Here is a 95,192-nt window from a genome sequence, read left to right as displayed (position 1 = left end):
CAATTAGATCACGTTCATTTATTAGTCAAGATCCCACCAAAGCTCTCAGTGTCAGAGGTAATGGGGCACTTGAAAGGAAGAACAGCGATAAGGCTGTTTAATAAATTTCCCTATTTAAGAAAGAAAAAGCTGTGGGGCAACCATTTTTGGGCGAAGGGCTATTGTGTAGATACCGTAGGTGTAAATGCAGAAATGATTCGTAAGTATGTTAAGTATCAAGAGAAACATGAACTTGAAGATAATCAATTAAGCTTAAAAGGGATGTGAAGCGAGGGCCCTATGGGTTCGAGCTTAGTACGCCCCTCAGGGGCGCCAAAGCAATGCCGCCTTCTATGAAGGCGGATTTTTACTTTTCAGATTTGTCATCCCACTATTTCAGGAAGACGCCACCTGAGTCACCCAGTCTTTGAGCATCAGCTTTTGGTTTCGGCTTAGCTTTAGGTTTAGCTTGAGTCGTTTTCGCCTCTGCTGCTTTCTTCTCTACTGGAAGAGGGGCAGCCAGACGGGCAATAGCCCCTTTCTCAACGGCGTCAATTTTACCGCTTTCTACGATGCCGTAAGAAATTTTGTCTTTAATCGAGTTAATGACAATAGTTGCTACTTTTTCTTCAGCCGCACCGAGTACTTCACCGGTATCTGGATCGACCAGAGCTTCGCCTTGAGAGAAGATATCAAAGCGATCGCCATCGTAAACCATGGCTTCACCGCGGTTGATAATCACTTGTCCGTTGGTTACTGCGACAACTTTAGCGGGGGTTAATTTGTTGACAATTTTATCAGCAATAACGTCGCTAATTTGCTTACGCGCTGTCTCAATGTATCTGCCACCTTGCTCAAATACGCTGGAGTCAGACCACTGGATACCGTGGGTTGCCGCTTCAAGCAGCGAGTAACGTACGGTAACTTTGGTTTTGTGCGAACTGCTAACATCAAACTCACCGGTTAAATCAACGCTGGTTACTTTAGTGGTGGTTTTCACACCGGCTTCAGTGACGTTAATAACCAGAATATAATCAGCGGGAAGGGCGCTTTGCTTAATATCAATAGAGTTATTTAGACGGCCTTCCAGAAATTTCTCTTCCTGTTCAAACGCTTTGTCATTCGTCGAGCTACGATCTAATACGGTAAAACGTTGTGATTGCACGATACGGTCAGTGATTTCCTGACGTAGAGTGTTAGCAAATGCTGAACGACTACGGTTACCGGTAGTAATAACGGCTAAACGATCGCGTTTGGACGAAGCTTGTGATGTTTTACGTTCAACTTTATCGATTTCAACGGTCAAAACAACGGTACAGCCTTTGGCATCACAATCACGAGTTTTAACTTTATAGCCTTTAACGGTACCCGAGCTGCGCGTATCGATTTGCGCACTTTTGCCGGTATTAACGGTTAAGTCACGATTAGCGTTACCGCCTACGTTAACATCGAGATTTTCTGTATAAGTACTGTCTACGCCTTTGTTACCCAAAAAAGAGTCATCTTTGTTCTTTTCGTTCTGAACGTAGGTGCCTTTTCCTTCGATAGTGGCATCAACTTTATCTTTGACACGAACAAAATCACCAGCGCGTTCTGACTGCGTACTTACGGTCATTCCGTTAACCTGACGAACGGCATCCGCTAAAGCCGAATCAACCGCTTTTTCGTAGGTTTCACCATATCCCTGTGCTTCAACGGTTTCAATTTTTGCATAAACTGCAGGTGAAAACGCCAAAAGACCAACCAGTACCAAGATCCATTTTTTCATTAAGAAAGCCCTAATGGATTAAACACGTTTATGTTATGCCGCAGAACGATTGTGGTTCTGCGGCATAACGCCAGAATAGTGACAGTAGCCGATTACCAGCTTGCGGTGCGGTTGTCGCCACGCTTGATGATTGGATACTCTTTTTCCCAATAGGCTAAGCCATCGTCCAGATTGGTCAGCGTTAGCTGGAAATAGTATTCAACTTGCTGTGTTTTAGAGTTAACACGTTGGTTTTGTTGAATGATTTTACCGGTTAATGAGAAGTCTGGTGCGATTACACGGCCATCTTTCTTAACGGTTTTTTGGTTAACCATTTTAGATTTACGCAGCTGACGTACTTTACGCGTCATTTCATCTTCTGGTCCATTAGCGGTAATCGCTGTTGTAACCACAAAACGACCTGAGTTTAACAGGCTAGAGCGGATTTTTTTGGTTAACTGATCGGTATCGATACGTTGGTCAGTGTCGTTAACAATGCCGGTTACGGTTAGCACATAACGACCGCCTTGTGGATGAACAAGTAAGTCTGAACTTAACATGTCGTCAACCATATTTTGGGCAGCCATTTCAAAATCTTTATAGTCCAGTCCCATCACGGCAACGTTATCGTTCTTACTATCAACATAGTAAGCGCCTTCCTGAGCACAGCCGGTTAAAGAAAGGGCAAAGGCCGCGGCAAGAAACGTTTTTTTGTTTAAAATATTCATCATCAAAGTTCTCAATACAGTTTAAAGGTCAGTGCGATAACGGTGCCTAACTGAATAGGTCTACATCGCATTCTTACTGGTTAACACGTTAACCTGCGGTGTGGTACTCGCATTCAGAGCACGCACATAAACAACAACGGGTTGAGGCGTTGCCGGTAAATCGACAGTTATTGGCGCTCCGCCCGACGGACTTAATTGCACTTGACCGCTTTTTGGCCACTTCACGTAGGTCACCTGAAAATCGTAAGGCAGCGTATGCCAGCTACGAATATCAGCCTGCGTGGTTACCGCTTGAGCGATACCGGTGATAGCGCCGAGTATCCTTACGGTACTGTTGTCGGAATTCATCATCGAAGCTTGTGCTGCAGTTTTTAGCACCGCTCTGGCTAATTCCTTGATAAGGATACCGGTAAATTCCGTTTTAAATTCACCCTGGATAATTTTATCCATGTTGGCGAAGGATTCCGTTTTGCCTCCTCCATTGACTGAAAGATTAGAAAACGCCGGGCTACCTGACTCAAGGGTCGGTAAAGCAATACCGGCATAAGCTACACGACTCGTGACTAAAATTAATGGTAAATCGACGCGGCGTTCTACTTTTTTAGACGAGGTTCCATTTTCAAAAATAACCCAAACCCCGGGTGCTACGCTACGACCTTTGTTGGCTAAATTAAGGTCAGCGCGAATTTGCTTGCTTCTGGTCAATGCATAGGCGCGTTTTAGGCTCTCTTTGGCTTTATTTAAATCAGCGGCACTTTCATTGTTAATCAGGAAGTAGAGACCATGCAGATAGAGTGAGGCCGGGTTAATATAACCATCATAGGGCGCCCATTTTGAAACATCGATACCCGATCCTTCAAGCGTTTCCATGGATTTAGAGTAGCTTTCCCCAAGCTTATTACTTTTTACTTCATTTTTTTGTGCATTAATTTCTTTGGAGAAATACTCTGCGGCACGGCGTTGACGGTCATCGACGCGGTTCCATTCTACTCGGGCATTAGCGAAATCAGACTGCTGCCAAAAGTTAAGGGCTTTATAGGTATTCACCATCACGCGGTCATAAACTCGCGGGGTGTAATCCATAATGTTGTCGTTAACTACCATGGATGCAGCTTGGCTGAAACCGGATGCGGCTAAATTCTGAGTTTCGTTATCTTTGATCAGGTTTTCTGCACCATCAAATACTTTGGTTGAACGATCAAGCTGATTAGTCATACGTAGCAGAGCACCTGCTTCCAGCGACCATAATAGCTCGGTGGTTGCATCAGTCTCAGCGGTGACGCCTTCAGTTAGTGCGATCTTTTGTGCTACTTCCAGATTTCCTTGAGAAATTTCGTAGTCAAAGTTCTTTCGAGATGGTGGATTAGAACAAGCCGCCAGAACGAGAGCAATACCACAGCAAAGCGTTATACGTTTTATATTATTATTCATAGTGTTTCTGTTATTTTTATAGAAAGTCACGATATTACATAAAGGGACATCAAACCGAGGGAACTTTATGCAATCATTGCGTAGAGTGACACTTCCTTTTTGAGGGAGTATATCTACCTTTTTTTGAGGGGTAAACTGAAAAGCGGTCTTTGATTTTTTTACCTCCATTTGCTTTATTTTCAGCAGATTATTCATCAACTAAACCTCTGCCACAGCTTAATAAACTCTTGTTGATAACGGGTTAAAAGTTCAGTGGAATCGGTGATCAGAATATTTTCGCAGTTGTGCAGCGATGCGCTTCTGGTCCAGTTAAAACTGCCGTTTAGCAGGTAAGTATCATCGAAAATAGCGAATTTATGGTGCATATGATAAGGACTATTATCGGTAACGATGGAGATCCCTTTATGTTGCAGGTAATCAATATCACTTCCCTGATCTTCTGATTTATCATTATCAGTGATAATACGTATCTGAACCTGGCGCTGGTGGGCACTGAGGATAGATTCGGTGATAGCGTCATCGGCAATAGTAAAAACGCATATATCGACTTTTTTCGTCGCCTGAGAAAGCATTGATCGAATTTTTTCCCGACAGGTTTCTCCTGGTGAGAAGTAGGCGGTAGAGTGGCTTTGCTTCTGTTGGTTGGCAATATCGAAGGTCTTTATGACGGTTTCTAACCATTTTAATACTGGCAGGAGGTTTTGAGGTGCGGTATCAAGCTGTTCTCTGACTAAATCAAAGGCAAGATTACGCATAAAGCCGGATTGTTCAGTACTTAAGGATTGGCTTAATTCTCTTAACTGAGTACGTTCACTGTGGCTTAATGTTAAATCAGCCAGCGTACTCTTCAGATATAACTCCAGTTCTTTATTTTCCATTACCTGTTTCTATCCATAAAACAATAATCAAGTAGATTTAATTTTCATTACGCGATATTCCAAATATTTTTGAACTGGATCACGTTATTTTATTGCTATTATTTTATCTTTTATTTAATTAAGCCTTATAACCGTAGTTTGCGATAATTGGATAATAAAATAAAGAGTTTGATCTCAAAAATTGACATGAGTGGATTTTTTTTCATTTTTTTGATGGTATTAACTCAATTTTTTAACAGGTGATCATTTCTTTGGTAATTTTTAATATAAAAATCTTTAGCGATAATAGGAAAGGGAATGAGGGAAATAATAAATTAAGGGGTGTGGTGACTTTTTTTTCTCATGAATTTTCTACTAATAAAAGCAAACGCACCTCCAGCAATGGCGCCTGCAATATGGCCTTCTGTTGATATGCCTGGTTCACTGGGGAGTAGTCCTGACGCCATGCCACCAAAATAAACTAAAATAAGCAGCGCCAAAATAAAATCTCGTATTCTGCGCTGAGTGAAGGCATTGATTAACAATAGCGACCATAAGCCAAAAATCCAGCCGCTGGCACCAATATGAATAGCCGAACGCGCAAATAGCCAGACTAATAATCCCTCCAGTAAAATGATAAAAACACTGGCTGAAATATAGTAGCGAATAGAATTGCTGAGTAATAATCCGCTTAAAATTAATAGCACCGGAAGATTGCTAAGCAGATGTCCCCAGTCACCGTGTAGAAAAGGAGAAAATAGAATACCCACTAACCCTTGGCTGGTACGAGGAAGTATACCAAACTGGTTTAAATAACCACTAGTCAGCGTATTCAGGCACTGAATGGCGATCAAGACGATCGCCAATATGCCAAGTAGTTTAATGCGCTGTTTTATCCACTGCTTCACTGGTCAATCAATTCCTCAGGGCTTGTACACTTTCTACCAGATCGGCCAGTTGAGCTACGACGCGATCGCCAACTTCCGCATTATCTCCGCCCAGTGCTTTATTCTTCATAAAGTCACGCTTTATCAGTCCCCAGCGTTGCTCTTCCTGAGGTGACATGATATTGCGGATTTCAGCCAGCTTTAATAAGTTTTCTTCTGCGCCACTGGTTAGCAGTTGAGCTTCACCTAAATAGTGATCGTCAAGAATGCGGCGAACTTCGGCCGGATTCATCACCGCCGAAATTTTCTCCGTCAGTTTATTCATATTACGATAGCTACCCTGAAGCTTAAAGCTCGGTTCAGTACGGTATTTATCTGACTGTGCAGCACTGGCGATATATTGCTGATTCACTTTTAACACCACGTCTCGCAGCGTGATTAATCGTTCAAGAATGGCAACAATTTCGGCGATCTCCGCTTCACTGTATTGATAGCTCAGCGCATTATTAGAGAACGGTTTACCCATTGCTTTATCAACAAATAAATACAGATCGCTCATGTTTCTCAGTGCCAGCGGTGCCAGTACCGGATTAGAGGTTAAGCTGTTTTCAATATAGCTCAGGGCAAATGCCTCTTCCATGCCACCCAGAACTTCGCCGAGATTATAAATATCCGCGCGGTTGGCCAGCATATCAGGAATTTTAAACACTTCGCCTGATTCGGTATAAGGGTTACCCGCCATCACGACACAGAATTTTTTCCCGCGCATATCATAAGTTTTGGTCTTGCCTTTCCATACCCCTTCAATTCGCCGGGTACCATCACAAAGAGAGATGAATTTTTGCAGGAATTCGGCATTGGTATGCTGGATATCATCGACATACAGCATAACGTTATTGCCCATTTCCAGTGCCAGATTTAATTTCTCTAATTCCTGACGGGCGGTGGCATTCGGGGCTTGCTGTGGATCCAGCGACAACACATCGTGACCTAAGGCTGGTCCATTAATCTTCATGAATATCAGGCCTAGGCGATTTGCGATATATTCCATCAGTGTGGTTTTACCGTAGCCGGGCGGCGAGATCATTAATAGTAAGCCCATCAGGTCGGTACGTTTTCCTTCACCCAACGCACCAATTTGTTTAGCTAGATTATCGCCGATGATCGGCAAATAAACGTCATTGATCAGCTTATTACGCACGAATGAACTGAGAGGGCGAGCCTTAAATTCATGCAGACGCAGCTGATTTCTCTGCTGGCTTAAGACTTCCTGACGCAGTTCCTGATAGCGATGGTAGGCTGGAATGAACTGCTTGCGTTGTTTACGCATCCGGCTGAAATAATCATCCAGGCTAAGCGTCAGGGATTGGTTTTGAATCAGAGGATGCTCACCCATCAGGTTTGTCACGGTGAAGTGCAAGTCGACTTCACTAAACCGGGTCTTTATGCCTTTATCTAACAGCAGGATGACGATGGCTTCCGAAATATAGCTTTTTAGATTTTGATATTCTGGCAGAGAGCAAAGCCCTTGCAACCAATTGTCTGCCAATGACCAACGTTGTGACCAGCGTTTGGCTAAATTCTGCTGTGAGCGGTTGAAGTCGCCCCACATATGGGCTTTTTCTAACTGGGACTGTAAGCCTTCCGACAGGGTACGAGCATATTTGCTAAAGCTGAATTCAACCGGTGTTCGGCCTAATGCGAAGCTCAAGTATTCAGCAGCCTGTGATTGTTGATAAGGCTGGCAGGCAATTGGGTATTGTTCAAGAAATAGGCTGAGTTCCGCTTCAATTTCAGCTTGAAGATCCAGTAAACCGGCATCGTTACGAAATAGCTGATGAATATTGATGCTGGTACGCGCTCGCTCTGGCCAAAGAGCGGGTAACTCTTGGCTATGAACATGCTGCCAGAAAAGGACGGCAATGCTGCGAGCATGTGGATTAAAGCGTAACAGATCGGCACTTTCCCTAACGGGGATCAGTTTCTGTAAAATGGCTACCGCATCGTGATCGTGGATGCCTTTCTCATAGCCTTCTTTATAGCGTGGTGAGGCAAAATCACGGACCAATTTTTCTAGCGCTTCTGGTTTATTAACCAGCGCTTTTAGGTTCTCGAGGCTCAGTCCATCCAATTCTTTGCTGGCGGCGTAAATTAGTGAGTAGGCCAGATACTCGGCCCGGTAAATATCCGGCGATTCTGACTCCAGCGATATTTGCCAGTACTCTTTCAGGGCTTCTAATTCAGGGCTATCAATAGGCTCTTGATAATCCGTACCCGTCAGGTGCAGATATAGTCGATCGCCTCTTGGCAAAATGGTCAGATCCAGTTCCTGTGTATTGACACTGAAACGATGGCGCGGACCCAGTTTAATTACGTTACCACCGTCTTCAAATATTTCGGATTTATCGCGCAGGCTGCGAATCGCTTGATCGCGGGCAGCCTTAAATTTGGCATCAATATCGTCAGCTTTAACGCTGTCTTTGAGTGCGCGTAAACGCTCGACAATTTCCCGGGTTTTTAATGACAGGGGGTCGGAAGCAAAGAACGCATTTAGCTCATCAAGAGTAGTGAACTTGGCCGTTCGGCGCTGTAGGCTATCCAGCAGCCGTTCAGCGGCAACCTGTAAATTCTGTGACTTGCGTTGACGTTCATCCAGTAGCGATTGCTTATGGGTTTCGAAGGTTTCCAGCATTTCTTCGCGTTTGCTTAGAATGTCATTGAGGAATTCTTCGTGTTCGTTGAATTGGGTTTCCAGTTCTTCCAACTGCACCAGCAGACGCGAGAGCTGTTCGTCACAGCGTTCAGGATCCGTCGCCAGCGTCAGCGCATTGGTAATGCTCTGGCTGAAAAGTTTAAATTGAGCGCCAAATTGGGCGACAGACTCCACCGAACTCTGTTCTTTACGGCGCTGCTGTAAACGTGCTCGCGCCTGATTCAGGCGGGCATAGATTTCTGAAATCGCCTCGATGATATGGGTTTGCTGTGTGGTGTCTTCGAACTTTAGTGAAGCCATCAAATTCGAGAGCATATCCAAATCAGCAGACATCTTGTCCATGCCGGCCATCGGCTCAACCAGTTGTGAACTGTTGGCGGCGGCCTGAGTTTGCTTATCTAACGCCTGCAATTGATCGGTGAACGGTTGCAGGGCTTGCTCGCTGGCAAGGAACTCCGCCGTAGCCAATGAGATGCGTTCCTGACTTTCAGCCAATTGTTGTTCCATCTCATCAAGACGAGACAAATCAATATAGCGGTAGTCGCGCAGGGTAATCAGATGACCTCGTTGCACGCTGAGATCATTCAGCGCATCAACAAACTGCTGGGCGTTATGCCAACTGTCAGGCAACATCAGAGACAAGAGCTGTTTCTGACGCGATGTGGCCTCATTCATGGCTCTGGTTGACTGACGACGAATACTTTCTACTTTCTCGTATTCATCCAGTACCAGTTCGCCAGTGTTGGCGATTTCTTTCAGCAGAATAGTGGCATTCAGGCTGTGTTCATCATTGAGCCAGTAATAAAGATCGATCAGTCGGCGAGCGTCTTGGCACAGTTTTTCATACAGCTGTGAAGATATCTGCTGCTGTTCAATCTCTTTGGCAATATGGTAGAGGTCGGATATTCCGCGTACCAGCTCGGCGTTGCCAATGCGTCCAAAGAAGCTATTGTTAGCCGGCTGTAGCGCAGCAAATTCATCGGAATAGAATGGCGTTTGCCAAACCTGCATCGGGTGAATACGCGTTGGCTCATCTGATTGACCTTCAAACAGAACCATACGGCCATCTTCCAGCATGGCATAACCATGGCCGAATAGCGGATTCTGCAATTTACGTTCAATCATGTTGTAGTTAAACAACGCCAATCGACCGAAATTGGGTTCGTAAAAAATATACATCACGTCTTCGCCATTAGGCGATCGACGAATACGACGGAAACGCATTCCATCCATCGGCTGGTCAAATGTTTTGTATTCACCACTTTGTAGATAATAGCCACCGGGGAAGATAATACCGTGATCTTCCGGAAGCTGAATACAGGCAGAACCAATCGCATCAATACGCTGTACGGTTTGAGTGATGGTGTTATAAACCAGATACCGCCAGGTATCTTCTCGGTAAGGCAGAATTTTTAGCAGAATCAGGCTACCGGTTTGGGCATACTCAATCTGTGCATCATCCAGCGATTGGGTTTTGTCTAACACCGCCTCACGGTAAATTCCCAGTCCATCTTCAGTATTGTTTTCACACTTGATGGTCAGGTCACCACCGATAGTTTCAACGAAGACGGTATCCAGAATGTTCATGTGTGGATGGCGGCCGTTAATCGCATTTTCGCGAGTGGTTTTTTGCCATTCAAAATCATAGGCCGGGGGCAGGGCGATATCTCGCTCACCACGGTTATCAATATATTTTATTTCAGTTTTATCACTGGAAATGGACCAGCGAAACACCCGAATATCGGTAATGCGCTCACCGATTTGAAAGCTGGCCAGCAGCTTGCCGTCACGTTCAACTAATTGCAGTAACTGGGTGTTTTTATAATAGGTATACAGTTCATTAAAGTCTTGAACGAAGCTGGTGATATTCAGGAAAGTGCCGGTTAAAGGAACCGACTCAACATCATATTCACCGTTTTCTTCTTTTAGTCGATACAGTGAAAATACGTCTTCAATGCGGGTTTCTTTCTTGAGTCCAATGAAAACGTTATAGCCGAAGAGTAACCAGTCGCCAACGCGTACAATATCCCGGGCGACGCAGTTATTTTCGGTACGGATGCGCATACGCCCAATGATATCCATCTGGCTTTTGCCAAACTCTTCCAGACGGCGTTGGTTTAGCTGGTGCGCTTTGTCGTGTATTTGTTGACCCTGTTCAGATAAACGCTTACGTAAAATATCATAGGCACCGCCTTCAGCAACGGCGTTATCCAGTAATTCTTGCTCGCGATTATTCACTTGGCTATCTGACATGGCGTTTAACGTTCCCTTGATCGAAGTTGACTTTATAAGCGTTAACTCGGGTTCCGTATCATGGCGCAAACGTCCTGTCTGGTCATGCGACATGCTGTATTGACGGAGAAATTAACTAAGATAAGCCCATGGAAATAATAGGCTTATCTTAATTAATGCCATGAAGCGACCAGACTACTGCGGTGAACCGCAGTAGTCTGGCTTATTCATTACTCTTGTGAATCGTAGTTATTTTTTGGTGCAGCAGCCGGTAGCGTTTTGGCAGCGGTGAATTGCTGAATCAACGCCTGAACTTCCGGGTTTTGTAATAACGCGTCCAGATCGAGTTTCTGACCCGCTTTATCGCTGGTTAACAGCTTCTGCACAACGTCTTGTACCAGTGGGCTCTTGTCTACTACGCCATTAATGGCTTTACCAACGCTAAGGGCTTTAGAGAAGGTATTAAAGAAGCTGCCGTCGCCACCCACAATATCGATGTTGGTTTTGCTGAGTGCCGCCGCCAGAACATCGGCTTGCTCTCTGGCAATTTCTTTATTGGCGGCGATAGAAGCCATGCTTTGCTCAAAGTGTTTTTCCAACTGCATACGGAACTCTTCGTGCTCGCGAGCCGTGGTATTCAGGTTACCCATAGCGGTAAATTTATCGGTTAAACCATCCGCTTCAGCTTTAAGACGCTGACGTACAACTTCCGCTTGGGCTGAACCTAGCTGACCTTCACCGCGAGCCTGAGCTACCAGTTTTTCTTCCAATACTTTGGCATCAACCAGACCCAGTTTCTCTTTCGCCAGAGCTTGTTGTTCATCACCGCGCGCTTGAGCAGTGAGTTTTTCTTCCAGTACTTTAGCTTCAGCCAGACCTTGTTTCTCTGCGGCAGCAGCCTGAGCTTCTTTCACTCTCGCTTCGGCCAAGCCTTTTTCCTGAGAACCGCGGGCTTCTGCTAGCAGTTTCTCTGCGGTGACGTTAGCCAGCACTAAGCCTTCTTTTTCTTCCGCTTCGGCCTGAGCCTGACGGACTCGGGCTTCTGCCAGACCCAGAGCGGCCTGCTCTGCCTCGATACCTTCCGCCATGCGTTTTTTGGCTTCGGATTGTTTAGCGGCAGCCTCAAGCTCAGCCTGAGCCATGGTGCTGATTTCCTGAGCTTTATGTTTAGCACTGTTTTCATCGGCTTCGGCTTGCTTCACCTGACGCACCAACTCTTGCTCGGCTTCTGCCTGAGCTTGAATGATGGTGACTTGTTTCTGGCGATCGGCGTCAGATATCATGCGTACTTCTTTAATTCGTTCTTCTTCCTGAGCAACGGTTTTTTCGACCGCAACGCGTTCACGAATAACGTTAGCAATGTTTTTGCGCTCTTCTTCCAACGCTTTTTCTTTTTCAATACGTTGTAGTTCTACTTCACGCTCACGAGAAACCACTTCCAGATCTTTTGCCCGGGTGACTTTCTCGATTTCGATGGTGACTGCACGAGTACGGTTTTGCTGAGCAACTTCAACTTCACGCAGGCGATTTTCTTCGCGGATTTCGATTTCCTGCTGAGTTTGAATTCGGGCTTGTTCCGCTTTCAGGCGTTCTTCTTCTTTAACGCGCAGTGTTTCAGCAGCTTCACGAGCTCTGATGCTTTCAATTTCACGCTGTTGACGTGCTTCAGCATCGGCCTGTTGGCGTTCCAGGGCCAGACTGGCTTCGCGGGTTTCCACGTTTTTCTTTTTAATCGCCAGTTCCTGATCGCGCTCTTTCTGGTTGGTTTCGATATTATGAATCGCGGTGATCTCGGTGATCTTACGGATACCCTCGGAATCGAAGATGTTATTCGGATCCAGTGAGCTCTTTGGCGTTTGCTCTAAGTAGTCAATCGCGACATCTTCCAGCGCATAGCCGTTCAGATCTTTACCAATTACATCGATGATGCGATCGCGGAAGTTCTGCCGATCTTCAAACAGCTTGTACAGCTCAAATTGCTTACCAACCGTTTTCAGTGCTTCAGAGAACTTAGCACTAAACAAGGCACTAACCGCCTGATGATCCGATGCGCGTTCAACGCCAATGTTTTTGGCCACTTTTAACACGTCTTCGGTGGTTTCATTCACGCGTAGGTAAAAGGCAACGGTGATGTCAGCACGCAGGTTATCTTTACAGATCAGGCCATCTTTACTACGACGGTCAACTTCCAGCGTCAGCAAAGAGATGCGCATAAACTCTTTTTTGTAAATGACCGGATAAACCAACGCACCGGTAAAATGGACTTTAGGTTGCGATGACATATCGTTGACGATCAGGGCGGTGCCTTGTGGTACTTTGATATAAAACGCTTTAAACAATCCAAAAAGGCCCAAAATTACAATGATGACCGATGCAATAATGGTTAAGAACGGCATTATATCTGCCATGACCATAGGTGTTTCTCCATGTTGTTAGGGTCCTGAGTCCCACAAGGACTTAATTGACTATTCATCTAAGCCCAAATGACTTTAGGGCCGTCAGATAGTTAGGTTTACAAATAAAATTGTTTGGTGTGACTTATAGCCGATTAAACTCGGTTTCACTCACCACTTCATAGCTATGTGTTGCCGCATCATAGCGGATTAATACCACGCGATCGCCTCTGACAATACCAGCATCTTCCGGGGCGCGTATTTGTAGGATTAAACCACCTCCGCCGTCTTCCATCAGTGCTTCACCACGTTGAAGGGTGACAATGGAAGAGCGAACTTCAGCGATTTTGCCAATAAGTCCGGTCACGCTTTTAGATTTATTATGATTGGCCAGTATCGGTCGCAATGGTTTCAATAACATTGAAGTCAGCAGGAGGGCGATAAACGCAATCAGTAGGAAAGCGGCTGTGCCTAATAAGTAGCGAATAAAGTCAGTCTCTATCCAGCGCAGCATCAGGTGTACGCTAAAATAACTGAGTAGCCAGCCAATGAGCGTCACTAAGGTAATAATAACGGTGAGGGGGATACCGGCAAGGCCGAGCTTGGTTAGCCAGCCCGCTAAGGCTGAGGCATCAAGGCTGTCAATATTCATATCCGGACTGTCAATGTTGAGAATATCAATGTCCAACAGGCCAAAGGCGGCACAGACCCAATAAAACAGGACAATTAATAACAAACCACTGAAAATAATGACCGGGTAAGATAAACAGTTTTGTAAGAAGAGCGTCATCAGAGTCCTTTCTTAAACGGGTGTTTTTACAAATGTTACTCAAGTAAATCAGTTTTTGGGTGCTTTTAACAGCAAAATTAGACCACTATTTGATATTAATCCTAAAGGTAATCGATAAGCGTATTAAATTTATGCAAACTGTATGATTAGTAAACGAATCAATGGTGAGTACGATGTTAATTAAGTTAACCAATTAAACTCAGGATGTTATTGATATATGTTGGTAATAAGTCAGTGTTAGGTTATAACGCAGATAATATCAATGTTAATGATAGGAATTATATTGAAGCAGGTTAAGTTTTTCTTTCAGGCATGTTTTTGTTTGCTGGTGCTGACTTGCTCGGGCTGTAGCAACTTACGCGATGCTGGTGATTATTGGGTTGATGAAAGCCATGTTGCTTTAGGGCAGGAGTCGCGCGTTCAATTTCTGGTTTTTCACTATACGGCAGAAAATGATGAGAATTCGTTGAGAATTCTGAGCGGTAATAACGTAAGCGTTCATTATTTAATTAATCATCAACCGGAACAGATGTCGGGTCGTCCGGTGGTTTTACAGTTGGTTCCCGAAGCGCAGCGAGCGTGGCACGCAGGGGCGAGTTTTTGGCGAGGCAGGAATAATCTAAACGATACTTCCATCGGTGTTGAGATAGTCAATGCAGGCTATCATAAAGTTGGCAATAAACGCAGTTGGGAGCCTTACAACGAGCGGCAAATTGATTTATTGATTGCTTTATCGTGGGATATTATTCAGCGTCATCATATTGATCCGGCAAATGTGGTCGGGCACAGCGATATTGCTCCTCAGCGTAAGATTGATCCTGGTCCACTGTTTCCATGGGACAGGCTGGCTCAGGTGGGAATCGGTGCCTGGCCGGATGTTGGGCGAGTGCAGTATTATCAGCGATTACGCGAAGCAGAAACATCCATTGATATCGCTGAATTACAGGTTAATTTAAAGAAATATGGCTATAAAGTTCCCGAGACTGGCCAACTGGATGATGAAACTCGTCGGGTGATTAAGGCCTTTCAAATGCACTTTCGTCAGGATAAATATTCCGGTCATCCTGATGCTGAAACCTTGGCTATTTTAGACGCTTTGCTGGAGAAATATCGCCGGTGATAAAATTCTGCCGCATCAAATTCATGGTGCGGCAGATGCGTTTATTATGGTTTTTTTGCAGTTTGGCGGTCTAGCTGCTCAGACAAAAAGGCGATGCGCTTTGCCATGCCTTTAAAGATAAACAGATGGGCTGGCATCATAATAAACCAGTAAAGCAGGCCACCAAATCCGGCAGGGTGCCACCAGGCGCGTACGTCAATTTCACGATATTGGCCGGTGTCATTGATGTTCAGCGTTAATCGTCCAAGTCCGGGCGCTTTCATACCAAACAGCATTGCTAATTGGCGCAGTGGTTTGATGGAGATAACGCGCCATGAGTCGATGCGGTCGCCGACTTTTAATTCCTGCGTATCCGGTCTGCCATAGTGGTTTTCTCCGCCGATGATATCGTCCATCCAGCCGCGGATATTCCACAGATAGTTAGCATAAAAATAACCTTCCTCTCCGCCGATCTGCTGCATCACCTGCCAAATACTTTCGGCGCTGGCGGTGGTTCGCAGGGTGTAACCAGCATGTTTAGGATAGAAAGCATAGCCGGGACGCCAGCGGGCTCGGGCTTCAGGATCGTAACCCCAGTCGGCAGAGTTTACCGCCGATTGCTCTTTATGCATGGTGGTTAATACCGCTTCTTCGTAGTTGATCAACTTTTGCGGTATCAGTGCCTGTAACGGTTCGGAGTCTGCGGGAAGATTATGCTTAAGCCCTTCAATTAACGCCTTCGCCGTGGTCGTTGGCACGGTGGTAATCATATTGAGCCAGTAAACGGAAATCAGCCGTGTTGGGAATGGAATCGGAATCAACAGCCGCTTTTTTCCGGTAATAGCAATAAACCGTTCAAACATATTTTGATAACTGATGTACTCCGGGCCAGCAACGTCAAATATGCGATTTTCATTGGATGGGTGATTAAGAATTTCGGTTAAATAAACCAGCAGGTTCTCTAGTGCAATAGGAGAAGACTTGGAGCGAACCCAGCGTGGTGGCGTGAGGATAGGTAGGCTATAAACCATATCGCGCATCACTTCGAAAGCCGCTGAACCGGCACCAATAATAATACCAGCTCGCAATTCGGTAACAGGAATACCGCTGGCACGCAGTGCTTCACCGGTTAATTTTCGCGCTAACAGATGTTGTGTTGTACTGCCTTCCTTAGGCTGAATTGCGCCCAGAAAAATAATCTGTTTAACGTTTGAAAAGCGCAGAGCCTGCTGTAAATTTTGAGCCGCTTCTTTTTCTTTGCGGAGGAAATCTGCCTTTTCCCCCATGCTGTGAACCAGATAATAGACGACATCAATATTGTTCAGTACTGGTGGGATCGTTGACGGTTGAAATAGGTCAATATACCGGCAGGTGACATTGGGGATTTGCTGCTCTTTTAGCCATTCAATACGTCTGGCCGCCGCAGTAACTTGATGCCCTTGGGCACTCAGATAAGGGATAAGATTTTGCCCGATATAACCGCTGGCTCCGAGCACTAATATGCGTTGTGGCGTCATAAGTGGGCCTTTAATCTGTTTTTATTACGTTATGAAGATGTTATCTAATGTGAACTTTAGCATAAGAAAGGAACGGGATGTTATCACTTCATATAAACTGAGCAGTATGTTGGGAAAGTGAGTTTAGTACTGACATATAACAGAACTTAAAAGCAGGGGCTTAAATTAAGCCCCTGCCTGTGAATAGCTATACCAGTTCAACATCTCCAGTTAACTGGCAACTGCAGGCTAAAACATAACCCTGAGCAATTTCGTTATCCGTTAATGTCATTTGGCTGGTGGTGGTGTAATCACCTTTCGCAATCTGTGTTTTGCAGGAACCGCAAACGCCGGCTCGGCAGGCGGCAATCACCGGAACCTGGTGTTGTTCCAGCGCGTATAATAACGTGGTTCCAATAGGTGCGGTAAAATGCTTATTAAGGCGATGAATTGTCAGATTAACCAGCGGATCGCTGTCGCTGATACACTCCGCCGCCGTGTGAAACTGTTCTTTGTGGAAACGACTGGCAGGAACGCCTAATGCCAGACTGATTTTCTCCACTTCACTCATATAAACGGCTGGCCCGCAAGTCATGACGGTACGTTGAGAGATATCGCTGACTTTCTGCTGTAGTAACTCTTTTGATATACGACCAGATAAATATCCTGTTGCTACGTCATGTTCCGCCATCAAATAGAGGGTAAATTGTGACGGGTAGCGTTCTGCCAGTTGCTGCCATTCTTGGGCAAAAATCACATCAGCTGGGCTACGTACATTATAAAATACCACTAAATCGCAGGTTGGTTGATTAGCCAGAATCCAGCGGCTCATCGACATAATCGGCGTGACGCCACAGCCTCCGGCCAGCATTAAATAGTGACTATCGGCAATATGTGAACAGGTAAATTCCCCTTGTGCATCGGACAACCAGAGAGTGTTGCCAACTTTGACTTCACGGGTTAACCAAGTTGAACCTTCTCCACCTGACAGGCAGCGAACGGTTAAGGTGATAAAACGGCTCAGTCCCGGCGAAGAAGATAGGGTGTAAGCCCGAAGAGTGGTATCGCTGTGACGAATGCTGACTAAAGCATATTGGCCTGGTAGGTAGGGATAAAAGTCCTGTGCTATCAATTCCAGCGTCCAGACATCGGCCGTTTCCTGCTGGATGCTGTGAATTTGCATGGGGTTGGGGCAGAGGGAGGTTGGCATGGTCATACAATAAACCTTGTATTACCGGGAGCGTTTGTCCACTCCCGGGAAATTAAACATAAAACTATGCGGCCAGAATGTCGCGCATATCCTGTTCTACGGTGGTGATCGAGCGCATACCAAAGTTTTCTTGCAGAATATTCAGCAGATTATCGGTCAGGAAGCCTGGCGCGGTAGGGCCGGTATAAATATCTTTAACTCCAAGTGCTAGCAACGTCAGTAAGATCACAATGGCTTTTTGTTCAAACCAAGAAAGCACCAGTGTGAGCGGCAGATCGTTAACTGAGCAGCCCAATTTTTCTGACAGTTTGACCGCCAGCATAATGGCGGAATAGGCATCGTTACACTGTCCAACGTCCAACAGGCGCGGTAATCCTTCCAGCGTGCCAAAATCTAGCTTATTGAACCGATATTTACCGCAGGCCAACGTCATAATCAGGCAGTCCTGAGGAATATTGCGGGCAAAATCAGTGTAGTAACTGCGCTCATCGCGGCTACCGTCACAGCCGCCAACTAAAAATACGTGACGCAGTTTTTTCTGGGCAATCAAGTCGATAACCGTATCGGCCGCGTTTAACAGCGTTTGGCGTCCAAATCCAACGGTGATCAGGTGTTCGAGTTCACTGTAAGGGAAACCATTCATTGATTGAGCCTGCTGAATAACGGCGCTGAAATCATCACCGTCAAGATGGTTAACGCCAGGCCAACCGACAATACTGCGCGTCCAGATACGATCGCCGTAGTTGCCTACGTTAGGATCAATGATGCAGTTAGAGGTCATCACAATAGGGCCTGGAAATTTGGCAAATTCAGTTTGTTGGTTTTGCCAGCCGCTGCCATAGTTACCGACCAGATGTGAGTATTTACGCAGTTCCGGATAGCCGTGAGCCGGTAACATTTCACCGTGAGTATAAATATTGATGCCGGTATTTTCCGTTTGCTCCAACAGCATACGTAGGTCTTTCAGATCATGACCCGAGATCAGAATGGCTTTACCGGCAACGGGCTTAACGTTAACGGAAGTTGGCGTAGGGTCGCCATAGATACTGGTTTCACCATAGTCCAGAATGGCCATGATATTAAAGTTCATTTTGCCGATGTTCATGGCATTATCCAGCAAGGTTGCCATATCGGAAGGATGCGTTCCCAGCCAAGCCATTAATTGGTGGAATTCACTGTAGATTTCATCATCGTATTGATCTAAAACCAGCGCATGTTCCATATAGGCGGCGGCACCTTTGAGTCCGTACAGGCATAGCATGCGCAGACCATGAATATCATCACCAATTTGTTCTTTGTCTTTATTCAGTGCAAATTCGGTCGCCTGTTCTAATAGCGCAGGCAGATTATCGGCAAGTTGTAATGAGGCAGTGGGATGATCGATTTGGACATGACTATCTACGATACGACAGCGAGTAATCAATGACTCACGCAGAGCAATGGCTTCTTTGGCATAGCCAATAATGCGCTCGGAATCAAAGTTGACGTTAGTTAAGGTGGAGAAGAAAGCTCTGGGTACAAATGCATCAATAGCATGGTCGATAATACCGAGTTCACGAGCTTTTACCGCGCAGGCGGATAGACCTTCTAATACCGCAACCAATAAATCTTGTAGGTCTGAAACTTCAGCCGTTTTCCCGCACATCCCTTGAGCATAAGAGCAACCGTTTCCAGCTGGAGTACGAATTGTTTGTTCACATTGTACGCAATACATAGCGATAGCACCTTTATAAGTTGTATTTTATATTCATGTTTAAGCATAAGACTACGTTGACAAGTTAAAAAGGAGTTTTTAATGCAACTTTAACATTACTTGATTTAAATCAATATATACTGGTCAAACGGTGTTAAAGCCCATAAGGTTTGAATGGATTAAGGTTGATTATCTTATTGATAATAATTATTAATATTAATGCTGGGTAATGTCAGGGGGCAGAGAAAAACGCCATCAGAATAGGGGCTAGCAGGCTGAGAATAAAACCATGTACGATCGCCGCCGGGATAATTTCTACGCTGCCGCTACGTTGTAAAACTGGTAGCGTAAAATCCATTGACGTTGCGCCACAAATGCCTAAGGCAGTCGATGCATGACTGCGAATTAAGGTGGGGATCAGCATAATAGCCACCAACTCTCGGGCAAGATCGTTGAAGAAGGCTGCACTACCCAATACCGGGCCCAGTGCATCCGTCAGTAAGATACCCGACAGGGAGTACCAACCATAGGCCGAAGACATGGCCAGACCGGTTTTAACCGGTAAGCCAAGCAGTAATGCGCCAATTGCACCACCGGCAAAGGCACTGATAACCACGATCAAGGCGACAACCATTCCGCGCTTGTTTAGCGTAATTTCTCTGAGTGTCATGCCGCTGTTTCGTAGCTGAAGACCTACCAGAACAAGCAAAAAAATCAGCGCAAACTGGCTGGCCTGAGAAGCATAGGTTAGCCATGATATATGGGTTAGTCCTAACAAAAAACCAATGACAACCACGCCACATAACCGCAGTGATTCCAGCACCATATGCAAACGCGAAGGCAGTTTCTTCTGATGCTGGCGGTTGCGCCATGGCCATTGCCGGTCCAGAAGCATTAAGGCCAGTATGTTACTGCTGAAGATGCAAATGAAAAATACGCTGGCGTAGAGAAATATCATTTGCAGATTGGCACTAAGATTATCCAGAAATGCCAGACTGATCCCCATAAAAAACAGGATCACGTACACCATACTGCTGAGTAATCGGTTGATGGTGCGCAGCAGATCAAGGCATTTTATCGGGATTAAATAGCCAAAAATTAATGGTAATAGAATGATAGCTAAACCTGAGTACATAATGAACTTTGCATATTATAGAGAGCACTGGATATGACTATTATACGCTAATTAAAACTGACTGAAGCGTAAAGAGCGATCCGCTGGGGATAGAGTGATTGATTTAAAAATAAATAACGGCTGTTTTTTACGGTGAATCATAGTTTTTGGCGCAGGCTAACATATAATTATTTGGTTACTCAGTAGATTGTTACCACAATGATGGACTTTTTGTTACCAATAACGGAGAGAATATGTACTTAGAGCGCATCGAGATAGTTGGGTTTCGGGGTATTAATCGTCTGTCATTGATGTTGAATGATAACGTGGTATTGATAGGAGAAAATGCCTGGGGGAAATCAAGTCTACTGGATACGCTGACATTGCTCTTCTCTCCGGGAACCGATCTCTATCATTTCAAGCCGGACGATTTTCATTATCCGTTAGGAGATGAAGCTTCCCGGCAGAATCATCTACATATCGTTTTGACCTTTTATGCCAGAGAAATCGATTCACCAGAGATGCCGAAGTTTCATCATCTGCGGCCGCTGTGGGTAAAGGGTAATAATGGCTTATCGCGTATTATTTATCGTTTGGAAGGGGAGGTTCAGGCGGATGGCAATGTTAGTACTTCACGTTCCTTTCTTAACGAAGCCGGACATGCGCTAGAGCTGAAAAATGTGGATGAGCTGGCCAGAGAGATTGTCCGCCTACATCCGGTGTTGAGACTGCGCGATGCGCGTTTTGGTCAGCGGTTTCGGCAGGGAGGAATTTTGCCCGATCAGGAAAATGATCCGTTAACCCAACAGCTGACAAAATTATCTGAAGAGCTGGAATGTAATCCGCAGAAATTGAGTAATAAGGATTTAAAACAGGGATTACAGGCGATTCATGCTTTGCTTAAGCACTATTTTATCGCGCTGGATGCTAAAGAGAATAGCGCTGCCGTTCGATATAAAAATGGACGATATCGACAAAATAGTGAGCTGTGGCAGTCACTTAATTATCTGAATCAACTAATTTCTGAACCAGAAAGCCGCAACATGCGGATGATACTGCTCGGTGTGTTTTCAACCTTGATTCAGGCTCAAGGCACGGAGCATTTAGATACCCGCGCGGTACCACTGTTGTTGATCGAAGATCCCGAAAGTCGTTTGCATCCTATTATGCTATCTGCTGCATGGGGGCTGCTCAATAATCTACCGTTGCAAAAAATCACCACCACCAATTCAGGGGATCTACTGTCTTTGGTTCCTTTAGAAAGCGTTTATCGTTTGGTTCGTCAGTCGAATCGTATTGCTGCTTTTCGGATTGATGCAGGGGAGCTGAATATTCAGGAACGCCGGCGAATTTCTTTTCATATTCGATTAAATCGGGCGTCTTCGCTATTTGCCAGAAGCTGGTTATTGGTAGAGGGGGAAACAGAGGTTTGGTTGTTAACGGAGTTGGCTCGCCAGTGTGGATATCATTTTGAAACTGAAGGCATTAAGGTGATTGAGTTTGCTCAAAGTGGATTAAAACCGCTGCTGAAATATGCCAGCCGAATGGGAATTGAGTGGCATGTGTTGGTTGATGGTGACGATGCCGGTAAAAAATATGCAGAAACCGTTCGGTTATTTATTAACGGTTCTGAAGATACTGAGCGGGATAGGCTGACACAGCTTCCGGCATTAGATATGGAAAATTTTATGTTTAAGGAAGGATTCAGCGATGTGTACTACGACGCTGCGGTTTTGCCTACCAATGTTCATATGCCGATGCGGAGAATCATTGGTAAAGCGATTCAACATAGCTCTAAGCCAGATTTAGCCATTGAGGTTGCGGAGAAAGCAGGGCAGTTAGGAATTGAGAGTATACCTCCACTGCTGAAGAAAATGTTTTCTCGGATATTATGGCTGGCTCGTGGCAGAGCCAGCCGCTGATGTCTTTTGTTTCTCAGTTCTGTGGTTCAGGTTGTGATTTGGATACGGCAGCCTGGACTGTGGCATCAGTCTGATTATTGAGGTTATTGGTAGTAAAGTGTTTACCGATTTCTTGATCCAATTGTTCAAGTAAGGCGTAGCGTCGACGATACTCGGCACGCTTTTTACTGGCAATATCCTCAATGGCTTTATGATTGGCGGAAAGTGGCAAATGGAAATAACCATTTAGGTCTTTTTCGCCTTCCTGAGAACGCCAAAATTCATCATAACTGGCATGCATTTCTTTGCGCTTAATGCGATAGCGCCAGTTGTGATAAATATGGGTATTATCCCCGACAGCAACGATATGGTCGAAGTGTAGGTGACGACCTAAAGAACGTAAGCCTTCCAGCGCCATTCGTTTAGGGAAAAGCCCGTGGCTGACCTTTGTGGCTTGTTGAATAATGGTATGATCGATATTCTGATTTGCGCCCTGGCAACCACCAATAAACAGGCATATTTTTCCATCCAACCGAACAATGGTAAAGGTGATTTTTGCCAGAGTAATATCTTGATGATCCTGAACAAAAAGCGTTATTTCACCTTCCCGATTACAGCGATCGTCACTCATTATTGAAACAGAAAGGGGAGTATCATCCTTACCCTTTATGTCAGCTAATCGATACCGCTTTTTTGACAGCATCCCCTCTCTAAGCTGAGCCGGGAAATGGCTGAACACGCTTTGATAGTGACTTTCTAACGCTTTTCTTGCCTGCTTTTTGCTTAAATTTGCGGCCAGATAGGGGCGATGCAACTTGCAAGGTAAGCTGGGTTGGACAGCCAGAATGGCAGACAAGTTAGGATACTTCACCAACGATTGTAGCAAGGGAAGCGTTTGCCTGGAGACGAGCAGACTGCGAAGCAGAAATTTGGTGCGGTAAGACTTCTTTTTCCATATGTCATTAGGACAAATGCGACCTTTCACCAAAGAAATCATTAAGTCCTTTGCACTCTTTGGAATTTGTTTCATTGTAAAGCACTTATCCGTGTTAGTTTTTTAGGTTGAGCAATTTATTATTTGATCACTTATTGTTACTTATTTTTGGGATTATAATTGAAACGCAAATTTTATCCAGACCAATGTATTTGTTTATTTCACCCGGCATAACCCTTATTTATTATTGGTGTTGGCTTATTTATTCATTGTCTTGAGTTTATTTGGTCTAAGGTTTGCCTTATTGGTTCTGTTGTTGAGTAGGGTTTTCCGTCTTTTTCTGTGATCAACTATTTGAATATTTCAGATATATCAGCTTATTTTTCTGATGTTATTGCGCCTTGCTTTCGTTAAGCTGACTCTACCTAATTAGCGATGTGGTTATACTATGATAACACGACTATTGTTGGTAAGACGGGAATAAAAAGAACGGGACATCTATTAAGAATAATCTATCTTTAAATTTAAATACCTATTTTTACAATAACTCAGGCAAAATATCTGACAGACGTCCCGATTATGGTAAGTAGCTGAACAAAATGACACTTAAGATATGAATAATTTACATGATTGGCTAAGCTTGGAAGAGATAGCCGACTCCGATTTAGAAGAGAAGCTGAAACAGCCTCCACCGATGTATCAGGTTATACTGAATAACGATGACTATACACCGATGGAGTTTGTGGTAGAGATATTACAGAAATTCTTTTCGTATGATATTGAGCGGGCAACGCAGCTGATGTTAACCGTGCATTATCAAGGTAAGGCAACGTGTGGAGTGTTTACTGCAGAGATTGCAGAAACTAAAGTAACGCAAATTAATCGCTATGCGCGAGAGAATGAGCATCCATTGTTGTGTACGTTAGAAAAAGCCTGAAAAGGCGAACTATGTGGAGGTGCCCATGCTAAATCAAGAACTGGAACTCAGTCTCAACATGGCGTTTGCTACAGCCAGGGAACAGCGTCATGAATACCTGACCGTTGAACATCTGTTGCTGGCTTTATTGAGTAATCCGGCAGCAAGAGAGGCACTTGACGCCTGTCAGGTTGATATTGTCGCGTTACATCACGAGTTGGAATCGTTTATTAATCAGAACACTCCACGCCTGCCAGAGGGAAGTGCTGAATCTGAAACTCAGCCGACCTTAAGCTTTCAGCGAGTATTACAGCGGGCGGTGTTCCACGTTCAGTCATCCGGGCGCACTGAAGTGAGTGGCGCTAACGTTTTGGTGGCGATTTTTAGCGAGCAGGAATCCCATGCGGCTTATTTGCTGCGTAAACACGATATCAGCCGTCTGGATATTGTGAACTTTATTTCCCACGGTACCCGTAAAGATGGTTCTCAGGATGAATCAGGCCCTCAAGGCTCCATTCCGAGTGAAGACGAGCAAACCAGTGCAGAAGACCGCATGGACAACTTTACCTCCAATCTGAATCAACTAGCGCAAAATGGCGGTATCGATCCGTTAATTGGGCGGGAAATGGAACTGGAAAGAACCATTCAGGTGCTTTGCCGTCGCCGTAAAAATAATCCGCTACTAGTTGGTGAGTCCGGAGTCGGTAAAACCGCCATTGCGGAAGGTCTGGCCTGGAGAATCATCCAAGGTGATGTCCCTGAAGCCATGGCTGACTGTACGGTTTATTCGCTGGATATCGGTTCGCTGTTAGCCGGTACCAAATACCGCGGCGATTTTGAGAAACGTTTCAAAGCGCTCTTAAAACAGCTGGAAGCTGACAAGAATAGCATTCTGTTTATTGATGAAATCCATACCATTATTGGTGCCGGTGCGGCGTCAGGTGGTCAGGTCGATGTGGCAAACCTGATTAAGCCAATGTTGTCTAATGGTCGGATTCGGGTGATGGGCTCTACTACTTATCAGGAATTTAGTAATATTTTTGAAAAGGACCGGGCATTGGCTCGTCGCTTCCAGAAGATAGATATTACTGAGCCATCCGTAGAAGATACGGTACAAATTCTGATCGGGCTTAAGTCTAAATACGAAAAGCATCACGATGTGCGTTATACCTTGAAGGCGCTGCGTGCAGCAGTAGAACTGTCGGTAAAACATATCAACGATCGTCATCTGCCGGATAAGGCGATAGACGTGATTGACGAAGCTGGTGCGTATTGTCGATTAATGCCCGCCAACAAGCGTAAGAAAACGGTTAACGTCAGTGACATTGAGATGATTGTTGCGCGTATTGCTCGCATTCCGGAAAAAACGGTTTCAGCTAATGACCGCAGTACGCTGAAAACCTTGGCCGAACGCATGGGTATGTTGATTTTTGGTCAGGATAAGGCGATACAAGCTTTAACCGAGGCCATCAAAATGAGTCGTGCCGGATTAGGCGATGAGCGCAAGCCTGTGGGTTCTTTTCTGTTCGCTGGCCCAACGGGGGTAGGTAAGACCGAAGTGACGGTACAGCTAGCTAAGGCGCTGGGCATTGAGCTATTGCGCTTTGATATGTCTGAATATATGGAAAGACATACGGTGAGTCGTTTGATTGGTGCCCCTCCCGGTTATGTTGGTTTCGATCAGGGCGGCCTGTTAACTGATTCCGTTATTAAACATCCTCATTCCGTGCTGTTGTTGGATGAAATTGAAAAAGCCCATCCGGACGTGTTTAACATACTGCTACAGGTAATGGATAACGGTACGTTGACGGATAATAATGGGCGTAAGGCTGATTTCCGTAACGTGATTCTGGTAATGACCACCAACGCTGGTGTTCGAGAAACTCAGCGTGAATCGATTGGTTTTAAACAGCAGGACAACAGTATTGATGCGCTAGGCGAAATCAAAAAATTGTTTACGCCAGAGTTTCGTAACCGTCTGGACAATATTATTTGGTTTAATCATTTATCTGCTGAAGTTATTCAACAGGTGGTCGATAAATTTATTGTTGAGTTACAGGCACAGTTGGATGCCAAGGGAATTTCCCTTGAGGTGAGTCAGGATGCCCGTCATTGGCTGGCAGAAAAAGGTTATGACAAGGCGATGGGCGCACGCCCAATGGCCAGAACAATCCAGGAACATCTGAAGAAACCACTAACCAATGAACTGTTATTTGGTTCTTTAGTTAACGGTGGTTCCGTTAGTGTCACCCTGGATAATCAGGCAGGTGGACTGGTTTACCAGTTTGAAAGCGTAAAGAAACCGAAAATTGAGAAGGCCGTACATTAATTCGTCCATAGCATAAATAAAACGCCCTTGCCGATAGGTAAGGGCGTAGGAGTCAAACTCCATCAGCTTTGCGCAATGTTATGCGGCAAGCCGTTTATTATCGGCTACGGAAGATGATGCGGCCTTTGCTCAGGTCGTACGGGGTCAGCTCAACAGTGACTTTGTCACCCGTTAGAATGCGGATATAGTTCTTACGCATTTTACCGGAGATATGGGCAGTGACCACGTGGCCATTTTCTAGCTCAACGCGGAACATCGTGTTAGGCAACGTATCTAAAATCGTGCCTTGCATTTCAATATTATCTTCTTTGGCCATCGAATCCTCTAGGTGTAACTACCTTAGTTTTTAACCGGCAAGATAATGCCGAAAAACGAGCGAAGAGTAAAGGATAGAGTTTAAAGAAAACGCAGTTACTTTGCTTTACTTTTGCTCTATCTACGTAATTTGTGTTGATTTAGCGTAATTTCTGCGAGGTCCAACAGGCCTGTGGTAATGACTCCTGCTGGAGTTTGTATAAAAATTGTAAATAATCCGCGCGCGGAATTTCCATCGCCCCTAATGACTCAGTATGATCGTTTAATATCTGACAGTCGATCAATTTTCCGCCGTAACTGAGAAAATGACAGCAAAAAGCATATAGCGCCAACTTGGAAGCGTTAGTTTGTCTGCTGAACATTGACTCACCACAAAACAACGCGCCTTGTTCAACACCGTACAAACCGCCAACCAGATCACCTTCATGCCAAACCTCTACCGAATGGGCTATTCCTTGTTGATGAAGCTGGCAATAAGATTGTTGAATGGAAAGGTCGATCCAGGTTCCTTCATCACGCTCACTGGAACAGGCGCTAATGACCTGCTCAAAGGCTTGATTGATGGTCACACTCAGTGGCGTCTTTTTAATGAACTTCGCCATACTGCGGCTAATATGTAACTGCTGTGGTATCAAAACTGCTCTTGGGTCAGGGGACCACCACAAAATAGGGTCATCGGGGCTGAACCATGGGAATATGCCGTTTTGGTAAGCATTGATTAACCTTTGGGGCGACAGGTCACCGCCGAGTGCCAGTAATCCATTTGGATCGTTTAGCGCATAGTCAACGGGTGGGAAATCATATGAATCTGCAGATAACTGAATCAGAGGCATAGTAAATCAATACTCATAAAAACAAGGTGTTTAAATAATCACCGGGTTAGCGGCAGATGTATTTTAGTTTAACAGATAAGACGTACAGAGAGCGTAAATAGATACAAGATTGAAAAGACCCGCCGCAGAAAGCGGCGGGCAATAGCATTATTTTGCTGGTTTAGCTGCGGCGATTTTAGCCAGAGCCAGAGGGAGATAGGTATCAAGCTGAGAGGCGACTTTCTCATAAGCGTCCATTGGTTTGCCCCACGGATCGTCTAAATCTTTCTGCTCATTTTTAGCAAACTCGGCCAGAGTAAACACTTTTCCGGCAGACTGCGGATAATTCTTCAGTACTTTTTCTTTATGGGAGGCGGTCATGGTTAGCAAATATTGCGCCTTGGCAATATCTTGTTCGGTGAGAGACTGTGCTCGGTGATCCGAAATATCAATACCGCGTTCTTTCAGTAAGGTTTGTGTGCCTTTTTCCGGCGTAGTTTCTTTCGGATTGACATTAACGCCCCGTGATTCGATATTCATTTTCCAATGATTCTTTGCTGTTAATTGTTTAGCCAGCGCTTCAGCCATTGGGCTACGGCCTGTATTACCGGTACAGATAAAGATGACTTCTGGTTCGACCTGAGGAGAGACAGCGTCCGCAGCATGTACTGCGGATGTGGAAATAAACAGGGCGGAGAGAGTGAATAAAATATTACGTAAAGTGGTTTTAAAGTACATCTTATAGCATCCTTGTGAATTAATATTCATTATAAGTGAGTACTTAACCAGATGATGATTGGTTTCGTCAAGGGGAGGTATAAAATTTATTTTGCGTATTGATAGGCTTTATTGTCGTGGAGGCCAAATAATTACGCCGAGTCATATTGGACTCGGCGTATGATTCAGACGATCAACAGTGATTTAACGCTGGTGGAAGCGGTAATATTGACCTTGCTGCTCAAGCAATTGTTGGTGTGTACCTTGCTCGATAATTTCTCCGGCATCCATCACGTATATTCGGTCCATTTTGTCCAAACCGGATAATCGATGAGTAATCATCATCACTGTTTTATGCTGGCAGTGTTGTTTCAGCATGGTCAGTATTTGATTTTCAGTATCAGCATCCAGACCTTCTGTTGGTTCATCCAATAGAATCAGCGGTGCGGAATGGAGTATGGCTCTGGCCAGTCCAATTCGGCGTTGTTCGCCGCCGGAAAGCTGTCTCCCGCCTTCACCCACCCAAGCGTTTAAGCCATCTTGTTCCAGCAGTGCGGATAAGCCAACTTTATCTAAGGCAGATTCCAGTTCACTATCACTTGCCTGAGGCGCAGCCAATATCAGATTGTCCCGCAAGGTTGCACTAAAGATGTGTACCCGCTGACTGACCACCACCATCATTTGACGCAAGGTAGCTTCATCATAGATATTCAGTGGCTGATTATTTAATTGGATAGAGCCTTGCTGCGGATCCCATGCTCTGGTCATCAGCTGAAGTAGCGTTGATTTACCACAGCCGGTACGACCTAATAATGCAATATGTTCACCGTTAGCGATTTGCAAAGTCAGATTGTTGATCGCAGGAAAAGGCTGCCCATGATAAGTAAAGCTTATGTCATTCAACGAAACAGAGGCCTCTGAAGAGAGGGCGATCGGCTGTTGTGGGAAGGTGACCTCTGGCTTTTGCTCAATTAACTGATTAACGCGCTCAGCGGAAGCAATCACTTGACCGAGGTGTTGGAAGGCGGTAGCGACAGGGGCCAGCGCTTCAAAAGCGGCCAGAGAGATAAACACAAACAGCGCAATAAATGCACCGGGCTGCGGGTTATCACCGATACCTACCGATGCAAGCCAAAGAATGAGTACCAGCGTAAATCCGGTGGCCAGAATCATTAAGGTTTGGGATGCTCCAGCCAAAGTGGCCTGTTGTTTTTGGCGTTCCAGCCAGCGTTGTTCAATTAAGTCCAATTTAAGCCGGAATGCAGGTAAGGCAGCGAAAATAACCAGTTCCGCTTGTCCTTGTAGCCATGAGGTGAGTTGTCCGCGGTAATCGCTGCGTAGGGCGGTTAAATCAGCACCAATGGGTTTACCTGCACGATAGAAAATGGTCGGTAGGGCAAACAGCAGGATTAACATAATGCCGCCTAGCGTACAGGCCAGCGTTACATCAAGCCAGCTGAGCCCAAAAGTGACCACTACAATGACCACAATAGCGCTAACCAGCGGGGAGATCAGCCGTAAGTAGAGGTGATCGAGGGTTTCAACATCAGCGACGAGTCGATTGAGTAGCTCAGCCTGACGGAAACGGGCAATGCCCGCCGGGGAAAGGGGCATTAACTTTTGGAAGGTGAAGGTGCGTAAGTGGGCCAAGACTCTAAACGTCGCATCATGACTAACCAGACGTTCAGCATAACGTCCGGCAGTACGAATAATGGCTGAGCCCCGAACGCCCGCAGCCGGTAGCATATAGTTAAAGGTAAGTAGTCCTGTTAACCCTGCCAGAGCAGAGGCAGCAAGGAACCAACCGGATAAGGTCAGCAAACCAATACTGGACAGAATGGTGACAATAGCCAGCACAATGCCTAAAGAGAGACGGAACCAATGTCGGCGGTACAGCGCTAAAAAAGGAAGTAACGTCTTCATGTTTAAACCTCCGCATTCCGGCCAGACATCAGCACGCTAAATGGGCCTGATGATTGATTAAGGGTAGTGAAATCCCCTTGCTGAACAATCTCCCCTTTATCCATGACCCAAATCTGATCGTATCCGTCAAGATCTTCAAGTCGATGGGTGACTAGCAGAGTGGTCTGGCACATTGAGGCCTCTCTCAAGGTATTCATCACTAATCTTTCGCTGTTGGCATCTAAACTGGCGGTGGGTTCGTCCAATATCAACAGGTGGCAAGGGGAAAGCAGGGCTCGGGCAACTGCGACCCGTTGAGCTTGCCCAACCGAGAGGCGAGCAGCATGGTCGCCAACGATAGTGTCTAGTCCATCGGGAAGGAGCGGGAGGAATTCATCAACATAAGCCCGTTTGATGGCCTGCGCTAACGCTTCATCTGACGCCAGGGGATCGGACAACAAAATATTATCGCGTACGGTGTGTGCCGGTAAGTGCGGGTTCTGACCAACCCAACTGAGGTGTTTCCGCCAGCAAGTCGGTTGTAGGCTATTCAGTTCAATATCATTGATCGTAATTGAACCTTGATAGGGCATAAAACCTAGCAGCAGATTAAGCAGTGAGCTTTTTCCTGCGCCACTGTGGCCGACGATGGCAATGCGTTGCCCCGGGGTCAGCACAAAATTTAGCGGTCCAGCCAGCGTTTTCCCATCAGGAGAAATAATGGTGAGGTTGTTGGCGCGAAGGGTGATGCTATCACAGACCGGTAACTCATTGACTCCCTGGCCATTGGATTGATCGGTTTCAGCTTCCAAAAAGGTTTGTAATGACTCAGCAGCACCAATCGCCTGAGCTTTGGCATGATAGTAAGTGCCAAGATCGCGTAACGGTTGGAAAAACTCGGGAGCCAAAATTAACACCAGAAAACCAGCAAATAAGGTCACTGGCATACCGTACGATCCAAAATTTAGTTCCCCAAGATAAGAGAAACCAAAATAGACGGCGGCCACGGCGATGGATACCGAAGCAAAAAACTCTAAAACAGCGGAGGAGAGAAAAGCCAGCTTTAACACATCCATGGTGCGGGAGCGAAAATCTTCTGAGGCTTGACTAATTTGTTCGGTTTCGGCCGGCCCCCGATGAAATAGTCTTAGGGTATCCAAGCCTCTTAATCGATCGAGGAAGTTACCGCTTAGTCGAGCCAGTGCGATAAAATTACGTCGGTTGGCATCGGCGGCACCCATGCCTACCAGCGCCATAAATATCGGTATCAGCGGTGCGGTGACAAATAGAATCAGTCCTGCAGCCCAGTTAATCGGAAATACTGCCGCCAGTATTAAGATCGGAATCATGGCCGCCAGCATCATTTGTGGTTGATAACGGGAGTAGAAGTCCTGCATATCCTCAATTTGCTCAAGGATCATGGTTGCCCAGCTTCCCGCCGGTTTACCCTGAATCCAGGCCGGCCCCAGTTGTTCAAGGCGATTGAGTACCTGCTGACGAATTCGCTGTCGGATAGCGGCACCGTAAATAAAGCCCACGCGTTCTCTGAGCCAAACTAACAGCGCACGAAAAATAACGGTAACAATAATCAGGATAAAATAGCCGATCAACGTATCTCGAGGAATATTTTCGATAATCAATGCATGGAGAATCGTTGCCAGTAACCAAGCCTGCACGATAATCAATATTCCACTGAGTAATCCCAACAGGGTAGATATCCGTAACCAACGTTGTGCCGGAGCGCCCTGAGATTTTAACCAGCGGATCAACTCACGCTGTCTTGTTTTATTCATATTAGACATAAGTTTGGACGGGGTCTGATTAGCAAAGTTGGGATAAGGATACCATTAGTATCCGCAAAAGAATAAGGCGGCCGTTAGCCGCCTTAAACATGTGGTGTTATACCAACATGTGACACAAATAGCGATTAGCCGTTATTTTGTGTTTCGAGGTAACGTTCTGCATCCAGCGCAGCCATACAACCACTGCCTGCAGAAGTGATCGCTTGGCGATAAATATTATCGGCAACGTCGCCAGCAGCAAAAATGCCTGGGATGCTAGTTTGGGTGGCATTACCTTGCGTACCCGAATGTGTTTTCAGGTAACCATCTCGGAGTTCAAGCTGGCCGGTAAAAATATCAGTATTTGGACGATGTCCAATAGCAATAAATACGCCGGTAAGCGTCAGTTCTTCAGTGACGTGAGTGTTGGTATCTTTTAGACGAACACCAGTAACGCCCATGTCATCACCCAAAACTTCATCTAACGTTCTATCCGTATGCAGAATAATATTGCCGTTGCGGACCTTTTCCATCATGCGGTCGATAAGGATTTTTTCTGCCCGGAAACTGTCTCTACGGTGAATCAGGTGAACTTCGGCAGCAATATTGGATAAGTACAGCGCTTCTTCGACGGCGGTATTACCACCACCCACTACGGCAACCTTTTGATTGCGATAGAAGAAACCATCACAGGTGGCACAGGCTGAAACGCCTCTGCCTTTGAAGTTTTCTTCAGAAGGTAATCCTAAATACTGGGCAGAAGCACCGGTAGCGATAATCAGGGCATCACAGGTGTACTCTTCGCTATCACCAAACAAACGGAAAGGACGAGTCTGTAAATCAACCCGCTGAATATGGTCGATAATGATCTCGGTCTGGAATTTGAGTGCATGCTCGCGCATACGATCCATTAAACCAGGACCGGTTAATCCTTCTGCATCGCCAGGCCAGTTTTCTACATCGGTTGTGGTGGTTAGTTGCCCACCTTGTTCAATACCTGTAATTAATACCGGATTGAGGTTTGCGCGTGCGGCATAAACCGCGGCGGTATAACCCGCTGGGCCTGAACCTAAAATGAGTAACTTACAGTGCTTGACCATAGCGATAATTCCTCTGTGAGGGTAAGACCGAATAATTTATGTGATTGTAAGGAAAATACAACATTAAAAAAAGTCATGATCGGGTTTGTTACCAATCATTGTGATAGGTTTTTTCTATTAAATGTGCGATTTTGGAGTTAAAATGACGCAGTTATGAATTTATATAGAGAATTGTGCTTTTTTTTACTCATTTACTTTGACAATAACGCAGGTATTTGCGAAAACATTATTCTGTGATTACGCTGATAACTATATTGACGAAGTTTATAAGGTAAGTGTTTTGGCAAGGTAACAGATACTTACTCTTTATATGTATAGATTAACCGCATAATACAATATGTTCAGGTTGTAGTTTTGAGCAGTACCCTGATTTACATTGGTGATGGCTGAAGATCATTAATGTAATAAAACTAAGTGGTTAGATAGATATCTTGTGCTGTTGGCTACAGATAATAACTAGAACACCTGGTTTCTGGCTGGTATATAACTACAGTTATTGGCTTGGACAGAAGCGCCGTAAAATCTTTAGGAGAGTTAGCGGTGTATCAGAAACAAGGAAGATATTGAGAGAAGAAAAATGGTAGACAATAAAAAACGCCCGAGTAAAGATCTTGATCGAATTGACCGTAATATTTTGAATGAATTGCAGTTGGATGGACGCATTTCTAACGTTGAGCTGTCAAAACGTGTTGGCTTATCACCAACGCCGTGTTTGGAGCGGGTACGTCGTCTTGAAAGACAGAAATTTATTCAAGGTTATACTGCGTTACTGAATCCTCATTATTTAGACGCGTCGCTGCTGGTTTTTGTTGAAATCACGCTGAATCGCGGTGCGGCTGATGTTTTTGAACAGTTCAATACGGCTGTACAAAAATTAGAGGAAATTCAGGAGTGTCACTTGGTTTCTGGTGATTTTGACTATCTTCTGAAAACGCGCGTATCAGATATGTCCGCGTATAGAAAACTATTAGGTGAAACGCTGTTACGTTTACCCGGTGTAAACGACACGCGTACCTACGTAGTTATGGAAGAAGTTAAACAGAGTAACCACTTGGTTATCAAAACGCGATAATTCATCATAGCAGGTGCAAAATCTGCAAACTTCCGTTACACTCCTGTGTATTCATACAGTTTCAGCGCTGGGTAATTCTGGCGCTGCCGTTCATGCATTGCTACGGTAACCTGGAGAGCCTTTCTTGAGCCAGGAATATATAGAAGACAAAGAGCCTAAGTTGAAGAAGTTGAATAGCCGCCAGCGGCTTTTTGAAGCCGGTTTATTGGTGGTGGTTATTTTTGCCATTTATCTTATGGTGGCACTGGTCAGTTTCAATCCTGCCGATCCCAGCTGGTCGCAAACCGCTTGGCACGAGCCGATTCATAATATTGGTGGCGAAAGCGGAGCTTGGCTGGCCGACACCTTTTTATTTATATTCGGCGTACTGGCTTATGTGGTACCGCTGCTGATGGTTTTCCAATGCTGGGTGCTGTATCGCCATGAACGCGATGAGAAACCCGTTGATTTCTTTGCTCTATCGCTGCGTTTTATTGGTTTGCTGGCGCTGATTTTCTCTTCCTGCGGGCTATCGGCCATCAGCATTGATGACTGGTATTATTTTGCATCCGGTGGCGTTATCGGCAGCTTATTGAATAGTGCGCTATTACCTCATTTTAATGGGGTGGGTGCAACGCTGATTCTGCTGTGCGTATGGGCGATTGGCCTGACGCTATTTACCGGTTGGCCGTGGTTAACGATTGCAGAAAAGATTGGTGCTTTTGTCATGGGAGCGCTGACTTTTGTTACCAACCGTACGCGCAAAGAGCCGGATTATGAAACCGATATCGCTGATGACAAGAATGCGGTCATTCCGGTTAGTGATAGTCATTCATTTTCCGAGTCTAATAGCGATGATGTGTTATTTAGCGCGCCAGGGGTAAGGGCGGGCGAAAGCTATGGTTTCACTGATGCAGATAGCGATGAAGAGCAAGACCCATCCATTCATTTTAAAAATGAGCTACAACAGGAACTCTCTTTCTCTGCTGCGATGAGCGATGATGAACGACCGGAAGATGGTGCTGCATCTGAACCCGTTGAGCCCACGTTGTTTGGTACATCAAATGTCGCTACTCCGTCAGCTTCATTTCAAGCTCAGCCTGAGACAACGGCCAATTCCGTTATTGGGCAGAGCGAACAACAACCAGAACCTCAGTTTACAACAGCCGCAACGTATCCATTTTCATCTCATAACGACAATATGTCAGAAAGGGCGGTTTCTGAGCCATCAGCGGTTTCTTTTGGCCCGGCAACATTTACCTTTAGTAATTCTCAACCGGTAGAACCTTCTGAAAGTACGGTACCTGCTGAGAGTGAAACCGAGTATCCGTTTAGTCTGCATGACGCTATTCCTGATGAGTATTTCCCGGCTGACGATGCAACGGATAATGGTTCATCTAACTTGCCCGCAGGTAGCTTTAGCGCGGCGATGTCGGATGAACCTGAAAGCGATCCTGCCGGTAATTTGTCGTCGGCGTTTAATGCACTTTCTGCGGCTTCAGCCGCTGCCAGTGTTGCATCCACCGTCTCTTCGGCTTCAGCACCAACAATCGCGTTCACGCCTGCCGTGAGCAGTGGGCAGCCGCAGATCAAGCAGGGTATCGGTCCAGAATTACCACGCCCTAATCCGGTACGAATTCCAACGCGTCGCGAATTAGCTTCGTATGGCATTAAGCTCCCTTCACAGCGGGAAGCTGAGCAACGGGAGCGCGAGCGTCTGGCTCAAGGGCAGTCACAGCCTGACAATATGCCATCTGCCACCAACGGTGAAGATGAGTTTGATGCTATGCAGCAAGAGTCGCTGAGAAAAGCTTTTGCTGAAGAGCAGCGCCAGCGCTATGGCGAAGAATACCAGTTAGATGACGGCGGTTATAACGACCAAGCGGTAACGGATAATCCTTTATACGGTGTTTCTGCCAGAGATGATGACGAAGAGACCGTCGACAATCGTCCAATTGAGCCGCTGTTTACCTTACCTTCGCAGGTAAGCGATGTGGAGCGCGCGGATGAAGTACCTTTAGGCAATATTAATGATGTATTGCCGGTAGCGCCGACTTCGACATCACCTTATGCTTATCAACAACCGGCTCAGAGTCATGCTGCACCACCGGTAAGCCAAACATCAACGCATTCTGGCTCAATGGGTGCCGTACCACCTCAGCCAGCCGCTGTTCCAGAAGAACGTCAGCCGGAACAGCCATCGATGGATGGGTTAATCCATCCGTTCTTGATGCGTAACGATCGTCCATTGGAAAAACCAACGACACCGCTGCCATCGTTAGATCTATTATCAGCTCCGCCTACCAATCAGGCGCCAGTTGATATGGAAGCGCTGGAAGAAACTGCGCGTTTACTTGAACGTCGATTGGCCGATTTCCGAGTGAAAGCCCATGTTGTTGATATTTTACCGGGGCCGGTAATTACTCGTTTTGAATTAGATTTAGCGCCGGGTGTCAAAGCCGCACGTATTTCCAGCTTAGCCAGAGACTTAGCTCGTTCACTGTCAGTCACGGCAGTGCGGGTGGTTGAAGTGATTCCCGGTAAACCTTATGTCGGTCTGGAACTGCCGAATGAACACCGCCAGACGGTATATATGCGAGAAGTTTTGAATTCACCTGAATTCAGTAGCGCCTCTTCTCCATTAACCGTTGTATTGGGTAAAGATATTTCCGGACAGCCGGTGACGGCCGATTTGGCGAAGATGCCTCACTTATTGGTTGCTGGTACCACCGGTTCCGGTAAGTCGGTCGGGGTAAACGCCATGATTCTGAGTATGCTGTATAAGGCAAAACCGGAAGACGTTCGTTTTATCATGATCGACCCGAAAATGCTGGAGTTATCGGTTTATGAAGGTATACCGCATCTGTTGACTGAAGTGGTTACCGATATGAAGGATGCCGCTAATGCGCTACGTTGGTGCGTTGGTGAAATGGAACGACGCTATAAGCTTATGTCAGCATTGGGCGTGAGAAATCTGGCGGGCTATAATGACCGGGTTCAGGAAGCGGAGCAGCTTGGTCGCCCAATTCCCGATCCGTTCTGGAAGCCAAGCGAAAGTATGGATGTCTCCCCACCGATGCTGGAAAAACTGCCGTACATTGTGGTGTTGGTTGATGAGTTTGCCGACCTGATGATGGCAGTGGGCAAAAAAGTCGAAGAGTTGATTGCCCGTTTGGCACAGAAGGCGCGTGCTGCGGGTATCCATTTGGTGCTGGCTACACAACGACCTTCCGTCGACGTTATTACTGGCCTGATTAAAGCGAACATTCCTACGCGTATGGCGTTTACCGTTTCCAGTAAAATTGACTCACGCACCATCCTCGATCAGGGGGGCGCAGAATCACTGCTGGGGATGGGGGACATGCTCTATCTGCCGCCAAACTCATCTATGCCGGTACGTGTTCACGGTGCTTTTGTGCGCGATCAGGAAGTACACGCCGTGGTACAAGATTGGAAAGCGCGCGGTCGTCCGCAGTATATTGATAGTATTACCGCCACGTCAGAAGAAGGTGAAGGTGGCTTTGGTTTTGATGCTGATGAAGAACTGGATGCTCTGTTCGATCAGGCGGTTGCTTTTGTGGTTGAGAAGAAGAAACCGTCTATCTCTGGTATTCAGCGCCAGTTCCGTATTGGTTATAACCGAGCAGCTCGGATTATCGATCAGATGGAAGCTCAAGGTATTGTCAGCCCGCCTGGGCATAACGGTAACCGTGAGGTACTGGCGCGTTCACAGTTTGATTAGTTGACCGTCATTGCTTAACGATAGGGCCGCTTATGCGGCCCTTATTTCAACTGAAAAGATAAGTAAAAGATCATATACTTAATGGCATTAGCCTGTACCTTGCCCGCTATTGTCAGGTAGAGTGCCACAGATAGATTCAAAATGCGTTTAACCTACGTTTTCTCGATAATAGATTGGAGTAATTGCAACAATGAAGAAACTACTTATCACCTGTTGCCTGATGTCTGGTCTGGTGTCCTCAGCCGTATTAGCTGACGCTCGCTCAGATTTGCAAAACCGTCTGAATAAGGTGAATAGCTTCCATGCCAGTTTCTCTCAATCGGTAAAGGATGCTGGCGGTGCGGCGATACAGCAAGGTGAAGGCGAACTTTGGGTTAAGCGCCCTAATTTGTTTCGCTGGCATATGACATCACCGGATGAAAGTATTCTGGTTTCTGATGGTAAAACCTTATGGTTCTTTAACCCGTTTGTTGAGCAGGCGACGGTCACATGGTTAGATAGCGTAACCGGCGATACGCCGTTTATGTTGATTACGCGTAATAGCGCTACCGACTGGAGCAAATATAATGTGCAACAGCAAGGCAATGAGTTTCAATTAACGCCAAAAGCGATAAAAGGTAATCTAAAAGCCTTTTCGATTAACGTAACGCCAGACGGTATCATCAAAGGCTTTGTGGCAGTTGAACAGGACGGCCAGCGCAGCAGCTATGCGCTGAAAGGCCAACAAACCGGTTCTGTCGATGCGGCACAGTTTACTTTTACACCACCAAAAGGCGTGACGATAGACGATCAACGCAAGTGAGGCATGGTGAGCACTCTTTCACTCGATTTTTCTCAGAATGAATTTCAACCGTTGGCGGCGCGGATGCGCCCCCGTACGCTCGCTGAGTATATTGGTCAGCGCCATCTTCTCTCTGCGGGTAAGCCATTACCGCGAGCAATAGAGGCCGGTCATTTACACTCAATGATTCTTTGGGGGCCGCCGGGCACCGGTAAAACCACGTTAGCTGAAATTATTGGTCATTATGGTAATGCTGATGTGGAACGCATTTCAGCAGTAACCTCGGGTATTAAAGAGATTCGAGAGTCGATTGAGCGTGCTCGCAATAACCGCGATGCTGGCAGAAGAACGATCCTGTTTGTGGATGAAGTTCATCGTTTTAATAAAAGCCAGCAGGATGCCTTTCTGCCGCATATTGAAGATGGCACCATTACTTTTATTGGCGCAACCACCGAAAATCCATCGTTTGAACTTAATTCGGCACTGTTATCCCGCGCCCGAGTTTATCTGCTTAAATCGTTAGATGGCCCAGATATTGAGCAAGTCTTGTTGCAGGCCATGCAGGATAAAGAGCGTGGCTACGGTGAACAGAATATCGTGTTGCCGGATGAAACTCGTCGCATGCTATCGGAACTGGTTAATGGTGATGCGCGACGCGCGTTAAATAGTTTAGAAATGATGGCGGATATGGCTGAGATTTCTGCCAATGGTCAGCGAGTATTAACCCCTGAGCTATTGAAAGAGATCTCTGGCGAACGTAGCGCACGCTTTGATAACAAAGGTGACCGCTACTATGATTTGATTTCCGCACTGCATAAATCAGTGCGCGGTTCCGCACCTGACGCTGCACTCTACTGGTATGCACGAATTATCAGTGCGGGAGGCGATCCACTGTATGTCGCCCGTCGTTTATTGGCAATTGCATCTGAAGATGTGGGTAATGCCGATCCGCGCGGTATGCAGGTGGCTATTGCGGCTTGGGACTGCTTTACTCGCGTTGGCCCGGCAGAAGGGGAAAGAGCGATTGCTCAGGCGATAGTGTATTTAGCCTGCGCACCGAAAAGTAATGCGGTTTATACCGCGTTTAAGGCGGCGATGAAAGATGCGCAACACGGCGGTGATTTTGACGTTCCTGAGCATCTGCGTAATGCGCCAACCAAATTGATGAAAGAGATGGGGTTAGGGGCAGAATATCGTTATGCTCATGATGAGCCTAACGCATACGCTGCCGGTGAGAGCTACTTTCCCGCTGAAATGAGCGGTCAGCGCTATTATTTCCCTGAACCGCGTGGGCTGGAAACCAAAATCGCTGAAAAGCTGAACTGGTTGGCTGAGCAGGATCAAAATAGCTCGATAAAACGCTACCGTTAACCTTTGGGTTGCGGTAAGGTAATTAGCGAAAACAGTATGTCGCGCTGTCAGTTAGTCAGCGGGCATGAATCTTGATTAATATTAAAATACATAGGCATAGGATTAGCATGCTGGACCCGAATTTATTACGTAATGAGCTGGACGCAACGGCGGAAAAACTGGCTCGCAGAGGCTTTAAACTGGATGTGGATACTTTACGTAAGCAGGAAGAGCGCCGTAAAGTTTTACAGGTAGAAACAGAAACCCTACAAGCTGAACGTAATGCTCGATCCAAGTCCATCGGTGATGCTAAAGCGCGCGGTGAAGATATTGAACCACTGCGTCGTGAAGTGAATCTGCTGGGTGAAAAACTGGATGCAGCGAAAGCCGATCTTGAGAAGTTACAGGCAGAGATTCACGATTCAGTTTCAATTATTCCCAATATTCCAGATGAGTCAGTACCATTTGGTAAAGATGAAAACGATAATCTAGAAGTGAGTCGTTGGGGAGAACCGCGTAAGTTTGATTTCCCGGTTCGCGATCACGTTGAGTTGGGTGAAACCAACGGTGGTTTGGATTTTGCCGCCGCGGTGAAATTAACCGGCGCACGTTTTGTGGTGATGAAAGGGCAGATTGCCCGTATGCACCGTGCACTGGCTCAATTTATGTTAGACCTGCATACTACCGAACATGGGTATACTGAAATGTATGTCCCTTATCTGGTTAATCAGGCGACATTGTTTGGTACCGGTCAATTGCCTAAGTTTGGCGAAGATCTGTTTCATACTCAACCGCTGTCTGAAGAGGCTGAAACCAGCAACTATGGTTTAATTCCAACGGCTGAAGTCCCTGTGACCAACTTGGTGCGCGGTGAGATTCTTGATGAAGATGTTCTGCCGCTAAAAATGACGGCTCATACGCCATGTTTCCGTTCTGAAGCAGGTTCATACGGTCGCGATACTCGCGGTCTTATCCGTATGCACCAGTTTGATAAAGTTGAGCTGGTACAAATTGTTCGTCCAGAAGATTCCATGAATGTATTGGAAGAACTGACCGGTCATGCGGAAAAAGTGCTTCAACTGCTGGGTTTACCGTACCGTAAAGTTTTACTGTGTACCGGTGATATGGGCTTTGGCTCAAGCAAGACATATGACCTGGAAGTTTGGGTACCTGCCCAAAATACTTATCGCGAGATTTCTTCATGTTCTAACATGTGGGATTTCCAGGCGCGCCGTATGCAGGCTCGTTTCCGCGGTAAGAATGACAAGAAAACCACGTTGGTTCATACCTTGAATGGCTCTGGTTTGGCGGTTGGCCGTACTTTAGTGGCGATTCTGGAAAACTATCAGCAAGCCGATGGTCGTATTGAAGTACCGGAAGTGCTGCGCCCATATATGGGTGGTTTAGAATATATCGGTTAATCATACTGATTTTATTTTTGGTTTAAAAAAGGCCCTGATTTTCAGGGCCTTTTTATTTTCCGCATATTAAGCATGTACCTTTTAATTTTGGCCGCTAAATTTACTATATAAAAAATATCGTTATTTTATTGAATTCAATTTCTTATTTGATATTAAAATATTTTTATTTTGATAACGGTACTCATTATCTTTTATTAATAGACTAATAACACAAATTGTTAGCGTGCGTAATCAATTTTGTAGCTGTGATGTTATCTATTGATCCGCATGCATTACGCTGATGCTAAAGGCATTACTAATCCCTCTATCATTGATTGAGAGCAATATTCAGGCTCGGTGATTAAGTAATATGATTAATCTAAATTAGGAAAGATTAATAACAACGACTCTTATTCCTTCTCAGATAAACGCGATGTATTTATCTGGCTTGATAGCTTCCGGCACTAATCACTTTCCTATTACCTGTTTTTTCTAATGACAAAATTTTAATAAAAATAATTTAACTCAATTGACTCTTTAATGATAAAGCAATAGGTGACTTATGAGCCTTGACGATCAGAACAGCCCGGTATTGATACCAGTAAGCCGACGTAAGTTCGTACAAACCAGCGCACTGGGTGGTTTAGCCGCGGTGGCCGGTGGTGTTTCTTTACCCTTTGGTTCGGCTAATGCTGAAGAAATGAATGGAAAAAATGCTGCAACCGACGAAAAGCTGGTTTGGAGCGCCTGTACCGTGAACTGCGGTAGCCGATGCCCATTGAGAATGCATGTAAGTAACGGTGAAATTAAATACGTTGAAACGGATAATACTGGTGAAGATGTTTATCAGGAATTACATCAGGTTAGAGCCTGTTTACGCGGTCGTTCAATGCGTCGTCGGGTATACAATCCCGATCGCCTGAAATACCCCATGAAACGAGTAGGCAAGCGCGGTGAGGGTAAATTTAAGCGTATCACTTGGGAAGAAGCCTACGATGAAATCGCCAATAATCTAAAGCGCATCATTAAGGATTATGGTAACGAAGCGGTTTATCTACAATACGCCACCGGCACGCTGGGTGGAACGGTTACCCGTTCATGGCCACCGGGTAACTCGCTGATTGCCCGCTTAATGAATTGCTGTGGTGGTTATCTGAATCACTATAACACTTACAGTACGGCGCAAATTACCACGGGATTGAGCTATACCTACGGTGGCGGTTCCGGTAACAGTATTTCTGATATTGAAAATACCAAACTGGTGGTGATGTTTGGTAATAACCCGGCAGAAACACGGATGAGCGGCGGTGGGATTACCTATTTGTTGGAGCAGGCACGCGAACGCTCCAATGCAAAAATGATCGTTATTGACCCCCGCTATTGCGATACGGCTGCCGGTCGAGAAGATGAGTGGATTCCTATCACGCCGGGAACGGATGCGGCATTGGTTGCCGGTATGGCTTACGTCTTAATTACTGAGAACCTGATTGACCAGCCATTCCTCGATAAATATTGCGTTGGCTTTGATGAAAAAACGCTACCGGAAAGTGCGCCGCGCAATGGTCACTACAAAGCTTATATTTTGGGTGAAGGTGATGATGGTATTGCTAAGACCCCTGAATGGGCGGCAAAAATTACCGCTATTCCTGCCGAGCGAATTATCAAATTAGCGCGTGAAATCGGGACGGCGAAACCGACCTATATTTGTCAGGGCTGGGGGCCGCAGCGCCATGCTAATGGTGAAATGGTGGCTCGGTCTATCGCCACCTTAGCCTGCTTAACCGGTAACATCGGGATCAGCGGCGGTAATACCGGAGCACGTGAAGGCTCTTATGCTATTCCATTTGTTCGTTTTCCAACCTTAGAAAACCCGGTTAAAGACAGTATCTCTTTTTTCCTGTGGACCGATGCCATTATGCGCGGCGCAGAGATGACTGCTACGCGTGACGGGGTACGAGGCACTGATAAGCTGAAACAACCGATTAAGTTTATCTGGAACTATGCCGGTAACAGCATGGTTAACCAGCATTCAGATATCAACAGCACGCTGAAAATTCTGGAAGATGAAACCAAGTGTGAAATGATTGTGGTGATTGAAAACCATATGACCGCCAGCGCTCGCTGTGCTGATATTTTGCTGCCAGATTTGACGACATCAGAGCAGATGGACTTCTGTCTGGATGCTTCATCCGGCAATATGGGCTACGTTATTTTTGCTGATAAAGCGATTGAACCACAGTTTGAATGCCGCTCTATTTATGAAATGACGTCTGAGATTGCGAAACGCATGGGCGTTGAACAGCAATTTACTGAAGGGCGTACACAGGAAGAATGGTTACGTCATCTGTATCAACAATCCTGTGAGAAAGATCCACTACTGCCAACGTTTGAAGAATTCCGTCAAATGGGGGTATATAAGCGTAAAGATCCGAATGGTCATTTCATTGCTTATCAATCCTTCCGGGAAGATCCTGTTGCTAATCCATTGAATACACCATCAGGAAAAATTGAAATTTATTCTGAGCGTTTGGCTGACATGGCAAAAAGCTGGGAGCTGCCTAAAGGGGATGTTATTTCACCTCTACCTATTCATGTGTCTACTTTTGAGGGTTCAGATGATCCGCTGAGGAAGCAGTATCCTCTCCAGTTAATCGGTTTTCATTATAAAGCTCGTTGTCACTCAACCTACGGCAATATTGATGTCCTTAAAGCAGCGGCTCGTCAGGAAATCTGGATGAACCCAATCGATGCACAACAACGCGGTATCAAAAACGGTGACATGATTCGTATATATAACGGTCGTGGTGAAACGCAAATTAATGCCAAAGTTACTCCCCGCATGATGCCCGGAGTAGTGGCATTGGGCGAGGGGGCTTGGTATTCACCCGATGCAAAAGGCGTTGATCATGCCGGTAGCATTAATGTGCTAACCACGTTACGACCTTCTCCTCTGGCGAAAGGTAATCCGCAACACACTAACCTTGTTGAAGTCGCAAAAGTTTAAGGAGCCATCAATGACAACGCAATATGGTTTTTATATCGATTCAAGTCGTTGCACGGGCTGCAAAACCTGCGAACTGGCCTGCAAGGACTATAAAGATTTAACGCCGGACGTTAGCTTTCGGCGTATTTACGAATATGCTGGCGGAGACTGGCAGAAAGACGGTGATGTGTGGCATCAGAACGTATTTGCTTACTATCTATCTATTGCCTGTAATCACTGTGACGATCCGGCCTGCGTCAAAGTCTGCCCAAGCGGAGCGATGTATAAGCGGGAAGATGGCTTTGTACTGGTTAATGAAGAAGTGTGTATTGGCTGTCGCTATTGCCATATGGCCTGCCCATATGGTGCGCCGCAATATAATGCGGCTAAAGGTCATATGACCAAGTGCGATGGTTGTCATGAGCGGGTGCTTAATGAAGGCAAGAAACCGATCTGTGTTGAGTCTTGTCCATTGCGAGCTTTGGATTTTGGTCCAATTGAAGAACTGCGGGCAAAACACGGCAATCTGGCGGCGGTGGCACCACTCCCGGCAGCCAAATATACTCAGCCGAATATTGTTCTAAAACCAAACGCCTGTAGTCGCCCGGTAGGTGATACTACCGGTCATTTATCCAATCCGAAGGAGGTTTAATATGGAACTGGGATGGCATGAATGGCCGTTAATGTTATTTACCGTACTGGGGCAGTGTGCTGTCGGTGGATTCATTGTACTGGCGCTGGCGTTATTATGCGGTAAAACCGATGAGCGCCAGAGGAAATCGATTCATCGGGGGATGTTTTTTATCTGGGTGCTGATGGGCATCGCCTTTTTGGCCTCGGTAATGCATTTAGGCACCATGAGCCGAGCATTTAACTCGTTGAATCGTATTGGCGAATCAGGATTAAGTAATGAGATTGCCTTTGGTTCGATATTTTTTGCCATTGGTGGTATTTATTGGTTAGTTGCCATACTGGGCAAGATGCCTAAAGCCTTGGGTAAAGTATGGCTGGTTATTGCCATGATTGCCGGTGTGGCGTTTGTTTACGCTATGTGTCGGGTCTATCAAATAGAAACGGTACCAACTTGGGATAACGGCTATACCACGCTGAATTTTTTCCTGACAATGTTGATTGGTGGCTCACTGCTGGGGAGTATACTGAAAAATAGTGACGGCGATTGTCGTGGTAAAGGGCTGGCGGCGATCGGCGTTATTGCGTTAATCATCAGTGCCTGTTCAGGGTTAATGCAGGGGAGTGAACTGGCGAGTTTACACAGTTCAGTCACCTCCGCCACCGTATTGGTTCCACAGTATGGCCAGTTAATGACACTACGTTTGGTGATGGTGGCTGCTGGCTTGAGCTTATGGATTGTCCCTATGCTGTCAGAAAAGCGGGCAGGAACTGCAGTTATGATGCTGGGATTTGTTCTGGTCGTCTGCGGTGAACTTATTGGACGGGCAGTATTTTATAATTTACATATGACGGTTGGCGTTACCTTTGGTGGATAACGAATGATATTGTGTGCGGTAGCAAATAGGCTGCCGCACGCTTTTTTCTCTAAATAAGACAAAGGTTATTTATGCGTTCTCTTCCTATGCCGAGTTTGGCAGATATTGATGATATTTCATTAACTGGCCGGATGTTGGGGGCTTTATTGTATTATCCTCCTGAACAGCAAGATGTGCTTTCTTTGCTAGCATGGTTGAACCATGATGGCTGGGTTGATGAGTGGCCTTGTGGAGCGAGGATTGATATTCAGCAGGCAGCGGTTTTAATTAATTTAGGTTTAGCCGAGGGAAGCCGCCCATTATTATCTGAAGAGTTTCAGCGTCTGTTTATTGGCCCTGATTCGTTACCGGCACCGCCTTGGGGCTCAGTTTATTTAGATCGTGAGAGTGTTATTTTTGGCGATTCTACCCTTGATTTACGTCGCTGGCAGTCAACATTAGGGATTGAAGTACAACAGCAACATCGTGAACCGGAAGATCATATTGGTTTATTGTTGATGTTGGCGGCATGGTTAGCTGAGAATCAGCCGGAGCAAATCGGGACGTTACTGGGTGAACATTTGCTACCGTGGAGCCATCGTTTTGTGGCGCTGTTGGAGGAAAAGACTGAACATCCGTTTTATCAGGGGATAGCTCGATTAACCCGAGTGACGTTAAATGATTGGCAAGCTCGCCTGCATCCTACCGTTATCAATAAAGATATCTTTTTCTAGTGTTTAGGTGGTTGATTATTTCGCCTTCTCATGTGAGTTAATTTCGACTGGCTGACTTGGTTTTATATATTCAACCGCAACATATTATTCTTATCATGATCCTGTTTTGGCAAAGAACTGTTAGCTAACTCAATGTATTAAATATCATTTTTCCAGATGCCCGATATAGGGCTTAATCGTTCACTATTTGAAATTGTTTAATGTCACTTTTTCCATGATAGGTAAAAAACTAAGCAACATTTTTAATTTGTTGCTTTTTACTTTAATTTGATATTTAGATTTCATTATTTCATTGAAAGTCTCTTTTTATTTCATTTATCATTATTTGTCTTTTCTGGTGGGTAAAATAAATAATTACTTATTGAGTATTTATTTTTCATCAATTAACATTATTATTATAAACAGCGCATAATATGGAGATTGCGATGGTTAATGTGTTGATTGTAGATGACCATCCCGCGATTTGTTTTGCCTTGAAAGCGGTATTGGAAGCAAATCATGATTTTTCTGTTCAGTCAGTTACTGATGGTATTAAAGCAATGAGCTTTATTAAAGATCATGATGTTGAAATTGTTGTTCTTGACATTTCTTTGGCGGTTATGGATGGGATGGAAATTCTCAGCCGCATTAAACAGTTTAATGAAAAGATAAAGGTGATTATTCTCACCGGGCAAAATCCGGAGATTTATTCTGAACGTGCTTTACGTGCAGGAGCTGATGGATTTGTTAGTAAAGATTATGACTTAAAGCAGATAGGCCAAATTTGCCAGCAGGTTATTGATGGCTATAGCTGTTTTCCGTCCTTTTGTTTAAAGCGACTGATTTACTATGCCTCTCACCATAATAATATCAGTATGATGGAGAAGCTGTCCGATCGTGAAATCGCCGTACTACGCTATTTAATTGAAGGGAAAACCAATAAAGAGATTGGTGACCTACTTTTATTAAGCAATAAAACCATTAGTACTTATAAGTCTAGGTTGTTTGAAAAAACCAATACCACAGATCTCAATGAACTGAAAAAAATTATGGAAAATGAGTATCAGGGATAGTACTAATGCTGCATCGTATCGTTTTGTTATTATTGATATTTATCAATTCGCTGGTTGTTCTGGCAAATGATAAACCTCAAGGTTCCACGGCGGCTTTTAGTGAGTTAAGCCTGTTGGGACGAACGCAAATCACTTTGTTTGATATGGAGCTAACGCCGGATGAATGGGCTTGGTTACATAAAAAACGCATCATGAAGGTCGGCGTTTATGCTTATAACTTCCCACCTTATGATATTACCACTGAACATCGGGATTTTACCGGTGTCAGTGCTGACTATTTGGGGTTAATAGCCTGGAATTTAAACGTTAAGCCAAAGATTTTCTATTACTTAAATTACGCAGATATGATAGCGGATTTAAATAGTGGGAAAATTGATTTGATTATTAATGCAGGCTATGACGAAAAAGAAACGTATAACTTACTATTAAGTCGTCCCTATATTACTAATGTGCCATCAATTGTTGTTAATTTAAATCCTGACAGAGAAAATAGAGAAAAGGTTAATGTTGTATTATCACCTGTCTATGCCAACGTAGAGGCAATTCGGCAATATTATCCTAATGCTAATTTTATTACCTTTAATTCCGATCGTAGGGCATTAGAGGAACTCTCTTTTAAACATGTTGATATTTTTATTGGTGAAGAGAATTCGGTGCAATATCTGATTAATCAATCTAATTTGAATAATCTGACGATGTATCCATTACTGGATTTTAATTTGCCCGGATTATCATTTGCAGCGATAAATGATAATAAAAAACTAATCAATATTATTAATAAAACCTTAAGCGTTATTCCTGAAAACATTCGGGTGGATATTCAACGTCGTTGGAATGGAGGCATTCCTTTATCTTTAAGCGATAGCCATCCGTTTGTTACCTCACTTGAGCGCAAGTGGATAGATGAAAACAAAGAGGTGCAGGTTGTTATTGGTGAAGAGATACCTCCCCTCTATTTCTTTGATGCTAAAGGGAAACTTCATGGCGTAGTTGCCGATATACTGACAGCAATCACTATCCGTACCGGACTAAAGTTCAAGGTAACTAAACTCCAATCATCGCAGAAAGCATTGGAGTACGCACGAACCGGCAGCAATATTGTTATTGGTGGCATCACCTTAGATTCTGCACTGCCTAATGATTTATTAGCAACCCGATCATTTTTTCTTAACTCCAGAGTATTGGTGGGGAAGAAGAATAGATTTAGTCGACAGTCGGTGCCTAAGACTATTGTCATTATGGATGGCTATCCGTTAGATAATGACTTAACCGATGCCTATCCAGGGAGTCGGATTATACGGGCTTCAACGTTGCGTATTGGGCTAGATTGGGTAAAAGATGAGAAGGTGGATATGATGGTTCTGCCTCTCATTAGCGCTGACTTTATGTTGCCGCGATTTTATGCCGATAGTCTGGAGATTATTGCTAGCCTTGACCGCGATCCTGCCAGTTTTGTTTTGGCAGTATCACCAAAGAATTATCCTTTGGTCACTATTTTAGACAAAGCGATTTTAAATATTCCACCAGAAGATTTACATGCGGTTATCAGCAATTGGTATACCAACACCAATTTATTTAACACCATTAATGAGGCTTCTGCGGTTAGCCCATCCAGATTTAATCTGGCATCTTCGGTGCTTAACGGTATTTTAATCATACTGTTATTTATCGTCATCGTTTATGTCTATCGCCAGTATCATGCGATTAAAAGGGAGGGCAATCATATTCGACAAACGTTGTTAGATGCCATTCCTCTCCCTGTTTATATTATGGATTATCAGGGAGGGTTAACTTACGTTAACGAGCGTTTCTTAACCGAGTTGAATTTGACAAAAGAGCAGACTATTGGGCAGGACTTTACGCTATTGCCGGACGGATTAGATGGAATGAAGTCGGTTCCTCTTTCGGTTAATTTTCAAGAGCCCGTTTTTATTACTAAGCAGGTTAATCTGCATGATCAACTTCACACTATCCATCAGTGGAACCAGTTGTTTTTATCACCTTCCGGGGATGTTTGGGGTTATATCGGTGGCTGGATTGATGTCACGGAAAGAGAAAAGCTGATTATTGAACTTAAGCATGCCAAAGAGATTGCCGATAAGGCGAGCCGGGCAAAAAGTACATTTTTAGCCACCATGAGTCATGAGATTCGTACGCCGTTAGGGGCGATTATCGGCATGCTTGAACTGTTATTACGGCGAAAAACCAATGAATCTGCCGATTGGGATTCGATCAGAATTGCTCATGATTCAGCGCTATCGCTATTAACATTAATTGGCGACATATTAGATATATCAAAAATAGAATCGGATAAATTTATGCTGCGTCCTGAACGGGCCAATATACGTCAGCTTATTGAATCCGTTGCGATGATGTTTGAAGGGGTCGCTCGCCAGAAAGAGTTGCAGTTTCAGTTAGAGATTGATGCTGACATTATCGATAATGTATTAATCGATCCTATGCGCTTTAAGCAAATCTTGTCTAATTTACTCAGTAATGCCATTAAATTTACTGAACGTGGGCGAATAGTATTACAGGCGCATTTAATCAATAGCAATCATGAACAGCTTGAGCTGCATATTGTGATTCAAGATACGGGGTGCGGTATTGATGAACAGACCCAATCACGATTATTTCAGCCTTTTGTTCAAGGGGATGAGCGTTCATATCAGGGAACCGGATTAGGGCTGTATATTTGTCGAAGTCTGGCACAGATGATGGGGGGCGATATTACTTTAAGCAGTCAGATTGGTATCGGTACGGAAGTCAGCGTTATTCTATATTTATCGCGTTTAGCAAATACCGGTCTGGTTAGCCAGGCTTCTGAAAAAAGTAAATTACCTGTCGCCAGCCTGAACATTCTTATTGCCGAAGATCACCCAGCCAGCCGTTTATTACTGATGAAGCAGCTTCAATATTTAGGGCATCATGTCGAGTGCGCCGTAAATGGCCATAATGCGCTGGCGATGTTAAAAACCCATAAGGTTGATTTATTAATTACCGACTGTTCTATGCCAGAGATGGATGGTTATACCCTGACTCGCTATATCCGTCAGTTGGAAGAAAAGCAGAAAACTAAGGCGCTGACAATATGGGGTTTAACGGCGAACGCCCAAAAAACCATCCATGACAGTTGTCTGGCGTCTGGAATGAATGATTGCTTATTCAAACCGATTAGTCTGAATGCGCTGGCCGATAAATTGAGCGAGCTATCGCAGGAGCCAGAACCTACCTTTTCTCATTTTGATCCCAGTGAATTACTGATTGAATTAAGTAATGTGGAGACTCGCCAGCAATTTATTCAGCTATTGACAGAGACGTTATCTCAGGATATTGCCACGTTATCCGCCGCTCAGCAGAGTGCCCAGATAGATGATGAATTAGTTCGTCAAACTTTACATCGCATTCGAGGTGGATTGCAGTTAATTGGGGCAAAGTCGTTAATTAGTCAATGTCAGCGCTTGGAACAACAGGAAGCACCGTTAACCGCAGCTAGGGTTTCTGAAGTCTATAATGAGATAATTATTTTAAAACAAGAGCTTGAATGTTTTTTGATGCTGTAAATGACAGGGACTACAACTTTATCATCCGTTCCTACACGACCTTTAGGAAGCCGGAGCGTTGATGAGACTGACATATAACCAGTATTGTTAAGTCTCAGACGAATAGAGAGGAATAAACCTTTTTATTCAATAAATTGAATATGTAAAACAAGGAGTTTGTTATGAAGAGCATTAAGAAATTAAGTTTAATTCCATTGGTGTTGGCACTGACTGCTGGTTACTCCACAATGGCTAGCGCATACGAAAATTGTAATGCTAAGCGCGCTGCTCTTGAAAACCAAATTCGCATCGCTCAGCAATACGGTAATATCAATAAAGTTAATTCTCTGAAAAGAGCATTGGCTAACGTGAATGCTTACTGTGTTGATAACAATAACAGCGGCAATGTAACTCAAAGCTTAGAGAAGAAAGTTCAAAAGTTAGAGGAAAAATTGGCTGATAAGAAAAGCGATGTAGCGGAAGTTAAAGCTGATTTGAACAAAGCTAAAGCGAAGGGTGATGCTAAGAAAGTGGCTAAGTACCAGGCTAAATTAGCAGAGAAACAAGCTGAAGTGCAGGCAGTTCAGCAAGAGCTGAAAGCTGCTCGTGCAGAGTTAGCGGCATCTAAGCGTTAATTCGCTTATATTTTAACTTAATATAATAGAGATACCGTCATTTATGACGGTATCTCTATTTGTGTATCCAGTATGCAGCTAACTCGTTCAATCGCTTTTGCCAGTTGTTGGCTCACTATTTCTATGGGTTCTGTTAAGGCTCAAATGAATAATCAGTGGGTTATCGTCAATAACCTTGATATGGGGCAAATAGAATTAGAGATTACGGATGATCTTCCTTGTCTGAAGCGTTCATTGCTAGAGACTTGGGGCGTGAAACCGGCATTCTCATCTAAATTTAACTTTACGCCTTCAGGCTGCCTGCCTAAGGATGAACTGGATCGTTTGAATATTTTTTATTTCAACGACGCCTCTGTTTCACTAACGATAGTTGATATTCCCCAGACGCTCATTGAGTCACAAAAAGATAAAATTGATATAAGTAGCTGGAGTGATGGAGTTAATGCTTTATTTGTTAATTATCATCTCAACTATGCTTTTAATGAAGGGGAGGCTTTTCAGTATCAGGAGAATAACAGCAGCACTTATGTAGAACTAGAGTCTGGCTTAAATCTGGATGCTTGGCGACTACGCCATCATTCTACCATTTTTCGTGATGCCTATGGTGACCATGGCTCTTATAGTCGTGATATGTATTTAGCCAGGGATATCAAAAGCATCGGCAGCAGTTTGGTATTGGGCGATGCCAATACGCCATCCAACCTGTTTAAAAGCCTGCCGTTTCGCGGAATCATGTTAAAAACCGATGAAAAAATGCTGCCGGACAGTTGGCGTTCTTTTTCGCCATGGTTAAAAGGTTTTGCTAACAGTAATGCGGAGATAACCGTAAGGCAGAATGGCACCGTTATTTATCAAACCTTTGTTCCGCCTGGGGCTTTTATCCTTCGTGACGTTTCTCCGCCAGAAGTTGATGGTGATTTGGAGATGACCATTAAAGAGAGTAACGGGACCGAAACCGTCCGTTCTCTACCTTATACGGCGCTGCCGAATTTGGTTCACTCGGGAAATTTTAGCTATCAAACTATTGTCGGGACTTATAAACCCTGGCGGGGGAGTGATGATGAAGAACCCCGATTTACTCAAGTGGCCGCTAACTGGGGACTACCCGGTAATATTTCATTGTTTGGCGGTGGCATTAAATCTGATATTTACCAAAACCATGCGATAGGCTTGGGTAAAAATCTGAATCAATGGGGAGCGATTTCCATTGACTATAGTCAGAGTAAAGCCCAGCAGCCTCGGCGAGCAGAAGACGATAAGGGCGGTATGTATCGGCTTCGCTATGCTAAAGCCTTCTTTAGTGCTGAAACCAGTTTAATGACGCAGTTTCGTTATTATCCTGCCGGGCAACGTTATCGGGATTTTGATCGGGCCATTACTCAGCAAAAAACCTGGTGGTGGGATTGGGATGACGGGGTGTGGGATGGTGAGGAAGAGGCTGAAAAACGCTATCGCTGGGAAGTTAACTTAAACCGAAATTTAACTGAAAAAGCTAACGTTTACCTCACGCTTTATCAGGAGACCTATCGGAAACAAGATCATAATAAAGAAACCAGCATTTCGTTTGGTTTTTCAGATGAGATTAATGATATCAATTATAACGTATATGCGAGCTATAACCGCTATCCCGATCAGGACACGACATCTGAAATTAATGTGAGAGTCAGTATTCCATTGAATATATTTGATTCAAGCAACATGAAGCTGAACTATTCGCAAACGGCTGCCCATAATGGCTCACAGAACCGTGACATAGGCATAAGTGGTTACGCCCTGGAGAATTATAGTCTTGGCTATCAGCTAGGCACCCAGCATGATTCGCGCTACGGTGATAATGTGAATGGCAGCATTCAATATCAACATAATGCGGGTCAATTGAGTTTAGGGGCGACTAAAGGCAGTGCAGTAACCCAATATAATGCCGATATTGAAGGAAGTTTAATGGCTCATGCCGGTGGTATTACGTTGGGGCAAAGTCTGGGAGAAACCATGGGATTGGTTGAGGTTACCTCTACCAAAGATGTTGGCGTCAATAATCAGTTTGGTGTGACGACGGATAGCCGGGGTTATGCGTTGGTGAGCTATCTGACACCTTATCGGGAAAATACGCTTAGCGTTGATGACTTTGATTTACCTGAAGGCATGACCATGACAGAGTCGTCCACGAGTGTGATTCCCACTCGCGGTGCTGTTGTTTTTGCGAAATTCACGCCGGATAACAAGCAACAGCAACTCATCAGACAGTCAGCCATTGATGAAGCGATTAATTTTGATAGCCAGGTACAGGAGGCGATAAACAACGGCTCTGAACGTGAATCTAAGGAAAACCATCAGCAACAATCTAACCGAAGAGCGGCTATTGATGCAGCACTCAATTTTGGACAATAGCTATTTGAATGACTGTGGTCTGAAAACAGGGGGGAGTTAGAATGATGATTAACTTTAGAATCAGCCTGACTATAGAAAGAAAAATATAACCTGTCGTTATTATAGGGTTATTTCGCGAGTTATTATGATGCGGTACCAATATATTATTGGTACCGCTTTTATATTGTTTGTATAGCGTTAATCGTTTTTTTATAACCAGAAAAACTAAAAAAATAAATGAACAATTAAATTTTAACTATTTGTATTTTATGGAAATAAATGGTTCGAGTATGAAACCATGATGATTAATTCATTTGCTGTCATTTTGCAGATTGACTTTTAATATCGTAGTGGGATGATGCGCATCATTATTGGTCTCACCCGTTTGGCAAAACAATGTCTGCGTTTACTCGCCCTGTGCTGTTACTGTTGGCTGGGCTACTGTTATTTACCACATCAATGGCGGTATTAAATACGCTGGTTCCCCTTTGGTTAATTCATGACGCCTTGTCTACCTGGCAAATCGGTGTAGTTAGCTCATCGTATTTTACTGGCAATTTGGTGGGAACATTAGTTGCTGGTTTTTGTATTAACAGATTTGGTTTTAATCGTACTTACCATTATGCCTGCATTTTATTTACCGTAGCCACGTTGTTACTGGGTATCTCGGTCAGCTTTATGAGCTGGACGTTATGGCGTCTGATCGCCGGTATCGCCTGTGCAATTATCTGGGTAGTGGTGGAAAGTGCGTTATTACGCAGCGGTACCATTAAAGTCCGTGGACAATTGCTGGCGGCTTATATGGTGGTTTATTACGCCGGAACGCTGTTCGGTCAACTGTTGTTGGGCGTGGTGCCTACGTTACTGAGCAGTGTTTTACCTTGGGTTATTGCAATATTGCTGGCGGCCATTCTACCGTTATTATTTGCCCGTTTCGAAAAGCCAAAGGCTGAAGGTAAGCAGCAGCATATTTGGGGGATGTTAAAGCGTCGTGATGCTCGGTTGGGCATTAATGGCTGTGTGATTTCTGGTGTTGTGCTGGGGTCACTGTACGGTTTATTGCCGTTATATCTTGCCCATAGTGGATATCAGGATGCGGATGTAGGGTATTGGATGGCACTTATGGTTTGCGCCGGTATTATGGGACAATTGCCAATGGGCCGCATGGCCGATCGCTATGGCCGGTTATTTGTTCTACGTATTCAGGTGTTCGCTATCATTATGAGTTCACTGGCGGTATTGAATAGCTATTCGTTGGCTCCAGCACTCTTTATGTTGGGATTAGCCGGTTTTACCCTTTATCCGATAGCCATGGCATGGGCTTGTGAAAAAGCCGCTCCGGATGAGCTGGTTGCGATGAATCAAACATTATTACTAAGCTATACGGTAGGAAGCTTGGCGGGACCTGCGCTAACAGCTGCTTTAATGCAGTACTATTCAGATCGGCAATTGTTTATCGTTATTGCCGTTGCTGCGGTTATATTTATGGCGATGCTGTTCAGTAAGGCCGATCGCCACCACAACCCTTTAGCAATGCAGTAGTCATTACAGGGGGCTATCTAATATCCAGGCTCTTGGATTATGTTCAAACCCAAGGGCAGGGTAATAATCGTTTGCCGTTGGTGCTGCCAGTAACACAATTTTACAGCCTGCCGGTGTGCATTTCTGCATTTCTCTCATTAACTGTTTCCCGATACCTTGCTTCTGGTAGCTTTCATCAACCGCCAAATCAGCCAGATAGGTTACGTAGCTAAAATCACTCAGGCTGCGGGCAATGCCAACCAATTTACTGCCATCCCAAGCGGTAATGATTAGGTTGGAATTATCGATCATTTTTTTAAACACCTCAGGCTTATCAACCGGGCGTCTTTCACCAAGGGAACATTTACGATAGAGAGCAATCACGATTTCTGGCGTAAGGAGAGCATCGTTTTTATAGCTAATAGTCATGGCGATAATCCTATTCCTGATGGTGAGTTGATTCTGAGTAACGTTATTTACAGGTCAGGCTGGGATTCTTGTTCTGTCGTTAGCAGATCGATAATTTCACCGGAATTATCCAGTCTGAGTTTATTATAATGCATCTGCCAGGTGCCCCATTCTTTCTCTGCGGAGACGTAGAGAATACCACTGGTTTTGCTCCCTTCAATACTAAAGCTGATTTTTGCTTCACCGAAGTCTCCGTTGACCGAAATATTACCTCTTGGAGTACCGGTAGAAATCGGGGAGCCTAGGGCTTGCATAGCGGATGGATTAGACTTTACTAAAATCACGCTTTGCTGATAAATCTCTGAGCTTTTTAAGGCGGACGTCACCGCCCAATATATTGTGGTAAAGAGCAGGGCAAAAAATAGAGTGATGGTAATAAAGATGCCAATAGCCCAGCGGGACCATAAGCGTTGGACGCGTTTGAATTCTTCAATACTGGCCCAGTGACGATTGCGCCACGCCCATTCATTACCTTTAGCGCCAAGTATAAAAGGCATGGCTAAATTGACGAACGGCACGAAGATTAAGAATGCGATAAAGGTATTGTTGCCAATACCCCAAATAAAATGAAGGAAGAATGCTCCCCAGTTCCAACCTTGAACTTCTGGCGGAACGTGAGTGCTTATCCCATTTCCTGATGTGTTTTGCATAACTATCCTTGTCTGGTATTTGCGTTAGTAAATGACTTTGTGCCCATATTCTTCAAGAATGGATTTAACCCGATCCATCATTTCTTTGGTAGGGGGTTTAACGCCTTCTAACCCATATTCCTCACCCATAGCAATCCATTTATGTTTACCTAGCTCGTGGTAAGGCAATAGCTCAATTTTTTCAATGTTGGTCATATCTTTGGTGAATTCGCCTAACATGCGGGTAGACTTCTCATCATCCGACCAGCCCGGAACCACCACATAGCGTATCCAGGTTTTTTGACCGCGTTTGGCCAGATGGCGGGCAAACTCGAGGGTACGATGGTTGGATACCCCCACCAGATTCTGGTGAACGCTATCGTCTAATTGTTTTAAGTCCAGCATCACCAGATCGGTAACGTCCAGTAATTCATCAATTACCGCATCATAGCGGCGCACAAAACCGTTAGTGTCCAGACAGGTATGAATGCCTTCGGCTCTACAGGCTCGGAACCAATCGCGAACAAACTCAGCCTGTAGAACTGCTTCACCGCCGGAAGCGGTTACGCCACCACCAGAGGCATTCATAAAGTGGCGATAGGTAACGATTTCTTTCATAAGATCGTCAACCGCCACTTCTTTACCACCGTGTGTATCCCAGGTATCGCGGTTATGGCAGTAAAGACAGCGCATCAGACAACCCTGAAAGAAAACGATAAAGCGAATACCCGGCCCATCAACGGTACCGCAGGATTCAAAGGAGTGAATGCGGCCTTGTACCGGTTGGTTATGCTCATCAGGCATCAGAGGTTCTGGTGATAAACGGTCTGTTACGTTGCTCATAAAATTCCAAATAGTTCTGTATGGTGCTGAAAAGTAGATATTACTCTGGGCGTTGACATTAATGAGTTTAACATACTCATGTGGTGTCAAATTTTGTATTTAGTATGGCTAAATCATCGTTTATTGTTGGCGTAATTGTTCGATATCCGCAGTCACGATCTTACCTTTATTCGCTATAAAATGCGTGATAAATATCTTTTATGTATAAACACATGTTGGGCGGAATAGGGAATAAAAAAGCCCCACTAGAAAGTGGGGCTTTTAACGTTACTATCACCGTCTAAATCAATATCACCAGTTAGATGGTTTGAGTAAATGTACGAGTGATAACGTCTTGTTGCTGCTCTTTAGTCAGCGAGTTAAAACGTACAGCATAACCAGATACGCGGATGGTTAACTGAGGATACTTCTCAGGATTTTCCATTGCATCTAACAGCATTTCACGGTTCATAACGTTAACGTTTAGATGCTGACCACCTTCGATGCTCGCTTCATGGTGGAAATATCCATCCATCAGGCCGGCAAGGTTAGCTTTACGAACGTCATCATCTTTACCCAGTGCGTTTGGTACGATAGAGAAGGTATAAGAAATACCATCTTTGGCGTAAGCAAACGGTAGTTTAGCAACGGAAGTCAGAGAGGCAACTGCACCTTTCTGGTCACGGCCGTGCATTGGGTTAGCACCTGGTCCGAATGGTGCGCCAGCACGACGTCCATCAGGCGTATTACCGGTTTTCTTACCATAAACAACGTTAGAAGTGATGGTCAGAACTGACTGAGTTGGGATCGAGTGGCGATAGGTACGCAGTTTCTGAATTTTCTTCATGAAACGTTCAACCAGATCACAGGCGATATCATCAACGCGAGAGTCGTTGTTACCGAACTGTGGATACTCACCTTCAATTTCAAAGTCAACCGCTAAGCCGTCTTCATCACGAACAGGTTTAACTTTAGCGTACTTGATTGCAGACAGTGAGTCAGCAGCAACAGACAGACCGGCAATACCACACGCCATAGTACGCACAACATCACGATCGTGAAGCGCCATCAAAGCAGCTTCATAGCTGTATTTATCATGCATATAGTGGATGATGTTGAGTGAAGTCACATACTGTTTTGCTAACCAGTCCATGAAGTGGTCTAAACGCTCCATGACTTTGTTGTATTCCAGAACGTCGTCCATCATTGGCGCTTCTTTAGGGCCAACCTGCATTTTTAACTTCTCATCCACACCGCCGTTGATAGCATAAAGCATGGTCTTGGCCAAGTTTGCACGAGCACCGAAGAACTGCATTTGCTTACCAACGATCATTGGACTTACACAACACGCGATAGCATAGTCATCGTTGTTGAAGTCAGGGCGCATCAGGTCATCGTTCTCATACTGTACAGATGAGGTATCGATAGACACTTTAGCCGCATATTTTTTGAATGCTAAAGGCAGTTTTTCTGACCACAGGATGGTCATGTTTGGTTCCGGAGATGGACCCATGGTGTATAGCGTGTTCAGGAAACGGAAGCTGGTTTTAGAAACCAGAGTACGACCATCAACACCCATACCTGCTAGAGATTCCGTTGCCCAGATTGGGTCACCAGAGAACAGCTCATCATATTCAGGAGTACGTAGGAAACGAACCATACGCAGCTTCATAACTAGGTGGTCGATCAGTTCTTGAGCTTCGGTTTCAGTGATTAAACCGTTTTTAATATCGCGTTCGATATAAACGTCAAGGAATGTAGATACACGACCAAACGACATTGCTGCACCGTTTTGAGACTTAACCGCGGCTAAATAAGCAAAGTAAGTCCACTGAACGGCTTCACGTGCGTTAGTTGCTGGTGCAGAAATATCGAAACCATATTTTGCAGCCATTTCTTTCATTTGACCCAAAGCACGATGCTGTTCAGAAATCTCTTCGCGCAGTTGGATGGTCATTTCTAAATCTTCGCCGTTTTCCAACTTATCTTGCAGAGAGTTGAATTGGGCATATTTATCAGCCATCAGGTAGTCAATACCGTATACGGCAACACGACGATAGTCACCAATGATACGACCACGGCCATAAGCGTCAGGCAGACCGGTCAGAATACCAGACTTACGACAGTTCAGAATGTCTTTAGTGTAAACATCGAAAACGCCTTGGTTGTGGGTTTTACGATATTCAGTGAAGATTTTTTTCAGTTGAGGATCCAGTTCACGACCGTAAACTTTACATGAACCTTCAACCATTTTGATGCCGCCGAACGGGATAATGGCGCGCTTTAATGGTGCATCAGTCTGTAAACCAACGATGGTTTCCAGCTCTTTGGTGATGTAACCAGCATCGTGAGAGGTAATAGTCGAAGCAACATCAGTATCAAAATCAACCGGTGCATGAGTGCGGTTTTCGATTTTGATGCCATCCATCACTTTGTCCCAAAGCTTATCGGTTGCTTCAGTGGAACCGGCTAAGAAAGATTCGTCGCCTTCATAAGGGGTGTAGTTTTTCTGGATGAAGTCACGAACGTCAACTTTGTTCTGCCAGTCGCCGTCTTTAAATCCTTCCCATGCTTTGACAAACTTTTGATTAAGCTCGGTCATTTTTTCACCTACCTTTCATATACTAAGGAAATAGAATTAACCTTGATTGATAAGAAGCGTTGGACTAGTGCTTCTCACCACGTAAATACATTGCCCAGTAAGGCAAACCTACCATCAACCCACCGATAATATTGCCAATCGTGACGGGGATAAGGTTATCGAAAACAAAGTTACTTACTGTTAGGCTTGAAAATTGCTCCGGCGTTGCGCCAATCATCTGCCAGAACTCAGGAGCAGCAAAATTCTTAATCACGATCCCCATTGGAATCATAAACATATTCGCAATACTGTGTTCAAAGCCGCTGGCAACAAACATGGCCACGGGCAGAATCATCACAAACATTTTATCCGTCAGACTACGTCCTGCGTAGCTCATCCACACGGCCAAGCACACCATCAGATTAGCCAGTGTACCAAGAGCTACCGCTTCTACAAAGGTATGATGTAATTTATGGTTGGCGGTTTGCAGCACATTTAGCCCCCATAATCCGTTAGCGGCAGTGATTTGACCTGCAAGAAAGATGATTCCGACGAATAATAATGCGCCGACCAGGTTGCCAAAGTAAACGTTGGTCCAGTTACGGAACATTTGACCCCAGGTAATGTGTTTGGTTGCTTTAGCAATGCAGGTTAAGACGGTTGAGGTAAAGAGGTCGGTTCCACAGGCAACCACCAGCATCAAACCGAGAGAGAAGCAAACGCCCCCCAAAAATTTTGCCATACCGAAAGGGACGGCGGCGGTTCCGGTTGTTGCGGTAATATAAAAAACAAAAGCGATAGAAATAAAGACGCCAGCCAGTATCGCTGAGCAGAATGTAATGATTGGACGTTTCGTTGCTTTATATATCCCGGCATTCTCGGCTACTTGAGCCATCGCTGCTGGAGATAATGATGCAATAGGATTCTCTGTTTTCACTGAATAAAATCTCGTGCGCCTAATAAAGACTAAATTTCGTCGGTGATATTAACAAAGCAGTATACTGTAAAAATTGATGTCGATCATTGTGAGTAAAATCTATAACCATGGAATATGGAAGGATAATGCTATTTTTGCACGTATCACATTGAATTTATTAAATAAAATTTTTTTTAAAATTTACAATTTAATTTTAATAAGAGCGTGAAATGATATTGTGAACTGTTAATAAATTATAAATATTGTATTGAATATGGGGGGTAATTAAGCATTATTTAACTAATGTTTAACATTGGTTCTTTTTATTTTACTTTTAAAAATAAAAAAACAAAACCCTCTATTTTCATAAAGGGTCTTGTTATTTAATCAATTATCTAAGCCAGCCGTTTAGCCATCTGTAATTTATTATAAGCATGCAACAATGATTGATGAGCAGGAAGAACCGTTAAATCTTGATCCACATCAATAAGCCCGTAAAAGCGCTGTTCTCCATGAATGTTTTTCCAAACCGTTGTAACGGTTTCTGCCCCGTACATACGATTGAACGCTGGATTGAATTGTTCAGGTTCCCGGTCTTCAGCATCCAACACCATCAACAGTAGGGTTTGCAGGCAGCGATAATAATTACGGCGTTCTTCAGTAAATAAAGAGGCATTGAACTCCTGCGTCCATTCCACCCAGCTTAGGGCCTGATCCAGATCGCCACCGGCCAGAGCCAGCATAGATTTCAATTCACCAATACGTAAACTGCTCCAGACGTTATTAGACCCCGTAGCGATACCTAACAGTTCTCTGATGCGAATAAAGTCATCAAGGCCTTCCTGATCTAATTGTTCAATCAAGGCCAGATAAGCTTCGGGTTCCCATTGGCTGGAAGGTAGGCTAAGAATGGTATCCCTTAAATGCTGGCCCATATTGTTATTGGCCATCAACAGATCTTCTGCCGGATAGATTTCGGACATGCCCGGAGCAATAATACGGCAAGCATCAACGCCAAGGTGACAATAATCTGCAATATACACGTCGGTTTGTTGCTGGCGGAAAATTTGCATTAACGTAACAAATTCTTGTTCAGAGGTTCCGCTGAAATTCCAATCTGCAAATGGATAGTCTGGCTGTTGCTTAAACAGATCCCACGAGATTAAACCGCTGGAATCGATAAAGTGTGTTTCCAGATTGGTGTATTCAGCGACTTCTTCATTATCAAAAGTAGGGGCATTGAACACATCCAGATCTTTCAGACTACGACCCTGTAAGAGTTCAGTCACTGTACGTTCCAGTGCAACACCAAAGTCTGGGTGTGCGCCGAATGAGGCAAAACAGGTACCGTTAGCCGGATTAAAGAGCACCACACAGATCACCGGATATTGTCCCCCTAATGATGCATCATAGGCATAGATAGGAAAGCCTTCTGCTTCCAGCTTTTCGATGGCTTCGGTTACCGGAGGATAACGATTGATGACTTCATTAGGAATTTCCGGCAGGCTGATGGCTTCGGCAATAATCCGGTTTTTTACAAAGCGTTCAAAAATTTCTGACAGCGCTTGAACTCTGGCTTCATCGCGATTATTACCGGCCGACATACCGTTAGAAACGTACAGGTTGCCAATAATATTCATCGGAATATAAACCGTTTCAAGATCCGACTGACGGACAAACGGTAGGGCACAAATACCGCGTTGACCATTGCCTGACTGTAAATCAACCAAGTCGCTTGCGGCTAAACTCTGGTCTGGATCGTAAAATTGATGTAGTTGTTCATCCAGAATACCCGTAGGCAGGCTGTTATCTGATGGCAGGGGAAACCACTTCTCATTGGGATAATGAACAAATTCGCTCTCGGCAATGTTTTTACCCAAATAGAAGTCAGCAAAGAAATAGTTGGTTGATAACCGCTCGAAATACTCACCCAAAGCTGAGGCCAGAGCGGCTTTCTTGGTTGCGCCTTTGCCATTAGTAAAACACAGAGGGCAATCCTTATCGCGAATGTGTACCGACCAAACATTGGGGATAGGATTAAGCCAGGAAGCCTCTTCAATATTAAATCCTAATTGAGTGAGCTTTTGTTGAAAACGGGAGATGGAGTCTTCCAGGGCCGCATCTTTACCGGGAATAAAAGTTTGCTTGGTTGTTTGCATTTGATGTTCAGGCTCTCGGGTTTGATGGATTAACGGTTGGTATCCGACTGGTTTTAGAATCACAGATCATACGGGGTTTTTATCTTTAGCTCTAGTAATGTTGTATCTCTAGCGGGGCATCACAGAAAAAAGATCAATCTTATTGATAATACAGTTAGTTTTATATTGTCAGTAAAAATCCGTGGGATGGATTTAATAAATTAACCATAATGCCGTTTAGATATTAGCTATCAAATTTAACGATATTGGAATGTAAGGACCTATTTGAGCTGACCATGGCTTTTCAATATGTGGTTAGGCTAAGTTAAACGGTACCTTCAGCGTAATGTTTATTATCTCAACGGTTTTTATTATTCAGGGTTGGAATAACCTCGACAGGAGATTATGTATGTCAGTATTCAAGAAGTCTGCACTTGGTGCTTTGCTTTGTTGTCTTGCGGTTCCCGTATTGGCCAAGTTACCGACTATCACTATTCTGGCAACCGGAGGAACCATTGCCGGTGGAGGGATATCTGAAACGAAATCTAACTATGTCGCGGGTCAGTTTGGTGTTGAACGTTTGGTGGATGCCGTTCCACAGTTAAAAGATATTGCTGATATTAAAGGTGAGCAAATCGTTAATATTGGCTCACAAGATATGAATGATCAGGTTTGGCTTAAATTGGCTAAGACGATAAATGAGCGTTGTGCTACCAGCGATGGTTTTGTGGTGACTCATGGTACCGATACGATGGAGGAGACCGCATACTTTCTTAATTTAACGGTAACCTGCAATAAGCCCGTTGTCATGGTGGGCTCAATGCGTCCGGCAACAGCAATGAGCGCCGATGGGCCGTTTAATCTTTATAATGCGGTGGTGGTGGCTGCGGATAAAAACTCGGTTGGTCGTGGTGTGTTGGTCGCCATGAATGATGCGGTGTTGGAAGCTCGCGATGTAGTCAAAACCAGCACTACGGGGGTACAAACCTTCCAGAACGTTAACTACGGTGCTTTAGGTTATATCCATAACGGTAAAGTTGATTATCAGCGTATGCCAACCCGTTTACATGCCCCGAACAATGTTTTTGATATCAGTAAAGTGACGTCATTGCCCAAAGTCGATATTGTTTATAGTTATGCCAATGCGTCTGCGGCACCGGTAAAAGCCTTGATTAGCGAAGGGGCTAAAGGCATTGTGAGTGCCGGTGTGGGTAACGGTAACCTGTATAATTCAATTTTTGAGGCTTTAGTTGAGGCGAGAAAACAAGGGGTTGCCGTGGTACGTTCTTCTCGAGTACCTCTGGGGGCAACAACTCAAGATGCCGAGGTGGATGATGTCAAATATGGTTTTGTGGCATCAGGCACCCTGAATCCTCAGAAAGCACGGGTACTGCTGCAATTGGCATTAACCAAAACTAACGATCGGGCTGAAATTCAGAAAATATTTAATCAATACTGATTGGCTATATGGTGAGTGATTTAGATAACGGGCATACTCAAACACGGTGCCCGTTGTTTTATTTTAAACGGTCCTGATTAGGGATAAGTTCATTTAGAAGGATATTTCAGGTGCTTAAAGCCTTTCATTTACTGTTTGTTGCTACCGTTTTTTTTCTGACCGGCTGTTCCTCCCTACCTTCTGTTGTCACGTCTTTGCCAGAATCAGAAAATACAGTTTCTCATCAGGCATATATTGTTAGTCACGGCTGGCATACTGGTATCATTGTTCCCGCTAAAAAAATGAATGTTTATGTTCCCTCGTTATCCGATCGCTTCAGTGATGGAAACTGGTATGAGTTTGGTTGGGGAGATAAGGGATTTTATCAGGCACAGGAAGTAACTTCAGGACTCACTTTACAGGCTATGTTTTGGTCCTCGGGAGCTGTGATGCACGTTGTTTCGGTACCAACAAATCCACAACAGTTTTTTCGTGAAAGCGATGTGTTTGGCATTCAGCTGACAGATAATCAATTGAATAGTTTGATGAGGTTTATTGCTAACAGTTTTGAGAAGGATGAACAGGAAAAAATTATTCCCTTAAAACGTGGAATTTATGGCAATAGTCAATTCTATGCGGCCGTCGGTCGTTATTATATTTTGAACACCTGTAATAAATGGACGGCTAAAGGATTGAAAAGCGCCGGAATGGATATTTCACCTACCTTTAAGCTGACATCCAGTAGCGTAATGGATTATCTGAAGGATAATCAGGTTAATAAGCAGCATGCAGAAAAGACTGCAGTGCCTTGTACAACAGATTAGTTGAAAATAAGTTTCCCTTTAAATTGCGGATAAATCGATGTTATTCGCTATTGTTTTTTCTATGTCTGGATTATTCATTCGTTTTTTAAAATCATATAGGGGTAACATCCTGCAGGAGCTGAACTGACTATTTATCTTTCAGAGAAAATTTAATCTAGTCATATTCACAATAAGCATTGCAGCAAATCTAAGTGAATGATAAAACCGATAATCTCGTTTGTAATAATCTCATTGAAATAATCTTTAATCAGGGCGGTGAAGATAAATGGCGCAGGTATTTAATTTTAGTGCAGGGCCGGCGATGTTACCGGTTGAGGTGTTACGTCAAGCGCAACAGGAACTCTGTGATTGGCAAGGTTTGGGCACCTCGGTCATGGAGATTAGTCACCGCAGTAAAGAGTTTATTCAGGTTGCAGAGACGGCTGAACAGGATCTACGTGACCTGTTAAAAGTGCCAGATAACTATAAAGTGCTGTTCTCTCACGGTGGTGCTCGGGCGCAGTTTGCCGCAGTACCTTTGAATATTCTGGGGAATCATAATCAGGCTGACTATATTGACGGTGGGTACTGGGCGCACAGTGCCGTTCAGGAAGCCGAAAAGTACTGTAATCCTAACGTTATTGATGTGAAAACTAACGTTAATGGCTTGATGGGTATTAAGCCAATGAAAGAATGGGCACTGAATGATAAGTCCGCCTACGTTCATTACTGCCCGAATGAAACCATTGATGGCGTAGCGATTGATGAACAGCCTGATTTCGGTGACAAGGTGGTGGTCGCAGATTTTTCTTCCACCATCATGTCTCGGCCAATTGACGTTAGCCGCTTTGGCCTGATTTATGCCGGTGCACAAAAGAATATCGGACCAGCAGGAATCACCGTGATTATTGTGCGCGAAGATTTGTTAGGGAAAGCGCGTAAAGAAACGCCATCCATTTTGGACTATAGCGTACTGGATGCTAATGACTCGATGTTTAACACACCGCCAACCTTTGCCTGGTATCTGTCAGGTTTGGTGTTCAAATGGTTGAAGGCGCAGGGTGGGTTAACCGAGATGGCTCGCCGTAATGAAGAGAAGTCATCTCATTTATATAACTTTATTGATAACAGTGATTTCTACCGTAACGGCATCGCAATAGCTAACCGCTCTTGGATGAACGTGCCGTTCCAACTGGCGGACGGTGAGCTGGATAAAGTGTTTCTGGAAGAGGCGAATGCGGCGGGTTTACATGCGTTAAAAGGGCACCGGGTATTGGGTGGAATGCGTGCCTCTATTTATAACGCGATGCCGTTAGCTGGTATCCAGGCTTTAACAGAGTTCATGGCTGATTTTGAACGTCGCCATGGCTAATTGTTCAGACGAATGAATGATTTCTTTATTTAGTGTACCAACGGGCAATATACGTGCCCGTTGAAATAAAAGCATTTTCATATTGATGAGTTTATTCGATTGAGAAATGCACATTGAAGCTAGGAGAGCGAATCAATGAAAACTATTGGACTTATTGGGGGGATGAGTTGGGAATCAACTATTCCTTATTATCGTCATATTAATGAAACGATTAAGCAAAAATTAGGTGGCTTGCACTCAGCGAAAGTTGTGCTGTATAGCGTAGATTTTCAAGAGATAGAACATCTGCAACATCAGGGTGATTGGGCCGCCGCAGGGGCACGTTTGGCTGATGCTGCACAACGGCTTGAGGCCGCAGGTGCCGATTTTTTGATTATTTGTACCAATACCATGCACAAAGTGTATGACCTGATCGGGGCATCGGTTTCAATTCCGTTATGTCATATTGCGGATGCGACCGCTGACGTGATTAAACAGGATGGGATAAAAACGGTTGGTTTGCTGGGTACTCGCTTTACCATGGAACAAGATTTCTATAAGGGGCGTTTGAGCGAGAATCATGGTATCAAGGTGATTGTACCTGATGAAGCCGACCGTGAGATTGTTCATCGAGTGATTTATCAAGAATTATGCCTTGGAAAGATTGATGCGGCATCGCGTCGGGAATTTCAGCGAATCATGCAGAAATTAGCCAGTCAGGGCGCTGAAGGGATTATTTTGGGCTGTACCGAAATTGGTCTACTGGTGAGTGCAGAAGATGCCAGCGTGCCACTTTATGATACCGCAGAGATACATGCCGTTCAGGCCGCTGAAATATCGCTGAAGCCCTAATGTTATATTGAGCAAACACATACTTATAACCAAAAATATAGCTATTAAGAGAACATTTATTCATGTTGGAATCGTTAACCTTACAACCTATTGCCAAATTTGACGGCACGATCAATTTACCCGGTTCGAAAAGCGTTTCTAACCGAGCATTGCTGTTAGCGGCGATGGCGAAAGGCAAGACTCGACTGACCAATTTACTGGACAGTGATGATGTTCGTCATATGTTAACCGCATTGAAAGCGCTGGGGGTTCATTATCAACTGTCTGATTGTCACACCATCTGTGATATTGAAGGCGTTAATGGTGCCTTAAAAGCTAACAGTGCACTGGAAATCTTTTTAGGTAATGCCGGTACGGCAATGCGCCCATTGGCGGCGGCTTTAAGTCTGGGACAAAATGATATTATTTTGACCGGTGAACCCAGAATGAAAGAGCGTCCAATTGGTCATTTGGTTGATGCATTACGTCAGGGTGGTGCGCAAATTGATTATCTGGAGCAAGAGAACTATCCACCATTGCGTTTACGCGGTGGTTTTCAAGGGGGAGAGATCGCCGTTGATGGTTCCGTATCCAGCCAGTTTTTAACCGCATTACTGATGACGGCGCCGTTAGCGGCACAGGATACGCATATCGCCATTAAAGGGGAGTTGGTCTCTAAACCTTATATCGATATTACTTTACATATGATGCGTGATTTTGGCGTTGAAGTTACTCACGATAACTATCAGGTTTTCCATATTAAAGGCGGTCAACAATATCGCGCTGCCGAGCACTATTTAGTGGAAGGGGATGCTTCCTCTGCCTCCTATTTTCTGGCGGCTGCTGCGATTAAAGGCGGTAGTGTACGCGTTACCGGCATTGGTAAAAAAAGTGTACAGGGCGATATTCGTTTTGCGGACGTTCTTGAAGCCATGGGGGCTAAAATCATCTGGGGTGATGATTTTATTGAATGCCAGCGTGGTGAATTGAACGGTATTGATATGGATATGAACCATATTCCGGATGCTGCGATGACGATTGCAACGGCGGCACTGTTTGCTAAGGGCGATACCCGTATTCGTAATATCTATAACTGGCGGGTTAAAGAGACCGATCGGTTAAACGCGATGGCAACGGAATTACGTAAAGTCGGAGCGCAGGTGGAAGAAGGGGAAGATTATATCCTGGTGACTCCACCGACTGAACTGAAGCATGCAGAAATAGAAACCTATAACGACCACCGTATGGCGATGTGCTTTTCGTTAGTGGCACTGTCGGATACGCCGGTGACAATTTTGGATCCTAAATGTACTGCCAAAACGTTCCCGGACTATTTTAAGCAGTTCGCCCGCTTAAGCCAACAGGCGTAAATATTGCCTCTCTGCGCTGTACAGTCAACGTATTGTTCTGTATAGCGCAGTTCACTCCTTCCTGATGACCTCGGTTAATCATATCTGCTTGTTTATTTATTCTGATTTTTTTGTTTCTTTTTCCTATTGATATATAAGACATTGCGTTAATTACAGACGATCTTAAGTCATTCGTAACCTGTCAGTTCATCTCGATGATAGGTATAATCGGCGCGGATAATATTTGTATCAATCATCATTTCTCTGGCTGAAGGAGCTCGATATGGCAGCAGTTGTGCCGGTAATAACGGTTGACGGCCCAAGTGGAGTGGGAAAAGGAACGCTCTGTCAGGCTTTGGCTGAAAAGCTGGGTTGGCATTTACTGGATTCAGGTGCTATTTATCGCGTTTTGGCATTAGCAGCGTTGCATCATAAGGTCGATTTAGCTTCAGAAGAAGCATTGGTTCCATTGGCTATTCATCTGGATGTTCGCTTTGTGACACAACAAAACCAGCTTCAAGTTATTCTGGAAGGGGAAACGGTCACCAACGAAATACGCAATGAAACCGTTGGTAGCGCGGCTTCTAAGGTGGCGGCATTTCCTCGTGTGCGTGAAGCTTTGTTACGTCGTCAACGCGCTTTTAGGGAACTACCTGGACTGATCGCTGACGGGCGAGATATGGGAACGATTGTTTTCCCCGATGCACCGGTCAAAATCTTTCTTGATGCTAGTGCCGAAGAGCGCGCCAGAAGACGCATGCATCAGTTGCAGGCGAGTGGGCAATGTGTTAAATTTGAATGTCTTTTGTCCGAAATACAAGAACGGGATTACCGCGATCGTAACCGGACAGTAGCGCCACTGGTGCCAGCGGCAGATGCGCTGATGTTGGACTCCACCCATATGACGGTGGATGAAGTGATTCAACAGGCATTAGTTTATGTGCAAGACGTGCTAAAATAAATTCATGTTCGGTGCTCAATTTTTGAGCGGCGAGCTTTTGTGAATAACTCTGTTGCATGGATGTAAGCAGGGTATGTATAACAACCCCATCGGACCGGATGTTAGATGGACGTTAAATTAAAGAATCCTGAAGATTAACAACATGACTGAATCTTTTGCTCAACTCTTTGAAGAATCCCTGAAAACAATTGAAACCCGTCCGGGTTCAATCGTACGCGGCGTTGTTGTCGCTATTGATAAAGACGTTGTTCTGGTCGACGCGGGTCTGAAATCAGAATCTGCAATCCCAGTAGAACAGTTCAAAAACGCTCAGGGCGAACTGGAAATCCAGGTTGGTGATGAAGTTGACGTAGCGTTAGACGCTATTGAAGACGGCTTTGGTGAAACTCTGCTTTCTCGTGAGAAAGCTAAGCGTCACGAAGCTTGGATCACACTGGAAAAAGCTTCTGAAGAAGCTGCAACTGTTATTGGTATTATCAATGGCAAGGTCAAAGGTGGATTTACCGTTGAGCTTAACGGCATTCGTGCGTTCTTACCAGGTTCACTGGTTGACGTTCGTCCTGTCCGTGACACGCTGCATTTAGAGGGCAAAGAGCTTGAGTTCAAGGTTATCAAACTTGACCAAAAACGTAACAACGTTGTTGTTTCCCGCCGTGCTGTTATCGAGTCTGAAAACAGTGCAGAGCGCGATCAACTGTTAGAAAACCTGCAAGAAGGCATGGAAGTTAAAGGTATCGTTAAGAACCTTACTGACTACGGTGCATTCGTTGATCTGGGTGGTGTTGACGGTCTGTTACACATTACTGATATGGCTTGGAAACGCGTTAAGCATCCTAGCGAAATCGTTAATGTTGGTGACGAAATCAACGTTAAAGTTCTTAAGTTCGACCGCGATCGTACCCGTGTTTCACTGGGTCTGAAGCAGTTAGGCGAAGATCCATGGGTAGCAATTGCTAAGCGTTACCCAGAAGGTACTAAGCTGACTGGTCGTGTGACTAACCTGACTGATTACGGTTGCTTCGTAGAAATCGAAGAAGGCGTTGAAGGTCTGGTTCACGTTTCAGAAATGGATTGGACCAACAAAAACATTCACCCATCTAAAGTTGTTAACGTGGGTGACGTGGTTGAAGTTATGGTTCTGGATATCGATGAAGAACGTCGTCGTATCTCCTTAGGCCTGAAGCAGTGCAAGATGAATCCATGGCAGCAATTCGCAGAAACCCATAATAAGGGCGAGCGTGTTGAAGGTAAGATCAAGTCAATCACTGACTTCGGTATCTTCATCGGTTTAGATGGCGGTATTGATGGTCTGGTTCACCTGTCTGACATCTCTTGGAACGTTGCTGGTGAAGAAGCGGTTCGTGACTATAAGAAAGGTGACGAAATCGCCGCTGTGGTTCTGCAAGTTGATGCAGAGCGTGAGCGTATCTCCCTGGGCGTTAAGCAATTAGCTGAAGATCCATTTAACAATTACCTGGCTATCAACAAGAAAGGTACAATTGTTACTGGTAAAGTTACAGCAGTTGACGCAAAAGGTGCTACAGTTGAATTAGCGGGTGGTGTTGAAGGTTACCTGCGTGCTTCTGATGCAAGCCGTGAGCGTGTTGAAGATGCGACAACTATTCTGAGCGTTGGCGACGAAGTTGAAGCAAAATACACTGGTGTTGATCGTAAAAACCGTGTAATCAGCCTGTCTGTACGTGCTAAAGATGAAGCAGATGAGAAAGAAGCCGTTGCAACTGTTAATAATAATAACAGTGGCAAGCAAGAAGAAGGTGGATTCTCTAACGCTATGGCTGAAGCATTTAAAGCAGCTAAAGGCGAATAATGGCGAGGGGCGGTTTTGCCGCCCCTTCGGTAGTTGAGCTGATAAGCTTGGAGGAACGATGACCAAGTCTGAACTTATAGAAAGACTCGCTAGTAGACACACTCATTTACCAACAAAAGTTGTTGAAGATGCAGTGAAAGAGATGCTGGAACATATGGCTGTAACTTTAGCCGGTGGTGAACGCATTGAGATCCGTGGGTTTGGCAGTTTTTCTCTTCACTACCGAGCCCCGCGTGTAGGACGTAATCCGAAAACTGGTGAGAAAGTGGAGCTGGAAAGCAAATATGTTCCACACTTTAAGCCAGGTAAAGAGTTACGCGATCGTGCGAATATTTACGCTTAATTAGCGGTAAATAAAGCCTGTTCGACTAAAGGTAATGATCTAATAAAATCCAGAGTGGGTAACCATCTCTGGATTTTTTATGCCTAGAATTTGTGTTCAATAAGTTTTGAATTCTCCCGCAATATAATTGTAACGTTCAGTCTGGACAGAGAAAAAATGCTATTAGCACTGAGAAATAATCAGTTATCTGTAGCATTGAATCCCACTATTTTTTAAAACGATTCCTGATGACGGCACGGCCGCCAGAAACTACTCAGGAATTTTACCTTGTATTCAACATTATCCTTAGACCACATTGCCATTGCTGCGATTGCTGGAATATTGCCGTTATTATTCATGTCTGCCTTGCCACCGATGTTTATTTGGTGGTTATTGGCGGTATTTGCTCTACTGGCAGCGGTGTTTAACCAGGCTTTAATCAGATTGGTTGCAGTATTTTTACTTAGCTTTCTCTGGGCTGTTCTTTGCGCAGATCAAATGGTGCAGCAGGTTGAACGTTATGCGGATCAATCAGCGCATATTCAGGGGAAGGTTATCAGTGCCAATATCAATGCCGAAGGTCAGCGCAGCGTTCTATTTCAAATCAGGCAAATTAATGGCAGGGAGCTGTCAATGCTGGAAAAGTTTCAGCTACCGCTCTATTTTTCTATCAATAAGCAGGATATTGCCCAGCAGATGTTTGCCGGACAATTATGGCAGGGCAACATACTCTTTAGAGCCGTTCATAGCCGCTTAAATCAAGGTGGATATGACCAGCAGCGCTGGGCGATGGCCAATCACCAACCGTTAACCGGGTTGGTTAAATCGGCTGAAATATTGGATTCATCGCTAAGTCTACGACAAAGTCTAATTAACCGCATTTATCAGCTTACTGAGGCGTTAGAATCTCAGGATATTTTATTGGCTCTGGCTTTTGGCGAGCGGGGAATGATCCAACCGGATAGACGACAGGTATTTCTTAAAAGCGGTACCGCTCACCTAATGGCAATATCAGGGCTACATATTTCTTTAGCAGCGTTGTTTGGATGGGGAATTGCCCGAGGCATACAGTTTTTATTCTCAGTAAGATATTTGGGGCCTCGTTTCCCATTGTTAGTGGGATGGGGTATTGCGACCTTGTATGTCTGGTTATCGGGGGCTAATCCTCCGGCATTAAGGGCCTTTTTTGCTTTATCCATCTGGATGGTATTGCGCTGGCATGGGATGAACTGGACCCCTTGGCAAGTCTGGTTACGGATTGTGGCGTTGTTACTTATTTCCGATCCGCTAATGGTGTTATCTGACAGCCTGTGGCTATCTTGTCTGGCCGTTGCTGGAATAATTTTCTGGTTTCAATGGGTACCTTTACCCGCTCAAATAGGTTATCGCTATCGGTCAATTGTGCTTTGGGTCTATTTGCAGATAGCCATGATGATTTTGCTGATTCCAATGCAGATCATCATTTTTCACGGTATTAGTTGGACGGCTTTATTGGGGAATTTGGTGGCGGTTCCGGTTGTTTCATTTATTAGCGTACCGGCAATTTTATCCGGTTTACTACTATGTTGGAGTCAGTCGCTAGCTGTTTTTTTCTGGTGGATTGCCGATCGTTCGATAATCATCACACTTTTTCTCCTTGAGAAGTTGCAGCATGGTTGGGAAACCGTGACTGAGCAAATGATACTTATCAGTTTTTCCGGCTGGCTGCTAATTATATGCTGGCGTTTATCACTGTGGCGATGCGGGTTGTTTACGCCCTGGATTATACTTCTCCTGACTTTGCTTCCGCTGTGGCAGCGAGACGATGAAAATTGGCGAATTGATATGCTAGATGTTGGGCATGGATTAGCCATGGTCATCAGGCAAGGGAATCGGGCTATCATTTATGATACGGGCAACCGCTGGCGTAATGGTTCTATGGCGGAACGAGAGATTTTACCCTTTCTGCGTTGGCATGGACTAACGGTGGAGGGCATTATACTCAGCCATCAAGATTCAGACCACGCCGGTGGTTTAAGTGATTTACAACAGGCTTATCCTGATGCCTGGCTGCGGACTTCAACGCTATCGTTGGGCGAGAGTTGCCAACAAGGGGATAGTTGGCGCTGGAGAGGATTGACCTTTTATGTTCTTTGGCCGCAGAGCAGGGTGGAAAGAGCCTATAATGCACATAGCTGTGTCATACGCGTCAGCGATGGTCGGTATAGTATATTGCTGACCGGCGATCTGGAAAAAGCACAGGAACTGAGTTTAATTAGACTATATGGTGATAAGTTGAAGAGTGATGTGATGCAAACGCCACATCATGGCAGTAAGACATCATCGACAGCTTCATTTATACAGGCAGTTAATCCCAAAATGACACTGACGTCAGTATCTCGCTACAATCCCTGGCGCTTGCCTGCGGAGAATGTCGTGAAAAGGTATAAAAAAGCGCAGGTAGAATGGATTTCTACGGCAAAATTTGGTCAGGTTAGCGTATTGTTTTATAAGGATTATTATAAATTTCTTACGTTAAGAGTACATTTTATGCCCCGTTGGTATCACCAGTGGTTTGGTTCTTCGCCCTATAATGAGTAGAATAACGCGCTATTTCGCATAATGTTGGTAACTAATGTTGAATGATAAAGACCTCTCCACGTGGGAAACGTTTCGCCAGTTATGGCCATTAATCCGACCTTTTAAGCTGGGTTTGATTGTTGCTGCTGTAGCTCTGATTTTTAATGCCGGCACCGATGCCATGATGCTTTCGCTGTTAAAACCATTGCTGGATGACGGTTTTGGTAAAGCGGGAAGCAACGTCTTGGTTTGGATGCCATTGGTCGTGCTTGGCCTAATGGTGATGCGTGGCATTACCAGCTATGTCTCAACCTATTGTCTGTCATGGGTTTCAGGCAAAGTGGTGATGACTATCCGGCGCCGTTTGTTTGGTCATATGATGAATATGCCAGTATCGTTTTTTGATCAGCAGTCAACCGGTACCTTACTGTCCCGAATTACTTATGATTCTGAGCAGGTTGCATCCTCTTCTTCGGGGGCACTGATTACCGTGGTTAGAGAAGGCGCATATATTTTAGCGCTGTTTTCTATCATGTTTTATAACAGCTGGCAGTTATCATTGATTTTGGTGGTACTGGCGCCAGTGGTCTCTTTTGTGATTCGTTATGTTTCCAAACGGTTTCGTAATATCAGTAAGAATATGCAAAATACCATGGGGCAGGTGACCGCTAGCGCTGAGCAAATGCTGAAGGGCCATAAAGAGGTGCTGCTGTTTGGTGGTCAGGAAGTTGAAACCACTCGCTTTAATAAGGTGAGTAATAGAATGCGTCAGCAGGGTATGAAAATGGTTGCGGCTTCCGCTATTTCCGATCCTATTGTGCAACTTATTGCTTCAACGGCGTTGGCGTTGGTATTGTTTGCGGCCAGTTTCCCCAGCATTATGGATACGTTAACGGCAGGTACCATTACGGTGGTATTTTCTTCAATGGTGGCGTTAATGAAACCATTGAAATCACTCACCAATGTTAACGCTCAATTCCAGCGTGGTATGGCAGCCTGCCAGACGCTGTTTGCTATTTTAGATATGGAACCTGAACAGGATACCGGCAAGTTAACCGCTGAGCGTGTTAACGGTGATGTTGAGTTACGCAATGTGACGTTTACCTATCCAACCAAAGATGAACCCGCTCTGAGAAATATCAGCTTCAAGATTCCTGCGGGTAAAACTGTGGCTTTAGTGGGCCGTTCTGGTTCGGGTAAATCAACTATTGCTAACTTGTTGACGCGGTTTTATGACATTCAGGAGGGTGAAATCCTGATTGATAACCATGAAATTCGTGAGTACACCCTGCCATCATTACGCGATCAGGTTGCTGTGGTTTCTCAAAACGTTCACCTGTTTAATGACACTATCGCCAATAATATTGCTTATGCGCGTACTGAACAGTATTCCCGTGAAGATATAGAGAAAGCGGCGACCATGGCTTATGCCATGGATTTCATCAAGAAGATGGATAATGGCCTGGATACGGTTATCGGTGAAAATGGCGTGCTGCTTTCCGGTGGACAGCGCCAGCGTATTGCGATAGCGCGAGCTTTATTACGCGACAGCCCGATATTGATTCTGGATGAGGCAACCTCTGCGTTGGATACGGAGTCTGAGCGTGCAATCCAGGCAGCACTGGATGAACTACAGAAAAACCGTACTTCATTAGTTATTGCTCATCGTCTGTCAACCATTGAGAAAGCCGATGAAATTTTGGTGATTGAAGATGGGCGTATTGTTGAACGGGGTAATCACGCAACGTTAATTAACAACAGTGGCGCTTATGCTCAATTGCACCGGATGCAGTTTAGCCAATGATTGAGCGCATCTGGTCCGGCGAATCAAAGTGGTATTTATTGCTGTTGCCGCTATCGTGGTTGTATGGACTGGTGAGTGGTATCAGACGGCTTGGTTACCGCTGTGGATTATTGAAATCATGGCGAGCCCCGTTACCGATTGTGGTGGTGGGTAATCTGACTGCCGGTGGCAATGGAAAAACACCGGTAGTGATTTGGCTGGTAGAAAACCTACAACAGCAGGGAATCAAGGTTGGTGTCGTTTCCCGAGGTTATGGTGGAAAAGCCGAACGTTACCCTTTGGTATTGGAACAGACCACAACAACGGATATGGCCGGGGATGAACCGGTACTGATTTTTCAACGGACTGGCGCGCCCGTTGCGGTAGCACCCGATCGCGCCTCTGCGGTGAAAGCTTTATTGAGCCAATATCCGTTGGATGTGATCATTACTGATGATGGACTCCAGCATTATGCTTTACAGCGCGATATTGAGCTGGTGGTTATTGATGGTGTCCGTCGTTTTGGTAATGGTTGGTGGTTACCGGCTGGGCCGATGCGTGAACGAGCAGGGCGGTTAGCGTCGGTAGATGCGATAATTACCAATGGTGGTCTGGCCCATCGTAATGAAATACCCATGGTACTGAAGCCGGGAGAAGCCATTAATCTGGTGAGTGGTGAACGTAAAGCAGTAACCGATTTAAAGCACATTGTTGCCATGGCCGGTATTGGTCATCCTCCCCGTTTTTTTCAAACATTGGCGAGCTTAAATATTGTCCCGGAGCAAACCCATGCTTTTGCCGATCATCAACCTTATAGTGAATCACTGCTTTCTCCTTTAGCTAACGCTGGACAGGTTTTACTGATGACGGAAAAAGATGCGGTCAAATGCCGTAGTTTCGCCGCACAAAACTGGTGGTATTTACCGGTGGATGCGGAGCTGCCTACTGATGATGGGCTAAATCTGCTTGGCTTGATTCTGGCTAAGATCCCGCAAAAAAATAGCTAGTCTGTTTTGGCTTATCTGATTTCATTTTTCTTTCATTTTTTGCCTGTGGCGATCGCGCCAGCTAAGTATACGTTTATCGTTAAATCTTCGGGGGAAATATGATATTCTTTGCGGTTATAGAAATTGAATTAATTGTTCGATAAATAGAGGTCGCGCATGGATCATCGTCTGCTGGAAATCATTGCCTGTCCGGTTTGTAACGGAAAACTGGCTTTTAATAAAGAGCATCAAGAGCTGGTTTGTAAAGTCGATGGTTTGGCTTTCTCCATCCGTGATGGTATTCCGGTTTTACTGGAAACCGAAGCGCGTCAATTAACTGTTGATGAGAAAACCGCATGAGTTTTATCGCGATTATTCCCGCCCGCTTTGCTTCAACCCGTTTACCAGGCAAACCACTGGCGGATATTGCCGGTAAGCCGATGGTGGTTCACGTGATGGAGAAGGCGTTAGCATCTGGTGCCTCCAGAGTGATCGTGGCAACGGACCATCTTGACGTTAAGCAGGCGGTTGAGGCCGCAGGCGGTGAAGTTTGTCTGACCAGCCCAGACCATAGTTCCGGAACGGAGCGTTTGGCTGAGGTTATTGAGCATTATAAATTTAGTGATGATGAAATTATTGTCAACGTCCAAGGTGATGAGCCACTTATTCCACCGGCGATTATTCATCAGGTTGCCGATAATTTAGCTCATTCTGATGCAGGAATGGCGACGCTGGCCGTTCCTATCACTTCTGTTGAGGAAGCGTTTAACCCTAATGCGGTTAAAGTGGTGATTGATAGTAAGGGTTACGCTATTTATTTCTCACGTGCGACCATTCCTTGGGACAGAAATCGTTTTATGGTTTCACAGCAGGATATCGGTGACTTTTATCTACGACATATCGGCATTTATGCTTATCGTGCCGGTTTTATTCGTCGCTATATTCATTGGGCACCCAGTCCGTTAGAACAAGTAGAAATGTTAGAACAATTACGCGTGCTATGGTACGGCGAGAAGATTCACGTTGAAGCGGCTAAAGAGATTCCGGCGGTTGGTGTCGATACTCAGGAAGATTTAGACCATGTGCGGAAAGTGCTGGGCCATACACGTTGAGCTTGTCTGACAGAAAAATCACCGGCCAATCAGGATGGAATGGCCGGTAAACAGATTTGATGTAGATTAAGAAGATCGGGTCAGTCTTTCAGATTTAACCATAAACTACCTAACGTTTCATACCATGCCCGTTCGCTGTGTGACAGGTAGTTGGCGGAAGGGAATATTTTCTCCCAAGGATTAAGCGGTCCCTGTGTGGCAAGTTGATTTGCAGGCGCGGGGATAGGATCTAATCCGGCAGACTGAAATATTTTCATTGCTCTGGGTAAATGGTTGGCGGAAGTGACTAATAATATTTTCTTTTGGCCTGCGAGTTGAGCAACAGCCTGAGCTTCCTCTATGGTGTCTTTGGCTTGAGGTAAGGCAATAATATCCTGCTCAGGTACACCTAAACTATAGCGGCAACTTTGGCGTTTGAAACGGGGTTGGATATGGCTTCTGCGCCAGTAAAAATCATTTTGGCTCCGGGATGTTCTCGATAAAGCCGTACGCCTTCAGTTACTCTGGGTAGGCTATTGGAGAACAGGTTGGAGCTGGGAGCCCAGTCGGCATTGTAAGTATAGCCACCACCGAGTACCACAATGTAATCAACCGGTGTTTTTTCCTGATAGGTCGAATAGTGATTTTCCAACGGCATCAACAACCGATCGGCTACAGGTTGTATACTGAGTAGCAGTAAGCTTAACCAACTGAGGCTAAGTAATACTTTGGCACTTTTTTGCCAACGGCTAAACCACAGTAGAGCCAAGGCAATCGCCATCAATAAGAGCAGGAAAGGTAAAGGAAGCAGTAGATTACCAATGATTTTTTTCAGGATGAATAACATTGAGTTTCCGATGTGTTGTACAAAAATAAGCCATTTAGGCATCATGTCACAATGAATAAGATTTATTCTATATCAGCCTGTGTCAAAATAGCAGGTTGATAAACCGATAAGTTAAATATTAGCCAGTATAATAAGTACCAACGGGGTTAAATTTGGATGCCATAAAAGATCGTAACTTTGATGATATTGCGGAGAAGTTTTCTCGTAATATTTATGGCACAACCAAAGGGGAGATCCGTCAGGCGGTGCTTTGGCAAGATCTGGAACGTTGGCTATCTTTGATACCACAGCGTCAATTGCGTATTATTGATGCGGGTGGTGGTGAAGGCGTGATGGCTTGTGAAATGGCTGCCCGCGGTCATCAGGTCATTTTTTGTGACATTTCCATAGAGATGCTGAAAAGAGCAGAACAGGCCGCCATAGAAAAAGGCGTTAGCCATAATATACAATTTATACACTGTGCTGTTCAGGATATATCCGTTCATTTAGAACAGCCGGTAGATCTGATATTGTTTCACGCGGTTTTGGAATGGATTCAGGATCAGCGAGGTGCATTGCAAGCATTAACTCAATGTCTGCGACCGGAAGGTATGCTGTCATTAATGTTTTATAATTATGATGCTTTGCTATTTAGAAATATTACCCTCGGCAATTTTGGCTATATTGATGCCGGAATGCAGAAGAAGAAAAAGCGAACGTTGTCTCCAGATCGGCCATTACACCCTCAACAGGTTTATGACTGGTTACAGGATATGCAGCTGTCAATCATCAGTAAAAGCGGCGTTCGGGTATTCCATGACTACGCACAGAATAAACAGCAACAACAACAGGATTTTGCTGCCTTATTGGCATTGGAACTACGTTATTGCCAGCAAGAGCCGTTTGTCAGTTTGGGGCGTTATATTCATGTTATGGCACAAAAGCCAAACGAATCAAACGTAAAGGATGAATTATGAGTGAGTTTTCCCAGACTGTACCTGAACTGGTCGCCTGGGCACGTAAAAATGATTTCTCATTGTCATTACCGACGGAGCGTCTGGCATTTCTGTTGGCCATCGCGACGCTGAATAGCGATCGTCTGGACGGTGAAATGAATGAAGGTGAGTTGGTTGACGCCTTTAGGCTGGTCAGTAAAGCGTTTGAGCAAACGAATGAAACGGTAGCCGTACGTGCAAACAATGCCATTAACGATCTGGTTAAACAGCGACTTTTAAACCGCTTTACTAGCGAACTGGCAGACGGTAATGCCATTTATCGTTTAACCCCTTTGGGGATTGGTATTACTGATTATTATATTCGTCAGCGTGAGTTTTCCACGCTACGTTTGTCAATGCAATTATCTATTGTGGCTCAGGAATTGAAGCGCGCGGCTGAAGCGGCTGAAGAGGGCGGTGATGATTTCCATTGGCATCGAAACGTTTTTGCGCCATTAAAATATTCCGTTGCGGAGATTTTTGACAGTATCGATTTAACCCAGCGCATAATGGATGAGCAGCAGCAAAATGTAAAAGATGATATCGCTGCCCTGTTAGGTAAGGATTGGCGTGCCGCCATCTCTAGCTGTGAATTACTGTTGATGGAAACCTCCGGCACCTTACGTGAACTTCAGGATACGCTAGAGGCGGCAGGAGATAAACTGCAGGCCAATTTACTGCGTATTCAGGATGCTACCGTAGACAATCTTGAATTACATTTTGTTGATAATCTAGTGATGGATCTCCAGTCCAAGCTGGATCGTATTATTAGCTGGGGTCAACAGGCTATCGATCTGTGGATTGGCTACGATCGACATGTTCATAAGTTTATCCGTACCGCTATCGATATGGATAAAAACCGCGTGTTTTCTCAACGTCTTCGTCAAACTCTGCAAACCTATTTTGATCAGCCGTGGGCTTTAACCTATGCCAATGCGGAACGTTTGTATGACATGCGTGATGAGGAGCTGGCTCTACGCAGTGAGGAAGTCACCGGTGAACTACCGCCAGATTTAGAATTTGAAGAATTTACTGAAATGCGAGAACAGATTGCGGCGCATATTGAAGTTGCACTTGAGGTATATCGGCGCGATGCGCGTCCGCTCGATCTCGGTGCGGTAATGCGCAGTTATTTGACTCAATTCCCACGCTCCCGCCATTTTGACGTTGCTCGACTGTTAGTCGATCAGGCCGTTAGATTAGGGGTAGCAGATGCTGATTTCTCCGGATTGCCTGCCGAATGGCAGTCAATTAACGATTTCGGAGCCAAGGTGCAGGCCCATGTCATCGACAAATATTGAACAAAATATGCCGGCTAAGCTGGCTCAAGCTATTGCAAATCCGCTGTTTCCCGCGCTGGATAGCCTATTACGCGCGGGTCGTCATATTGGTATCGACGAGTTAGACAATCATGCCTTCTTGATGGACTATCAGGATGAGCTGGAATTGTTTTATCAGCGTTATAACGTCGAGTTGATTCGTGCGCCGGAGGGGTTTTTCTACCTACGTCCTCGGTCTACCACCTTGATTGCTCGTTCGGTACTGTCTGAACTGGATATGATGGTTGGTAAAATTCTGTGCTATCTCTACCTTAGCCCGGAAAGGCTGGCTCAAGAGGGAATTTTTAGCGGTCAGGAATTGTATGAAGAACTGATTTCGCTCTCTGATGAAAGCAAACTATTGAAATATGTTAATCAGCGCTCAACCGGTTCTGATGTCGATCGCCAAAAACTGCAGGAGAAAGTGCGAACTTCCCTGAATCGCTTGCGACGTCTGGGCATGGTGACTTTTGTAGGGACTGATAGCAGCAAGTTTCGTATTAATGAGTCGGTTTTCCGCTTTGGTGCCGATGTTCGCAGTAGTGATGATCCGCGTGAAGCCCAGTTACGTATGATACGTGATGGTGAGGCAATGCCGTTGGAAAACAAGCTATCCTTGTCTGATGATGACCAAAATACTGAGAACACAGCGGAGAACGCGGAGGAAGAACAGGAATGATTGAACGCGGTAAGTTTCGCTCGTTAACGCTGGTTAACTGGAACGGTTTTTTTGCCCGAACGTTTGACCTTGATGAACTGGTGACGACACTTTCTGGTGGTAACGGGGCGGGTAAATCCACCACCATGGCGGCTTTTGTCACGGCTCTGATTCCCGACCTGACGCTGTTGCATTTCCGTAATACTACGGAAGCAGGTGCTACCAGCGGTTCCAGAGATAAAGGTTTATACGGTAAGCTGAAAGCCGGCGTCTGTTATGCCACGTTAGATGTGGTTAACTCCCGGCATCAGCGTGTGCTGTGCGGTGTGCGTTTACAACAGGTGGCCGGGCGCGACAAGAAAGTTGATATCAAGCCGTTTATGATTTCTGGTTTACCTGCTTCTATTCAACCGACACAAATTTTGACCGAAACCGTCGGTGAGCGTCAGGCCAGAGTATTGCCGCTGCCGGAGCTTAAAGATCGGGTTGAGGCAATAGAAGGCGTACAGTTTAAGCAATTTAACTCCATTGCTGATTATCATGCACTGATGTTTGATTTAGGAGTGATTCCTAAACGCCTGCGCTCTTCATCTGACCGTAGTAAATTCTATCGTCTGATTGAATCTTCTCTTTACGGTGGTATTTCCAGCGCGATAACCCGTTCTTTGCGTGACTATTTATTACCAGAAAACAGTGGCGTGCGTAAGGCATTCCAGGATATGGAATCTGCGCTGCGGGAAAACCGCATGACGCTGGAAGCTATTCGCGTTACGCAATCTGACCGGGATTTGTTTAAGCACCTGATTACAGAAGCCACGTCTTATGTAGCCGCGGACTATATGCGTCATGCCAATGAACGTCGGGTTCATTTGGATGGGGCGCTGGTGCTACGTCGTGAGCTGTTTACCAGTCGGACACAGTTGGTTAGCGAACAATATCGCCATGTTGAGATGTCTCGTGAGTTAGCCGAGCAGTCTGGTGCGCAGTCCGATCTTGAGATGGACTATCAGGCCGCCAGCGATCATCTCAATTTGGTTCAGACGGCCATGCGCCAGCAGGAAAAAATCGAGCGTTATCAAAGCGATTTAGACGAGCTGACCTACCGTTTGGAAGAACAAAATGAAGTGGTTGCAGAATCTAATGAGCATCTTGAAGAACACCAGGCCAGAGCGGAAGCGTCTGAACTGGAAGTGGATGAGCTAAAAAGTCAGCTTGCTGATTATCAGCAGGCGTTAGATGTGCAACAAACCCGCGCTATTCAATATCAACAGGCGCTTCAAGCTTTAGAACGTGCTCGTGCCGTTTGCCAGTTGCCAGAATTAACCAGTGAAAATGCTGATGAATGGTTAGAAACATTCTCTGCCCGTGAGCAAGAAGCAACGGCAGCATTATTAGAACTGGAGCAGAAACTTAGCGTCGCCGATGCAGCCCATAGTCAGTTTGAAGAAGCCTACCAGTTAGTTTGCAAAATGGCGGGAGAAGTCAGCCGTGCTGATGCGTGGAAAACTGCGCGTGAGCTATTACGCGACTGGTCATCGCAACAGCATCAGGCAGAGCGGGTCAATGGTCTGCGTATTCAGCTCTCGGAGCTGGAGCAGCGGTTGCGTGAACAGCAAAATGCTGAACGGTTACTGCAGGAGTTTTGTAAAAAATCTGCTCAGGATTACCAACTGGAAGAACTGGATGACGTTCGCAGTGAACTGGAAGGTCGTCTGGAAGAGCTATCCCAAGGGGCAGCAAGTTTTAGTGAGCAACGAATGGTGCTGCGCCAAGAGTTGGAACAGGCTAACGGCAAAATTAAAATTTTGTCCGAAAGAGCGCCAACCTGGATTGCGGCTCAGGATGCACTGTCTCAGTTAAGTGAGCAGTGTGGTGAGTCGCTGGAAGACAGCGCCCAAATTACTGAACAGATGCAGTATCTGTTGGAGCGTGAGCGTGAAACAACGGTTGAACGCGATCAAATAGCCCAACAGAAACGTGAAGTTGAACAACAAATTGAACGGTTAAGCCAGCCAAGCGGTGCAGAAGATGGGCGCTTATTGGCGTTGGCTGAACGTTTCGGTGGTGTTCTACTGTCAGAAATTTATGACGATGTGGTGCTGGATGATGCACCTTATTTCTCGGCCCTATATGGACCGGCGCGTCACGGTATTGTGGTTCCCGATCTCTCTTTAATTCGTGAACATCTGGAGTCTTTAGACGATTGTCCGGAAGATCTCTATCTTATTGAAGGGGATCCGCAGTCGTTTGATGACAGTGTATTTGAGGCGGAAGAAGTTGCCGGTGCCATTGTCGTTAAGGTATCGGATCGTCAATGGCGTTATTCCCGCTTCCCGGAAGTACCTCTTTTTGGTCGTGCAGCCCGAGAGAATCGTCTTGAAATTTTGAATGCTCAACGTGAGGAACTGGCTGAACGTTACGCTACCGTTTCTTTTGACGTTCAAAAGACCCAACGTTTACATCAGAGCTTTAGCCGCTTTGTTGGTAGCCATCTTTCGGTGGTATTTGAAAGCGATCCGGAAGCGGAAATTCGCCTGCTGACTTCTCGTCGCGGTGAAATTGAGCGTGAGCTTAACGGCCATGAAGGGCAGGAACGCCAGCATAAACAGCAGCTTGATCAGGTCCGAGAAGGTATCAGTCAGCTAAACCGTATTATGCCTCAGCTGCACTTAATGGCGGATGATACGCTGATTGAACGAGTTGAAGTCATTCGTGAAGATTTAGAAGAGGCTCAAGAAGCGGCACGCTATGTTCAACAACATGGTGTAACGTTGGCGAAATTAGAGCCGATCGTTTCAGTATTGCAAAGCGATCCGACTCAGCATGAAAACTTACAGGCCAGCTATACGCAGGCACAGAATACACAGCGTCAGGCAAAACAGCAGGCCTTCGCATTAACCGAAATAGTGCAACGTCGAGTTCACTTCAGTTATAGCGATTCTGCTGGCATGCTGACAGAAAACTCTGATCTGAATGATAAATTGCGTCAGCGCCTGGAGCATGCGGAAGCAGAGCGTAGCCGTTACAGAGAACAACTGCGTTCTTATCAGGCGCAGTCTGCCCAGTTTAATCAAGTATTGGCATCGCTGAAGAGCTCTTATGAAGCTAAACGCGACATGCTGAAAGAGTTAGGGCAGGAATTACAGGATATTGGTGTTCAGGCTGACCCGAATGCAGAAGCGCGAGCTAAGCAACGTCGTGACGAGCTTTACACTGGATTAAGTCAGAATCGCCAACGCTGCAATCAACTGGAGAAGCAGATAACCTTCTGTGAAGCGGAGATGGATAGCCTACAGAAGAAACTGCGCAAGGTTGAGCGTGATTATCATCAGGTACGGGAACAGGTAGTGACAGCCAAAGCTGGCTGGTGTCTGGTGATGCGCTTGGTAAAAGACAATGACGTTGAACGTCGTTTACACCGCCGCGAACTGGCCTATATGGATGCCGAAGATTTGCGTTCCATGTCGGATAAAGCGTTAGGTGCTCTGCGTTTGGCGGTTGCCGATAATGAACATTTACGCGATGTATTACGTGGTTCAGAAGATCCTAAGCGTCCAGAGAAGAAAATTCAGTTCTATATTGCCGTTTATCAGCATCTGCGTGAGCGTATTCGTCAGGATATTATTCGCACCGATGATCCGGTAGAAGCCATTGAACAAATGGAAATTGAGTTGGCTCGCTTAACGGAAGAACTGACGGCGCGCGAACAGAAGCTGGCGATCAGTTCCAAGAGCGTGGCGAACATTATTCGCAAGACCATTCAGCGCGAACAGAACCGTATTCGTATGCTTAACCAAGGGTTACAGGCCGTTGCCTTTGGTCAGGTTAAGAGTGTGCGTTTAAACGTTAATGTACGCGAAGCTCATGCGGGTTTGTTGGATGTATTATCGGAACAGCAAGAACAGCATCAGGATCTGTTTAGCAGCAATCGCTTAACCTTCTCTGAAGCGCTGGCGAAGTTGTATCAGCGTCTAAATCCGCATATCGATATGGGGCAGCGGACGCCGCAGACCATTGGTGAAGAGCTGTTGGATTACCGTAACTATCTGGAGCTTGAGGTTGAAGTATTCCGCGGTTCTGACGGATGGTTACGCGCAGAAAGTGGCGCACTGTCTACCGGGGAAGCTATTGGTACCGGGATGTCAATTCTGGTGATGGTGGTGCAAAGCTGGGAAGAAGAGTCTAAACGCTTACGAGGCAAAGATATTCTGCCGTGTCGTTTACTGTTCCTGGATGAAGCGGCGCGTCTGGATGCTAACTCCATCGCGACGTTATTTGAACTTTGCGAACGTTTGGATATGCAGTTGGTGATTGCCGCGCCGGAAAATATTAGTCCGGAGAAGGGTACAACCTACAAGTTGGTGCGTAAGGTATTCCAGAATCATGAGCACGTTCACGTGGTTGGTCTGCGCGGCTTTGGTACAGAGAAGGAACCTGCCAAACCATTAGATGATGAGCCCAACAGCGACGATGAAGATCTTTCTGAAGAGTTGTTACAATAAAAGCGTGTGAGATAGTTGTATATTCCTATTTCACTGCGATAATCTGTTTATTAGGTCGCCATTTGGCGGCCTAATTTTTCGAATGCCAATTTATAGGGATGTTTTGGTAGAGATGCTTTTCAGTGTGGTAAAAATCATATTTATCAAGCCATAGTAAAACTCAAATGAGGCATAGTGAATAATGGTTAGTTTTTACAAAGTAGGAGACAAAGGATGTTGTTGGTAAAACGAAAAATTCTCCAAAGCTTAACGATAAAGTGTACGTTAGCTACATTAGTGACATTCCCGGCCTTAGGATGGGCTGATGAAGTTGCGGTAGTTAATCAAGCAGAAGTTAATGCGCCAATTGAAGCTGCGGTGACCTTATCGGAAACTGTCGCTGAAGCTCAACCTGAAAGTTCAATAACGGTCATTCATGCTCGTGAAGCGTTACAAAAAGCTTTACCTGCAGAAGGACAATTAAAATATCTGTCGGAACTAAGCGTGATTTATGCGGCTTCAGAGATGAAGGCGCAGTGGGCTGATGAAAAAGTACAACAACAGTTTCAGCAACAGCTGGCCGAAATCGCCTTGTCCGGTATTGCTCCTCAGTTTGGTCAATGGGCTAAGCTGCTATCTGAACCAGAAATTACTGGTTTAGCGCGTGATGCGATTTTATCTGATGCTTTACTGGGTTATCTGCACTTTGTTCACGGTGCTTATGCCAATGGCAATCGTTGGCTGTATAACTTCGGTTCTTATAAGATGGCTGCGCCATCATCGGTCGCTATTCAGCAATGGCAACAGGCAGTTCACAGTGGTGATGTTAGCGCTTTTCTTAAAGGTTTAGCACCACAGAGCTCTCAGTATAATAAAATGCACCATGCGCTGAAATCGCTGGTGGCAAGTGCTCAACCTACAGAGGCTTGGCCACAGCTGACTGCATCTAAGCAAAGTTTGCGTCCGGGTAACAGCAGCAAAGATGTTCTGGTATTAAAAGAAATTCTTATCCGTAGCGGTGTTATGGCGGGGGAAGAGACTGCCGTTGAAGATAACGCGCCATTGGCTGATGAAACCACAACTAAGGTCAAGAAACCCGTATCTCTGGTTTATTCTCCTGAATTGGTTGATGCGGTGAAGCGTTTTCAGCAAATGTATGGTCTGGATGCGGATGGAGTCATTGGCAACAGTACCCGCGATGCCTTGAATATGGCGCCACAAATCCGAGCGGCGGTATTAGCGCTAAATATCCAACGGTTACGCTTATTACCGGCGACACTGGATCACGGTATTTTTGTGAATATTCCAGATTACTCGCTGGCTTACTATGTTGATGGTAAGTTGATCCTTGAATCGAAAGTGATTGTAGGTTCAACCAGACGTAAAACACCGTTGATGAGCAGTGCGCTAAATAACGTGGTGGTTAACCCACCATGGAACGTGCCAGTGAAACTGATCCGTGAAGATTTGGTACCAAAAGCTAAACGTGATTCAGAATACTTGAAGCGTCAGGGCTATACCGTTTACTCCGGTTGGGGAAGGGATGCTGAGGTTGTTGACCCAAGTACCATTGATTGGTCTGAGGGTGGAAACTATCGTCTACAGCAGGCACCTGGCCGCGGTAATGCACTGGGCAGATTTAAGTTCAATATGCCGAATAATGATGCTATCTATTTGCATGATACCCCTAACCATCGCTTGTTTGATAAGAGCATGCGCGCATTAAGTTCGGGATGTGTGCGGGTGAATAAAGCGTCTGAACTGGCAAATATGTTATTAAATGAGGCCGGATGGGACGATAATAAAATTCAGGGAACGCTTAAGCGAGGTAATACTACTTATGCCCCTATCCGTGAAAAAATACCGGTTCAGTTATACTATATGACTGCCTGGGTGTCTGCGGAGGGTAATCCTGAGTTTCGTAGTGATATCTATGGCTACGATCGTGCAGCAAAAGAAGGGATTAAAGAATTACCTCAGGTAGAAAAATTATTGCGTTAATGCAGTAATCCTCTCGTTTTTGTTGTCATAATAAACATGTATTAACGGGCGCTTACATTTTAAGCGCCCGTGAAACAGTCAAATGCTGGACTGTTTTCAATTACAGGTTACTCTACTTATTGATATTAAATCATATTCGTTGGTTTTCTGTTGCCAGTATGGCGAGTAGCTTATTTCAGCAGATAGTGTTAATCAGCTGATAAGCAACCAACGAATGCGATTCACAATGTAAACAGCGTTACTGAGTATAAACAGATATATGGATAAAATTGATCATCATCGCCGGAAGTGGCTGGCAATTGGCGGAGCGACTTTAGGTTTAGTACTTATTCCTGATGTTGTATTGGCGGCTCCAACTAAAACCTCTACAACTAAAAGCAAAAGTCAGGTACGAACCCGAACTTTGCTGGTTAAGAATATCAATACCAATGAAACGATCAAGTCTACCTATTTCAACGGTAAGAGCTACGATAAAAAAGAGTTGGCTCGCTTAAATCATATCTTCCGCGATCGTCGAACCAATCAGGTCATCACTATTGATCCAAAGCTGTATGATAAACTCTATTATCTACAAAAGCAGTTTGGCAATAAAGAACTTGAATTGATTTGCGGTTATCGTAGCGTCAATAGTAATAATCAAATGAGAGCAAGCAAACGTGGCGTTGCTAAACATAGCTATCATACCCTTGGTCAAGCGGCAGATATCCGTATTGTTGGTGTTCCATTAAAAACGCTGCGCGATGCGGCGTTAAAAATGAAATCGGGTGGCGTGGGTTATTATCCTTCAAGTAACTTTGTTCATGTGGATACGGGCCCAGTGAGAAACTGGTAACGCAAAATATTGATTGATGATTAAGGTGCCGATTTTTCAGGCACCTTTTTTATTTCTGCTGGAATACTAAACAAAGTCGACAGAAGGCAGTAGTATTGCTTCATGATCAGAAAATAATATGAGTTACGATGGAGAAGGTCTTTGAAATATAAAATTATTCCCGTTACCCCTTTTCAGCAAAATTGCACATTACTCTGGTGTGAAGAGACCAATAAAGCGGCCATTGTTGATCCGGGTGGTGAAGCCACGTTATTAATGCGGGCAATCGATAGTTTGGGGTTAACCTTAGAGCAAGTGCTATTGACCCATGGTCATTTGGATCATGTTGGTGCGGCAAAAGAAATGGCTGAACGTTACAACGTGCCCATTGTTGGCCCACACAGAGATGATGCTTTTTTGTTAGAGAGTTTGGCAGAACAAAGTGCTCGGTTTGGTTTAGAAAACTGTACGCCTTTTACCCCTAATCGTTGGTTAGAAGAGGGGGATAAAGTGAGCGTGGGTAATGAAACGCTATTTGTTCGTCATACTCCTGGCCATACGCCGGGGCACGTGATTTTCTTCTCAGAGTCATCGAGATTAGCTTCCGTCGGTGATGTGTTATTTGCTGGTGGAATAGGGCGAACCGATTTCCCTCGCGGTAATTATACCGATCTGATTAACTCAATTCGTGAAAAACTCTGGCCTTTAGGCAACGACGTCCAGTTCATTCCCGGACATGGGCCAATGTCAACATTCGGCGATGAACGCCTGACTAATCCGTTTGTAGCGGATAGTGCTGTCAGATAAGAGAGAAAATAGAAATAGAAAAGGACGCTTAAGCGTAATGCCGATCAGTTAAGCGTTTTTATTCCATCTACCCCGTCATCCCGGTGAAAACCGAGATGACGGAATTTATCAGTTATTGCATACAGAGTGGGATCCTTAACTAACAAACATTACACCTAAGCGTCAGTCTCCCTCCCAACTCAAAGCACAGCAACAATTGCTTCACACAGCGGAGCCATATTATCTAACGTCATTCCGGCAACGTTGATACGCCCTGAGTTAACCGCATAGATAGCATATTCGTCTCTTAAACGCAGCACCTGCTCTTGAGACAGCCCACTGAAGGAGAACATACCATTTTGTTGGATAATGAAACTAAAGTCCTGTTGAGCGCCTTTTTCCTGCAGAGTATTAACGAACAGCTGACGCATACGATGAATACGCTGACGCATATCGGTTAATTCCTGCTCCCAAGTAGCGCGTAGGGTTGGATTACTCAATATGGTGGCAACCACAGAAGCACCATGGGATGGCGGATTGGAGTAGTTGGCACGAATAACAGATTTTACCTGACTAAAGGCACGTTCAGCGGTTTCGCTATCGGCAGCAACTAAGGTAAATGCACCGACGCGCTCATTATATAAGCCAAAGTTCTTTGAATAGGAACTGGCAACAATCAACTCAGAATGGGTAGCGGCAAAAACACGCAGTCCCTGAGCATCTTCTTCTAAACCGTTAGCAAATCCCTGATAGGCAAAGTCAAACAAAGGCAGCCAACCGCGTTCAGCGGAGAGTTTAGCCAGTATTTGCCATTGCTCTGCCGTTGGATCGATACCGGTAGGGTTATGGCAGCAGCCGTGGAACAGTACCACATCACCCGCTTGGGCTTTCTCTAAGCTGGCCAACATCCCTTCAAAATCCAGCGCATGCTCTGACGCATTGTAATACTGGTATTCAGGGGTTTCTAATCCCGCCGCCTGGAAGACATTTTTATGATTTGGCCAAGTTGGGTTACTGATCCAGACGCGTTTTGCGCTGGTATTGGCTGCTATAAAGTCTGCTGCAATACGCAGGGCTCCGGTGCCACCCGGTGATTGGGCGGTACGAGCACGTTTGTCAGCGATAATTGAATTACCCGCACCAAACAGTAATTCTTGAGTACAGCTGGCAAATGCTGCTAGACCAGCAATACCGAGATAGTTTTTGGTATTTTCATTTTCCAGCAAATACTGCTCAGCTTTTTTTACACTATCAAGAACCGGCGTGTGACCTGTTTCATCTTTATATACACCAATACCAAGGTTAATTTTATTCTGGCGGGCTTCGGCGTTATACAGCTCTCCCAATCCTAATATCGGGTCAGCAGGCGCGGCTTTAATATGTTCAAACATAGTAGATGGCTTCCATGAATTAGAGTAACAGGGGGAAAACAATAGTATAGCCAGAGTATCGTTAATTTGTCGGATTTGACAATGATTTAACAAGAAAAAGTAAATAAAACTATAAAGTTGCTATATATATTGAAAAATCTAATAACCTTGTTGAATTACGATAGAAATATTTTTAAAGCCAATTAAAAAGGCACCCGAAGGTGCCTTTTGTTATCTTATTTAAAGATAAATTAGAACTGATAAACCAGACCTACAGCTACAACGTCATCAGTTGTGATGCCAGCAGCTTTAGTGAAGCTGTTATCATCTAACTGGTTGATTTTATAGTCAACTTTAACAGACATGTTTTTGTTAAAGTAGTAGTTAGCGCCAACATCGATATAGTTTGCTAATTCTTCGCTATCGAAATTGTGTACGCCATCAGTATAGCCTAAGTCTTTACCTTTTGAGTAAACCCAAGCCAGAGATGGCTGCAGGCCGAAGTCGAATTGATACTGAGCAACTAACTCAACGTTTTGGGTTTTGTTAGCAACAAATTTGTTGTCGGTACCAAAACGAGTCATGTTGTAAGTTTGGCCATAAATAGCAGCCAAGTAGATGTTGTTAGCGTCGTATTTGATACCACCAGTAGCGGCATCTGCACGGTCACCACGGTGATCTGCAGTTTGACCATCAGTACGATCAGATGATGCATAAGCTGCACCTAAAGATAGACCCATACCTAAATCATAGGTAGAAGACATACCCCAACCGTCGCCGTTACGATCAGAACCGTTACGGTCACCAGAGTCGTTACGACCTTGGTATTGAACGGCAAAGTTCAGACCATCAACCATACCAAAGAAGTTTTTATTACGGTAAGTTGCTAAGCCACCAGCACGCTGAGTCATAAAGACGTCAGTTTGTTGGAAAGAGTCGCCACCGAACTCAGGCAGAACGTCAGTCCAGCCGCCGATGTCATATAGAACGCCGTAGTTACGACCGTAGTCGAAAGAACCCGCATCACCCACTTTCAGACCAGCGTAAGCTAAACGAGTCTTCTGAGAGTTATCGCCTTCTTTCTTGTCGGCTTTCAGTTCTGCTTGGTAGAAACCATAGCCAACAACCTGATCGCTAACCTGAGTTTCGCCTTTAATGCCGAAACGAACGTAGCTCTTATCGCCATCAGCACTTTTATCATCGGAGAACAGGTGAGAACCTTGGATTTTACCGGTGATATCTAACTTGTTGCCGTCTTTGTTATACACTTCGGCTGCGTTTGCTGCACCGGCAACTAACATTGCTGGTACCATAACTGCTAAAATTTTACGTTTCATCATTTTATTAACTTCCCTCATTGGAGTTGTCTAGCATCGGCCACTGCATTCAGCTTTATAGCTGATAACAATTGATGCATTTTTTAAACCACCCGCAGTTTTTCATTCGTGCGGCAGTTAATCTAGCCTTTAAATGCTACTAATATACTAAAGAAGTTACAAGGGGAAAATAGCTGTTTCTAAATGTGAATAGGAATGAACTTTGTGATAAGTCTCTAATTTTTAAAAAACAAAGGGCCAAAATATTTGGCCCTTTGGGTGTTGAACGAATTTTAAACGCTTTTTGTTGCGTTTAAAATGAAACGTTTCTTGGCGTTCTTGGGAACGGAATCACGTCACGAACGTTTTGCACTCCGGTGACATAAGCGATTAAACGCTCAAATCCTAAGCCAAAGCCAGCATGAGGAACGGTACCATAGCGACGCAGATCGCGATACCAGCTATAGTCTTCTTTATTCATGCCGAGCTCTGCCAGACGGCGATCGAACTCTTCCAAACGTTCTTCACGCTGGGAACCACCGATAATTTCACCAATGCCCGGTGCCAGAACGTCCATGGCGGCAACGGTTTTGCCGTCTTCGTTCATACGCATATAGAAGGCTTTGATATCTTTCGGATAGTTCTTGACCACCACCGGCGCTTTGAAATGTTTTTCTGCTAAATAACGTTCGTGCTCGGAGGAGAGGTCGATGCCCCAGCTAACCGGGTTTTCAAAGCTTTGACCACAATTTTCCAGAATCGTGATGGCATCGGTGTAGTCAACCTGAGCAAAATCAGAGTTCACGAATTTTTCCAGACGAGAAACGGCCTCGTTGTCTACACGCTCAGCAAAGAAGGCCATATCATCAGCACGTTCTTCAAGAACCGCTTTAAACACATACTTCAACATGCTTTCAGCTAATGCGGCGACGTCATTCAGGTCGGCAAAGGCCACTTCCGGCTCAACCATCCAGAATTCTGCTAAATGGCGGCTGGTATTCGAGTTTTCTGCACGGAAGGTCGGGCCAAAGGTATAGATCTTGGATAAAGCACTGGCGTAAGCTTCGCCGTTTAACTGACCAGAAACCGTCAGGAATGACTCTTGACCAAAGAAGTCTTCACTGAAATCAACCTGACCTTTATCGGTACGCGGTAGATTTTGCAGATCCAGCGTAGAAACGCGGAACATTTCACCGGCACCTTCGGTATCGGCTGCTGTGATAATCGGGGTGGAAACCCAGAAATAACCTTGTTCATCAAAGAAACGATGAATTGCCTGAGCCAGCGTATGTCTTACACGGGCAACGGCACCAATGATGTTAGTGCGCGGACGTAAGTGGGCGACTTCACGCAGATATTCGATAGTATGGCGTTTAGCCGCCATTGGATAAGTGTCTGGATCGTCTACCCAGCCAGCAACTTTGACATCAGTCGCTTGTAGTTCAAAAGACTGGCCTTCACCGGGAGATGCGACCACTTTACCGGTAATGATGACCGAGCAGCCGGTTGTCAGGTGTAAAACTTCATCCTGATAATTTGGCAGAGAACTATTGATAACAGCCTGTAATGGATTAAAGCAGGAACCGTCATAAACGGTTAAAAAGGATATACCGGCTTTAGAATCTCGCCGGGTACGTACCCAACCGCGTACGGTGACTTCGCTGTCAACCGCGGCACGGCCTTGCAGTACGTCGACTACAGGCACTACGCTCATAAATTTCTCTCTTATGATGTTAATTTATCTGAATGATGACTTAAGGCCGGTTACCTATTCGTTGGTAACGCAATGGCCTGAACTCTGTATTATTTTCTGCATGTTAACTGACAATCAGAAAACAGCAATATCCGCAGCATAGTAAGATACAACAACTTACCTTAGCACTCAGGTTTTGACCCATAAGTTTGCGGAAACTGAACTAACCAGTAAAGGTACTAAAAAAAGCCGCTCATTTACAGTAGTAAGGCGGCTTTTCTTTCATATATATTGCCAGAATATCAGTTGTCACGTTTTACTAAAGGTAAATTAAAGGCTTTATGCAGTGCTTTAACGAA

Annotated in this window: 68 protein-coding genes and 1 pseudogene (1 of these 69 cut by a window edge); 39 read left to right on the top strand and 30 right to left on the bottom strand. The window is 44.9% G+C overall.

Annotation, left to right across the window (positions count from 1 at the left end):
• The coding region (gene tnpA, locus BMZ28_RS12845; protein WP_074823704.1) for an IS200/IS605 family transposase at window positions 1–267 on the top strand (267 nt) is incomplete at its 5' end.
• 103 nt (window positions 268–370) lie between these two features.
• Here tnpA and BMZ28_RS12840 read toward each other — a convergent pair.
• From BMZ28_RS12840 to BMZ28_RS12805, 8 genes are all read right to left on the bottom strand, one after another.
• A complete protein-coding gene (locus BMZ28_RS12840; protein WP_047781389.1) occupies window positions 371–1,747 on the bottom strand; it encodes a hypothetical protein in 1,377 nt (458 codons plus the stop codon).
• A gap of 92 nt (window positions 1,748–1,839) precedes the next feature.
• Window positions 1,840–2,457 (bottom strand): penicillin-binding protein activator LpoB, encoded by a 618-nt coding sequence (gene lpoB / locus BMZ28_RS12835; protein ID WP_197723504.1) that lies wholly within the window; start codon window positions 2,455–2,457, stop codon window positions 1,840–1,842.
• Between the two features lie 57 nt (window positions 2,458–2,514).
• Window positions 2,515–3,885, bottom strand: a complete 1,371-nt coding sequence (locus tag BMZ28_RS12830) for a COG3014 family protein (RefSeq protein WP_126467781.1) — start codon at window positions 3,883–3,885, stop codon at window positions 2,515–2,517.
• Window positions 3,886–4,079: 194 nt separating this feature from the next.
• On the bottom strand, window positions 4,080–4,763 hold the full coding sequence (locus tag BMZ28_RS12825; protein WP_047781387.1) for a phospholipase D-like domain-containing protein: 684 nt from the start codon (window positions 4,761–4,763) through the stop codon (window positions 4,080–4,082).
• A gap of 314 nt (window positions 4,764–5,077) precedes the next feature.
• Window positions 5,078–5,650: a rhomboid family intramembrane serine protease gene (locus tag BMZ28_RS12820; protein WP_074823698.1), complete on the bottom strand. Its 573-nt coding sequence runs from the start codon at window positions 5,648–5,650 to the stop codon at window positions 5,078–5,080.
• Between the two features lie 7 nt (window positions 5,651–5,657).
• Window positions 5,658–10,595 (bottom strand): DNA repair ATPase, encoded by a 4,938-nt coding sequence (locus BMZ28_RS12815; RefSeq protein ID WP_074823695.1) that lies wholly within the window; start codon window positions 10,593–10,595, stop codon window positions 5,658–5,660.
• A 209-nt stretch (window positions 10,596–10,804) separates the two neighbouring features.
• The gene (locus BMZ28_RS12810) at window positions 10,805–12,988 is read right to left on the bottom strand and encodes a flotillin family protein (RefSeq protein ID WP_047781384.1); all 2,184 of its coding nucleotides are present in this window, start codon (window positions 12,986–12,988) and stop codon (window positions 10,805–10,807) included.
• A gap of 124 nt (window positions 12,989–13,112) precedes the next feature.
• Complete coding sequence (locus BMZ28_RS12805; protein ID WP_047781383.1) at window positions 13,113–13,757, bottom strand: ubiquinone biosynthesis protein UbiH; 645 nt, start codon at window positions 13,755–13,757, stop codon at window positions 13,113–13,115.
• A 283-nt stretch (window positions 13,758–14,040) separates the two neighbouring features.
• Between BMZ28_RS12805 and BMZ28_RS12800 the strand changes: the two genes are divergently transcribed.
• Window positions 14,041–14,877, top strand: a complete 837-nt coding sequence (locus BMZ28_RS12800) for an N-acetylmuramoyl-L-alanine amidase (RefSeq protein WP_232036556.1) — start codon at window positions 14,041–14,043, stop codon at window positions 14,875–14,877.
• A gap of 44 nt (window positions 14,878–14,921) precedes the next feature.
• Here BMZ28_RS12800 and BMZ28_RS12795 read toward each other — a convergent pair whose 3' ends face one another.
• The 4 genes from BMZ28_RS12795 to BMZ28_RS12780 all read right to left on the bottom strand — a co-directional run bounded on the left by BMZ28_RS12795 (window position 14,922) and on the right by BMZ28_RS12780 (window position 20,390).
• A complete protein-coding gene (locus BMZ28_RS12795; protein ID WP_074823692.1) occupies window positions 14,922–16,373 on the bottom strand; it encodes a DUF2867 domain-containing protein in 1,452 nt (483 codons plus the stop codon).
• A 187-nt stretch (window positions 16,374–16,560) separates the two neighbouring features.
• A complete protein-coding gene (gene hcr / locus BMZ28_RS12790; protein WP_074823689.1) occupies window positions 16,561–17,568 on the bottom strand; it encodes an NADH oxidoreductase in 1,008 nt (335 codons plus the stop codon).
• 58 nt (window positions 17,569–17,626) lie between these two features.
• The gene (hcp, locus tag BMZ28_RS12785; RefSeq protein ID WP_074823686.1) at window positions 17,627–19,276 is read right to left on the bottom strand and encodes a hydroxylamine reductase; all 1,650 of its coding nucleotides are present in this window, start codon (window positions 19,274–19,276) and stop codon (window positions 17,627–17,629) included.
• 211 nt (window positions 19,277–19,487) lie between these two features.
• Entirely contained in the window at window positions 19,488–20,390 is a 903-nt protein-coding gene (locus BMZ28_RS12780) for a LysO family transporter (protein WP_074823683.1), read from the bottom strand.
• A gap of 233 nt (window positions 20,391–20,623) precedes the next feature.
• Here BMZ28_RS12780 and BMZ28_RS12775 point away from each other — a divergent pair, with 233 nt between their 5' ends.
• Complete coding sequence (locus BMZ28_RS12775; RefSeq protein WP_074823680.1) at window positions 20,624–22,291, top strand: ATP-dependent nuclease; 1,668 nt, start codon at window positions 20,624–20,626, stop codon at window positions 22,289–22,291.
• Between the two features lie 13 nt (window positions 22,292–22,304).
• On the opposite strand, the gene BMZ28_RS12770 is transcribed toward BMZ28_RS12775, so the two are convergent.
• The gene (locus BMZ28_RS12770; RefSeq protein WP_074823677.1) at window positions 22,305–23,300 is read right to left on the bottom strand and encodes a VirK/YbjX family protein; all 996 of its coding nucleotides are present in this window, start codon (window positions 23,298–23,300) and stop codon (window positions 22,305–22,307) included.
• A 517-nt stretch (window positions 23,301–23,817) separates the two neighbouring features.
• Between BMZ28_RS12770 and clpS the strand changes: the two genes are divergently transcribed.
• On the top strand, window positions 23,818–24,141 hold the full coding sequence (gene clpS, locus BMZ28_RS12765) for an ATP-dependent Clp protease adapter ClpS (protein WP_047781377.1): 324 nt from the start codon (window positions 23,818–23,820) through the stop codon (window positions 24,139–24,141).
• Between the two features lie 25 nt (window positions 24,142–24,166).
• Window positions 24,167–26,449: an ATP-dependent Clp protease ATP-binding subunit ClpA gene (gene clpA, locus BMZ28_RS12760; protein ID WP_074823674.1), complete on the top strand. Its 2,283-nt coding sequence runs from the start codon at window positions 24,167–24,169 to the stop codon at window positions 26,447–26,449.
• 97 nt (window positions 26,450–26,546) lie between these two features.
• Here clpA and infA read toward each other — a convergent pair whose 3' ends face one another.
• The 6 genes from infA to trxB form a co-directional block, all read right to left on the bottom strand.
• Window positions 26,547–26,765, bottom strand: a complete 219-nt coding sequence (infA, locus tag BMZ28_RS12755) for a translation initiation factor IF-1 (RefSeq protein ID WP_029093554.1) — start codon at window positions 26,763–26,765, stop codon at window positions 26,547–26,549.
• Window positions 26,766–26,904: 139 nt separating this feature from the next.
• On the bottom strand, window positions 26,905–27,597 hold the full coding sequence (gene aat, locus BMZ28_RS12750; RefSeq protein WP_074823671.1) for a leucyl/phenylalanyl-tRNA--protein transferase: 693 nt from the start codon (window positions 27,595–27,597) through the stop codon (window positions 26,905–26,907).
• Window positions 27,598–27,744: 147 nt separating this feature from the next.
• Window positions 27,745–28,314, bottom strand: coding sequence for a low molecular weight protein arginine phosphatase (locus BMZ28_RS12745; RefSeq protein ID WP_074823669.1), 570 nt, complete (start codon window positions 28,312–28,314; stop codon window positions 27,745–27,747).
• A gap of 183 nt (window positions 28,315–28,497) precedes the next feature.
• Window positions 28,498–30,216, bottom strand: coding sequence for a heme ABC transporter ATP-binding protein/permease CydC (gene cydC / locus BMZ28_RS12740; RefSeq protein ID WP_074823667.1), 1,719 nt, complete (start codon window positions 30,214–30,216; stop codon window positions 28,498–28,500).
• Between the two features lie 2 nt (window positions 30,217–30,218).
• Complete coding sequence (cydD, locus tag BMZ28_RS12735) at window positions 30,219–31,988, bottom strand: heme ABC transporter permease/ATP-binding protein CydD (protein WP_074823664.1); 1,770 nt, start codon at window positions 31,986–31,988, stop codon at window positions 30,219–30,221.
• A gap of 134 nt (window positions 31,989–32,122) precedes the next feature.
• Window positions 32,123–33,076, bottom strand: a complete 954-nt coding sequence (gene trxB / locus BMZ28_RS12730) for a thioredoxin-disulfide reductase (RefSeq protein WP_047781372.1) — start codon at window positions 33,074–33,076, stop codon at window positions 32,123–32,125.
• A gap of 577 nt (window positions 33,077–33,653) precedes the next feature.
• Between trxB and lrp the strand changes: the two genes are divergently transcribed.
• The 14 genes from lrp (at window position 33,654) to BMZ28_RS12660 (ending at window position 55,742) form a co-directional block, all read left to right on the top strand.
• Window positions 33,654–34,148, top strand: a complete 495-nt coding sequence (gene lrp, locus BMZ28_RS12725) for a leucine-responsive transcriptional regulator Lrp (protein WP_047781371.1) — start codon at window positions 33,654–33,656, stop codon at window positions 34,146–34,148.
• A gap of 124 nt (window positions 34,149–34,272) precedes the next feature.
• Window positions 34,273–37,869: a DNA translocase FtsK 4TM domain-containing protein gene (locus BMZ28_RS12720; RefSeq protein ID WP_074823661.1), complete on the top strand. Its 3,597-nt coding sequence runs from the start codon at window positions 34,273–34,275 to the stop codon at window positions 37,867–37,869.
• 190 nt (window positions 37,870–38,059) lie between these two features.
• Window positions 38,060–38,671: an outer membrane lipoprotein periplasmic chaperone LolA gene (lolA, locus tag BMZ28_RS12715; protein ID WP_047781369.1), complete on the top strand. Its 612-nt coding sequence runs from the start codon at window positions 38,060–38,062 to the stop codon at window positions 38,669–38,671.
• A 6-nt stretch (window positions 38,672–38,677) separates the two neighbouring features.
• A complete protein-coding gene (locus BMZ28_RS12710; RefSeq protein WP_126468267.1) occupies window positions 38,678–40,021 on the top strand; it encodes a replication-associated recombination protein A in 1,344 nt (447 codons plus the stop codon).
• 107 nt (window positions 40,022–40,128) lie between these two features.
• Window positions 40,129–41,421: a serine--tRNA ligase gene (serS, locus tag BMZ28_RS12705; RefSeq protein WP_047781367.1), complete on the top strand. Its 1,293-nt coding sequence runs from the start codon at window positions 40,129–40,131 to the stop codon at window positions 41,419–41,421.
• A gap of 541 nt (window positions 41,422–41,962) precedes the next feature.
• Complete coding sequence (locus BMZ28_RS12700; RefSeq protein ID WP_074823654.1) at window positions 41,963–44,404, top strand: DmsA/YnfE/YnfF family dimethyl sulfoxide reductase; 2,442 nt, start codon at window positions 41,963–41,965, stop codon at window positions 44,402–44,404.
• Between the two features lie 10 nt (window positions 44,405–44,414).
• Complete coding sequence (locus BMZ28_RS12695; protein WP_074823649.1) at window positions 44,415–45,035, top strand: DMSO/selenate family reductase complex B subunit; 621 nt, start codon at window positions 44,415–44,417, stop codon at window positions 45,033–45,035.
• Window position 45,036: 1 nt separating this feature from the next.
• Window positions 45,037–45,891, top strand: a complete 855-nt coding sequence (locus tag BMZ28_RS12690; RefSeq protein ID WP_074823645.1) for a DmsC/YnfH family molybdoenzyme membrane anchor subunit — start codon at window positions 45,037–45,039, stop codon at window positions 45,889–45,891.
• A gap of 71 nt (window positions 45,892–45,962) precedes the next feature.
• The gene (dmsD, locus tag BMZ28_RS12685) at window positions 45,963–46,604 is read left to right on the top strand and encodes a Tat proofreading chaperone DmsD (protein ID WP_248296107.1); all 642 of its coding nucleotides are present in this window, start codon (window positions 45,963–45,965) and stop codon (window positions 46,602–46,604) included.
• 425 nt (window positions 46,605–47,029) lie between these two features.
• Window positions 47,030–47,656, top strand: coding sequence for a response regulator transcription factor (locus tag BMZ28_RS12680; protein ID WP_047781363.1), 627 nt, complete (start codon window positions 47,030–47,032; stop codon window positions 47,654–47,656).
• Between the two features lie 5 nt (window positions 47,657–47,661).
• Window positions 47,662–51,219, top strand: coding sequence for an ATP-binding protein (locus tag BMZ28_RS12675; RefSeq protein WP_074823643.1), 3,558 nt, complete (start codon window positions 47,662–47,664; stop codon window positions 51,217–51,219).
• 161 nt (window positions 51,220–51,380) lie between these two features.
• Window positions 51,381–51,833 carry a DUF1090 family protein gene (locus tag BMZ28_RS12670; RefSeq protein WP_175474941.1) on the top strand — a complete coding sequence of 151 codons (453 nt, stop codon included), beginning with the start codon at window positions 51,381–51,383 and terminating at the stop codon, window positions 51,831–51,833.
• 72 nt (window positions 51,834–51,905) lie between these two features.
• Window positions 51,906–54,221, top strand: coding sequence for a fimbria/pilus outer membrane usher protein (locus tag BMZ28_RS12665; RefSeq protein WP_074823641.1), 2,316 nt, complete (start codon window positions 51,906–51,908; stop codon window positions 54,219–54,221).
• Between the two features lie 375 nt (window positions 54,222–54,596).
• Complete coding sequence (locus tag BMZ28_RS12660; RefSeq protein WP_074823638.1) at window positions 54,597–55,742, top strand: MFS transporter; 1,146 nt, start codon at window positions 54,597–54,599, stop codon at window positions 55,740–55,742.
• 3 nt (window positions 55,743–55,745) lie between these two features.
• Here BMZ28_RS12660 and BMZ28_RS12655 read toward each other — a convergent pair whose 3' ends face one another.
• The 6 genes from BMZ28_RS12655 to ycaO form a co-directional block, all read right to left on the bottom strand.
• Window positions 55,746–56,150: a GNAT family N-acetyltransferase gene (locus BMZ28_RS12655; RefSeq protein ID WP_074823636.1), complete on the bottom strand. Its 405-nt coding sequence runs from the start codon at window positions 56,148–56,150 to the stop codon at window positions 55,746–55,748.
• Window positions 56,151–56,197: 47 nt separating this feature from the next.
• Entirely contained in the window at window positions 56,198–56,839 is a 642-nt protein-coding gene (locus tag BMZ28_RS12650; RefSeq protein WP_047781359.1) for a cytochrome c oxidase assembly factor Coa1 family protein, read from the bottom strand.
• 24 nt (window positions 56,840–56,863) lie between these two features.
• A complete protein-coding gene (pflA, locus tag BMZ28_RS12645; protein WP_047782675.1) occupies window positions 56,864–57,622 on the bottom strand; it encodes a pyruvate formate lyase 1-activating protein in 759 nt (252 codons plus the stop codon).
• 337 nt (window positions 57,623–57,959) lie between these two features.
• The gene (gene pflB, locus BMZ28_RS12640) at window positions 57,960–60,242 is read right to left on the bottom strand and encodes a formate C-acetyltransferase (protein WP_047781358.1); all 2,283 of its coding nucleotides are present in this window, start codon (window positions 60,240–60,242) and stop codon (window positions 57,960–57,962) included.
• 64 nt (window positions 60,243–60,306) lie between these two features.
• Window positions 60,307–61,158, bottom strand: coding sequence for a formate transporter FocA (gene focA, locus BMZ28_RS12635; protein ID WP_047781357.1), 852 nt, complete (start codon window positions 61,156–61,158; stop codon window positions 60,307–60,309).
• A gap of 374 nt (window positions 61,159–61,532) precedes the next feature.
• Entirely contained in the window at window positions 61,533–63,296 is a 1,764-nt protein-coding gene (gene ycaO, locus BMZ28_RS12630) for a 30S ribosomal protein S12 methylthiotransferase accessory factor YcaO (RefSeq protein ID WP_074823634.1), read from the bottom strand.
• 388 nt (window positions 63,297–63,684) lie between these two features.
• Between ycaO and ansB the strand changes: the two genes are divergently transcribed.
• From ansB to kdsB, 13 genes are all read left to right on the top strand, one after another.
• Window positions 63,685–64,734 carry an L-asparaginase 2 gene (gene ansB / locus BMZ28_RS12625; RefSeq protein ID WP_047781355.1) on the top strand — a complete coding sequence of 350 codons (1,050 nt, stop codon included), beginning with the start codon at window positions 63,685–63,687 and terminating at the stop codon, window positions 64,732–64,734.
• Between the two features lie 110 nt (window positions 64,735–64,844).
• Window positions 64,845–65,537, top strand: a complete 693-nt coding sequence (locus tag BMZ28_RS12620; RefSeq protein ID WP_235432601.1) for a TIGR02117 family protein — start codon at window positions 64,845–64,847, stop codon at window positions 65,535–65,537.
• 265 nt (window positions 65,538–65,802) lie between these two features.
• On the top strand, window positions 65,803–66,888 hold the full coding sequence (serC, locus tag BMZ28_RS12615) for a 3-phosphoserine/phosphohydroxythreonine transaminase (protein ID WP_047781354.1): 1,086 nt from the start codon (window positions 65,803–65,805) through the stop codon (window positions 66,886–66,888).
• A 135-nt stretch (window positions 66,889–67,023) separates the two neighbouring features.
• On the top strand, window positions 67,024–67,719 hold the full coding sequence (locus BMZ28_RS12610) for an aspartate/glutamate racemase family protein (RefSeq protein WP_047781353.1): 696 nt from the start codon (window positions 67,024–67,026) through the stop codon (window positions 67,717–67,719).
• A 62-nt stretch (window positions 67,720–67,781) separates the two neighbouring features.
• Window positions 67,782–69,068, top strand: a complete 1,287-nt coding sequence (gene aroA, locus BMZ28_RS12605) for a 3-phosphoshikimate 1-carboxyvinyltransferase (RefSeq protein WP_074823632.1) — start codon at window positions 67,782–67,784, stop codon at window positions 69,066–69,068.
• Between the two features lie 262 nt (window positions 69,069–69,330).
• Complete coding sequence (cmk, locus tag BMZ28_RS12600; protein WP_047781351.1) at window positions 69,331–70,008, top strand: (d)CMP kinase; 678 nt, start codon at window positions 69,331–69,333, stop codon at window positions 70,006–70,008.
• 142 nt (window positions 70,009–70,150) lie between these two features.
• Window positions 70,151–71,836 (top strand): 30S ribosomal protein S1, encoded by a 1,686-nt coding sequence (rpsA, locus tag BMZ28_RS12595; RefSeq protein WP_074823629.1) that lies wholly within the window; start codon window positions 70,151–70,153, stop codon window positions 71,834–71,836.
• A 58-nt stretch (window positions 71,837–71,894) separates the two neighbouring features.
• Entirely contained in the window at window positions 71,895–72,179 is a 285-nt protein-coding gene (ihfB, locus tag BMZ28_RS12590) for an integration host factor subunit beta (RefSeq protein ID WP_047781349.1), read from the top strand.
• Between the two features lie 267 nt (window positions 72,180–72,446).
• Entirely contained in the window at window positions 72,447–74,738 is a 2,292-nt protein-coding gene (locus BMZ28_RS12585; RefSeq protein WP_074823626.1) for a DNA internalization-related competence protein ComEC/Rec2, read from the top strand.
• Between the two features lie 34 nt (window positions 74,739–74,772).
• Window positions 74,773–76,521: a lipid A ABC transporter ATP-binding protein/permease MsbA gene (gene msbA, locus BMZ28_RS12580; RefSeq protein ID WP_074823622.1), complete on the top strand. Its 1,749-nt coding sequence runs from the start codon at window positions 74,773–74,775 to the stop codon at window positions 76,519–76,521.
• Window positions 76,518–77,507, top strand: coding sequence for a tetraacyldisaccharide 4'-kinase (lpxK, locus tag BMZ28_RS12575; RefSeq protein ID WP_074823619.1), 990 nt, complete (start codon window positions 76,518–76,520; stop codon window positions 77,505–77,507). Before msbA ends, lpxK begins: the two co-directional genes overlap by 4 nt.
• A 156-nt stretch (window positions 77,508–77,663) precedes the next feature.
• Window positions 77,664–77,846 carry a Trm112 family protein gene (locus tag BMZ28_RS12570; protein WP_047781345.1) on the top strand — a complete coding sequence of 61 codons (183 nt, stop codon included), beginning with the start codon at window positions 77,664–77,666 and terminating at the stop codon, window positions 77,844–77,846.
• Window positions 77,843–78,598 carry a 3-deoxy-manno-octulosonate cytidylyltransferase gene (kdsB, locus tag BMZ28_RS12565; protein WP_047781344.1) on the top strand — a complete coding sequence of 252 codons (756 nt, stop codon included), beginning with the start codon at window positions 77,843–77,845 and terminating at the stop codon, window positions 78,596–78,598. Before BMZ28_RS12570 ends, kdsB begins: the two co-directional genes overlap by 4 nt.
• Before the next feature lie 80 nt (window positions 78,599–78,678).
• On the opposite strand, the pseudogene elyC reads toward kdsB, so the two are convergent.
• Window positions 78,679–79,424, bottom strand: a pseudogene (elyC, locus tag BMZ28_RS12560) (envelope biogenesis factor ElyC).
• 161 nt (window positions 79,425–79,585) lie between these two features.
• Between elyC and cmoM the strand changes: the two are divergent.
• From cmoM to BMZ28_RS12525, 7 genes are all read left to right on the top strand, one after another.
• Window positions 79,586–80,380 carry a tRNA uridine 5-oxyacetic acid(34) methyltransferase CmoM gene (gene cmoM / locus BMZ28_RS12555; protein WP_047782673.1) on the top strand — a complete coding sequence of 265 codons (795 nt, stop codon included), beginning with the start codon at window positions 79,586–79,588 and terminating at the stop codon, window positions 80,378–80,380.
• Window positions 80,377–81,699 (top strand): chromosome partition protein MukF, encoded by a 1,323-nt coding sequence (mukF, locus tag BMZ28_RS12550; RefSeq protein ID WP_047781342.1) that lies wholly within the window; start codon window positions 80,377–80,379, stop codon window positions 81,697–81,699. The genes cmoM and mukF overlap by 4 nt, the downstream gene beginning before the upstream one ends.
• On the top strand, window positions 81,680–82,396 hold the full coding sequence (mukE, locus tag BMZ28_RS12545) for a chromosome partition protein MukE (protein WP_047781341.1): 717 nt from the start codon (window positions 81,680–81,682) through the stop codon (window positions 82,394–82,396). Before mukF ends, mukE begins: the two co-directional genes overlap by 20 nt.
• Window positions 82,393–86,877 carry a chromosome partition protein MukB gene (gene mukB / locus BMZ28_RS12540; protein ID WP_074823616.1) on the top strand — a complete coding sequence of 1,495 codons (4,485 nt, stop codon included), beginning with the start codon at window positions 82,393–82,395 and terminating at the stop codon, window positions 86,875–86,877. The genes mukE and mukB overlap by 4 nt, the downstream gene beginning before the upstream one ends.
• 213 nt (window positions 86,878–87,090) lie before the next feature.
• Complete coding sequence (gene ldtD, locus BMZ28_RS12535; protein WP_083399689.1) at window positions 87,091–88,857, top strand: L,D-transpeptidase; 1,767 nt, start codon at window positions 87,091–87,093, stop codon at window positions 88,855–88,857.
• A gap of 259 nt (window positions 88,858–89,116) precedes the next feature.
• Entirely contained in the window at window positions 89,117–89,689 is a 573-nt protein-coding gene (mepK, locus tag BMZ28_RS12530; RefSeq protein ID WP_047781339.1) for a peptidoglycan L,D-endopeptidase MepK, read from the top strand.
• A gap of 141 nt (window positions 89,690–89,830) precedes the next feature.
• Complete coding sequence (locus BMZ28_RS12525; RefSeq protein ID WP_074823613.1) at window positions 89,831–90,475, top strand: MBL fold metallo-hydrolase; 645 nt, start codon at window positions 89,831–89,833, stop codon at window positions 90,473–90,475.
• Window positions 90,476–90,654: 179 nt separating this feature from the next.
• Here the strand turns inward: BMZ28_RS12525 and BMZ28_RS12520 are convergent, their stop codons facing one another.
• The 4 genes from BMZ28_RS12520 to pncB form a co-directional block, all read right to left on the bottom strand.
• Window positions 90,655–91,845 carry an amino acid aminotransferase gene (locus BMZ28_RS12520; protein ID WP_074823609.1) on the bottom strand — a complete coding sequence of 397 codons (1,191 nt, stop codon included), beginning with the start codon at window positions 91,843–91,845 and terminating at the stop codon, window positions 90,655–90,657.
• 230 nt (window positions 91,846–92,075) lie between these two features.
• Window positions 92,076–93,161, bottom strand: a complete 1,086-nt coding sequence (gene ompC, locus BMZ28_RS12515) for a porin OmpC (protein WP_074823730.1) — start codon at window positions 93,159–93,161, stop codon at window positions 92,076–92,078.
• A gap of 292 nt (window positions 93,162–93,453) precedes the next feature.
• Window positions 93,454–94,854, bottom strand: coding sequence for an asparagine--tRNA ligase (gene asnS / locus BMZ28_RS12510; RefSeq protein ID WP_047781336.1), 1,401 nt, complete (start codon window positions 94,852–94,854; stop codon window positions 93,454–93,456).
• A 281-nt stretch (window positions 94,855–95,135) separates the two neighbouring features.
• Window positions 95,136–95,192: the final stretch of a nicotinate phosphoribosyltransferase gene (gene pncB / locus BMZ28_RS12505; RefSeq protein WP_074823606.1), read on the bottom strand. The gene runs 1,152 nt beyond the window's last position; the window shows 57 of its 1,209 coding nt (coding positions 1,153–1,209); the start codon falls outside the window, past its right edge; its stop codon occupies window positions 95,136–95,138.

This window comes from Pragia fontium DSM 5563 = ATCC 49100 (genome assembly GCF_900112475.1).
Lineage (GTDB): Bacteria > Pseudomonadota > Gammaproteobacteria > Enterobacterales > Enterobacteriaceae > Pragia > Pragia fontium.
The sequence above is the reverse complement of the archived record's forward strand: the minus strand, read 5'-3'. Positions and strand labels throughout refer to the sequence as shown.

Coding starts and splice junctions, on each gene's coding strand:
- BMZ28_RS12825 (WP_047781387.1), bottom strand. CDS start 4,763: ATGGAAAATAAAGAACTGGAGTTATATCTGAAGAGTACGCTGGCTGAT.
- BMZ28_RS12675 (WP_074823643.1), top strand. CDS start 47,662: ATGCTGCATCGTATCGTTTTGTTATTATTGATATTTATCAATTCGCTG.
- pflA (WP_047782675.1), bottom strand. CDS start 57,622: ATGCCTGATGAGCATAACCAACCGGTACAAGGCCGCATTCACTCCTTT.
- aroA (WP_074823632.1), top strand. CDS start 67,782: ATGTTGGAATCGTTAACCTTACAACCTATTGCCAAATTTGACGGCACG.
- BMZ28_RS12810 (WP_047781384.1), bottom strand. CDS start 12,988: ATGGTCATGGCAGATATAATGCCGTTCTTAACCATTATTGCATCGGTC.
- serC (WP_047781354.1), top strand. CDS start 65,803: ATGGCGCAGGTATTTAATTTTAGTGCAGGGCCGGCGATGTTACCGGTT.
- serS (WP_047781367.1), top strand. CDS start 40,129: ATGCTGGACCCGAATTTATTACGTAATGAGCTGGACGCAACGGCGGAA.
- dmsD (WP_248296107.1), top strand. CDS start 45,963: ATGCGTTCTCTTCCTATGCCGAGTTTGGCAGATATTGATGATATTTCA.
- rpsA (WP_074823629.1), top strand. CDS start 70,151: ATGACTGAATCTTTTGCTCAACTCTTTGAAGAATCCCTGAAAACAATT.
- BMZ28_RS12670 (WP_175474941.1), top strand. CDS start 51,381: ATGAAGAGCATTAAGAAATTAAGTTTAATTCCATTGGTGTTGGCACTG.
- BMZ28_RS12700 (WP_074823654.1), top strand. CDS start 41,963: ATGAGCCTTGACGATCAGAACAGCCCGGTATTGATACCAGTAAGCCGA.
- ihfB (WP_047781349.1), top strand. CDS start 71,895: ATGACCAAGTCTGAACTTATAGAAAGACTCGCTAGTAGACACACTCAT.
- BMZ28_RS12695 (WP_074823649.1), top strand. CDS start 44,415: ATGACAACGCAATATGGTTTTTATATCGATTCAAGTCGTTGCACGGGC.
- cydC (WP_074823667.1), bottom strand. CDS start 30,216: ATGAAGACGTTACTTCCTTTTTTAGCGCTGTACCGCCGACATTGGTTC.
- BMZ28_RS12805 (WP_047781383.1), bottom strand. CDS start 13,757: ATGACGCTCTTCTTACAAAACTGTTTATCTTACCCGGTCATTATTTTC.
- clpA (WP_074823674.1), top strand. CDS start 24,167: ATGCTAAATCAAGAACTGGAACTCAGTCTCAACATGGCGTTTGCTACA.
- lolA (WP_047781369.1), top strand. CDS start 38,060: ATGAAGAAACTACTTATCACCTGTTGCCTGATGTCTGGTCTGGTGTCC.
- ompC (WP_074823730.1), bottom strand. CDS start 93,161: ATGAAACGTAAAATTTTAGCAGTTATGGTACCAGCAATGTTAGTTGCC.
- lpxK (WP_074823619.1), top strand. CDS start 76,518: ATGATTGAGCGCATCTGGTCCGGCGAATCAAAGTGGTATTTATTGCTG.
- asnS (WP_047781336.1), bottom strand. CDS start 94,854: ATGAGCGTAGTGCCTGTAGTCGACGTACTGCAAGGCCGTGCCGCGGTT.
- hcp (WP_074823686.1), bottom strand. CDS start 19,276: ATGTATTGCGTACAATGTGAACAAACAATTCGTACTCCAGCTGGAAAC.
- BMZ28_RS12655 (WP_074823636.1), bottom strand. CDS start 56,150: ATGACTATTAGCTATAAAAACGATGCTCTCCTTACGCCAGAAATCGTG.
- BMZ28_RS12660 (WP_074823638.1), top strand. CDS start 54,597: ATGTCTGCGTTTACTCGCCCTGTGCTGTTACTGTTGGCTGGGCTACTG.
- cydD (WP_074823664.1), bottom strand. CDS start 31,988: ATGAATAAAACAAGACAGCGTGAGTTGATCCGCTGGTTAAAATCTCAG.
- aat (WP_074823671.1), bottom strand. CDS start 27,597: ATGCCTCTGATTCAGTTATCTGCAGATTCATATGATTTCCCACCCGTT.
- mukB (WP_074823616.1), top strand. CDS start 82,393: ATGATTGAACGCGGTAAGTTTCGCTCGTTAACGCTGGTTAACTGGAAC.
- BMZ28_RS12665 (WP_074823641.1), top strand. CDS start 51,906: ATGCAGCTAACTCGTTCAATCGCTTTTGCCAGTTGTTGGCTCACTATT.
- hcr (WP_074823689.1), bottom strand. CDS start 17,568: ATGACCATGCCAACCTCCCTCTGCCCCAACCCCATGCAAATTCACAGC.
- ycaO (WP_074823634.1), bottom strand. CDS start 63,296: ATGCAAACAACCAAGCAAACTTTTATTCCCGGTAAAGATGCGGCCCTG.
- mukF (WP_047781342.1), top strand. CDS start 80,377: ATGAGTGAGTTTTCCCAGACTGTACCTGAACTGGTCGCCTGGGCACGT.
- ansB (WP_047781355.1), top strand. CDS start 63,685: ATGTCAGTATTCAAGAAGTCTGCACTTGGTGCTTTGCTTTGTTGTCTT.
- BMZ28_RS12745 (WP_074823669.1), bottom strand. CDS start 28,314: ATGTACTTTAAAACCACTTTACGTAATATTTTATTCACTCTCTCCGCC.
- BMZ28_RS12690 (WP_074823645.1), top strand. CDS start 45,037: ATGGAACTGGGATGGCATGAATGGCCGTTAATGTTATTTACCGTACTG.
- ldtD (WP_083399689.1), top strand. CDS start 87,091: ATGTTGTTGGTAAAACGAAAAATTCTCCAAAGCTTAACGATAAAGTGT.
- BMZ28_RS12650 (WP_047781359.1), bottom strand. CDS start 56,839: ATGCAAAACACATCAGGAAATGGGATAAGCACTCACGTTCCGCCAGAA.
- BMZ28_RS12840 (WP_047781389.1), bottom strand. CDS start 1,747: ATGAAAAAATGGATCTTGGTACTGGTTGGTCTTTTGGCGTTTTCACCT.
- BMZ28_RS12770 (WP_074823677.1), bottom strand. CDS start 23,300: ATGAAACAAATTCCAAAGAGTGCAAAGGACTTAATGATTTCTTTGGTG.
- BMZ28_RS12680 (WP_047781363.1), top strand. CDS start 47,030: ATGGTTAATGTGTTGATTGTAGATGACCATCCCGCGATTTGTTTTGCC.
- lrp (WP_047781371.1), top strand. CDS start 33,654: ATGGTAGACAATAAAAAACGCCCGAGTAAAGATCTTGATCGAATTGAC.
- trxB (WP_047781372.1), bottom strand. CDS start 33,076: ATGGTCAAGCACTGTAAGTTACTCATTTTAGGTTCAGGCCCAGCGGGT.
- BMZ28_RS12780 (WP_074823683.1), bottom strand. CDS start 20,390: ATGTACTCAGGTTTAGCTATCATTCTATTACCATTAATTTTTGGCTAT.
- BMZ28_RS12830 (WP_126467781.1), bottom strand. CDS start 3,885: ATGAATAATAATATAAAACGTATAACGCTTTGCTGTGGTATTGCTCTC.
- BMZ28_RS12570 (WP_047781345.1), top strand. CDS start 77,664: ATGGATCATCGTCTGCTGGAAATCATTGCCTGTCCGGTTTGTAACGGA.
- infA (WP_029093554.1), bottom strand. CDS start 26,765: ATGGCCAAAGAAGATAATATTGAAATGCAAGGCACGATTTTAGATACG.
- BMZ28_RS12795 (WP_074823692.1), bottom strand. CDS start 16,373: ATGACGCCACAACGCATATTAGTGCTCGGAGCCAGCGGTTATATCGGG.
- lpoB (WP_197723504.1), bottom strand. CDS start 2,457: ATGATGAATATTTTAAACAAAAAAACGTTTCTTGCCGCGGCCTTTGCC.
- clpS (WP_047781377.1), top strand. CDS start 23,818: ATGAATAATTTACATGATTGGCTAAGCTTGGAAGAGATAGCCGACTCC.
- mepK (WP_047781339.1), top strand. CDS start 89,117: ATGGATAAAATTGATCATCATCGCCGGAAGTGGCTGGCAATTGGCGGA.
- BMZ28_RS12815 (WP_074823695.1), bottom strand. CDS start 10,595: ATGTCAGATAGCCAAGTGAATAATCGCGAGCAAGAATTACTGGATAAC.
- cmk (WP_047781351.1), top strand. CDS start 69,331: ATGGCAGCAGTTGTGCCGGTAATAACGGTTGACGGCCCAAGTGGAGTG.
- BMZ28_RS12775 (WP_074823680.1), top strand. CDS start 20,624: ATGTACTTAGAGCGCATCGAGATAGTTGGGTTTCGGGGTATTAATCGT.
- BMZ28_RS12520 (WP_074823609.1), bottom strand. CDS start 91,845: ATGTTTGAACATATTAAAGCCGCGCCTGCTGACCCGATATTAGGATTG.
- BMZ28_RS12610 (WP_047781353.1), top strand. CDS start 67,024: ATGAAAACTATTGGACTTATTGGGGGGATGAGTTGGGAATCAACTATT.
- pflB (WP_047781358.1), bottom strand. CDS start 60,242: ATGACCGAGCTTAATCAAAAGTTTGTCAAAGCATGGGAAGGATTTAAA.
- msbA (WP_074823622.1), top strand. CDS start 74,773: ATGTTGAATGATAAAGACCTCTCCACGTGGGAAACGTTTCGCCAGTTA.
- mukE (WP_047781341.1), top strand. CDS start 81,680: ATGTCATCGACAAATATTGAACAAAATATGCCGGCTAAGCTGGCTCAA.
- kdsB (WP_047781344.1), top strand. CDS start 77,843: ATGAGTTTTATCGCGATTATTCCCGCCCGCTTTGCTTCAACCCGTTTA.